Source organism: Streptomyces sp. NPDC001068 (genome assembly GCF_042897315.1).
In the GTDB taxonomy this organism is placed as follows: Bacteria; Actinomycetota; Actinomycetes; order Streptomycetales; family Streptomycetaceae; genus Streptomyces.
Window position 1 is genome coordinate 57,672 of the sequence record NZ_JBIAYD010000012.1, and the last position, 112,239, is coordinate 169,910.

General features: G+C 72.1%; 103 protein-coding genes, 2 tRNA genes and 1 pseudogene (2 of these 106 running past the window's edge). 49 read left to right on the top strand and 57 right to left on the bottom strand.

What is annotated here, in order from left to right:
- Positions 1-482: the 3' portion of a MerR family transcriptional regulator gene (locus ACFY3I_RS31220; RefSeq protein ID WP_390864669.1), read on the top strand. 148 nt of this gene lie to the left of the window's left edge; the window shows 482 of its 630 coding nt (coding positions 149-630); its start codon lies beyond the left edge, outside the window; the stop codon is at positions 480-482.
- Here the strand turns inward: ACFY3I_RS31220 and ACFY3I_RS31225 are convergent.
- Together ACFY3I_RS31225 and ACFY3I_RS31230 are read right to left on the bottom strand one after the other, a co-directional pair.
- Positions 479-682 carry a DUF4253 domain-containing protein gene (locus tag ACFY3I_RS31225; protein ID WP_390864436.1) on the bottom strand — a complete coding sequence of 68 codons (204 nt, stop codon included), beginning with the start codon at positions 680-682 and terminating at the stop codon, positions 479-481. The two genes, ACFY3I_RS31220 and ACFY3I_RS31225, sit on opposite strands and share 4 nt — an antisense overlap.
- Before the next feature lie 49 nt (positions 683-731).
- Positions 732-1,556 carry an exodeoxyribonuclease III gene (locus ACFY3I_RS31230; protein ID WP_390864437.1) on the bottom strand — a complete coding sequence of 275 codons (825 nt, stop codon included), beginning with the start codon at positions 1,554-1,556 and terminating at the stop codon, positions 732-734.
- 56 nt (positions 1,557-1,612) lie between these two features.
- Between ACFY3I_RS31230 and ACFY3I_RS31235 the strand changes: the two genes are divergently transcribed.
- The gene (locus ACFY3I_RS31235) at positions 1,613-2,101 is read left to right on the top strand and encodes a GNAT family N-acetyltransferase (RefSeq protein ID WP_390864438.1); all 489 of its coding nucleotides are present in this window, start codon (positions 1,613-1,615) and stop codon (positions 2,099-2,101) included.
- A gap of 134 nt (positions 2,102-2,235) precedes the next feature.
- Here the strand turns inward: ACFY3I_RS31235 and ACFY3I_RS31240 are convergent.
- The 7 genes from ACFY3I_RS31240 to galU form a co-directional block, all read right to left on the bottom strand.
- Positions 2,236-2,309: transfer RNA gene (locus ACFY3I_RS31240), tRNA-Ala, on the bottom strand.
- Between the two features lie 103 nt (positions 2,310-2,412).
- Positions 2,413-3,642 (bottom strand): gephyrin-like molybdotransferase receptor GlpR, encoded by a 1,230-nt coding sequence (gene glpR / locus ACFY3I_RS31245; RefSeq protein WP_390864439.1) that lies wholly within the window; start codon positions 3,640-3,642, stop codon positions 2,413-2,415.
- A gap of 178 nt (positions 3,643-3,820) precedes the next feature.
- Positions 3,821-4,498 carry a GNAT family N-acetyltransferase gene (locus ACFY3I_RS31250; protein ID WP_390864440.1) on the bottom strand — a complete coding sequence of 226 codons (678 nt, stop codon included), beginning with the start codon at positions 4,496-4,498 and terminating at the stop codon, positions 3,821-3,823.
- Positions 4,499-4,518: 20 nt separating this feature from the next.
- Positions 4,519-5,055: a molybdenum cofactor biosynthesis protein B gene (locus tag ACFY3I_RS31255; protein WP_390864441.1), complete on the bottom strand. Its 537-nt coding sequence runs from the start codon at positions 5,053-5,055 to the stop codon at positions 4,519-4,521.
- Entirely contained in the window at positions 5,052-5,564 is a 513-nt protein-coding gene (gene moaC / locus ACFY3I_RS31260; RefSeq protein WP_390864442.1) for a cyclic pyranopterin monophosphate synthase MoaC, read from the bottom strand. Before moaC ends, ACFY3I_RS31255 begins: the two co-directional genes overlap by 4 nt.
- A 126-nt stretch (positions 5,565-5,690) precedes the next feature.
- On the bottom strand, positions 5,691-7,013 hold the full coding sequence (gene glp, locus ACFY3I_RS31265; RefSeq protein WP_390864443.1) for a gephyrin-like molybdotransferase Glp: 1,323 nt from the start codon (positions 7,011-7,013) through the stop codon (positions 5,691-5,693).
- On the bottom strand, positions 7,010-7,921 hold the full coding sequence (gene galU, locus ACFY3I_RS31270; protein ID WP_365284682.1) for a UTP--glucose-1-phosphate uridylyltransferase GalU: 912 nt from the start codon (positions 7,919-7,921) through the stop codon (positions 7,010-7,012). Before galU ends, glp begins: the two co-directional genes overlap by 4 nt.
- Before the next feature lie 133 nt (positions 7,922-8,054).
- Here galU and ACFY3I_RS31275 point away from each other — a divergent pair, with 133 nt between their 5' ends.
- Positions 8,055-8,636, top strand: a complete 582-nt coding sequence (locus ACFY3I_RS31275; RefSeq protein ID WP_365284684.1) for a 5-formyltetrahydrofolate cyclo-ligase — start codon at positions 8,055-8,057, stop codon at positions 8,634-8,636.
- 78 nt (positions 8,637-8,714) lie between these two features.
- Here ACFY3I_RS31275 and ACFY3I_RS31280 read toward each other — a convergent pair whose 3' ends face one another.
- Positions 8,715-11,504 carry a penicillin acylase family protein gene (locus ACFY3I_RS31280; RefSeq protein WP_390864444.1) on the bottom strand — a complete coding sequence of 930 codons (2,790 nt, stop codon included), beginning with the start codon at positions 11,502-11,504 and terminating at the stop codon, positions 8,715-8,717.
- 179 nt (positions 11,505-11,683) lie between these two features.
- Between ACFY3I_RS31280 and ACFY3I_RS31285 the strand changes: the two genes are divergently transcribed.
- The 6 genes from ACFY3I_RS31285 (at position 11,684) to mscL (ending at position 17,858) form a co-directional block, all read left to right on the top strand.
- Entirely contained in the window at positions 11,684-13,294 is a 1,611-nt protein-coding gene (locus ACFY3I_RS31285) for a potassium/proton antiporter (protein WP_390864445.1), read from the top strand.
- Positions 13,295-13,570: 276 nt separating this feature from the next.
- A complete protein-coding gene (locus ACFY3I_RS31290) occupies positions 13,571-14,863 on the top strand; it encodes an MFS transporter (RefSeq protein WP_390864446.1) in 1,293 nt (430 codons plus the stop codon).
- Between the two features lie 67 nt (positions 14,864-14,930).
- Positions 14,931-15,272: an FmdB family zinc ribbon protein gene (locus tag ACFY3I_RS31295; RefSeq protein WP_390864447.1), complete on the top strand. Its 342-nt coding sequence runs from the start codon at positions 14,931-14,933 to the stop codon at positions 15,270-15,272.
- 100 nt (positions 15,273-15,372) lie between these two features.
- Positions 15,373-16,206: an S-methyl-5'-thioadenosine phosphorylase gene (locus ACFY3I_RS31300; protein ID WP_390864448.1), complete on the top strand. Its 834-nt coding sequence runs from the start codon at positions 15,373-15,375 to the stop codon at positions 16,204-16,206.
- A 221-nt stretch (positions 16,207-16,427) separates the two neighbouring features.
- A complete protein-coding gene (locus tag ACFY3I_RS31305) occupies positions 16,428-17,135 on the top strand; it encodes a hypothetical protein (protein WP_390864449.1) in 708 nt (235 codons plus the stop codon).
- A 138-nt stretch (positions 17,136-17,273) separates the two neighbouring features.
- On the top strand, positions 17,274-17,858 hold the full coding sequence (mscL, locus tag ACFY3I_RS31310) for a large conductance mechanosensitive channel protein MscL (protein ID WP_365284698.1): 585 nt from the start codon (positions 17,274-17,276) through the stop codon (positions 17,856-17,858).
- Positions 17,859-17,946: 88 nt separating this feature from the next.
- Here mscL and ACFY3I_RS31315 read toward each other — a convergent pair whose 3' ends face one another.
- Positions 17,947-18,126, bottom strand: a complete 180-nt coding sequence (locus ACFY3I_RS31315; RefSeq protein WP_365284700.1) for a hypothetical protein — start codon at positions 18,124-18,126, stop codon at positions 17,947-17,949.
- 98 nt (positions 18,127-18,224) lie between these two features.
- Between ACFY3I_RS31315 and ACFY3I_RS31320 the strand changes: the two genes are divergently transcribed.
- The 4 genes from ACFY3I_RS31320 to ACFY3I_RS31335 all read left to right on the top strand — a co-directional run bounded on the left by ACFY3I_RS31320 (position 18,225) and on the right by ACFY3I_RS31335 (position 22,821).
- A complete protein-coding gene (locus tag ACFY3I_RS31320) occupies positions 18,225-19,463 on the top strand; it encodes a low temperature requirement protein A (protein ID WP_390864450.1) in 1,239 nt (412 codons plus the stop codon).
- A gap of 39 nt (positions 19,464-19,502) precedes the next feature.
- Positions 19,503-20,528, top strand: a complete 1,026-nt coding sequence (locus ACFY3I_RS31325; RefSeq protein ID WP_390864451.1) for a P1 family peptidase — start codon at positions 19,503-19,505, stop codon at positions 20,526-20,528.
- 165 nt (positions 20,529-20,693) lie between these two features.
- Positions 20,694-21,917: an Ig-like domain-containing protein gene (locus ACFY3I_RS31330; protein ID WP_390864453.1), complete on the top strand. Its 1,224-nt coding sequence runs from the start codon at positions 20,694-20,696 to the stop codon at positions 21,915-21,917.
- 157 nt (positions 21,918-22,074) lie between these two features.
- Positions 22,075-22,821: a DUF6227 family protein gene (locus ACFY3I_RS31335; RefSeq protein ID WP_365284708.1), complete on the top strand. Its 747-nt coding sequence runs from the start codon at positions 22,075-22,077 to the stop codon at positions 22,819-22,821.
- A 25-nt stretch (positions 22,822-22,846) separates the two neighbouring features.
- Here the strand turns inward: ACFY3I_RS31335 and ACFY3I_RS31340 are convergent, their stop codons facing one another.
- The 5 genes from ACFY3I_RS31340 to ACFY3I_RS31360 all read right to left on the bottom strand — a co-directional run bounded on the left by ACFY3I_RS31340 (position 22,847) and on the right by ACFY3I_RS31360 (position 29,251).
- On the bottom strand, positions 22,847-23,098 hold the full coding sequence (locus tag ACFY3I_RS31340) for a hypothetical protein (protein ID WP_390864454.1): 252 nt from the start codon (positions 23,096-23,098) through the stop codon (positions 22,847-22,849).
- A gap of 109 nt (positions 23,099-23,207) precedes the next feature.
- Complete coding sequence (locus tag ACFY3I_RS31345) at positions 23,208-25,418, bottom strand: fructose-specific PTS transporter subunit EIIC (RefSeq protein ID WP_390864455.1); 2,211 nt, start codon at positions 25,416-25,418, stop codon at positions 23,208-23,210.
- A gap of 253 nt (positions 25,419-25,671) precedes the next feature.
- Entirely contained in the window at positions 25,672-26,619 is a 948-nt protein-coding gene (gene pfkB, locus ACFY3I_RS31350; protein ID WP_390864670.1) for a 1-phosphofructokinase, read from the bottom strand.
- A gap of 29 nt (positions 26,620-26,648) precedes the next feature.
- The gene (locus tag ACFY3I_RS31355; protein ID WP_365284713.1) at positions 26,649-27,410 is read right to left on the bottom strand and encodes a DeoR/GlpR family DNA-binding transcription regulator; all 762 of its coding nucleotides are present in this window, start codon (positions 27,408-27,410) and stop codon (positions 26,649-26,651) included.
- Between the two features lie 203 nt (positions 27,411-27,613).
- Positions 27,614-29,251, bottom strand: coding sequence for an MFS transporter (locus ACFY3I_RS31360; RefSeq protein ID WP_390864456.1), 1,638 nt, complete (start codon positions 29,249-29,251; stop codon positions 27,614-27,616).
- A 62-nt stretch (positions 29,252-29,313) separates the two neighbouring features.
- Between ACFY3I_RS31360 and ACFY3I_RS31365 the strand changes: the two genes are divergently transcribed.
- Positions 29,314-30,282 carry a helix-turn-helix transcriptional regulator gene (locus ACFY3I_RS31365; RefSeq protein ID WP_390864457.1) on the top strand — a complete coding sequence of 323 codons (969 nt, stop codon included), beginning with the start codon at positions 29,314-29,316 and terminating at the stop codon, positions 30,280-30,282.
- A gap of 27 nt (positions 30,283-30,309) precedes the next feature.
- Here ACFY3I_RS31365 and ACFY3I_RS31370 read toward each other — a convergent pair whose 3' ends face one another.
- Complete coding sequence (locus ACFY3I_RS31370) at positions 30,310-30,918, bottom strand: TetR/AcrR family transcriptional regulator (RefSeq protein ID WP_390864671.1); 609 nt, start codon at positions 30,916-30,918, stop codon at positions 30,310-30,312.
- Between the two features lie 689 nt (positions 30,919-31,607).
- Positions 31,608-32,609: a sigma-70 family RNA polymerase sigma factor gene (locus tag ACFY3I_RS31375; protein WP_365284719.1), complete on the bottom strand. Its 1,002-nt coding sequence runs from the start codon at positions 32,607-32,609 to the stop codon at positions 31,608-31,610.
- Between the two features lie 240 nt (positions 32,610-32,849).
- On the opposite strand from ACFY3I_RS31375, the gene ACFY3I_RS31380 reads away from it, so the two are divergent.
- Entirely contained in the window at positions 32,850-33,368 is a 519-nt protein-coding gene (locus tag ACFY3I_RS31380) for a GNAT family N-acetyltransferase (protein WP_390864458.1), read from the top strand.
- A 66-nt stretch (positions 33,369-33,434) separates the two neighbouring features.
- Here the strand turns inward: ACFY3I_RS31380 and ACFY3I_RS31385 are convergent, their stop codons facing one another.
- Positions 33,435-34,235 (bottom strand): dioxygenase, encoded by an 801-nt coding sequence (locus ACFY3I_RS31385; protein WP_390864459.1) that lies wholly within the window; start codon positions 34,233-34,235, stop codon positions 33,435-33,437.
- Positions 34,236-34,360: 125 nt separating this feature from the next.
- On the opposite strand from ACFY3I_RS31385, the gene ACFY3I_RS31390 reads away from it, so the two are divergent.
- The gene (locus ACFY3I_RS31390; protein ID WP_365284725.1) at positions 34,361-34,876 is read left to right on the top strand and encodes a MarR family transcriptional regulator; all 516 of its coding nucleotides are present in this window, start codon (positions 34,361-34,363) and stop codon (positions 34,874-34,876) included.
- 78 nt (positions 34,877-34,954) lie between these two features.
- On the opposite strand, the gene ACFY3I_RS31395 is transcribed toward ACFY3I_RS31390, so the two are convergent.
- A complete protein-coding gene (locus tag ACFY3I_RS31395; protein WP_365284727.1) occupies positions 34,955-36,493 on the bottom strand; it encodes an MFS transporter in 1,539 nt (512 codons plus the stop codon).
- Positions 36,494-36,839: 346 nt separating this feature from the next.
- Entirely contained in the window at positions 36,840-37,490 is a 651-nt protein-coding gene (locus ACFY3I_RS31400; protein WP_365284729.1) for a TetR/AcrR family transcriptional regulator, read from the bottom strand.
- A gap of 275 nt (positions 37,491-37,765) precedes the next feature.
- On the opposite strand from ACFY3I_RS31400, the gene ACFY3I_RS31405 reads away from it, so the two are divergent.
- Together ACFY3I_RS31405 and ACFY3I_RS31410 are read left to right on the top strand one after the other, a co-directional pair.
- Positions 37,766-39,148, top strand: a complete 1,383-nt coding sequence (locus ACFY3I_RS31405) for a M6 family metalloprotease domain-containing protein (protein WP_390864460.1) — start codon at positions 37,766-37,768, stop codon at positions 39,146-39,148.
- Positions 39,149-39,373: 225 nt separating this feature from the next.
- A tRNA-Arg gene (locus ACFY3I_RS31410) sits at positions 39,374-39,446 on the top strand.
- Positions 39,447-39,517: 71 nt separating this feature from the next.
- Here the strand turns inward: ACFY3I_RS31410 and ACFY3I_RS31415 are convergent.
- A pseudogene (locus tag ACFY3I_RS31415) lies at positions 39,518-39,691 on the bottom strand (site-specific integrase); the annotation flags it as partial.
- Between the two features lie 339 nt (positions 39,692-40,030).
- Here ACFY3I_RS31415 and ACFY3I_RS31420 point away from each other — a divergent pair.
- Both ACFY3I_RS31420 and ACFY3I_RS31425 read left to right on the top strand, forming a co-directional pair.
- Positions 40,031-40,624, top strand: a complete 594-nt coding sequence (locus tag ACFY3I_RS31420) for a hypothetical protein (RefSeq protein WP_390864461.1) — start codon at positions 40,031-40,033, stop codon at positions 40,622-40,624.
- Positions 40,625-40,822: 198 nt separating this feature from the next.
- The gene (locus ACFY3I_RS31425; protein WP_390864462.1) at positions 40,823-41,242 is read left to right on the top strand and encodes a hypothetical protein; all 420 of its coding nucleotides are present in this window, start codon (positions 40,823-40,825) and stop codon (positions 41,240-41,242) included.
- 157 nt (positions 41,243-41,399) lie between these two features.
- Here the strand turns inward: ACFY3I_RS31425 and ACFY3I_RS31430 are convergent, their stop codons facing one another.
- The 3 genes from ACFY3I_RS31430 to ACFY3I_RS31440 all read right to left on the bottom strand — a co-directional run bounded on the left by ACFY3I_RS31430 (position 41,400) and on the right by ACFY3I_RS31440 (position 44,323).
- A complete protein-coding gene (locus tag ACFY3I_RS31430; protein WP_390864463.1) occupies positions 41,400-41,894 on the bottom strand; it encodes a hypothetical protein in 495 nt (164 codons plus the stop codon).
- A 214-nt stretch (positions 41,895-42,108) separates the two neighbouring features.
- Positions 42,109-43,794, bottom strand: coding sequence for an LCP family protein (locus ACFY3I_RS31435; RefSeq protein ID WP_390864465.1), 1,686 nt, complete (start codon positions 43,792-43,794; stop codon positions 42,109-42,111).
- A 247-nt stretch (positions 43,795-44,041) separates the two neighbouring features.
- Positions 44,042-44,323, bottom strand: coding sequence for a hypothetical protein (locus ACFY3I_RS31440; RefSeq protein WP_390864466.1), 282 nt, complete (start codon positions 44,321-44,323; stop codon positions 44,042-44,044).
- 239 nt (positions 44,324-44,562) lie between these two features.
- On the opposite strand from ACFY3I_RS31440, the gene ACFY3I_RS31445 reads away from it, so the two are divergent.
- The gene (locus ACFY3I_RS31445; RefSeq protein WP_390864467.1) at positions 44,563-44,751 is read left to right on the top strand and encodes a hypothetical protein; all 189 of its coding nucleotides are present in this window, start codon (positions 44,563-44,565) and stop codon (positions 44,749-44,751) included.
- A 67-nt stretch (positions 44,752-44,818) separates the two neighbouring features.
- On the opposite strand, the gene ACFY3I_RS31450 is transcribed toward ACFY3I_RS31445, so the two are convergent.
- Positions 44,819-45,457, bottom strand: coding sequence for a hypothetical protein (locus tag ACFY3I_RS31450; RefSeq protein ID WP_390864468.1), 639 nt, complete (start codon positions 45,455-45,457; stop codon positions 44,819-44,821).
- Between the two features lie 181 nt (positions 45,458-45,638).
- Positions 45,639-46,406 carry a hypothetical protein gene (locus ACFY3I_RS31455; protein ID WP_390864469.1) on the bottom strand — a complete coding sequence of 256 codons (768 nt, stop codon included), beginning with the start codon at positions 46,404-46,406 and terminating at the stop codon, positions 45,639-45,641.
- Between the two features lie 279 nt (positions 46,407-46,685).
- On the opposite strand from ACFY3I_RS31455, the gene ACFY3I_RS31460 reads away from it, so the two are divergent.
- Together ACFY3I_RS31460 and ACFY3I_RS31465 are read left to right on the top strand one after the other, a co-directional pair.
- Entirely contained in the window at positions 46,686-47,099 is a 414-nt protein-coding gene (locus ACFY3I_RS31460) for a hypothetical protein (protein ID WP_390864470.1), read from the top strand.
- 549 nt (positions 47,100-47,648) lie between these two features.
- Positions 47,649-47,855, top strand: coding sequence for a dehydrogenase (locus ACFY3I_RS31465; RefSeq protein ID WP_390864471.1), 207 nt, complete (start codon positions 47,649-47,651; stop codon positions 47,853-47,855).
- A gap of 132 nt (positions 47,856-47,987) precedes the next feature.
- On the opposite strand, the gene ACFY3I_RS31470 is transcribed toward ACFY3I_RS31465, so the two are convergent.
- Both ACFY3I_RS31470 and ACFY3I_RS31475 read right to left on the bottom strand, forming a co-directional pair.
- Positions 47,988-48,719, bottom strand: a complete 732-nt coding sequence (locus tag ACFY3I_RS31470; protein ID WP_390864472.1) for a ferritin-like domain-containing protein — start codon at positions 48,717-48,719, stop codon at positions 47,988-47,990.
- A gap of 208 nt (positions 48,720-48,927) precedes the next feature.
- Entirely contained in the window at positions 48,928-49,569 is a 642-nt protein-coding gene (locus ACFY3I_RS31475) for a hypothetical protein (protein ID WP_390864473.1), read from the bottom strand.
- A gap of 505 nt (positions 49,570-50,074) precedes the next feature.
- Here ACFY3I_RS31475 and ACFY3I_RS31480 point away from each other — a divergent pair.
- Both ACFY3I_RS31480 and ACFY3I_RS31485 read left to right on the top strand, forming a co-directional pair.
- Positions 50,075-50,263, top strand: a complete 189-nt coding sequence (locus ACFY3I_RS31480; protein ID WP_365284770.1) for a hypothetical protein — start codon at positions 50,075-50,077, stop codon at positions 50,261-50,263.
- A 97-nt stretch (positions 50,264-50,360) separates the two neighbouring features.
- Positions 50,361-50,678: a deoxyxylulose-5-phosphate synthase gene (locus ACFY3I_RS31485; protein ID WP_390864474.1), complete on the top strand. Its 318-nt coding sequence runs from the start codon at positions 50,361-50,363 to the stop codon at positions 50,676-50,678.
- A gap of 43 nt (positions 50,679-50,721) precedes the next feature.
- Here ACFY3I_RS31485 and ACFY3I_RS31490 read toward each other — a convergent pair whose 3' ends face one another.
- Positions 50,722-51,333, bottom strand: a complete 612-nt coding sequence (locus ACFY3I_RS31490) for a hypothetical protein (RefSeq protein ID WP_390864475.1) — start codon at positions 51,331-51,333, stop codon at positions 50,722-50,724.
- Positions 51,334-51,454: 121 nt separating this feature from the next.
- Positions 51,455-52,696 carry a CapA family protein gene (locus ACFY3I_RS31495; protein WP_390864477.1) on the bottom strand — a complete coding sequence of 414 codons (1,242 nt, stop codon included), beginning with the start codon at positions 52,694-52,696 and terminating at the stop codon, positions 51,455-51,457.
- Between the two features lie 316 nt (positions 52,697-53,012).
- On the opposite strand from ACFY3I_RS31495, the gene ACFY3I_RS31500 reads away from it, so the two are divergent.
- The 4 genes from ACFY3I_RS31500 to ACFY3I_RS31515 all read left to right on the top strand — a co-directional run bounded on the left by ACFY3I_RS31500 (position 53,013) and on the right by ACFY3I_RS31515 (position 57,273).
- Positions 53,013-54,074: a zinc-dependent alcohol dehydrogenase family protein gene (locus ACFY3I_RS31500; protein ID WP_390864478.1), complete on the top strand. Its 1,062-nt coding sequence runs from the start codon at positions 53,013-53,015 to the stop codon at positions 54,072-54,074.
- A gap of 214 nt (positions 54,075-54,288) precedes the next feature.
- Positions 54,289-54,537, top strand: coding sequence for a hypothetical protein (locus ACFY3I_RS31505; protein ID WP_390864479.1), 249 nt, complete (start codon positions 54,289-54,291; stop codon positions 54,535-54,537).
- Between the two features lie 11 nt (positions 54,538-54,548).
- Positions 54,549-55,751, top strand: a complete 1,203-nt coding sequence (locus tag ACFY3I_RS31510; RefSeq protein ID WP_390864480.1) for an SPFH domain-containing protein — start codon at positions 54,549-54,551, stop codon at positions 55,749-55,751.
- A gap of 472 nt (positions 55,752-56,223) precedes the next feature.
- Entirely contained in the window at positions 56,224-57,273 is a 1,050-nt protein-coding gene (locus tag ACFY3I_RS31515) for a slipin family protein (protein WP_390864481.1), read from the top strand.
- Here the strand turns inward: ACFY3I_RS31515 and ACFY3I_RS31520 are convergent.
- A complete protein-coding gene (locus ACFY3I_RS31520) occupies positions 57,218-58,411 on the bottom strand; it encodes an MFS transporter (RefSeq protein WP_390864482.1) in 1,194 nt (397 codons plus the stop codon). The genes ACFY3I_RS31515 and ACFY3I_RS31520 overlap by 56 nt on opposite strands.
- A gap of 118 nt (positions 58,412-58,529) precedes the next feature.
- Between ACFY3I_RS31520 and ACFY3I_RS31525 the strand changes: the two genes are divergently transcribed.
- The 3 genes from ACFY3I_RS31525 to ACFY3I_RS31535 all read left to right on the top strand — a co-directional run bounded on the left by ACFY3I_RS31525 (position 58,530) and on the right by ACFY3I_RS31535 (position 61,223).
- On the top strand, positions 58,530-59,513 hold the full coding sequence (locus tag ACFY3I_RS31525) for an ArsR/SmtB family transcription factor (RefSeq protein ID WP_390864483.1): 984 nt from the start codon (positions 58,530-58,532) through the stop codon (positions 59,511-59,513).
- Between the two features lie 9 nt (positions 59,514-59,522).
- On the top strand, positions 59,523-60,029 hold the full coding sequence (locus ACFY3I_RS31530) for a glutathione peroxidase (protein WP_390864484.1): 507 nt from the start codon (positions 59,523-59,525) through the stop codon (positions 60,027-60,029).
- 126 nt (positions 60,030-60,155) lie between these two features.
- Positions 60,156-61,223, top strand: a complete 1,068-nt coding sequence (locus ACFY3I_RS31535; protein WP_390864485.1) for a MerR family transcriptional regulator — start codon at positions 60,156-60,158, stop codon at positions 61,221-61,223.
- Between the two features lie 73 nt (positions 61,224-61,296).
- Here ACFY3I_RS31535 and ACFY3I_RS31540 read toward each other — a convergent pair whose 3' ends face one another.
- The 3 genes from ACFY3I_RS31540 to ACFY3I_RS31550 form a co-directional block, all read right to left on the bottom strand.
- The gene (locus tag ACFY3I_RS31540) at positions 61,297-61,488 is read right to left on the bottom strand and encodes a DUF397 domain-containing protein (RefSeq protein ID WP_358916720.1); all 192 of its coding nucleotides are present in this window, start codon (positions 61,486-61,488) and stop codon (positions 61,297-61,299) included.
- A gap of 223 nt (positions 61,489-61,711) precedes the next feature.
- The gene (locus ACFY3I_RS31545) at positions 61,712-62,569 is read right to left on the bottom strand and encodes a helix-turn-helix transcriptional regulator (protein ID WP_365284800.1); all 858 of its coding nucleotides are present in this window, start codon (positions 62,567-62,569) and stop codon (positions 61,712-61,714) included.
- A gap of 271 nt (positions 62,570-62,840) precedes the next feature.
- Positions 62,841-63,608, bottom strand: coding sequence for a GPP34 family phosphoprotein (locus ACFY3I_RS31550; protein ID WP_365284801.1), 768 nt, complete (start codon positions 63,606-63,608; stop codon positions 62,841-62,843).
- 144 nt (positions 63,609-63,752) lie between these two features.
- Between ACFY3I_RS31550 and ACFY3I_RS31555 the strand changes: the two genes are divergently transcribed.
- Entirely contained in the window at positions 63,753-66,512 is a 2,760-nt protein-coding gene (locus ACFY3I_RS31555; RefSeq protein ID WP_390864486.1) for a serine hydrolase, read from the top strand.
- A gap of 197 nt (positions 66,513-66,709) precedes the next feature.
- Positions 66,710-68,590 (top strand): MFS transporter, encoded by a 1,881-nt coding sequence (locus ACFY3I_RS31560; RefSeq protein WP_390864487.1) that lies wholly within the window; start codon positions 66,710-66,712, stop codon positions 68,588-68,590.
- Position 68,591: 1 nt separating this feature from the next.
- On the opposite strand, the gene ACFY3I_RS31565 is transcribed toward ACFY3I_RS31560, so the two are convergent.
- Positions 68,592-69,440 (bottom strand): hypothetical protein, encoded by an 849-nt coding sequence (locus ACFY3I_RS31565; protein WP_390864488.1) that lies wholly within the window; start codon positions 69,438-69,440, stop codon positions 68,592-68,594.
- A gap of 80 nt (positions 69,441-69,520) precedes the next feature.
- Here ACFY3I_RS31565 and ACFY3I_RS31570 point away from each other — a divergent pair, with 80 nt between their 5' ends.
- Positions 69,521-70,309, top strand: coding sequence for an SDR family oxidoreductase (locus ACFY3I_RS31570; protein WP_390864489.1), 789 nt, complete (start codon positions 69,521-69,523; stop codon positions 70,307-70,309).
- Between the two features lie 228 nt (positions 70,310-70,537).
- Complete coding sequence (locus tag ACFY3I_RS31575) at positions 70,538-72,106, top strand: sodium:solute symporter family protein (RefSeq protein ID WP_365284811.1); 1,569 nt, start codon at positions 70,538-70,540, stop codon at positions 72,104-72,106.
- 12 nt (positions 72,107-72,118) lie between these two features.
- Here the strand turns inward: ACFY3I_RS31575 and ACFY3I_RS31580 are convergent, their stop codons facing one another.
- On the bottom strand, positions 72,119-73,237 hold the full coding sequence (locus ACFY3I_RS31580; protein WP_390864672.1) for an ADP-ribosylglycohydrolase family protein: 1,119 nt from the start codon (positions 73,235-73,237) through the stop codon (positions 72,119-72,121).
- A gap of 135 nt (positions 73,238-73,372) precedes the next feature.
- Entirely contained in the window at positions 73,373-73,840 is a 468-nt protein-coding gene (locus ACFY3I_RS31585) for an ATP-binding protein (RefSeq protein WP_390864490.1), read from the bottom strand.
- Positions 73,841-73,953: 113 nt separating this feature from the next.
- Here ACFY3I_RS31585 and ACFY3I_RS31590 point away from each other — a divergent pair, with 113 nt between their 5' ends.
- The 3 genes from ACFY3I_RS31590 to ACFY3I_RS31600 are packed head-to-tail and all read left to right on the top strand — an operon-like array spanning position 73,954 to position 75,232.
- On the top strand, positions 73,954-74,766 hold the full coding sequence (locus tag ACFY3I_RS31590) for a Scr1 family TA system antitoxin-like transcriptional regulator (protein WP_390864491.1): 813 nt from the start codon (positions 73,954-73,956) through the stop codon (positions 74,764-74,766).
- Entirely contained in the window at positions 74,763-74,948 is a 186-nt protein-coding gene (locus ACFY3I_RS31595; RefSeq protein WP_390864492.1) for a DUF397 domain-containing protein, read from the top strand. The genes ACFY3I_RS31590 and ACFY3I_RS31595 overlap by 4 nt, the downstream gene beginning before the upstream one ends.
- Positions 74,945-75,232, top strand: a complete 288-nt coding sequence (locus ACFY3I_RS31600) for a hypothetical protein (protein ID WP_390864493.1) — start codon at positions 74,945-74,947, stop codon at positions 75,230-75,232. The genes ACFY3I_RS31595 and ACFY3I_RS31600 overlap by 4 nt, the downstream gene beginning before the upstream one ends.
- Before the next feature lie 3 nt (positions 75,233-75,235).
- Here the strand turns inward: ACFY3I_RS31600 and ACFY3I_RS31605 are convergent, their stop codons facing one another.
- Positions 75,236-77,641, bottom strand: coding sequence for a tetratricopeptide repeat protein (locus tag ACFY3I_RS31605; protein ID WP_390864494.1), 2,406 nt, complete (start codon positions 77,639-77,641; stop codon positions 75,236-75,238).
- A gap of 55 nt (positions 77,642-77,696) precedes the next feature.
- On the opposite strand from ACFY3I_RS31605, the gene ACFY3I_RS31610 reads away from it, so the two are divergent.
- Positions 77,697-79,406 carry an ATP-binding cassette domain-containing protein gene (locus ACFY3I_RS31610; protein ID WP_390864495.1) on the top strand — a complete coding sequence of 570 codons (1,710 nt, stop codon included), beginning with the start codon at positions 77,697-77,699 and terminating at the stop codon, positions 79,404-79,406.
- A gap of 52 nt (positions 79,407-79,458) precedes the next feature.
- Here the strand turns inward: ACFY3I_RS31610 and ACFY3I_RS31615 are convergent, their stop codons facing one another.
- Positions 79,459-80,895, bottom strand: coding sequence for an aminotransferase class V-fold PLP-dependent enzyme (locus ACFY3I_RS31615; protein ID WP_390864496.1), 1,437 nt, complete (start codon positions 80,893-80,895; stop codon positions 79,459-79,461).
- A gap of 137 nt (positions 80,896-81,032) precedes the next feature.
- On the opposite strand from ACFY3I_RS31615, the gene ACFY3I_RS31620 reads away from it, so the two are divergent.
- A complete protein-coding gene (locus tag ACFY3I_RS31620; RefSeq protein ID WP_390864497.1) occupies positions 81,033-81,533 on the top strand; it encodes a DUF2165 domain-containing protein in 501 nt (166 codons plus the stop codon).
- Here ACFY3I_RS31620 and ACFY3I_RS31625 read toward each other — a convergent pair.
- The 3 genes from ACFY3I_RS31625 to ACFY3I_RS31635 form a co-directional block, all read right to left on the bottom strand.
- Positions 81,526-82,095, bottom strand: coding sequence for a hypothetical protein (locus ACFY3I_RS31625; RefSeq protein WP_390864498.1), 570 nt, complete (start codon positions 82,093-82,095; stop codon positions 81,526-81,528). The two genes, ACFY3I_RS31620 and ACFY3I_RS31625, sit on opposite strands and share 8 nt — an antisense overlap.
- 149 nt (positions 82,096-82,244) lie before the next feature.
- On the bottom strand, positions 82,245-84,830 hold the full coding sequence (locus tag ACFY3I_RS31630; RefSeq protein ID WP_390864499.1) for a bifunctional FO biosynthesis protein CofGH: 2,586 nt from the start codon (positions 84,828-84,830) through the stop codon (positions 82,245-82,247).
- 238 nt (positions 84,831-85,068) lie between these two features.
- Entirely contained in the window at positions 85,069-85,914 is an 846-nt protein-coding gene (locus tag ACFY3I_RS31635; protein ID WP_390864500.1) for an LLM class F420-dependent oxidoreductase, read from the bottom strand.
- 154 nt (positions 85,915-86,068) lie between these two features.
- Between ACFY3I_RS31635 and ACFY3I_RS31640 the strand changes: the two genes are divergently transcribed.
- A complete protein-coding gene (locus ACFY3I_RS31640) occupies positions 86,069-87,580 on the top strand; it encodes a CehA/McbA family metallohydrolase (RefSeq protein WP_390864501.1) in 1,512 nt (503 codons plus the stop codon).
- A gap of 68 nt (positions 87,581-87,648) precedes the next feature.
- On the opposite strand, the gene ACFY3I_RS31645 is transcribed toward ACFY3I_RS31640, so the two are convergent.
- The 7 genes from ACFY3I_RS31645 to ACFY3I_RS31675 all read right to left on the bottom strand — a co-directional run bounded on the left by ACFY3I_RS31645 (position 87,649) and on the right by ACFY3I_RS31675 (position 96,129).
- On the bottom strand, positions 87,649-88,560 hold the full coding sequence (locus ACFY3I_RS31645; RefSeq protein WP_390864502.1) for an NAD(P)H-binding protein: 912 nt from the start codon (positions 88,558-88,560) through the stop codon (positions 87,649-87,651).
- A gap of 118 nt (positions 88,561-88,678) precedes the next feature.
- Positions 88,679-90,136, bottom strand: a complete 1,458-nt coding sequence (locus ACFY3I_RS31650; RefSeq protein WP_390864503.1) for an aldehyde dehydrogenase family protein — start codon at positions 90,134-90,136, stop codon at positions 88,679-88,681.
- Positions 90,133-91,956, bottom strand: a complete 1,824-nt coding sequence (locus ACFY3I_RS31655; protein ID WP_390864673.1) for an amidohydrolase family protein — start codon at positions 91,954-91,956, stop codon at positions 90,133-90,135. Before ACFY3I_RS31655 ends, ACFY3I_RS31650 begins: the two co-directional genes overlap by 4 nt.
- A gap of 30 nt (positions 91,957-91,986) precedes the next feature.
- Entirely contained in the window at positions 91,987-93,105 is a 1,119-nt protein-coding gene (locus tag ACFY3I_RS31660) for an LLM class flavin-dependent oxidoreductase (protein WP_390864504.1), read from the bottom strand.
- Between the two features lie 88 nt (positions 93,106-93,193).
- Complete coding sequence (locus ACFY3I_RS31665) at positions 93,194-93,964, bottom strand: SDR family NAD(P)-dependent oxidoreductase (protein WP_390864505.1); 771 nt, start codon at positions 93,962-93,964, stop codon at positions 93,194-93,196.
- A gap of 12 nt (positions 93,965-93,976) precedes the next feature.
- On the bottom strand, positions 93,977-94,897 hold the full coding sequence (locus ACFY3I_RS31670; protein WP_390864506.1) for an LLM class F420-dependent oxidoreductase: 921 nt from the start codon (positions 94,895-94,897) through the stop codon (positions 93,977-93,979).
- Positions 94,894-96,129 (bottom strand): amidohydrolase family protein, encoded by a 1,236-nt coding sequence (locus ACFY3I_RS31675; protein WP_390864507.1) that lies wholly within the window; start codon positions 96,127-96,129, stop codon positions 94,894-94,896. Before ACFY3I_RS31675 ends, ACFY3I_RS31670 begins: the two co-directional genes overlap by 4 nt.
- Before the next feature lie 306 nt (positions 96,130-96,435).
- On the opposite strand from ACFY3I_RS31675, the gene ACFY3I_RS31680 reads away from it, so the two are divergent.
- Together ACFY3I_RS31680 and ACFY3I_RS31685 are read left to right on the top strand one after the other, a co-directional pair.
- On the top strand, positions 96,436-99,405 hold the full coding sequence (locus ACFY3I_RS31680; RefSeq protein WP_390864508.1) for a BTAD domain-containing putative transcriptional regulator: 2,970 nt from the start codon (positions 96,436-96,438) through the stop codon (positions 99,403-99,405).
- Positions 99,406-99,619: 214 nt separating this feature from the next.
- Positions 99,620-99,880 (top strand): hypothetical protein, encoded by a 261-nt coding sequence (locus ACFY3I_RS31685; protein WP_390864509.1) that lies wholly within the window; start codon positions 99,620-99,622, stop codon positions 99,878-99,880.
- Between the two features lie 104 nt (positions 99,881-99,984).
- On the opposite strand, the gene ACFY3I_RS31690 is transcribed toward ACFY3I_RS31685, so the two are convergent.
- Positions 99,985-101,607, bottom strand: a complete 1,623-nt coding sequence (locus ACFY3I_RS31690) for a FadD3 family acyl-CoA ligase (protein ID WP_390864510.1) — start codon at positions 101,605-101,607, stop codon at positions 99,985-99,987.
- A 75-nt stretch (positions 101,608-101,682) separates the two neighbouring features.
- Here ACFY3I_RS31690 and ACFY3I_RS31695 point away from each other — a divergent pair, with 75 nt between their 5' ends.
- The 3 genes from ACFY3I_RS31695 to ACFY3I_RS31705 are packed head-to-tail and all read left to right on the top strand — an operon-like array spanning position 101,683 to position 104,025.
- The gene (locus ACFY3I_RS31695) at positions 101,683-102,837 is read left to right on the top strand and encodes a lipid-transfer protein (RefSeq protein WP_390864511.1); all 1,155 of its coding nucleotides are present in this window, start codon (positions 101,683-101,685) and stop codon (positions 102,835-102,837) included.
- A 1-nt stretch (position 102,838) separates the two neighbouring features.
- Complete coding sequence (locus ACFY3I_RS31700; RefSeq protein WP_365284857.1) at positions 102,839-103,252, top strand: OB-fold domain-containing protein; 414 nt, start codon at positions 102,839-102,841, stop codon at positions 103,250-103,252.
- Entirely contained in the window at positions 103,249-104,025 is a 777-nt protein-coding gene (locus tag ACFY3I_RS31705) for an enoyl-CoA hydratase/isomerase family protein (RefSeq protein ID WP_390864512.1), read from the top strand. The genes ACFY3I_RS31700 and ACFY3I_RS31705 overlap by 4 nt, the downstream gene beginning before the upstream one ends.
- Positions 104,026-104,071: 46 nt before the next feature.
- On the opposite strand, the gene ACFY3I_RS31710 is transcribed toward ACFY3I_RS31705, so the two are convergent.
- Both ACFY3I_RS31710 and ACFY3I_RS31715 read right to left on the bottom strand, forming a co-directional pair.
- Positions 104,072-106,411 (bottom strand): PQQ-binding-like beta-propeller repeat protein, encoded by a 2,340-nt coding sequence (locus ACFY3I_RS31710; protein WP_390864513.1) that lies wholly within the window; start codon positions 106,409-106,411, stop codon positions 104,072-104,074.
- 200 nt (positions 106,412-106,611) lie between these two features.
- Positions 106,612-107,334 (bottom strand): VOC family protein, encoded by a 723-nt coding sequence (locus tag ACFY3I_RS31715; RefSeq protein ID WP_390864514.1) that lies wholly within the window; start codon positions 107,332-107,334, stop codon positions 106,612-106,614.
- A 145-nt stretch (positions 107,335-107,479) separates the two neighbouring features.
- Between ACFY3I_RS31715 and ACFY3I_RS31720 the strand changes: the two genes are divergently transcribed.
- Positions 107,480-108,127: a TetR family transcriptional regulator gene (locus tag ACFY3I_RS31720; protein ID WP_365284865.1), complete on the top strand. Its 648-nt coding sequence runs from the start codon at positions 107,480-107,482 to the stop codon at positions 108,125-108,127.
- A gap of 105 nt (positions 108,128-108,232) precedes the next feature.
- Here the strand turns inward: ACFY3I_RS31720 and ACFY3I_RS31725 are convergent, their stop codons facing one another.
- From ACFY3I_RS31725 to ACFY3I_RS31735, 3 genes are all read right to left on the bottom strand, one after another.
- The gene (locus ACFY3I_RS31725) at positions 108,233-108,685 is read right to left on the bottom strand and encodes an Lrp/AsnC family transcriptional regulator (RefSeq protein ID WP_390864515.1); all 453 of its coding nucleotides are present in this window, start codon (positions 108,683-108,685) and stop codon (positions 108,233-108,235) included.
- A gap of 278 nt (positions 108,686-108,963) precedes the next feature.
- Entirely contained in the window at positions 108,964-109,428 is a 465-nt protein-coding gene (locus tag ACFY3I_RS31730; RefSeq protein WP_365284869.1) for a nitroreductase family deazaflavin-dependent oxidoreductase, read from the bottom strand.
- Complete coding sequence (locus ACFY3I_RS31735) at positions 109,425-110,609, bottom strand: acyl-CoA dehydrogenase family protein (protein ID WP_390864516.1); 1,185 nt, start codon at positions 110,607-110,609, stop codon at positions 109,425-109,427. Before ACFY3I_RS31735 ends, ACFY3I_RS31730 begins: the two co-directional genes overlap by 4 nt.
- A 99-nt stretch (positions 110,610-110,708) precedes the next feature.
- Here ACFY3I_RS31735 and ACFY3I_RS31740 point away from each other — a divergent pair, with 99 nt between their 5' ends.
- Entirely contained in the window at positions 110,709-111,878 is a 1,170-nt protein-coding gene (locus ACFY3I_RS31740; RefSeq protein WP_390864517.1) for an acetyl-CoA acetyltransferase, read from the top strand.
- Between the two features lie 48 nt (positions 111,879-111,926).
- On the opposite strand, the gene ACFY3I_RS31745 is transcribed toward ACFY3I_RS31740, so the two are convergent.
- A protein-coding gene (locus ACFY3I_RS31745; RefSeq protein ID WP_390864518.1) for a hypothetical protein crosses the window boundary here: on the bottom strand, positions 111,927-112,239 show its 3' portion. It continues 155 nt past the right edge of the window; only the last 313 of its 468 coding nucleotides appear in the window; the start codon falls outside the window, past its right edge; its stop codon occupies positions 111,927-111,929.

Sequence of the window (112,239 nt, forward strand, 5' to 3'; positions counted from 1 at the left end):
TCCTGGAGCGCGGCCACACCCTGAACGGCATCGCGGAGCTCGCCGAGGCCCTCGACCAGGGACGTGACGTCGCCGACGTCCTGGGCGTCCAGCCGACGGAGGAGGAACCGGTCCGGCTCACCCCCGAGGAACTCGCCGCCCGCTTCGAGGGCCAGGTCACCACGGAGAACCTGGCCACCGCGATGGACCTCGGCTACCTCGGCACCGACGGCGACGACATCGTCCACATCAGCCGGCGCCTGCTGGACGCCTCGGAGGCCCTGGTGCGCGAGGGTTTCCCGCTCGCGGAGGTCCTGGCGGCCGGCCGGAGCGTGCGCGAACACGCCGACGCCCTCGCCGAACTCTTCGCCGCGCTCGTCCTGCGCCACGGCCCCCAGGAGGACATGGAACGCCTGCGGCCGCTGGCCCGGAGCGTGGTGGAGGCGGAGGTCTCCCTGGCCCTGGACCGGCGCATGAGCAAGCGGGACCAGGACGTTCCCTAATCCCACCAGAACGACCAGGAGTCGCGCCCCGCGAGATCCGCCGCGTAGTCGGGGAACGGCGTCGGCGGGTCGTCGACGATGTTGTCCGCGCTCGACAGCACGTGCTCCAGCGCCAGCAGGTTCGCGTGCTCGGCCGTCACGGGAGGCCGCGCGACCGAGACGCGCCCGGGAGGCAGGCCGTCGGGCAGTGCGAATGACATGGCCGCACCGTAGAGGGCGGCACTGACAACGCCGTCGGCCGCCGCCGCGTCACTGCCCGAAGGTCACCGTCACCGGAGCGTGATCCGACCAGCGCTCCCCGTGGCTGGCCGCGCGCTCCACGACCGCCTTGACGGCACGGGCGGCAAGACCCGGGGTCGCCATCGCGTAGTCGATGCGCCATCCCGAGTCGTTGTCGAAGGCCCGCCCCCGGTACGACCACCAGGTGTACGGCCCCTCGGTCTCCGGGTGCTGCGCGCGGACGACGTCGACGTACCCGCCGTCGGCCGGGTCCAGGACGCGGCCCAGCCAGTCCCGCTCCTCCGGCAGGAAGCCGGAGTTCTTGGTGTTGCCGCGCCAGTTCTTCAGGTCGGCCTGCCGGTGGGCGATGTTCCAGTCGCCGCAGACGAGGACCTCGCGCCCGTCGGCGGCGGCCCGCTCGCGCAGGTCCTTCAGGTGGACGAGGAACCGGTCCATGAACCGGTACTTCTCGTCCTGCCGCTCGGTGCCGACCTCTCCGGACGGGAGGTAGAGGGAGGCGACGGTGACGCCGGGCAGGTCGGCCTCGACGTAGCGCCCGCTCGCGTCGAACTCGTCCGACCCGAATCCGACGCGCACGCTGTCCGGCTCGCGCCGCGTGTACAGGGAGACACCCGCACGCCCCTTGGCGGACGCCGGCGCGTGCACGACATGCCAGCCCTCGGGCACCCGCACCCCTTCCGGGAGCTGCTGCGGCTCCGCGCGCACCTCCTGGAGGCACAGCACGTCAGCGGAGGTCTCGGCGAGCCACTCCACGAAGCCCTTCTTCGCGGCGGCCCGCAGCCCGTTCACATTCACCGAGGTCACAGTCAGCACCCGGGCACGATACCGGCACACTGGACGGAGTCCGATGTCCACCGCGCTTTCGCCTGCACGAATATACGATGCCTCACATGAATATACGTCCCGTTGCCTTCGATCACCCCGACGCCGTCAAGCTCAACGACGAGGTCCAGGCCGAGTACCACGTGCGCTACGGCGACGGGGGCGACGCCACGGTCCTCGACGCGGCCGACTTCACGCCGCCGAACGGCGTCTACCTGATCGCGTACGACGAGTCCGACCGCCCCGTGGCCACCGGCGGCTGGCGCAGCCAGGACGCGAACGGCGAGGGCAACGAGGACGGCGACGCGGAACTCAAGCGCATGTTCGTCGTCGAGGGAATGCGCGGCCGGGGCCTGGCCCGCCGGATGCTGGCCGCCCTGGAGGACGACGCCCGCGCGGCGGGCCGGCTGCGCATGGTCCTGGAGACCGGCACCAAGCAGCCGGAGGCCATCGCCCTTTACACCTCCAGCGGCTACGAGCCGTGTGTGAAGTTCGGCTACTACCGCCACTACGAGTCGAGCCGCTGCTACGCGAAGCCCCTGCGGACAGAGCTGTAATCGGCGTCACATCCGGCCACCGGCCCCCGTCCGCGGACAACTCGCCTTCGGCGCCCGCCGGGTCGGGGCCGGGCCACCCCGGAAACGACGGAGATCCCGGCGATCGGAATGATCGCCGGGATCTCATCGTGCAGTGGACCTGTGGGGATTTGAACCCCAGACCCCCTCGATGCGAACGAGGTGCGCTACCAGACTGCGCCACAGGCCCTTGCAACGAGTGAAACTCTAGCATCCCCGTCGGGGTGCTTGGAAATCCGTTCCCTGACTGGTCAGGGACGGGGTCCCGGGCGGCGCCTCGCGCCGTGCCCGGGTCACTCGTTGGCCGCGCGGCGGCGCTCGCCCTCCTCGTACTGGTCGAAGAGCGGCGTGCGGCCGCGCTCCCGTGCCCGGCGCGCGGAGGCCGCGCGGCGGGCGTCGGTCCGGTCGTCGCCGGGCCTGTCGTCGTCGGCGGTCTCCGCCGTCTCCGTCTCGTCCTCCGGCGCGGCCGGCGCGGCCTCCTGCTCCGGCGCGACGGCGCTGGACCGTGCCGAACTCCAGGCGTCCGGCGCCCCGAGGTCGACGTCGGAGGTGGCGCGGGGCGCGACCGGCGCGGTCACGTACGTCGGCAGGGGCACCGGCACCGGGTCCCAGCTGTCGCCCTGCCCGGGCCGCCGCTGCCGCTCCCGCTGCTGGTCGACCCATTCGGCGTGGTCGGTCTGTTCGACGAGGGCACGCCGGTCGGCGGCGAGCGCGGACAGGCCGGGGTCGGTCTCGACGCCTGGTCCCTCGTCCGGTTCGTCGGCCACCGCGCCCGGGTCGAGGGGTGCGCGCCGGCGCGGCTGGCGCTCCCGCAGCCGCTGGGCGGCGACCTCGGCCTGACGCCGGTCCATCTGGTAGGCGAAGCGCCGCCGTTCCTGTACCCGCAGGTAGGCGATGTAGCCGCTGAGCATGACGGCCGGGACGCCCGGCGCCCACAGGAAGGCCAGTCCGCCGACGGCGGCGACGATCGCGCCCATCGTGAACGCGATGAAGAGCATCACGGTGGTGCGCCGACGGCGCGCGAGCGCCTTCGTGCGCCGGGCACGCGCCGCGGCTGCCTGCGCCGAGGCCGCGCGCTGCGCGTCCGGAACCCGCTTGCGTGCGGAGGCGGACGCCGGAGCGGGCGTGGCGCCCGCCTGACGGGCGGGTGCGGACGGAGACTTGGCCGCCGGCGCGACCGCGTGGTCGCGTGCCGGTTCCTGGCGCCCGGGTGCCTCCGGCTCCGCCTCGGCCCGGACCTGACGGCGGGTCGGAGGCATGGCGAAGGCCCGGACGTCCACCGAGTCGGTGACGGCGTCCGGTTCACCGGCGTCCTGCTCCCCCTCGGGGGCGGAGCGCGCCCGCAGGTCCTTGGCGTATCGGCGCTCCATCCCCGCCCGTCCGGACAGCAGCCGGATGGCGGTGCTGAAGCGTTCCGTCGGACGGGCCTCGTTCAGCTCGTCCTGCCTACGGAGCCACATCGGCACCAAGTAGGCGGCCCAGGCCCCGACAATGACTGCGTAGATGAGGCCGCTGCTGCTCACGCCTCACACGGTAGAGGGGTTTGCGTGGGGCCATCTGCCAATTGCGCCGGTGTGTCGCACGATCTGGCTGATATTTCGAACTTTTTTTGTGACCGATGCGATCAGCGGGCCACCGGAGCCGCGAATTCAATGCCCCGAGACGGTCATCAGTCGATCAATTTCGAACACGTATTCCATTTCAGGGCTGCCCGGGATTGCCTGGAGTGTTCTGCGGATTCCAGGGCATGTTCGGGGTACCCGGCGTGCCCGGTGTCGTCGGCGCACCGCTCTGGGAGCGTTCCCGCCGCCAGCGGCCGAGCAACCCCTCGGGCACCTCTTCCGCCGTGAGGGCGAAGACGAGGTGGTCGCGCCATGCCCCGTCGATGTGCAGATAACGCGGCCGCAGGCCCTCCTCCCGGAATCCGAGTTTCTCCACCACCCGGCGGCTGGGCCGGTTCTCGGGGCGAATGCAGACTTCGATGCGGTGCAGACCGACCGTGCGGAAACAGTGGTCCACCACGAGCGCGACGGCCGTCGGCATCACCCCGCGGCCGGCCACCGACCGGTCCACCCAGTAGCCGACGTGCCCGGAGCACATCGACCCCCAGGTGATCCCGGCGACCGTCAACTGCCCGACGAGTCGGCCCTGGTACTCGATGACGAAGGGCAGCATGCGGCCCGCCTTCGCCTCCGAGCGCAGGTGCCGGACCATCTGCCGGTAGGTCGGCCGGTGCGCTATCGGGCCGCTCGGCGTCGGCGGCGGGATGGTCGCCTCCCAGGGGCGCAGCCAGTCGCGGTTGCGGCGGTTGACCTCGCGCCAGGCCCGCTGGTCGCGCACCCTTATGGGCCGGAGGACGATGTCGCCGTCCACCAGCACGACGGGCCAGGATGGGCTGTTCAGCTCGCACCCCCGGTGCCGGGTCCGGGGTGGTCGCCGCCCCGGATCTGGTCGACGGCGTGTGCCAGCAGCGGCTCCAGGACGGCCAGGCCGTCCCGTACCCCGCCGGTGGACCCCGGAAGGTTGACGATCAGCGTCCGGCCCGCCACCCCGGCCAGACCGCGGGAGAGCGCGGCGGTGGGCACCTTCTCGCGCCCGAACGCGCGGACGGCCTCCGCGATGCCCGGTACCTCGTGGTCGATGACCGCGCGGGTCGCCTCGGGCGTGCGGTCGGTGGGCGAGACGCCGGTGCCACCGGTGGTGACGACGACGTCGTACCCGGCCTCGACGGCCGCGCGCAGGGCGGCGGTCACGGGATCCCCGTCGGGCACCACCCGCGGCCCGTCCACGGCGAACCCGAGGCCCCGCAGGCCGGCCGCGACCAGCGGTCCGCCCCGGTCCTCGTAGACACCGGCCGCGGCCCGGTTGGAGGCGGTCACCACCAGCGCGCGGTACGGCGCGCGCGGCTCACCGGCGGCGGACGGACCCGCGGTCACGTCCGGCTCCAGTCGCCCGACTTGCCGCCCGACTTCTCCTCCACGCGTACGTCCGTGATGACCGCTCCCTTGTCGACCGCCTTGACCATGTCGATCACGGTGAGCGCGGCGACGGAGACCGCCGTGAGGGCCTCCATCTCGACGCCCGTGCGATCCGTCGTCCGCACGGTGGCCCGGATCTCGACGGCGTCGTCCGCGACCGACAGATCCAGTTTCACACCCGAGACCGACAACGGGTGGCACAGCGGGATCAGGTCCGGGGTGCGTTTGGCGCCCATGATGCCCGCGATGCGCGCGGTGGCGAGGGCGTCGCCCTTGGGGACGCCCTCGCCACGCAGCAGCTCGATCACACGGGGCGAGACGAGGACCCGTCCGCTGGCGCTCGCGGTGCGCGCGGTCACGTCCTTGCCCGACACGTCGACCATGCGGGCGGCGCCCGCCTCGTCGATGTGCGTCAGGCGGTCTGGCGCAGGGCGTCCGGGGGTCTCCCCCCGGGAATGCTCAGTCATGCTGTGTGGCGCTCCCGGTCCGGGCCCGTCGCGGTGCGGCGCTCGGGCCTGTTGTGCGCGACACGGTACCGCCAAGCCGGTGCGGACGACCGGGCAGGACCGTCCGGCGGACGGGTGGGGCGTGGGTCAGCCGAGCAGGACGACCTCGACCTCGTGGCCGGGCTCGACGGACTCCACGTCCTCGGGCACGACGATCAGCGCGTCGGCGTGCGCCAGGGCGGCGACCAGGTGCGAGCCCGCGCCGCCCACCGCGGTCACCTCGCCGTCGGCGTACGCCCCGCGCAGGAACTGCCTGCGCCCCTTGGGCGAGCCGAGCGCCCGGTCCGCCCTGAGGGTGGCCCTGACCCGCGGCCGGTGCACGTCCGGCAGACCCATCAGGGTGCGGATGGCGGGGCGGACGAACAGCTCGAAGGAGACGTACGACGACACGGGGTTGCCGGGCAGCGCCAGCAGGGGCGTGTGGTCGGGGCCGATGGAGCCGAACCCCTGGGGTTTGCCGGGCTGCATGGCGAGCTTGCGGAAGTCGACGCCACCGCCCGGCTGGTCCTCGTCGCCGACGTCCGCCAGCGCCTCCTTGACGACGTCGTACGCCCCCACGCTCACGCCACCGGTGGTCACCATCAGGTCGGCCCGGACGAGCTGGTCCTCGATGGTGGCGCGCAGGGTCTCGGCGTCGTCGACGACCGCGCCCACCCGGTAGGCGATGGCGCCCGCGTCGCGCGCCGCGGCGGTCAGGGCGAAGCTGTTGGAGTCGTAGATCTGGCCGCTGCCGAGTTCCTCGTCGGGCTGGACGAGTTCGCTGCCGGTGGAGACGACCACCACGCGCGGGCGCGGGCGCACCCGGGCCGTGCCGCGGCCGATCGCGGCGAGCAGCGCGATCTGCGGCGGGCCGAGGACGGTACCGGCCCGCAGGGCCAGGTCGCCGGCCTTCACGTCACTGCCCCGCGCGCGCACGTGGGCGCGTGCCTCGGCCGGCCGGTGCACGCGCACGTGCCCCTCGGCTCCCTCGGGCGCGTGGCCGCGCGCCCGCATCCCGTCGACCGGCCCCTCGCCGAGTCCGCCGTCGGTCCACTCCACGGGGACCACGGCCTCGGCGCCCGGCGGCAGCGGGGCGCCGGTCATGATGCGGGCCGCCTGGCCGGGACCCACCGGCGTCAGCTCGGCCGCGCCCGCAGCGACGTCCCCGACGACCTCCAGGACGGCCGGGAACTCCTCGCTGGCCCCCGCCACGTCCGCGACCCGCACCGCGTACCCGTCCATGGAGCTGTTGTCGAACGGGGGCAGCGACAGCGGCACCACGACGTCGTCGACCAGCACGCAGCCCTGGGCGTCGAGAAGTTGCAGCTCGATGGGTTCCAGGGGGCGGATGGTGGTGAGGACGTCCTCCAGGTGCTCGTCCACCGACCACAGGTGGTCCGGGCCGGCGGGGCGGGTCGCGGTGCTGCTCAACTCTGCTGCATCTCCTCGGCTACGTAACTGCGAAGCCAGGTCCGGAAGTCCGGGCCCAGGTCTTCACGTTCGCACGCGAGCCTGACAATGGCACGCAGATAGTCGCCGCGGTCGCCGGTGTCATAACGGCGGCCCTTGAAGACGACGCCGTGCACGGGGCCGCCGACCTTCTCGTCCTGGGCGAGCTGCTGGAGGGCGTCGGTGAGCTGGATCTCGCCGCCGCGGCCCGGCTCGGTGCGCCGCAGTATGTCGAAGACGTGCGGGTCGAGGACGTAGCGGCCGATCACCGCGTAGCTGGACGGGGCGTCCGCGGCGTCCGGCTTCTCGACCAGACCGGTCACCTTGACGACGTCGCCGTCGGCGGTGCTCTCCACGGCGGCGGAGCCGTAGAGGTGGATCTGCTCGGGGTCGACCTCCATGAGCGCGATCACGCTGCCGCCGTGCTGCTCCTGGACCTCGATCATGCGCTGGAGCAGCGGGTCGCGCGGGTCGATCAGGTCGTCGCCGAGCAGGACGGCGAAGGGCTCGTGGCCCACGTGCGGGGCCGCGCAGAGCACCGCGTGGCCGAGGCCCTTGGGGTCGCCCTGGCGCACGTAGTGCATGGTGGCCAGGTCGCTGGACTCCTGGACCTTGGCGAGCCGGCCGGCGTCGCCCTTCTTCTGGAGCGCCGATTCCAGCTCGTAGTTGCGGTCGAAGTGGTCTTCAAGGGGCCGCTTGTTGCGTCCGGTGATCATGAGGACGTCGTCGAGCCCCGCCGACGCGGCCTCCTCGACCACGTACTGGATCGCCGGCTTGTCGACGACCGGCAGCATCTCCTTGGGAGTGGCCTTGGTGGCCGGCAGGAACCGGGTGCCGAGGCCTGCCGCGGGAATGACAGCCTTGCTGATCCTGGGGTGCGACTGAGTCATGTCCGCAACCTTATCCGGTGCCTTTGCGAAGATTCTGAGGCTCCGGTTAATTAGCACTCATATCAGCCTATTGGGAAGGATGCGGGGACGACCTGTGGAGCACGGTGGACCCGGGGGCGAGACTGACAAGCGAATGTTGCGACGAGAGTTCCTGGGGGTGAGGAACAGGTTGACGACGGATGTCGTCAGAAAGTCCGCCGACGCGCTGGCCGGACACGCTCTGGAACTGCCCGAGCTGGCGCGGGCACGCACGGTGGCGGCGTACGTCTCCGTCGGGAGCGAGCCCGGCACCCTCGCGCTGCTCGACGCGCTGCTCACGCGGGGTGTGCGCGTCCTGCTCCCGGCGCTGCTGCCGGACAACGACCTGAGCTGGGGCGCGTACGCCGGGGAGGGTTCCCTCACCCGCGTCCAACATGGCGGGAAGACGGCCCTGTTCGAACCCTGCGGTGAACTCCTCGGCCCGGACGCCGTGCTCGGCGCCGACGTCGTCCTGCTGCCGGGCCTCGCGGTCGACGCCCACGGGATGCGGCTGGGGCGCGGCGGAGGGTCGTACGACCGCGTGCTGGCGCGTCTGGAGCGCGCGGGCGCCCGCCCGGCGCTCGTGGTGCTCCTGTACGACACGGAGGTCGTCGCGCGCGTGCCCGCGGAGGCGCACGACCGGCCGGTGCACGCGGTGGTGACACCGTCGGGCGCACGCCGGTTCACGGACTCCTGAGGCGACCCCCCACGCACGCGCCGGCGGCCCCCCACACACGCGTGGGAGGCCGCCGGCGCTGCCTGTGGTCATGCCGTCTCAGGGCTTGAGGACGAGGGTGTCCCCGGTGCTCTTGCCGACCGCGTCGTCCGAGAACGACCAGGGGAGCAGCTCACCGTCGGCCCACTTGCCCGTCTGGTCGGTGTAGTGGGCGCTGAAGGCGTGGCCGGAGGCTCCCGTGAGGTTGATCCACTTGGACTTGTCGAGGTCGTCGAGGTTGACGACCATCCGCATGGAGGGCACCCACACGACGCCGTAGCCGCCGGCCGCGTTCCAGCCGGTCGCGTTGACCGTCGCCTCGCCGCCGCTGAGCTTCCAGGGGCCGCGGTTGAGGACGTACTGGACGACGGCCGGACCGTCGGTGCCCAGGGTCTGGTTCTTCAGGAACAGGCGGTGCAGCCGGCCCCAGCTCCAGGTGTCGATGTCCTTGCCGAGCTTGGCGGTCAGCTCCCAGCGGGCGTCGATCATGGCCCGCTGGAACAGCTGGTCCATGTTGTCGGCCTTGGGGCGGTCGCCCGCGCCGGCCGGGGTCTTCCACCAGTCGCTGTCCGGCTTGTCCATGAGGTTGCGGACCACCTCGAACCAGCGGTCGCCGCCGTCCGGCTGGGCCTGGTCGGCGGCACGCTCGCCGCACTCGCGGACCTTGGAGTCGTCGTCCACCGGACCGGTGCCGTCGATCCTGGGCACCCACAGGCACTGGCCCTTGACCCGCAGCTCCTTGGGCAGCTTGTTGCCGAAGGCGAGCTTGAGGATGTTGCGCCAGACCGAGTTGAAGTAGGCGGCCGCCGCGGAGTCGGCGTCCTGGGTGTAGTCCCAGCCCTCCAGGAGCTTCTGCGCCTGCCGGACGTCCTTGTCGTCGAGGTTGATCTTCAGCAGCCTGGGCACCAGCAGCTTGGCGATCTCGCTGCTGTTGTCCAGCTGCATCTGGCGCATGTCGTCCGTGGAGATCTTGCCGCCGTCCTTGATCTTCGATTCGATCAGGTCGGTGATGCGCTGGCTGCGGGTGCCGTAGCCCCAGTCCGTGGTGAGCGTGTAGGGGTACTTGTCCTTGTCGACCACGGCCTGGTTGGCGGTGACGATGTAGCCGCGCTTCGGGTCGTACTCGTAGGGCAGCGCGTCCTGCTTGATGTAGCCGGTCCACCGGTACTTCGAGTCCCAGCCGGGGGCCGGGACGGAGCCGTCGTCTCCCGCCGAACGCGTGGGGATCCTGCCGGGCAGCGTGTAGCCGATGTGGTTCTTGGTGTCGGCGTAGATCAGGTTCTGCGAGGGCACGTCGAACTTGGCGGCCGCGTCCCGGAAGCCGGTCCAGTCGGACGCCTTGTCGAGGGCGAAGACGGCGTCCATGGTGGTGCCCGGTTCGAGGGCGGTCCACTTCAGGGCCACGCCGTAGCCGTCGCCCCGGTCGGGTGCGGCGGTGTTCACGGAGGCCTTCTTGCCGACCTGGACGAGTTCGTCGTCGCGGTCGGACAGCAGCGGCATCCCGTCGGCGGTCTGGCGCACGACGATCTTCTTCGACGCGCCGCCGGCGACCTTGATGGTCTCCTCACGCGAGGTGAACGGCTTGGACTGGCCGTCGTACATGTAGCCGTCCCCGGAGAGCTTCTCCAGGTACAGGTCGGTCACGTCGACACCGGAGTTGGTCATGCCCCAGGCGATGTCGGCGTTGTGGCCGATGATCACACCGGGCATGCCGGCGAAGGTGTAGCCGGTGACGTCGTACTGGCACTTGCTGGAGACCGTCGTGCAGTGCAGGCCCATCTGGTACCAGACCGACGGCAGCGAGGCCGACAGGTGCGGGTCGTTGGCGAGCAGCGGCTTGCCGGTGATGGTGTTCTTCCCTGCGACGACCCAGGAGTTGGAACCGATGCCCTGCCCGTTCACACCGACGGCCGTGGGGACGTCGTCAAGGACGTTGTAGAGGCCCGCCAGCTGGCTCGTCAGCGCCGATCCGGTGCCCGACGAGGTGCCGGAGCCGCCCGTGCCCGTCGAGGTCCCGGAGCCGCCCGTGCCGGTGGAGGTCCCGGAGCCGCTCGTGGCGCCGCCCTGCTGGAACGCGCCGGCGAGCTCCTCGTACTGGCCCTCCTGGACGATCGCCTTGTTGCGGCTGTACGGGTAGTCCGGGTAGAGGTCCTTGATCTGCTGCTGGTCCAGGCGGCTGGTCATCAGAGCGCGGTCGATCTCGTCCTGCATGTTGCCGCGCAGGTCCCAGGCCATCGCCTTCAGCCAGGAGACCGAGTCGACCGGCGTCCACCGCTCGGGCTTGTAGTCGTTGACGAAGCCGAGGGCCGCGTACTCCAGGGAGATGTCCTTGCCGTCCTTGCCCTGGAGGTAGGCGTTGACCCCCTCGGAGTAGGCGTCGAGGTACTTCTTGGTCGAGTCCGACAGCTTGGAGTCGTACTCCTGCTTCGCGACCCGGTCCCAGCCCAGGGTGCGCAGGAACTCGTCGTTCTTCACCTGGCCCTTGCCGAACATCTCGGACAGGCGCCCGGACGTCATGTGGCGGCGCACGTCCATCTCGTAGAACCGGTCCTGCGCCTGGACGTAGCCCTGCGCCATGAACAGGTCCGCGTCGGAGGAGGCGTAGATCTGCGGGATCCCGTAGCCGTCACGCTTCACGGTCACGGGCCCCGACAGGCCCTTGAGCGTGAGCGAACCCTTGGTCTGCGGGAAGGACGCGCGGACCGTGCTGATCGACCAGTAGGCCCCGTAGGCGACGCCACCGACGATGGCGAGGACGAGCACCAGGACGACAAGGCGGACTTTGCGCCCCTTCTTCCTGCCGGACTTGCCGGGCTTGTCACCCGATGTGGCGGTGGTGTTGGGGGGCATCGCTGTCCTTGCTGTCCTAACGCGAGCGGCAGGCGGTCCTGGAGTGCTGGAGCAACCATAGGCGCAGGGCCCAACGCGCCTTGACGCGGAGTCGGGTACCGGCAGGCACGACAGTTCGATCCCGCCACGCGAAACGTCAAGAAAGCGTCAAGAGTTAGGTAAGGTAACGAAGTACTTGGGTGCGGGGTGCCGCAGCCTCGGTCCTGTCACGTGAGCCTCCGCGTCGCCCGCGCGCGAGCCGAGGAAGGGAATCGCCACTGACTGTCCACCACCTCAACCAGCTCCTGCTGCTCTGCTCGCTGGTCCTGCTCGTCGCCGTCGCGGCGGTCCGGATCTCCTCGCGCAGCGGGCTCCCCACGCTGCTCGTGTACCTGGGGATAGGCGTCCTCATGGGCCAGGACGGCCTCGGCCACATCCGCTTCGGCGACGCCGAGATGACCCAGGTCATCGGATACGCGGCCCTCGTCGTGATCCTGGCCGAGGGCGGTCTCGGCACGAAGTGGAAGTCGGTCCGGCCCGTCCTGGCCTCCGCTGCCGTGCTGGCCCTCGTCGGGGTCGGGGTGAGCGTCGGGGTCACCGCGGCGGGCGCGCACTATCTGGTCGGGCTGGAGTGGCGCCAGGCGCTCATCATCGGAGCGGTGGTCTCCTCCACGGACGCGGCGGCGGTCTTCTCCGTGCTCCGGCGCATCCCGCTGCCCACGCGCGTGACGGGCACGCTGGAGGCCGAGTCCGGCTTCAACGACGCCCCGGTGGTCATCCTGGTCGTCGCCTTCTCCACCGCGGGGCCCGTGGAGCACTGGTACGTCCTGCTGGGCGAGATCGCCCTGGAGCTGGCCATCGGCGCGGCCATGGGCCTCGCGGTCGGATGGCTCGGCTCCTGGGGCCTGAGGCACGTGGCGCTGCCCGCCTCCGGCCTCTACCCGATCGCCGTGCTGGCCATCGCCGTCACGGCGTACGCCGCCGGCGCGCTGGCGCACGGCAGCGGCTTCCTCGCCGTCTACCTCGCCTCCATGGTGCTCGGCAACGCCAGGCTGCCGCACTGGCCCGCCACCCGGGGCTTCGCCGAGGGACTCGGCTGGATCGCCCAGATCGGCATGTTCGTCCTGCTCGGCCTGCTGGTCACCCCGCACGAACTCGGTGACGACATCTGGCCGGCGCTGATCATCGGGCTCGCGCTCACCATGGTGGCGCGGCCGCTCAGCGTGATCGTCAGCCTCGCGCCGTTCCGGGTGCCCTGGCGGGAGCAGACCCTGATGTCCTGGGCCGGCCTGCGCGGTGCCGTCCCCATCATCCTGGCGACGATCCCCATGGTGAACGGCGTCGACACGAGCCACCGGATCTTCAACATCGTCTTCGTCCTGGTGGTCGTCTACACCCTCGTCCAGGGTCCGACGCTGCCCTGGCTGGCCCGCAGGCTGCGGCTCGGCGGCGACCCGGAGGCGGCCGACCTCGGCATCGAGTCCGCCCCTCTGGAACGGCTGCGCGGGCACCTGCTGTCCGTCACGATCCCCGACGGCTCGCTCATGCACGGCGTCGAGGTCAACGAGCTGCGGCTGCCCGCCGGGGCGGCCGTCACGCTGGTCGTCCGCGAGGGGAATTCGTTCGTCCCGCTGCCCACGACCGTGCTGCGGCGCGGGGACGAGCTCCTGGTGGTCGCCACCGACCCGGTGCGCGACGCCGCGGAACGCCGGCTGCGTGCCGTGGCGCACGGCGGCAAGCTGGCCGGCTGGCTGGGAACGAACGGGACGGCGGGCGCCAGGTCGAGGCCGAGATCGTCCCCGGGGCGTTAAGGGCGTGTTGCGGACGGTTCACACCCCGATCGATCCCAGGTGAACACGCCCCCTGGTGCTCGTTTTCACAGGTGGCCGAAGGGGCGCGGCCTGTACGATGAAAGCACCCTGATCGAACCAACTCTGCCTGACGCAGAGCTGGCGCGACCGTATGGCGGCCGGACGCTCCTCGCAGTGGACACCGGTATCTACCGCAGTTCCGCGCAAGAGGACAGCTCTCGGCGCCGCCTCCCTCCCCGGGGGCACGCGCTACCAGGCGGCAGAAAGGCACGGGCCGTGGAATCCACGGTCACCACCGAGCCGTCGCAGACCCCGGCGGCGCCGTCCCGCCCCGGCTACGGCCAGCTGCTGCGCACCCGCGGCGCCTGGACGTTCCTGCTCCCCGGTTTCGCGGCACGCCAGCCGTTCGCCATGCTCACCATCTCGATCGTGCTCCTCGTGCAGCACACCACCGGCTCGTACGGCGCCGCGGGCGCCGCCGCGGCGGTCACCGGCGTCTCGATGGCCCTGTTCGCCCCCTACAGCGGCCGTCTCGCCGACCGCTACGGGCAGCGCGCCGTGCTGATCCCCGGCGTGCTGGTGCACACACTGTCCGGCCTCGCCCTCACGGCGCTCGCGCTGGCGCACGCGCCCCTGTGGGCGCTGTTCACGGCCGCCGTGCCGACCGGGGCCTCCGTGCCGCAGGTCGGCCCCATGGTCCGCGCCCGCTGGGGCGTGAAGCTCCAGGACTCGCCCCTCATGGCCACCGCGGCCGCCTTCGAGTCCGTGACCGACGAGCTCACCTTCGTCTTCGGCCCGCTGCTCGCGACCGCCCTGTGCACCACCGTGGCCCCGGCCGCGGGCCTGGTCACCGAGGCCGCGCTGACCCTGGTCGGCGGCCTTCTCTTCGCCGCACAGGGCTCCACCCAGCCCCAGGTCACCGGCACCGGCCACGCGCGCGTGCGGCAGGTCTCCGCGCTCGGCGTCCCCGGTGTGCGGGTGCTCGTCGCCGCCTTCCTCGGCATCGGGTCGGTCTTCGGCGGCATGCAGGTCTCGCTCGCCGCGTTCACCGAGTCGATCGGCGAGCCCGGCCTGAACGGCGTCCTGTACGGCACCTTCGCCGCGGGCAACATGCTCTCGGGCGTGGTCTGCGGCGCGATCGCGTGGAAGGCCGCCCCGCACCGGCGTCTGGTCCTGGGGTACGCGGCGCTCGCGCTGACCGCCTCGGCGCTGTGGACGTCCCACTCCGTGCCGCTGCTGGCCGGCCTCGGCCTGCTGGTCGGCATGTGCATCGCACCCGCGCTGATCACCGGCTACACGCTGGTCGAGGGCCTGGTCCCGGCGGGCGCCCGCACGGAGGCGTTCACCTGGCTGACCGGCGCGGTCGCGCTCGGCCAGGCGGCCGCCGTCACGATCGCCGGACAACTGGAGGACCGCCTGTGGGGCGGCGCCGGATTCCTGGTCCCGATGGCGGGTACCGTGCTGGCCCTGGTCACCCTTGTGGCGCTGCGTTCACGGCTGATCACCCGGCCGCGGAACCATACGGTCGCACGTGGCGTCGGTCACCGCGTGCCGGTGACGGTGGACTGATCCCCGGGAATACGTCACTATGGACCGTCGTTAGCACTCATCGAGTGAGAGTGCCAGGAGGAAGACAGTGCCGACCTACCAGTACCAGTGCACCGAGTGCGGCGAGGGCCTCGAGGCGGTGCAGAAGTTCACCGACGACGCCCTGACCGAGTGCCCCAACTGCGGTGGCCGCCTGAAGAAGGTGTTCTCCGCCGTCGGCATTGTCTTCAAGGGCTCTGGTTTCTACCGCAACGACAGCCGCGGCTCGTCCTCGAGCAGCAGCCCCGCGTCGAAGCCTTCGGGCTCCGGCTCGTCGGGCGCGTCGTCCGACTCGAAGCCGTCGTCGTCGACGTCCTCGTCGGGGGCCTCCTCGTCGGGCTCGTCCGGTTCGACGTCCTCCTCGGGCTCCGCGAGCAGCTCCGCCGCCTGAGACCCCTTCTTCCGGACCCCGCCTTCCTGCGACGGCGGGGTCCCGGGCGTTCCCGGACACCGGGTCGGGTCCGCTGCGGCGGCCCGCTACTGTGCTGGTCATGGTGAACGCAGAGATCGGCGTAATCGGTGGCTCCGGCTTCTACTCCTTCCTCGAGGACGTGACCGAGGTCCAGGTCGACACGCCCTACGGGCCGCCCAGCGACTCCCTCTTCCTCGGCGAGATCGCCGGCCGCCGGGTCGCTTTCCTGCCCCGCCACGGACGCGGCCACCATCTGCCGCCGCACCGCATCAACTACCGGGCCAACCTCTGGGCGCTGCGCTCCGTCGGCGTGCGCCAGGTAATGGGCCCGTGCGCGGTGGGCGGTCTGCGCCCCGAGTACGGGCCGGGCACGCTCCTCGTTCCGGACCAGTTCGTGGACCGCACGAAGTCCCGGGCGCAGTCGTACTTCGACGGGCTGCCGCTGCCCGACGGCACCGTGCCGAACGTGGTGCACGTGTCCGTGGCCGACCCGTACTGCCCCACCGGGCGGACCGCGGCCCTCAAGGCGGCCCGTGGCCGGGACTGGGAGCCGGTGGACGGCGGCACGCTGGTGGTGGTCGAGGGGCCGCGGTTCTCGACCCGCGCCGAGTCGATCTGGCATCAGGCGCAGGGCTGGTCCGTGGTGGGCATGACCGGCCATCCGGAGGCGGCGCTCGCCCGTGAACTGGAGCTCTGCTACACGTCGTTGACCCTGGTCACAGACCTGGACGCGGGAGCCGAGACCGGCGAGGGCGTCTCGCACGACGAGGTGCTGCGGGTGTTCGCGGCCAACGTGGACCGGCTGCGGGGCGTGCTGTTCGACGCGGTGGCGGCGCTGCCGGAGAACTCGGCACGGGACTGCCTGTGCGCGAACGCGCTCGGTGGCATGGATCCGGGGTTCCCGCTGCCGTAGCGGGCGGGCGGTCGGGGCGGGGTGGGGCACGGCCAGGCGGCCCGGGGCTGGGCACAAGTGGGCTGGGCTGGGCGAGCACACCGGCGAACGGGAGCGGAACTCCTCGTTCGGGTGGTGGAGTTTTCCACAGTCCGTGGGTTGCCCACGGGCTCCGACGCGTCTCGGCGCGAGACCCCATCGTGGTCTCGCAAGCCGATTCCTCGTCGCAGGTGGTGGTCCCCATGTCCGTTCCCGCTCCCGGTTCCGTTCCCTTTCCCAGCCCCGTTCCCTTTCCCGCTCCCGCCTCCTTTCCTGCTCCCGCTCCCCTCCCCTCGTCCGCCCATCCGGCCGTTCCGCACTATCCCGACCTCCCCGCCGCCGCCACCGTCCCCGCCGTCCCCGCCGCCCCCGCTCTGCCCTGCGCCCCGCGCCCGGTCGGCACGGACGCTCCCGCCACCTGCGAGGTCCCGCACTTCGACCCGGTGCGGGTGCGCGGCGCGAGCCACCGGCTGGGGCGGCTGCTGCGGCACCGCAGGCGGGCCCTGGCGGCCGGGCTTGCGGTCACGGCGGCGGCGCTCGTCGCCGCCGGCCCCCGTGCCGCCACGGACCCCCTGCGTGCCGAGCGGCCCCGGAAGCATCCGCTGGCCCTGCCGGTACGACGGCACGCCCCACCCGTGGAGATGGTCTCGGCGCCCGTCCGGATCGCCGACGCCGCCACGGTCCGGCTGCTGCGCCCCGGCGACCGGGTGGACGTCGTCGCCGCCGGCGATCCGGCGAGGAGCGGGGAGGCTTGGGTGATCGCCCGCGGGGTACGCGTGACGGAACTGCCACAGCCGGTCGAAGGGGCCGCGGAGAGCGGGGCGCTGGTCGTGCTCTCGGTTCCGCGTTCCGTGGCCGCCCGGCTGGTCGGTGCGAGCGCCACGGCCCGGCTGGCGGTGACGTTGTGCTGAACGGCCTGGGGAGATCTGTTGGCCGGATTCCACCAAGTCTCCCTTTCCGGCTACCCCGTTGGGCACGATGGCCGCATGGTGACGTAGGTTGCGGAGCGCTTTGTTCCACACCCTGTACACGCGAGGAGAGTCCCCTAGGTGAGCGAGAAGAACGAACCGGGCATCTGGCAGGGCTTCAAGTCCTTCCTGATGCGCGGCAACGTCGTCGATCTGGCGGTCGCGGTGGTCATCGGCGCCGCCTTCACCAACATCGTCAACTCGGTGGTGAAGGGGCTCATCAACCCGCTGGTCGGCGCGGTCGGCACGAAGAACCTGGACAGCTACAGCACGTGCCTGAAGGACCCGTGCCGGCTGAACCCGGACGGCACGGTGAGAAGCGGCGTCCAGATCATGTGGGGCTCCGTGCTCGGAGCCACGCTGAGCTTCGTGATCACCGCGGCGGTCGTGTACTTCCTGATGGTGCTGCCGATGGCGAAGTACCTGGCCAGGGTGGAGGCCCGCAGGAGGGCGCGCGAGGGCACGAACGAGGTCGTCGAGGTGACCGAGCTGGAGGTCCTGAAGGAGATCCGCGACGCACTGGTCGCACAGCGCGTACCCACGCAGGGCAACCCCGCCCAGGGTGGCCCCGCGCACGGTGGGTACGGGCAGGGCGGATCCGGCCAGGGTGGCTACGGCCAGGGCGGATCCGGGCAGCAGGGCGGAACGGGCCAGGGCTGGCGCTAGGGCCGACGCCGGAGCCGGCGCCCGGGCCGACTCCGGGGCCGGCGCCGGCGACACCGTCGCGGTGGGTCCGGGCGACGGCCCGGACGGTTCAGATGTGGTGGGGCGGTTTCTCGTCGAGGAAGCGCCTGAGGTCGGCGGCGGAGTCCCCCGCCGGCCGCTCGCCCCAGCCACCGTCCGTGTCGTCCGAGGACTGCCGGTCCAGCGGGTCGTCGAAGATCAGCGCGGCCTTCGGGTCGCGCGGCTCGGGCTCGGGGGCGGCGGTACTCATGACTCCAGGGTACGGTCCGCGCTCCCCCGGGCCGCCTCGCCCGCCGCTCGCGAACACGCTCACAAGCTTTCCGTGGCCTTTTCTGCTGTGCTGGACGCATGACGTCGAGTTCCGCTCCCGCGCCCGCCCCTCAGGGCGCGCCCCAGCACCTCAGGCCGCTGCGCCGGCTCACCGCGCGCGGACGCGAGGAGCCCCACCGGGTCGCCTCCCCACTGGAGCTCTTCTTCGACCTGTGTTTCGTGGTCGCCATCGCGCAGGCGGGCGGGGAGCTGGTGCACGCCGTCGCGGAGGGCCGCCCCGGCGAGGGCGTGCTGAACTACGCGCTGCTGTTCTTCGCCATCTGGTGGGCCTGGATGAACTTCACCTGGTTCTCCTCGGCGTACGACAACGACGACGCGCTCTACCGGGTCGTCACCCTGATCCAGATCGCCGGTGTGCTGGTGCTGGCGGCCGGCGTCTCGCAGGGGTTCGCGGAACACGACTACATGGCGGTCTGGCTCGGCTACGTCATCATGCGGCTGGCGATGGTCGCGCAGTGGCTGAGAGCCGCGCGGTCGGCCGAGGGCCCGGAGCGGACCATGGCGCTGCGCTACGCCGGCGGTGTGCTGCTGTGCCAGTTCGGCTGGGCGGGCCTGGTGCTGCTGCCGGAGGCCGCGCGGCTGTGGGTGTACGTGGCGATGGTGGTCGTCGAGATGTGTGTGCCGCTGTACGCGGAGAAGGACCATCCCACCTCGTGGCATCCGCACCACATCGCCGAACGCTTCGGACTGTTCACGATCATCGTGCTCGGGGAGACGGTCTCGGCGGCGACCGTCGCGGTGAAGTCGGCCCTGGGCGAGCACGACGCGCTCGGCGAGCTGCTGCCCATCGCCGCGGGCGGGCTGCTGATCGTCTTCTCCGCGTGGTGGATCTACTTCGTGGTGCCCATCCACGGCCATCTGCGCTCCAACAGGCAGTCGTTCCTGTGGGGTTACGGGCACTACCTGATCTTCGCGGCGGCGGCCTCGATCGGCGCGGGCCTGGAGGTGGCCGTCGAGCAGGCGGTCGGCGGGGCGCACATCTCGACGTTCGCCGCCTCGGCGGCCGTGACCCTGCCGACGGCGCTGTACCTGGTGACCGTGTGGGCGCTGCACGCGCGGCACTTCAAGGTCGGTCTCGCCCAGCAGCTGGTGCTGCCGGTGACGGCGCTGCTGGTGCTCTGCTGCACCTTCCTGGGTGACTGGGCGGTGCCGGCGGCGGGCGCGGTGTCCGCGGCGGCGGTCGCGACCGGGACCACCCTGACGGCGCGCACGGCCGGTCGCGAGCGTCCCGCGCCGGCGGCCGCGGGCGTCTCCTGACCCTCGGGAGGCCCGGTCGTCTGGGCCAGACTGACCGTCATGACAGTTGACGCATTGACGGACGTGGCCGGGCTGCGGGTGGGACACGCGTCCCGCAGGGGCGACGGCTGGCTCACCGGCACCACGGTGGTGCTCGCGCCCGAGGGCGGCGCGGTCGCCGCGGTGGACGTGCGCGGCGGCGGGCCGGGTACCAAGGAGACGGACGCGCTGGACCCGCGCAACCTGGTGCAGCGGGTGGAGGCGATCGTGCTCACCGGCGGCAGCGCCTACGGGCTCGACGCGGCGTCCGGGGTGATGGCCTGGCTGGAGGAACGGGGGCGCGGGGTGCGGGTGGGGGCGGATCCCGCCCACGTCGTACCGGTGGTCCCGGCCGCCTGCGTCTTCGACCTCGGGCGGGGCGGGGACTTCCGGGCCCGTCCGGACGCGGCCACCGGGCGGGCGGCGGTCGAGGCGGCCGCGGCGAGCGCGCCCGGGGCTCCGGTGGCGCAGGGGTGCGTGGGGGCAGGTACGGGCGCCGTGGCCGGTGCTCTGAAGGGCGGGGTGGGCAGCGCGAGCGCGGTCCTGGAGTCCGGGATCACGGTGGCCGCGCTGGTGGTCGCGAACGCCGCGGGCTCGGTGCTGGATCCGCGGACGGGCGTGTTGTACGGGGAGTTGTTCCAGGGGCGCGTGGCGTACCCCGAGGCGCGGGTGCACGAGGCCGCGCGCGGCCGGCTCGCCGAGGCCGCCGCCGGCAACGGGGCGCCGCCGCTCAACACCACCCTCGCGGTGGTGGCGACCGACGCCGACCTGTCCAAGGCGCAGGCGCAGAAGCTGGCCGGGACGGCCCACGACGGAATCGCGCGCGCGGTCCGGCCGGTGCACCTGCTGCACGACGGGGACACGGTGTTCGCGCTGGCGACGGGCGACCGCCCGCTCGACGCGAACCCGCTCGCGTTCAACGACGTCCTCGCGGCCGGCGCGGACCTGGTGACGCGCGCCGTCGTGCGCGCCGTGCGGGCTGCCGAGTCGGTGGCGGGACCGGGCGGAGTGTGGCCGTCCTACCAGGAGTTGTACGGGGTGCGGTGACAGCGGCCGGGGGGCGCACCGGACTGTCGCGCTCCCTCGCCGAATGTCCCGGTTCTGTCACGCGAAGGCGTTCACGGCCACCCGGGGGAACTGAAGACGCGTCCGGGCCCTCTTTCTCCACGCACTGGAGCGGATCACGCACATCACAAGAACCTGGAGCAGCTCGTGACAAGGCCGGACATTGCAGCGCGGCGAGCACTGGGGGCCTGTGCCGCCCTGATGGTCGGCGCCCTCACCCTGACCGGCTGCGGCGGTGACGCCAACGCCAAGACCAACGACGCCAAGGGCGGGCAGGACAGCGCCGTCAGGACGTCGACCGCGAAGATCGCGATCTCGGCGAAGGACGGTTCGACCGGCGCGTCCATCAACTCGACGGGCGTGCGGGTCGCCGACGGCAGGCTGACGGCCGTGAAGATGACCGTGGCGGGGTCGGGGCAGGCCGTGGACGGCACCCTCTCGGCCGACGGCAGCACCTGGCAGCCGAAGGAACAGCTGGAGCGCGGCACCAAGTACGAGATATCGGCGACCGCCAAGGACTCCAGGGGGCTCACGGCGGCGGCCAACTCCATCTTCACCACCGTGGACTCGGCGGACAGCTACATCGGCACGTACACGCCGGACAACGGGACGACGGTCGGCGTGGGGATGCCGGTGTCGTTCACCTTCGACAAGGCGATCAGCGACAAGAAGACCGTGCAGTCGCACATCACGGTCACCTCCAGCAGCGGCCAGCAGGTGGTGGGGCACTGGTTCGGGGCGCAGCGGCTGGACTTCCGGCCGCAGGACTACTGGAAGGCCGGCTCCAAGGTCACCATGAAGATCGACCTGGACGGGGTCGAGGGCGCGAACGGCGTCTACGGGGTGCAGAAGAAGACGGTGACCTTCACCGTCGGGCGTTCGCAGGTCTCCACGGTCGACGTGAACACGCAGACCATGACGGTGGTCCGGGACGGCGCGACGCTCAAGTCGGTGCCGGTGTCGACGGGCAGCCCGCAGCACACGACGTACAACGGGCAGATGGTGATCTCCGAGAAGTTCACCCAGACCCGCATGAACAGCCAGACGGTCGGCCTCGGCGGGGAGTACGACATCCCGGACGTGCCGCACGCGATGCGGCTGACCCAGTCGGGGACGTTCATCCACGGCAACTACTGGTACAGCCAGAGCAACCCGCCGTTCGGCCGCGAGGGCACCAGCCACGGCTGCGTGGGACTCGCGGACGTGAAGGGCGCACAGGGCGACACGACGGCCAAGTGGTTCTACGACAACTCCCTCATCGGGGACGTCGTGATCGTGAAGAACTCCCCCGACAAGACCGTGCAGCCGGACAACGGGCTCAACGGGTGGAATCTGTCGTGGAACGAGTGGACCGCGGGAAGCGCGGTCTGACCGGCCGGTTTTGACGGATCGCCGGGCCGCGCGGGAACTTTTCGCGCGGCCCGCGTGTTTTCCCGGCGTACGTTTTCTCGGTTCCCGGACATGATGTCCGATCGAGGGGCTACGGTATGCACCCACAAGGTGACATGCAGCAACGCCGGGAGAAACCTTGAGCGTTCCGTACGAGACGGCAGCGTACGAACCAGCCGAGTCGCCCGAGTCTCCGGAGGAGCATCTCGCGCGACTCCTCGGTCGTGCCCTGAACTCCTTCGAGCTGCCCGACGAGGCCATCAGGCAGCTGGACTGCGCGCTGGCGCACGACAGTTCGCTGCACTCCGCGCACCACAGCGCGGGGCTGCACCGCGAGACGTACCGGCACACCTGGCTCCTCGCCGACGGCTCGGCGGTCACCCTGTGGGAGCTCGTGCACAACACCGCGCCGGGCAGCGACCCGCAGGCCGAGGTCTACGTGGACGAGGAGGAGCTGCGGGCCGCGACGGCCAGGCTGCCGCTGCCTCCGGACACCCCGGACTTCGAGCTGCCGGTGCTGACGACGCTTGCAGCCACCCCCGAACCCCGGCACGTGTACGTGCCGGACGACTCCGCGGACCACGCGCGCCGGCTGCTGCGCCGTGCGGAGAACCCCGACCGCCCGGACCCGCAGACGGCGCACCTGCTGGAGACGGCGTTCGCGCACCAGATCACCCAGGCGTTCGGGCGGCCGGGGCGGGCGGCCCGGGGCGGCCTGAGCTTCTCGCTCTACGAGCACGCGTTCCTGCTGGGCGACGGCCGGGAGCTGTCCCTGTGGGAGGTCGAGCACACGGCGACACCGGACGGCCGGCACATGTGCGAGGTGTACTCGTCGGAACTCGCGGCCCGGCAGGCCATGGACCGGCGGGCGGCGCCGAGGCCCTGAGCCGGGCGCGGTGGCCCGCCGCGGGTCAGCGGCCGCCGAGTCGGCGTACCAGGCCGGCGAAGGCGTCCTGTTCGGCCGGGGTGAGTTCCACGGCCTCCCGTGGCGGCCCGACCTGGAACCGGCGGTGTCCTCCGGGGAGGACGCGGAACGCGGGCCAGGCGGTGGCCCCCGGGCGGACGTGACGCAGTACGCGCGTCATGACCACCACCCAGGCGACGGTCGCCAGGGCGAGGGCGGTCACTCCGATCAGCTGGAGGGGCGCGAGGTGCTCGGACATGCGTCCCAGTACACACCACGGTCCGGGGCTTTGGCCCCGGACCGTGACGTATCTCGCAGGTGCCGCGAACAACTCACAGCACATCAAAGGGACATAAGGACGTGAGCGGTCAGGCCGCGACGGGCTCCTTGGTCCCGCTCGCGGCGGCCTCCGGAGCGGCCGTGGAGCCGTCCGCCGAAGCCTGCGGAGCCGGCTTGCGCAGGCTCTTCAGGAGCACGACCAGGGCCGTGGTGACACAGACACCGGCGGCGATGGCGATCAGGTAGAGGAACGGGTTGCCGATCAGCGGGACCACGAAGATGCCGCCGTGCGGAGCGCGCAGAGTGGCCCCGAAGGCCATCGACAGGGCGCCGGTGATCGCGCCGCCGATCATCGAGGACGGGATGACGCGCAGCGGGTCGGCGGCCGCGAACGGGATCGCGCCCTCGGAGATGAAGGAGGCGCCCAGCACCCAGGCGGCCTTGCCGTTCTCTCGTTCGGTCGCGGTGAAGAGCCTGCCGCGCACGGTGGTGGCCAGGGCCATCGCCAGCGGCGGCACCATGCCGGCCGCCATGACCGCGGCCATGATCTTCATCGCGGAGTCGCTGGGGTTCGAGACGGCGATACCGGCGGTGGCGAAGGTGTACGCGACCTTGTTGACCGGGCCGCCGAGGTCGAAGCACATCATCAGGCCGAGCAGGGCGCCGAGCAGGACGGCGTTGGTGCCGGTGAGGCCGTTCAGCCAGTCCGTCAGGCCCTTCTGGGCGGAGGCGATCGGTTTGCCGATGACGACGAGCATCAGGAATCCGACGACCGCCGAGGAGATCAGCGGGATCACCACCACCGGCATGATGCCGCGCACGGGCGCCGGGATCCTGACCTTCTGGATGCCCATGACCACGGCACCGGCGATGAGGCCGGCCACCAGGCCGCCGAGGAATCCCGCGTTGATGTCGAGGGCGATCGCGCCGCCGACGAAGCCGGGGACCAGACCGGGGCGGTCGGCCATGCCGTACGCGATGTAGCCGGCCAGCACCGGGACGAGGAACTTGAAGGCCACGCCGCCGATCTGGAAGAACAGCGCGCCCCAGCTGTCGGCCTGCGTCCACATGAAGTGGTCCATGACCGACGGCGCCTTGTTGACCTGCCAGCCGCCGATCGCGAAGCCGATGGCGAGCAGCAGACCGCCGGCCGCGACGAACGGGACCATGTAGCTCACGCCGGACATCAGCCACTTGCGCAGCTTGGTGCCGTAGCCCTCGCCCGCCTCGCCGGCCCGTTCGACCGGTGTGGACGGCGCGGAGCCGGAGGTCACCTCGCCGCGGGCGGCCCGCTCGCGGACCTCGCCGATCAGTTCGGCGGGGCGGTTGATGCCCGCCTTCACGCCGACGTCGACGGTCGGCTTGCCGGCGAAGCGGTCCTTGTCCCGCACCGGCACGTCGTGCGCGAAGATCACGCCGTCCGCCGCCGCGACCACCTGGGGGTCGAGCCGGGTGAAACCGGCCGAGCCCTGCGTCTCGACGACGAGTTCGACGCCCGCCTCGCGGCCCGCGTTCTCCAGGGCCTCGGCCGCCATGTAGGTGTGGGCGATGCCGGTGGGGCAGGAGGTGACGGCGACGATCCGGAAGGGACGCCCGGCCGTCGTACCCGCGCCGGAGTCCCCGCCGGGCTCCGCGCCGGATTCCCGGGCGGGGGTCCGCGCCGTGGGGGCCGCCGCGGCGCCGGCGGAGGCCGCCGCCGGCGTCGCGGCGGTGCTCTGGGAGTCGCCCGCGGCGTTCCCGGCGGCGCCCGCGGCACCCGCCGGTCCCGCGCCGCCATCCGCGGCACCGGCACCCGCGCCCTCGACGGTCTTCGACGCCGCGGTCGTCGCCGGGGCCGTCGCCGGGCTCGCCGCAGGAGTCTGGTCCCCGCGGATCAGCGCCGCCGCCGTCGCCGCGTCGTCGGTCGACCGGAGCGCGTCCGTGAACTCGCTGTTCATCAGCCGGCGGGCCAGTGCGGAGAGGATCGTGAGGTGGGCGTCGTCGGCGCCGGCCGGGGCCGCGATCAGGAAGACGAGGTCGGCCGGGCCGTCGGCCGCGCCGAAGTCGATGCCGGCCGGGCTGCGCCCGAAGGCGAGCGTCGGCTCGGTGACGTGCGCGCTGCGGCAGTGCGGGATGCCGATGCCGCCGTCCAGGCCGGTCGGCATCTGGGCCTCGCGGGCGGCGACGTCGGCGAGGAAGCCCTCCAGGTCGGTCACCCGGCCCAGGGCCACCATGCGCTGGGCGAGGGCGCGCGCCGCCGCTTCCTTGGTATCGGCGGACAGGTCGAGGTCGACCAGGTCCGCGGTGATCATGTCACTCATCGCGGGCTCCTATGCACGCGTATCGCCCGGGGTGTGGGGAGGGCGGTTTCGGGGACGGGGGTGCCGTGGGGGGCGGGGTGGTGGGAGGCGGGACCGGGGAAGCCCCGCCTCCCGGGGACGCCGGGGCGGCTCAGGGTGCCCCGTCGGCCCGTCGGCGCGGCGAGTAACGAGGAAGGGCCCCGCCGCTCCTGGGAGGGTTGTCGGCGGACGGCGCCGGGGAGGAGCGCGGCCGCGTGCGGGTTCGTACGGGCGTTCATGACACCGGCTCCGTCAGTTCGCGGTCTACGGGGACGCGGTCGGTGACGGCCACCGCCGTGAGGTCGAGGTCGGCGGGGGTCGGCATCACGCTGCCGGGCAGCTGGACGGCGGCCGCGCCGTGGGCGACGGCCGAGGCGAGTGCCGCGGGACCGCTGCCGCCGGCGATGAGGAATCCGGCGAGGGAGGAGTCGCCGGCGCCGACGTTGCTGCGGACGGTGTCCACGCGGGCGCTCGCGAACCAGGCGCCGTCGCGCTCCACCAGCAGCTGGCCGTCGGCGCCCAGGCTCGCGAGGACGGCCCGTGCGCCCATGGCGCGCAGTTCCTCGGCCGCCTTCAGCGCGTCGCCGACCGTCGCCAGCGGGCGCCCGACGGCCTCCGCCAGCTCCTCGGCGTTCGGCTTCACCACGTCCGGGCACTCGCGCAGCGCTTCGAGGAGCGCCCGCCCCGACGTGTCCAGCGCGATCCGCGCGCCTCCGGCGTGCGCCCGCGCGACGACGTCGGCGTACCAGGAGGGTGCGAGCCCGCGCGGCAGGCTGCCGCAGCAGGCGATCCAGTCCGCGTCGCGCGACTGCTCGCGGACCGTGTCCAGAAGCAGCTCCTGCTCCTGCGCGGAGAGCTCGGGACCCGGCGCGTTGATCTTGGTGAGGACCCCGTCGGGCTCCGCGAGCGCGATGTTCGAACGGGTCGCTCCGGCGACCGGGACCGGCGCCACCTCGATGCCCTGTGCGTCGAGCAGGTCGGCGACGAGCGCGCCGGGCGCGCCGCCCAGGGGCAGCACGGCGACCGTGCGCCGGCCGGCCGCCGCGACGGCGCGGGAGACGTTGACGCCCTTGCCGCCGGGGTCCATGCGGTCGCCGCCGGCGCGGTTGACCTCGCCGCGCTCCAGCGCGGGCACCTCGTAGGTGCGGTCCAGGGAGGGGTTGGGCGTGACGGTGAGGATCATCGCCGTACCGTCCGTGCTGTCCGTGGTGCTCATGCTCGTACTACTTCCGTGCCGCCGCGCTCGATGGCGGCGGCGTCCTCGGGGCTCAGCCCGCTGTCGGTGATCAGCAGGTCCACGTCGCCCATGTCGCCGAAGCGGGCGAAGTGTTCCTGGCCGTGTTTGGCGGAGTCGGCGAGCAGGACCACCCGGCGGGCCGCCGCGACGGCCGCCCGCTTGACCGCGGCCTCGGCGAGGTCGGGGGTGGTGAGGCCCTGGCCGGCGGAGAAGCCGTTGGCGGCGACGAAGAGGACGTCGGCGCGGATCTCGCCGTACGCGCGCAGCGCCCAGGCGTCCACGGCGGCGCGCGTACGGTGCCGTACCCGCCCGCCGACCAGGTGGAGCTGGATGCCCGGGTGGTCGGCGAGGCGGGCCGCGATCGGAAGACTGTGTGTGACGACGGTGAGGGAGGCCTCCAGCGGGATGGCCCCGGCCAGGCGCGCGACGGTCGTGCCGGCGTCGAGGATCAGGGTGCCCTCGGTCGGCAGTTCCGAGACGGCGGCCTTGGCGATGCGGTCCTTCTCGTCGGCCGAGGTGGACTCGCGTTCGGCGAGGTCCGGCTCGAAGTCCAGGCGGCCGGCCGGGATGGCTCCGCCGTGCACCCGGCGGAGCAGGCCGGCGCGGTCCAGGGCCTTCAGGTCGCGGCGGATCGTCTCCGCGGTGACCTGGAACTCCTCGGCGAGCGACACGACGTCGACCCGCCCGCCGTCCCGGGCGAGCCGGAGGATCTCCTGCTGCCGCTCCGGTGCGTACATGCCCTGCGCCTCCACTCGACTGTACGTCCGACTGATGCCCGACCGCTTCCGATGCATGCCCGAACGTGTGGTTTCGCAGGGAGGCTACGCCCGGATTTCCGGAAAGTAAACAGGTTCGGGCTTCAATCGGACATGGTCGGACTTCCCCGTGCATGCGGAAGGGCCCGGCACCAGGAGATGCCGGGCCCTTCACCGGGGCGCGCTCAGCGGACGAGCGCGGGCTCGCCCTCCGGCTGCGCCGGGAGCGGCTCCGATGCCTCCCCGCCCTCCAGGTGCTGAGCCGGGCGCTTCGGCAGCGCGTACATCAGCAGGAACATCACGGCCATGACGCCCGCCACCCAGAGCAGCGCGTGCTGGAAGCCGTGCGCGAAGGCCGCGCCCACCCGGTCCGGACCCACCCCGCCCGAGGTCGGGCGGCCCGAGGTCAGACGGTCGTCGACGACGCCGAAGAAGACGACCGAGACCAGGCCGAGGCCGAGCGCGTTGCCCATCTGCTGCACCGTGTTGATCAGGCCGGAGGCGGATCCGGCGTGCTCGCGCGGCACCTCCGACAGCACCGCGTCGGTCAGCGGCGCCACGATCAGGCCCATGCCCACACCCATCACGACCAGCGGCAGGGCCATCTGCCAGGAGGCGACGGCCAGGCCGTAGCGATCGGACTCCCAGATGTAGAGCAGCACGCCGAGCCCCATCACCAGCGCGCCCGCCTGGAGCACCTTGCGGCCGAAGCGCGGTACCAGTTTCTGCACGGACAGACCGGCCGCGACGGAGACGGCGATCGAGAAGGGCACCCCGGTCAGACCCGCGTGCAGCGGGCTCCAGCCGAGGCCGACCTGCATGTAGAGCGTCCAGACCAGGAAGAAGATGCCGAGCGCCACGCCGAAGACGGTCTGCACGGCGATGCCCGCGGCGAAGCTCTTCACCTTGAAGAGGGACGGTTCGATGAGCGGGGAACCGTCCCGGGCGGCCTTGCGGCGTTCGTACACCACCAGCGCGCCGAAGACGACGAGCGCGCCCGCCATCGACGCGTACCCCCACAGCGGCCAGCCCAGCTCGCGGCCGCGGGTCAGCGGGTAGAGCAGCATCAGCAGGCCGAGGGTGACCAGGGCGACACCGACCAGGTCGAGTCTCAGGGCGTGCGGGGCCTTGGATTCGCTGATGTAACGGCGACCGAGGAGGAGGGCCGCGATCCCGACCGGGAGGTTGATGAGGAAGATCGGGCGCCATTCGAGGCCGAGGACGTTCCATTCCGTCAGCAGGGCGCCGAGCAGCGGGCCGGAGACCGCGCCCAGGCCGACGATCGCGCCGAACAGCCCGAACACCTTGCCACGCTCGTGCGCCGGGAAGGTGGCGTGCACGATCGACAGGACCTGCGGGACCATCAGCGCGGCCATGCCGCCCTGCAGGACGCGGGCGGCGACCAGCATCTCCGGGTTGGCGGCGAAGCCGCACAGGGCGGAGGCGAGGGTGAAGCCGGCGACCCCGACGAGGAAGACTCGTTTACGGCCGTGAATGTCGCCGAGGCGGCCGCCGGTGATCAGGCCGGCCGCGAAGGCGAGGGCGTAGCCGGCGGTTATCCACTGGATCTGGCTGAAGGAGGCGTGGGCGGTCCGCTGGATGGACGGGATGGCGATGTTGACGATCGTGACGTCGACCAGGTCCATGAAGGCGGCGGTCATGACGATGGCCAGGGCGAGCCAGCGGTGCGGTGCGCCGGGGCCGGCCGACGCCTGCGGCGCGGTCGGGGTCGGTGTGGTGCGGTCCGTGCCGGTCCGCGGTGGCTGGTCGCGCAGTTCCCCGCGCCCCTTCAGGGTGTCGTCGTCGACGTCGGTGGAAGTCATGACCTCAATCTAGGAGCCCATTAGGACAGATCACGTCCTACTTCTGCGGCATCCTCGGACGCATGACGACGGACACCCCGGCTCGACTGCTCCAACTGCTGTCCCTGCTCCAGACGCCCCGCGAGTGGCCCGGCGGTGAACTGGCCGACCGGCTCGGGGTGTCCCGGCGCACCGTGCGCCGGGACATCGACCGGCTCCGCGAACTGGGCTATCCCGTGGAGGCCAGCAAAGGGGCCGACGGCGGGTACCGGCTGGTCGCCGGGAAGGCGATGCCGCCGCTGCTCCTCGACGACGAGGAGACGGTGGCCATCGCGGTCGGACTGCGGGCCGGCGCGGGACACGCCCTGGAGGGGGTGGACGAGGCCTCGGTACGGGCACTGGCGAAGCTGGAGCAGGTCCTGCCGGCCCGGCTGCGGCACCGGGTGACCACGCTGCAGGCCGCGACCACCCCGCTCACCAGCGGGGACGGGGCAAGCATCGCGCCGGAGACACTGACCGTGATGGCGTCGGCGGTGGCGGGGCGGGAGCGGTTGAGGTTCGCCTACCGGGCCGCGGACGGCAGCGGGACACGCCGGCTGACCGAGCCGTACCGTCTGGTGTCCACGGGCCGCCGGTGGTACCTCGTCGCATACGACATCGATCGCGACGACTGGCGGACCTTCCGCGTCGACCGGGTGAGCGAGCCGTTCGCGACGGGGGTCCGGTTCGCCCCGCGGGAGCTGCCGACGGGGAACGCGGCGGAGTTCCTGCGCCGTTCGATCCAACGGCGCCAGGAGACGTACGAGTTCGTGATCGCGTTCCCCGGGGCGGCTGCGGACGTGGCGGCACGGGTGCCGGGGTGGCTCGGAACACCCGTGGACGACGGGGACGGCTGGTGTGTGGTGCGGGGGGCCACCGGTGATCCGATGGAGTGGCTGGCGGTGCGGCTGGTGATGACGGGGGGCGAGTTCGTGGTGCGGGAGCCCCGGGAACTCGTCGAGTGCGCGCGGGACTTGGGCGGACGGCTGCTGCGGGCGAGTGGCGGCGCCTGACCGGCCGGACGAGGCGGCCCGTACCCGCTACGGCCGTTCCCCCCAGGCGAACCCGCGCAGATCCGCCAGGTTCCGCAGCGCGAGCCCCGCCGGCCCCTCCGGGTCCGAGGCGGAAGCCGTGCCCGCCGCCCAGGACTCCACCGCCACCCGGACCGCCGCGCCGGCCACCGCCGCGGCGAAACGCAGGTGCGGGGTGTGGGCAACGTTGTCGGTCGCGGTGTCCGGCGCGCGGCCCCGTGCGATGCGTTCCGCCATGATCGTCACGAGGAGGTCCTCGGAGGAACGGCAGACCTCCGCCCACACCTTGCGCAGGGCCGGACTGGTGTCGGCCAGGTGGATCAGCGTGCGCACCCACTCCCAGGACGCCGCGGAGACGCCCACACCGGGGGTCAGGGTGCGGTGGACGGCGTGTTCGAGCGCCTCGGGGACCGAGAGCGCCGCCGGGGCCGACCGCACGGCCTCCGCCCAGCGCTGCGCGCCGGCCGCGTAGAGCGGGGCGACCGCCTCCTCCTTCGTGGCGAAGTAGCGGTAGAACGTGCGAGGTGCGATGCCGGCGGCGTGCGCGATGTCCTCGGCGCGGGTGGCGCGCAGGCCCTGCCGCACGAAGAGCCCGGCGGCCGCCCGGGCGATCTCCATCCGGGTCTCCGCCTTGCGCCGTTCGGTCAGGGAGGCGCCGGGCGGGTCATGCCGAGGGGTGTTGCCGGTGGTGCTCGGGGTGCTCACCTCGGCAGGCTATGCCGCTGTGGCAGAATCTGCCATCCGGTGGTTCACCCCGTGGTTCAGGTACGGGGTGGACCACCGCTCCAGCATGACGGGGAGGCCGCCGGCCCGGCAAACGCGGACCGGGCGCCGCGGGGGACGGCGGCCGGACACCGGAAAAGGGAGCCGGGCTCCGGCACCCGGGGGGGGGTGGGGCGCCGGAGCCCGGCCCTGCGGATGTCCCGGCGCCGGGGGGATGGCACGTCGGGACAGGGCTTATCGGGGGCTCATCGAGGGTTCGTCACAGGTCTTCGCCGGGCGTCTTCGACATACGGCCGGTTGAACACGCCGATGTGGCACGCCGTTGTGACGCATCGTCGCCCTACTTCGTCGCGGTACTTCGCGGCCGCAGTTCGCCGCACTTCGCCGTACTTCGCCTTCAGGAGCCTCACCCCCGGGCCGGGACCCTCAACTCCCGGGCCCGGAAAGGTTGTTCCCTACACGAGGGGCCTTGAAGCGGCGGGACCGCGCCATGTTCGCGCCGTCCTCCGCCACCCGGCGCACGCGCTCCGCGTGAGCGGTTCGACGTGCGCCCTCGGCCTGGGCGCGGACCCCGGCTCCCCCACTCACGCCGCCGGTTCGAACCCCGTGCTGCGGGCCAGCTTCTTCAGCTCCAGCAGCGCGTGCTTCTCGATCTGGCGGATGCGCTCACGGGTCAGCCCGTGCTCCTTGCCGACCTCGGTCAGCGTGCGCTCGCGGCCGTCCTCGATGCCGTACCGCATCTTTATGATCGAGGCCGTGCGCTGGTCCAGGCGGCCGATCAGGTCGTCCAGTTCCTCACTGCGCAGCAGGGTCATCACGGACTGCTCGGGGCTGACCGCGGACGTGTCCTCCAGCAGGTCGCCGAACTGGGTCTCGCCCTCGTCGTCCACCGACATGTTCAGGGACACCGGGTCACGGGCCCAGTCGAGGACGTCGATGACGCGCTCCGCGTTGGAGCCGAGTTCGGCGGCGATCTCGGCGGGCTCCGGGTCGCGGCCGTGCTCCCGGTTGAACTCCCGCTGGACACGGCGGATCCGGCCCAGCTCCTCCACCAGGTGGACGGGGAGCCGGATGGTCCGCGACTGGTCGGCGATGGAACGGGTGATCGCCTGCCGGATCCACCAGGTGGCGTACGTCGAGAACTTGAAGCCCTTGCGGTAGTCGAACTTCTCGACGGCACGCACCAGGCCGGCGTTGCCCTCCTGGACCAGGTCCAGCAGGGGCAGGCCACTGCGCGGGTAGCGTCGGGCGACGGCCACGACCAGGCGGAGGTTGGAGCGGATGAAGACGTCCTTGGCCCGCTCGCCGGCGGCGATCAGCGCCTCCAGCTCCTCGCGGGTGGCGTCCGACCCGGACTCCTCCTCGCCGTCGAGGACCTGCCGCGCGAACACACCCGCCTCGATGGTCTGGGACAGCTCTACTTCCTTGGCGGCGTCGAGGAGCGGTGTGCGCGCGATCTCGTCGAGATACATGCCGACCAGGTCGCGGTCGGCGATCTCGCCGCCATGAACGCGGCGAACACTGCTTGCCGAGTCGGCCGTCTCGCCGGTGGCGGACTGACGACGGGCGACGGCACGGGTTGCCATGCGGTGCTCCCTTGCGATGGTGGGCGGGCGGGGTGGTCCTGTCCGGTTCTTCTCGGCCTTCCGGTGGATGCTCAGGTCTCGGCCGGCCGTACCGCGGAGCCCTCTTGCGGAACTCCCGGTGTCCTGGTCGTGTGCCCGGCATCCGAAGGAAACAACGACTGCAATCCGGACAGAATTCCCATGCCGCCCCCCGATTTTTCTGATCATGCAGTACCCTGTGCGGCCTGCCGAGGGGACACGATGTCGTCGGAACGTACAGAGGTGCAGGTCAGACCAGGAGTCGAGGGGGACCTCGAAGCCCTCACCGCCCTCTACAACCACTACGTACGTGAGACGTCCATCACATTCGACACGGTGGCCTTCACGCCGGAAGAGCGTCGTGCGTGGCTGCTCTCCCACCCGGAAGACGGCCCGTACCGCCTGATGGTTGCCACGCCGGCGGACTCACAGGAGATTCTCGGGTACGCCACATCGAGCCCCTACCGTGCGAAACCCGCCTACGGGACCTCGGTGGAGACCACCGTCTACGTCGCTCCGGACGCCGGCGGGCGCGGCATCGGCACCCTCCTGTACGAGGCCCTCTTCGAGGCGCTCGCCGGCGAGGACCTGCACCGCGCCTACGCGGGCGTCGCCCAGCCGAACGAGGCCTCGGTCCGGCTGCACGAGCGCCTCGGTTTCCGGTACGTCGGCACGTACCGCGAGGTGGGCCGCAAGTTCGGCCGCTACTGGGACGTGGCCTGGTACGAGCGCCCGCTCTGACCGGTACGGGCGCCCGCTCTGACCGGTACGAGCGCCCCTCTGACCGGTGCGGGCGCGGGCACGGCTTCAGCCGAACTGGACCGACCTCTTGGCCATCCCCATCCAGAACCCGTCGATCACCGACTTCTGCGCGTCCAGCTCGCCGCCGGCCTCCGCCGCGCCCATGGTGACGAAGAGCGGGGCGAAGTGCTCGGTGCGCGGGTGGGCGTAACGGCCGGCCGGCGCCTTGTCCAGGAAGTCCAGCAGGGCGTCCCAGTCGCGGTTCTCCAGGGCCCGGTGCCCCCAGTCGTCGAACTCCGAGGACCAGGACGGCACTCCCGCCCCGGTGTGGCGCAGGGCGGCCAGGTTGTGGGTGAAGAAGCCCGAGCCGACGATCAGCACCCCCTCGTCGCGCAGCGGGGCGAGCCGGCGGCCGATCTCCATCAGCCGGACCGGGTCGAGGGTGGGCATCGAGATCTGCAGGACAGGTATGTCCGCGGCCGGGAACATCTCCACCAGGGGCACGTAGGCGCCGTGGTCGAGTCCGCGGTCCGCGATGTCCTGCACGGGGGTGCCGGGGGCGCGCAGCAGCTTGCGCACGGACTCGGCGAGCTCCGGGGCGCCCGGGGCCGCGTACTGGACCTGGTAGTAGTGCTCGGGGAAGCCCCAGAAGTCGTAGACGAGGGGGACGGTCCGGACGGCGCCGAGGGCGAGGGGCGCCTCCTCCCAGTGGGCGGAGACCATCAGGATCGCCCTGGGGCGGGGCAGGCCGGCGCTCCAGGCGGCCAGTTCGCCGGGCCAGACCGGGTCGTCGGCGAGCGGCGGCGCACCGTGGCTCAGGTAGAGGGCGGGCATGCGCTCCCCGTTGGCGGCTGCGACGGCGGTCATGACGGCGGCTCCCTCCGCGGGCGGGGGCCACCCACGACCCCCATGTTTTAACTCTCAAGCTTTCCGTGGAACACCATACGCCCTACTTGTTTAACCTTCAAGGAGAGGCCTCTACAGTGGGATACATGAATACGGCACCCACGTCCGCGTCCACCGCCACGGCCCGCTGGCTCAGCGACGAAGAACAGCGCGTGTGGCGCTCGTACCTGCACGCCACGACCCTGCTGGAGGACCACCTGGACCGTCAGCTCCAGCGGGACGCGGGGATGCCGCACATCTACTACGGCCTGCTGGTCGGACTCGACGAGGCACCCGGACGGCGGCTGCGGATGACCGAGCTGGCCATGGGGGCGAAGATCACCCGCTCCAGGCTCTCGCACGCCGTCGCGCGCCTGGAGAAGAACGGCTGGGTCCGCCGGGAGGACTGCCCCGACGACAAGCGGGGCCAGTTCGCCGTCCTGACCGACGAGGGGTCCGAGGTGCTGCGGCGCACCGCTCCGGGTCACGTGGCCGCCGTACGGCAGGCGCTGTTCGAGCGGCTGACCCCCGAACAGCAGCAGGCCCTCGGCGAGATCATGCAGATCGTCGCGGAGGGCCTGCAGCCCGACGAAGCGGGCGCGGACCTGCCCTGGCTCCGCTGAGGAGTCGAAGGACTCCGGGGAACTCAGGACAGGCCCGCGTGCGGGTACCCGGGCGGCCGGACGCGGCCGCTCAGCGGCTCAGTGGGCGACCACCGGAACCGGCAGCTCGTCCTCGGCGCCCTCACCGGAGGCCACCGGGGTGGCGCTCGGCGTGCCGGCGTTGACGAGGGTCACCACGATCACCGCGGCCAGCACCAGCATGCCGACGGCGAACCAGATCGCGTTGGTGTAACCGTGCACCGCACCCTGCATCTGGACCAGCTGCTGCTGCGACTTGGAGGTCGCGGTGGCGATGTGGTCCTTGATGTACGCCGTCGTCGCGGACGCGGCGATGGTGTTCAGCAGGGCCGTACCGATGGCGCCGCCCACCTGCTGCGAGGTGTTGACCATCGCGGAGGCGACACCGGCGTCCCGGGGCTCGACGCCGAGCGTGGCCAGGGACATGGCCGGCATGAACGCCGTACCCATGCCGAGGCCGAGCAGCAGCATCGCGGGCAGGATCGTCGAGGCGTACGACGAGCCGATCTCCAGCTGGGTCATCAGCAGCATGCCGACCGAGGCGACCAGGAAGCCGGGGCCCATCAGCAGCCGGGCCGGGACCCGGGTCATCAGGCGGGCGCCGATCTGGGTGGAGCCGATCATCATGCCCGCGATCATCGGCAGGAAGGCGAAGCCGGTCTTGATCGGCGAGAAGCCCTGGATGACCTGGAGGTAGTAGGTGAGGAAGAGGAACGTGCCGAACATCGCGATGACCGCGATGCCGAGGGAGAGGTAGATACCGCCGCGGTTGCGGTCGGTGACCACGCGCAGCGGCAGCAGCGGCGCCTTGACCCGGGTCTCGGTGACCACGAAGGCGACCAGCAGCACCACGGAGGCGACGAACAGACCGATGGTGGTGGCGTCGCCCCAGCCGTCGGACTCGGCGCGGGTGAAGCCGTAGACGAGGGAGACCAGGCCCAGGGTGGACAGCAGCACGCCGGGGATGTCCAGCGGGTTGCGGTTGCGGCCGCCCTCCGGCTCCCGGATGACGAAGTACGCGCCGAGCGCGGCGACCACGGCGAACGGGATGTTCACGAAGAACGTCCAGCGCCAGTCCAGGTACTCGGTGAGCACACCGCCGAGGATGAAGCCGACGGCGCCGCCACCACCGGCGATCGCGCCGTAGATGCCGAACGCCTTGGCGCGCTCCTTGGCGTCCGTGAACATCACGGCGAGCAGGGAGAGCGCGGCCGGGGCGAGCATGGCGCCGAAGACGCCCTGGAGGGCACGGGCGCCGAACATCATCGCGCCGCTGGTCGCCGCGCCGCCGAGCGCGGAGGCGGCGGCGAAGCCGGTCAGGCCTATGACGAAGGCCCGCTTGCGGCCCCACAGGTCGGCGATACGGCCGCCGAAGAGGAGCAGACCGCCGAAGGCGAGGGCGTAGGCCGTGACGACCCACTGCCGGTTGCCGTCGGAGATGCCCAGGTCGGTCTGGGCCGAGGGCAGTGCGATGTTCACGATGGTGGCGTCGAGGACGACCATCAGCTGGGCGAGCGCGATGAACACCAGCGCTTTCCAGCGGTTGGCGTCACCGGACGGTGCCGGTGCGCCGGGAGCCTTGGCGGCTGTTTCAGACATGGGGGTACCCACTTCGTGACTTCGTGATTGCGTGACGGAAATCAGTGCTGCGTTACGTGCGGTTGTCGGTGCTGCGTTACGTGCGGTTGTCGGTGCTGCGTTACGTGCGGTCGCCGTTCGTGACGGAACGCGCGGCGGAACAGGGATCGCGGAACGGATCGCCGAGCTGATCTCGGTATGGACCGCTGAGCGGATCGCGGGACGGAAAACGGATCGCGGGACGGAAAAAGGGATCGGTGGAGCGCGGAAGGCGGTCGGTGTGAAGCGGGGGCGCGCCTCATGAAGGACCGGCGCTCGGTCCGGAACTGATCGGCCCCCGTGGGACGGTGCGGTCGCTCTCGGTCGTTCAGGCCTGGCGGAGGTCCTCCATGGTCACGGCCGTGCCCGGCAGGGCGGAGCGGGCCGGGGCCCGCAGTCCGTCCAGGAACAGCTGCAGATGACGGTGGACGAAGCGGTCGCCGACCAGACAGTCGGTGCCGAAGGGAGGCCGGCTGAGCTGAGCCACGGCGATCATCACGTCGCCGACCCCCACGTCCGCACGGAGCTGCCCGGCCGCCTTGGCGCGGTCCATGAGCTGCGCGATGAGCTGCTCACACCGTTGACGCGCCGCTTCCAGGTCGGGGTGGTTCTTGTCGAAGGAGCTGGAGACCATCGGGCACAGCGCGCTGACCCGCTCGTCGGCGGAGGCGTGCACGAACCGCTCCATCGCCCCGAACGCGTCCCCCGTCTCCGCGAGCGCGAGCTCGGCCGCCTCCGACGTCCGGTCCATGACGGAGCAGACGACCTCGCGGACGAGCGCGTCACGGTCGGGGAAGTTGCGGTACACCGTGGCGTTGCCGACCCCGGCCCGGCGGGCGATCTCGTCGAGCGGCACGTCGGGGCCGTACTCGGTGAACATCTCGCGGGCGGCGCCGACGATCCGCTCCCGGTTGCGCAGGGCGTCGGCGCGCGGCCGGGGCGCCTTGCGCACGGCGGGGGTGGCGGTCGCGGTCGGCACGGCGCTCTCCTGGTCTGGTCGGTCGGGGTGTTGCTCCGGACTTCCGCGATCCGGGGATCCGTTCCCCGTTTCGCGCGGACACAGGTCTAAACGGGGAACCGGTCCCCGGTTATTTCCACACCCCCTCCTCATTTCATGTGACCCGCATCACACCTCTCGTCCGGGGAATTCCCACGATCGGCTCCTCCAGCGCGCGCCCTCCGACCCTGGGACACAGGGTGATCGAAAGGGTGCAGTCGGAAACCGGCGGCTGCCGTGGCGCGAAAGGTCCGTGCATGCAGCCGCAGCCCCGCCGTTCGATACCCACGCGCCGCGACACCTCCCGCGCCTCGCACAACCCGCGGACCCCGCGCACGCCCCGCACCCACGGCACACCGCGCACCCCTCCGGGCCGCGCGATACGCCACCGCCGTGCGGCCTCCCTCGCCGCCGTGACCGTGCTGATCCTCGCGGTCGGCACCTCGGCGGGCTCCGGGCACCTCACGGCGGCCCCCACACCGGCCGGCGCCGGCCCGATCGCGCTGGCCCGCTCCTCCGTCTACGGCCCCTGTCTGATCAGCGGCGCCCACGAGATCCAGATGACCGAGGGCATACCCACCCCGGGCGGCTACTCCCGTTCCACCGGCACCGTGCACGCCCTGACCCTGATGGTCGACTTCTCCGACGCGCCCGGCCAGGGCAGCGCGCTCGACCGGTACCACGAGTTCTTCCCGCAGACCCAGAACTGGTTCCGCAACGCCTCCTACGGCAAGCTCGACTACCAGCCCGCGGCCCCCGTCGACCACTGGCTGCGGATGCCCAAGCCGTTCGCGGACTACGGGATAGAGCGCGGCGCCCCCTTCGACCCCGGCTACCGGCAGCTGGTCCAGGACATCGTGGCCGCCGCCGACCCGGAGGTGGACTTCCGGTCGTACGACCTGCTGAACGTGCTGATCACCCCGAACGCCGGCCCCTCCGCCCTGGACACCGTGCTCTCGGTGACCTTCGCCGGCAACGCGGACGCCCCCGTCGCCGACGGAGTCCCGGTCGCCAACGCCTCCTTCGTCTACTCCCGGCAGGACGACGGCTCCGGCTCATACCAGCAGACCGGCTACCGGGTCCTCCCGCACGAGAACGGCCACGTCTTCGGCCTGCCCGACCTCTACACCCAGGAAGGCGGCGGCGCGGTCGGCCACTGGGACATCATGAGCGAGGACTGGGGGGCCGACAACGACCTCCTCGCCTGGCACAAATGGAAGCTGGGCTGGCTCGACGCCGACCAGGTCAGCTGCGCATCCGCCCACGGCAGCAGCGACTACACGCTGACCCCGCTCGCCCGGGCCGGCGGCCACAAACTGGTCTTCGTCCCCATCGACGCCCGCACCGGCTACGCCCTCGAGGTCCGCACCAAGGGCGGCAACGACGAGGAGGTCTGCCGCCCCGGCGTCCTCATCTACAAGGTCGACGCGAACATCGACACCGGCCGCGGACCGATCAAGGTGTACGACGCCCACGGCAACACCGGCGGCTGCACCCGCAGCCCCAACGTCCAGGCGGAACTCTCCGACGCCCCGTTCGGCCCCGGCGAGAGCTTCAAGGACCCCAAGCACGGCATCGAGGTACGGGTGAGCGAGGTGGACCCGGAGGGCAACTACCGGGTCCAGGTGACCCGGCGCTGACCGGGCCGGCCGGGGTCCGCGGGGCGGGTGCCGAAGCCCACGGGGACCGAAGGCCCGCGCTCGATCGCGACCTGACCACCACCTCCCGCTTCACCCACGCCTCCCCTCACCTGCCCCGGCAACACGACCGACCCGCACTTCCGGCGCCCCTACGGCCAACCCCGGCCGACGCGCATCCGCTACCCTGTCCTTGGTCGGACACCGCCACGCTGTGGGGTCCGCCCCGCCTTCGTAGCTCAGGGGATAGAGCACCGCTCTCCTAAAGCGGGTGTCGGCAGTTCGAATCTGCCCGGGGGCACATGGGCAACGGCCCCGGACCGATCATGGTCCGGGGCCTTTGACATCTACTTTTGACATCAATGGGCGCGGTCAGCCGCGACCAGGGCGCCGCTTTCGCAGTAGCCGGTCCATGTGGCTCATGGCCTCGCGCTGGGTGTCCTGCACCTCGTGCGTGTACACGTCCATGGTGACGCTGATCTGAGAGTGCCCGAGGATCTCCATCACGACTCGGGGCGCGACTCCGGCCGCCGTGAGCAGGTTCGCGAGGTTGCTCAACATTGACCAAGGGCGACCGACGTCGACGACCAGGCCTCCCAGCCCACCGTCCCTGAACTGGGAAGCAGAAGGTCGCCAAGATCTCCGGCAACGCCCAGGGCAAGAAGAAGTCGAGGTCCACCGGTAGATCGCTGGCCAGGACCTCTCATCGCCTCCACGATGAGCGCATGGACCGCTTGCAGCAGAGCACCTGGCAGTACGCAGCGGAGGTACTCCCGCCCGAGGAACTCCCCATGCTCGCTGCCCATGCCCTCGTCGACGGGCATGATTCCCCTGCCTTGCGCGAGCTGGCCGGACTGCCGCGCAGGAGCGACGCGACCGAGATCCGTGAGCTTTATACCCAAGCCCTGCACGAACTCGGCATACCGCTTCCTGCAGATCAGCGCGGCGCGCGAGCTGCTGTGGCGAACTCGTCGTGGCTGGGGCGGCATGCATGACGGCGCGGCGCATCAGCTCCCGATCAGTGCGGACGACAGGGGAATCATGGCCTACCGACTCAGCTTCTTCTGCCGCTCCGGGGAAGAGCGCGGCGACGAGGCACTTGATCACCTACTGGACTGCTTGCTGGAGAGCGGCAACGGTTTGGTAGGCGAGTGGTTGGGGCCGTACGAGGACTCGGTGGCCGCGTTCAGGCTCGGGACTCGCAGCAAGGACAGCGACGGGCCTGTTGCTGACTTGCTGACACTGGAACTGCACGTGGGGGTGGCCGAGATCGCGGAGTCCGTGATCGCTGCATCGCCCAACGACGAGCAAGGTATCTGGGGATGCGACCTGCTGGCCGCCATCACCCTCAGCGGGGACAACCCCGACTGGGCTCTCGTGCACCACATCTGGGCCGCTCTCGTGAGCCTGTGGAAGGCGGTTCCGTGGGATGAATCTTCCGGATTCGAGATCGCCGCTGGGGAAGTACCGCAGCACTGACCCCTGCCGGTACTTCGACCAACGGATCCGATGTCTGCCGTGCCACAACCGTGCCAGAACGAGCGGTGACTCACGGGGAACAGCAGGCGCCAAGCAGCCGCGTGCCCCACATCAGCCAGAGTGCCCTTCTTGCCGGCCGGCCTCGCGTGCCCTTTCAAAGCGACATCACTGCTGTCGTGGGTCGGCAAGGATGGCGGGATGAAGCGAACCGTACGCTTGCCCGCACTGGTATGCATCGGAGCCATCACTCTGTTGTCCGCCTGCACCATGGACGACGACAAGCACTCCGCCCGTCCCTCCGTCACCCCAGGCCCTACGGTCACCACCACCGTCCCGCCCGGCGCGGCATCCCAACTGGCCGATCGCTACCGCCGATCCGGCGGGACGCATGATGTGTACGGGATCAAGATCCAGCGTGCCAGCGGCGACAGCGACGCACCCCTGCTGACCGTGTGGACGCGCGACCCAGATGACAGCGCTGAAAAGCTTGATGAGCTGAAGGGGTCGATCACTGGATTCCTGTTTCGCGACGAGGGGCTCTCGGCGCGACAGGGCTACTTCATGGATGTTTTCGGCCCGGACGGTTCGCTGCAGCACCGGCTCGACGCCCGCCTCTAGATTCCCAGCGCTGACCTGACCGGGCATCGCTCCCGCCCAGATCAGCGGGCATCCGTATACGGCGGCTGGTACCAACAAGCGCGAACGGCAGCGGTCGGCGCCCGACCTCAGCGGACGATCGACCGAGGCACAGGGGCCGTTGATCGGCCTTCTCCGCTCACCTCGGAAACGCGGAACTCTCACCGACGGCGGCAAGAAGCTCGAAGGGGAGCTCTCGGTCCCCCTGGCCGATGGTGAGGCCGAGCCAGCGGCCGGCAGTCGGTACCCGCCAAACCTGCATGTCCACGGCGACGTTGCACAGGTAGCTGAACGGCTCGGGCGCCTCGTTGCCGGGGTAGTCCGGGTCGTCAAGCCCGAGATAGGGCCACAGGTCGACAACCTCTGGGGCACCCCAGCGTCCGGTGAGAACGACAGCCAGCGCGGCAAGGTCGGCAGCCAGCGCCCCTTCGGCCGCGTCGACGATCTCGGTGCTCCGGTCTTCCCAGAAGTCCCGGCTCTCACGGAGCACCGCCAGGTGGAAGCCGGGCCCGCCCCACTGCCCGTTCGCGTCCGGTCGGCCCTCCTCGTCAGGGAAGGGCCGAAGGATCAAGCCGTCGACGATCGACAACTGGTCGTCGGCATGGTCCGCGGCGGACGGGTTCTGAGGAGGCATGGCCGAAGCGTAGCTTCGCGGTCCAGCCGCTACGGCCGGACCGTCGGGGCGGCTCGACCCACCCCACAAATGTCGATGAGGCCACAGCTCAAAACGTGTCAGCCGTCAGCCGTCCGCCGTCGAGGCCACAGCCACTGCGAAGAAGGGTCCTGTCGGGGGGCGGCGCACGCCAGTCCCCACGGCTTCAGCCCTGGTGGGTAGCGCGGCGGGCGCCTCAGGGGGCCGAGTCCTCCACCTCCGGGCTCAGGGCGTAGGCGTGCGTCGGGGAGGTGCTGGATGCCGGATGGTCCGAGGAGGTGGGCTTGCCGGATGCGTTCAGCCCGATCGCCGTGTTGAAGGTGCTGACCTGGGCGCACGTGTCGTTGTCGTCGCCAAGCTTCATATTGGCGCCGTCGAGGGCGGCCTGGGTGTCGACGGATGCCGGGGCGGTCTTGCCGCCGGGGAAGCTGGTACCGCTGGGCCAGTCGGTACCGATGACCAGCACGATCCCGGTGCCGGATCCCTGCTTGAGCACCGGCGCCGGCAGGCCGAGCGCCTTGGCAACGGCCCGGGCCTGCGGCATTTGGCCGGCCGGATAGGCCAACGACGTGGTGGTGGCCGGGGTCCCGTTGGCAGCGGCGGTCTGCTTGCTGAAGCCCCGGCGGAGGAGTTCTTGGCTGATCGTCCCGGCTCGGCCTCGGACGGTCGTGCCGTTCTGCACCTGTACGGCGATCACGGATGTCGCAACGGCCTTGGCGGTGGGAGCGGCGGACGGCGACGCCGGACGGGCCGCGGCCGTGAGCGACTGGTCGTTCGCGATGCTCCTGAACATGTCCTTCGCGCCCGGATTGGTGACCAGTGTCTGCCAGACTCCGTTCACCTTGAGGTCGTGCGTCTGCATGGTGGCGAAGGCGACGCGGCTCGCGGGGACCTTGTCGAGGTCACCGGCCAGGCCGACGAGCTTGGTGGCGGAGTTCAGCGAGTTGTCGACGGTCAGCGACTGGGTGGCGGCGTTGGCGATGGCCCACATTTTGGTGGGGCTGCTCAGAGTGCCCTTGGTCTTCAGTTGGTTGAGCAGGGAACTGAGGAAGATGTGCTGCGCGGCGGTCCGGCCTCGGCTGTCGCTGGAGTCCCCGAAGCCGTGCCGGGTACGAACGAACTCCAGTGCCGCCCGGCCCTCCAGTACGTGCGAGCCCTCCTTCAACTTCAGGTGGCTGTAGGGGTCGTACACGTCGTGGTTGACGCAGATCGGGACCCCGCCCACCGCGTGGGACATCGAGACCACTCCGGAGAAGTCGACCATCATGAAGTGGTCGATGGGGATCCCGGTGAGTTCGTGCACGGCGACGACACTGCAGCCCGGCCCGCCCTCCAGGGCCGAGTTGATCATCTGGTTGGACTGCGGGCCCATGCTGGGGTGGTTCGCGGCGTGGCAGCCGCTCCAACTGCTCCGCAGGTCGCGAGGGATGCTCAGCACGGTGGCGTTCGACCGGTCGGCCGATATGTGCACCACCATCTCCACGTCTGCCCGGGCGCCGCTGGCTTCCCCGCAGGCGCCGCCGAGCTTGCAGTCCGAGGCGTTCGCGCGGGCGTCCGAACCGATGACGAGGATGTTGATCGGGCTGCGTCCGAACGCGTCCGGTGTCTCGTGTCCCGCACCGTCCTTGCCGTTGGCGGAGAGGTCATCGGACTTGATGGCGCTGGTCAGCTTCCAGTAGGCGTATGCCGCCGTGCCGATACCGAGCAACAGCACGAAGCCCATCGCCAACCCGACGATCCTCAGGGTCCGCCTTCCGCCCGACTTCCTCCGGCCCTTGCGCAGGGCGGCCCGGCCGCCGGCTACCGGCAGCGCGGGATCCGACCCGTCCGCCCCGCTCCGACGGGCTCCGTGCCTCCGCGATCCTCTGGAGGGCTTCGTCATGGGCACTTCCTCGCACGTCGGGCCGGTGAATCATGGAACGATCGGGGAGTACGACAATCCAAACCCGCGTTCGGTTGCATCCCCAACGACCCCGGAGCCCGGGCCTGTTCGCCTTGGCCCGACTGCCCGGATCGGACGTGCGCTCCTTGCGGACGGGCGCGCCCTGAGAAGCCGTCCGCTTACCGATCAGCGGGCTTGTCCCTCAGCTCCCTGAGCAGGGGGCGTGGGATCGCCTGGCCGTCGCAGGTCACTGCCCCGTGAGGCCCAACCGTTCGACGCCGAAAGGTGAGAACGTCATGGGGCCGGCCCATCCCTGTTGGATGTGGGCTATCCGGGAGGGAAGTGGGGTGACCGGGTACACGTGCCTGCCCCGCGCCCAGTTGGTCAGCAGCCCGACTGTCGTGTCGGCCGCCGAGACCACCATGGTGACCCTCCCCCCGCCCTTGCCCCAGGTGTTCCACAGCGCCCAGCCCTCGGCACGGGCCTCGACGCCGAGGCGCGCACACGCCTCCTCGTAGGTCTCCTCCATGCCTGATGGCAGGGAAGTCGGGCGGAGCACCATCACGCCGGCCCACCGCACCGTGGGCCGGTCCTCCTCGGGCAGACAGCCGTCACCGGGGAAGTGGGGTGCCGTATCTCGCGAGCAAGTGCGTTGACGGCTCGCTGTAGCGGCGTGGCATCGTCCGGGCCTGCGTATGGTCTGGGCCGGGTACGAGGTTCGATGAAGACGCGAGATGAAGACGCGATCTGCGCTGGGAGCAGGGGACGGTGAGCAAGAGACGCTTCGTTGCCAGAGGTGTGCCGGGCGGGTACCGAATCTGGGACAACCGAGGTCGCCGATGGTGGGGCGATCTCTACGAGTTGTGTCCTGACGATCTCCTGGCCGAGCTGAACGGTCAGGCGGATCAAGCGCGGATCACCGCACTGATGAGGCGTTGCCGAGCGCAGAAGCGGTAGACGGGGCCGCGCCCAGCCTGTTCGAGCAGGTCAGCGCCCTGCCCGGCCACAAATAGCCGTTGCTCGGTCAGAGAAGGTCCCGCCAGAAGGGAGCCGTCGCTCGCGGGCTCCAGTTCTCGTCAACCTGGCCTCGCGCCTCGTCAAACTCCCGGTGCATGTAGTCGACCAGGTCCGACCCGTAGTAGATGATGTCGGTCTGCCACATCGAGAGCACCGGGTGCCCGAAGCTTCCCTGACCGGCGGGCAGGTACCGGTGGGCATACACGGGCACCAGCACCGGCACCGCCGACAGATGATGCCGCGCCGCATCGAGCGCGGCGGCCTCGTCGACCGGGCGCTCACCCCAACCCTCGTACCAGAACCCGTTGTGCTCGACGTCGAGGAGGACACCCTCAACCGGCCAGTCAAGCTGCCGGCGCAAGCTGTCCAGATCACCGCCGCGCCATTCCGGCCAGGGCCTGGACCAGGTCTGTCCGTCCTCGGGAGGCACGTTGACCGGAAGGCCGGCCGCAAGGAACGCTCGGTGATCGTCCGCGAACTCGAAGCCGTACTCGCCTTCGATGCGGTCGAACTCGACGTCCGTCAGCCCCGGCTCGAACTCGTAGAGGCCCGTCTCTGCCAGGCGACGTGCGGCCTCCGCGCCCAGGCGTACTCCCTCAAAGCTGATCACCACCGCACGGTAGAGCCGACCGGAACCCGTGGTCATCCGAGTTCCGCTCGCTCCGGCCCCGCACATGAGCTTTCAGGTGGTCTTCATCGCCGGCAGAGGAAGGCGGCCTCGATGCAGGGGCGGCATCCGTAGGGCGGCCCCGATGACGTCGGCGACATGGACTACGCGTCGTGATCCGTTGCTTCCCAGTGGCACGCCTCCCCCCGCCCGCCGATCGTCAGTAGCGGTGACCAGGCCAGTGCGGGTCCGTGTAGCGGTCCTCGCCCGTGAGTCCGAGCAGTCGTATCCGGTGCTGGAGTTCCGCCGGAGCGCCCGACTCACGGAGCCGTACCGTAGCGGGGCCGAGGAGCCAGGCGACCAGTTCGATGCGCGTCTCCTCCTCGTCGCGCTCGTACCAGTCGACGTACCACGGGAGACAGTCTCCCAGGAGTTCGTACTCCCATTCCGCGGCCGCCTCGGCGAGACGTCGGTCGCTGAGGTGCCCGGTCTCCTTCTCCCAGTCGGCAAGCCAGGGGCCGACCGTTCCGGACGCCTCGGCACACATCGCGAAGACCTGGTGCGCCGGCACGGACGCCTCCGGATCGGTGAGGCTCTGTACCCACCAGGCATGCAGGAACTCCCGTACCGGATCGGCGTGCTCGTCAGGCCACTGCTGCCAGCGGGCGCGGGCGAAGGAGTAGCCGGCCTCTTCCATTCCGAACAGGGGCTCCACGCGACCGGCGACCAGGGCAGTGGCGAACTGCGGCAGGATGCGGCGCAGCACGGCCGAGTGGTCGAGCCAGTCGATCGCCTGCCAGGTCCGGCGCAGGAGGTCTGGCTCCAGTTCCATGTCCGGTGTCTTCAGGAGGGACAGCTCCTCCGAACTGCCCCAATGACACTCGCAGTTACGTTCGTCCGGATGGGCGGTCATGCCGCTGAAGGTGGCGGAGAGGGTGTCCAGGGCGGCGCTGAGACGGCGGCGTGCGGGATGGTCGGCGGTACGCATGATGTGCCCGGCCTTCGAGGACTCCGTACGGCTTCCGCCGACCGAAGAGCGACACCTTACCCGGTGAGGCGGGGCCTTGCGCTGGCCGTCGCTGGGACGGGGACGGGGCAGAGTGGTGGGGGCGGGCGGGTCATCCGCGTCACTCATCGGCTGTCAGAGCCGGGCGCTACCGTGAGGTCCCGTCGGTCGGCAACGAAGGGAACGGGCTGGGGCATGGGTGCCAGTGGGTGGGACTACGTCACTTCCTACAGAGGAAGTGTCGAGGCGACGCTTGAGGCCTTGCACGACGAGGTCTTCCAGGAGTTGTACGGCGACGGCGACGAGTACGAGAGCCGTGAGGAGCTCTACGCCGATGAGGAGTTCATGGGCGAGGAGGGCACCCATTCGATTCTGGACATGCGGCGCGTGGTCGAGACGACCAAGCCTCCTCGGGAGCGGGAGGCGGACTACTTCACGGTCCGTCCGCTGTCCACCGCCCGGCTCGTGCACCACTTCGGCACGGAGCGTCCGACCGCGCAGCAGTACGAGGACGTGATGGCTCGGGCGAACGAGGCCATGCGTCATAGACGGCCCGTGGACGAGGACACGACTCTGCTCGGTGAACACGAGGTGCGCTGGACCGGTGTCTACGTGATCCTTTACACCGATGGCCGACCTACCCATGTCGGCTTCTTCGGATCTTCCGGGGACTGAACCGCACCACCGCCCAGCGCCCGCGCCCACCCCACCCCTTCGGGGCCGGCCGGCGCCTACGCGGAGAGTTGACACGTCTCGGGCGACTTCAGACGCCGGCCCCCGGCCCCCCGGCCTCCCGGCCCGATCGTGGTCCAGGGGCTTTTGACGTGTGGCCCATGGCCTCGTGCGTCTTGCTTTTCGGCTCGGTCGGCGTCGTACGGTCCCGTTGAAGGCTCCCGGGGGCCACCGTCACAGTTGGACGGCGTGCACCCCGGCATCGGCCGGGCCGGGGGTGGTGCGCGGTCGGCGCTGGCAGGTCACTGCTTGGCCATCGACGAAGCCCAGTCGTCGGTTGGGTCCCGGACGAGTCTCCGGGCCGCCCCCGGACAGACCAGGGATGCAACCATTCCTTTCGGAGCTGGAACCCCCGGAAGCCGACCGCGCGAGGGAGAACATAGCCGCGGGCACTGACAACGGACCCGATCCTGCTGCCCATGCCCATGCCCATCGCCGCGGCTTCGCGGGCTCAGGGGTACGGGCGCCGGAGCCGAGGCGTATGGTCCGGGGATGCCTCCCGAAGCCGTACCGACCTGTCCCCAGTGCGGTGGCCCGTTGAAGGCCGGCGCGATGGCGCTCTGTCATCGTGAGGAGGACGACCGCCGCACCTGCCGTGTGGTCTGGGGTTGCTCCAACCGGCACGTCTGGTGGAAGTGGGCCGACCGTCCCACCGCCGAGCTGGAAATCTGCCCCTACCCGGATCTGATGGACGGCTGACATCGACGGCGCGGTACGGAGGCGGGCACCGGCGTCTCTGTCCGACCGCCGCCGAACCGGTCGCCGACAGCAGCCGGAGTGGCTTCGGACCGGACCCCTGCCGAGGTTTCGGGGAGGGGTGGGTTGTCGTTCTCAGCTCGCGCTTGTCCATGCATCCGGGCGGGGCACCAGCACCGCGGAGACCACCGCACGGGACGAGGCCATGACATCGCCCACGAATCGCAGGCGTCCGATGCCGAGTCGGCGGAGTGCCGGGCCGTGGTCGGCGGCGACGAGGAGACAGGCCGCGAGCAGAAGAAGTCGCCACAGGGTCATCACCGGGCGGCGCACGGGCTGGGGCAGCTCCCCCAGGGAGGCGTGCAGCCGCTCGCAGTGGAACGGCACGTGACGTTCCTCGTCGGACAGGATCCGCCCCGCCACCTCCGAGGTGAGCGCATCGCCGGCGCCATCACGCAGCGCCCGGTAGTAACGCAGTGCCACCACTTCCGCGATCATCAGCACCAGCAACTCCATGCGCAGGCCCATCAGACGCCGTAGCCGTACGAAGGCCGTGTCGCTCCAGTGCCCGGTCAACGTGGGTATGCCCCCCGCGGCGAGCAGACGCGCAAGCAGACGGGCGTGGTTCTGTTCCTCGGCGACGAAGAGCCGGACCGCCCGCCCGTAGTCGGCGTCGCCGGCCTCGTCCGCCTTGCCGACGAGGTTGGCGCCGTCACCGTCCTCGCCGACCTGGAAGCGCTGGATGCCGGCCCACACCGCCGGATGCAGCGTCGCGTTCCGCCCCCAGTCCGGATCACCCTGGGCACGCCTGCGCTCGCGCTCCTCCTCGAACCGCCTTGTCCACTTGGCGAAGCCGTCCGTATGCACCCGGTCTCCCCTCTCCGGAACACGGCCACCGTGCCCTGGAGAGGGACGACGCAGGCGGACACCGAACCGTTCCACGGCTGCCGGACGCCCACAGCTCACGGATTCACGTGCGCGGGCCGGGCAGGAGGCCCCGCCGGTCCCTCGTGAACGGCCGCTCCCCAGTCAGGACATCAGCCGCTGCGGCCCGGCCCCCGGCGGGGCTCCCCGGCTACGGAATCGCCCGGCAGCCGGCCCAGAGGGTGGCGAGACGCGGCGGGATCTGCCGGATCGCGGCGCAGCCGCGCGGGTCGCGGGGCAGGCCGTCGCTGGCGATCAGGGTCCAGGAGCCGTTGCCGGCACGGGTGAAGTACTTCATCGCGGCGCCCTCGTCCTGGCCGGCGACCTGCTCGGCCTCGGTGGCGCCGGCGGTGGGCACGAACATGGCCGCCGCATAGGTGGTCCCGTCGCAGTCGCCGTAGAAGAAGGTGCTGGTCCGGGGCCGGATGTGCACGAGCTGGGGTCGGCTCTGGCGGCCGTAGGCCGCGGTCACCTCGGCCTTCACGGCGGGCGACACGGTGAGTGACCGGCAGCCGGCGGCCGTGGACGTGGCTGGTGCGGGCGACGAGGGCTTCGTGGTGGCGTGCGGCGGGGCGGCGGATGCGGTGGACGTTGTGGGCGTGGCGCTTCCGGTGGTCGGGGAACCGGGCTCCGGCGTACCGGTCGCCGAGTTCGTCGTGACGGACGGGGAGGGGCGGTGGTCGGCCTTCGCCGCACCGCCGGACGTGCAGCCGGTGACTACGGCCATGCCGGCGGCGCAGAGGGCCAGCACGGCGGTGACGGGACGACGGGTGGTGCGGCTGTTGCGTCTCAATGCGAACCTCACTTGTGCCGGCTGCCCGCGAGAGCGGCGCTGTCCTTGGCCGGGAACGGATCCGCAAGGTCGTAAACGGATCCGAAGGATATGGACGCTCGAGGCGGTCGTACGGATGCCCCGGGATCGCCGGAGATCCGGGAAAACGCCGATTCCGGGGTCGATGGCGGATGTCCCCGCCGCGCCGGATGTCCCTGCCACCTGGTCACGGTTCCCGTGGCGGACGTCCGCCTCGCTGCGCGCCGGCGGCCGGGGCCGTGACGAAGGCACTCCCCGGCACGGTGATATCTCGTACGTGTATTCGAGTTCGGGCCAATGACCTGCGGTGACACCGTCGCGTCGGCCGCCGCTCATCCTGGCGAGACCGGCCCGTCCGGCCGGTCGCGTCACCGGTCCGTACCCGACAGCGATGTCACCCGAACGGCTCAATAGGACGTGTCACCCACATGGATCAACATCAAGCTGAGTGGTGTCCCAACCGGGCAATCCGTGAAAGGCGAACCACATGCGCATTCGACGAATCCTCGCCGCCGTCATCGCCGCGGCAGCCCTCGCCGGACTCGGCCTCACCGGCGCCCCCACCGCCTCCGCCGCGAGCCTCACCCCGGGTGAGTGCGAGCAGGGCGGCGGAACGGTCAACTGGGCGAACAACACCTGCAAGGGCGGCATGTACGACGGGCAGATGGTCGACTGAACCCCGCCATGCGCCCCGCAGCCGCGTACTGGGCTGCGGGGCGCTCCCGCGTGAGCGCAACCATGATCGCGCAGGCGCGCCGGGTGCCGGGGGCCATGTGCCGGGGGCCACGACGGGCCGGGCCTCGTACAAGCAGCCCTACCCCGGCCACCACGACCACGACCGGGTCTGTCCACGCTGCGCCGGGCCGCTGATCCACGTCGGTTCCGCGTTCGCGGCGCCCAGGAGGCGGGACACCGCAGCCTGGCGCACCCTCTCCGTGCTGCTGAACGCCGGTGTCCGCTTCCACAAGAGCTGCTGCTGCGACCCCGGTTACCGGCCACGCACCCTCAGCGAGGTGCGCGAGCGGATGGCCTACGCCCGGGCCACCGGCGAACCGTTCGCCCGGGCCCTGGTCCGCCACGAACTGCCCTGAGGGTCGGCCGGCCCGAGGTGGCGGTCGCTCCCACGCCTACCGGCTACCGCCAGCCGCCGGTGAAGTCGCTGGTGAGTTGGGTGTCGCAGATGTTGTAGCCGCCCGACGCGTGTCCGGACTTCGTCGTCCCGTCCACGGTGACGCTGCAGTTGATGTCCCCGGAGCCCTGCAGTTGGGCGTTGAGCGTGTAGTACAGCGCGCCCTTCGTGAAGGGCAGAGTCGCTTCGAACCTGCCGTTCCTGAACTCGCCCTTGCGGGTGTCGCTGTCCGAGCCGTAGTTGATGTCGAGGCCGCCGAGCACTCCGGCCGGCGCGGTCCCCCAGACCTTGAAGACGACGGTCTTCGGGGCCGCGGCCTTCCTGTCGTCGTCCTGGGCGCCGGCCGATGTCCCGTGACCGGCCGCGGTGGCGGTCGTAGCGGCGGACGTGGACGTGGCCTTCGGGGCGGCGCCGCCGGAGCCGTCCGAGCCGTGGTCGCCGACGACCGCGGCGGCGACGCCGATGACGACGGCCACGCCGAGGAGGCCGAGACAGCCGAGACCGACGACCTTTCCCGCGCCGGGTCCCCTGCCCGGCGGCTGCGACTGGACCGGGGGCTGTCCGTAGGGCTGCTGCCGGCCCGCCCATCCGGCGTGCGGATGCTCGTGGTTGTTCATGTGTCCCCCTCAGATGTCTGCCGCCGTAAGCAAGATGTGTGACATGTGAAGAAGACGTGCGGTTGCCGCTTACCTGGTGGTTCACCCCAACGTGGTACGTCCCCGCCGAGGGCGCGTCCGGCTAGGGGCGGAGGATCGCCCCGTCCTCCGTGATGCGGGCGGCGTGCGGGCCGAAGTCGTCGTCCGACATGGTGGAGACGAGGTCGATCGCCTCGCCGCCCGGCTCCGGGGTGCCGGGCGGGACGATCCGGGTCGGGCGCAGGCGGCCGGAGACGTAGGTGCCGTCGGGGCGGAGCGTGAGTTGCAGGACGCCGCTGGTGGAGAGGGTGCCGCCGAGGCCGAGCACCTTGTATCCCGAGAAGTTCCCCAGGCTGTAGGCGATCAGCCGGCCCTTGTAGAACTCCATTCCCCGCATCACGTGCGGGCCGCTGCCCACCACGAGGTCGGCGCCGGCGTCGATCACGGCACGGCTGAAGCGGTAGCTGTCGCCGCGGTCCTCGCCGAGGAAGTACTCGGTGCCGGGCTCCACGTGGGTACGGTCCGAGCCCTCCGCGCCGGCGTGCATCATGACGATCACCACGTCCGCCATCGCCGCGGCGCGGGCGGTGAGCCGCTTCGCCGCGGGGATGTCCGTGAGGTCGTTCGCGCCCCGGTCGGGCGCGAAACCGATCAGCGCGACCCGGATGCCGTGGAGCCGCTGGACGGTGATCTCGCCGAGGCGGCCGATGTACGGCAGGTGCGCGGAGCGCAGGGCGGCGAACGTCTGGCGCCGCCCCTCCGCCCCGAAGTCGTCGACATGGTTGTTCGCCGTGTTCAGGACCGTGAATCCGGCCTGCTTGAACAGGCCTGCGTAGGACGGCGGGGCGTGGAACGCGAAGCAGTTCGGGCTGTCGCCGTCGTCGCACTTGCCTTCACCGCCGGTGGTGAGGGTGCCCTCCAGGTTCCCGAGCACCACGTCACCGGTGAGGAGGTCCTCGACCGGGTCGAAGAACGTGGCACCGTCGTCCGGCGGCAGGTCGTCCGGCAGTGTGCCCATCACGATGTCTCCCACGGCGGCGATCCGCAGGTCGCCCATGGAGTGTGGGGGGCCCGGCACACCGGGCGGCGTGGTGCCGGTCGGCCGCGGGGCGGCTGAGGCGGAGCGCGGGGCGGTCGAGGCCGGGGCGGAACGTGGGGCGGCCGAGGCCGGGTGCGGGGCGGTGGGGGCCGGGCGGGTCGCGGTCTCGTCCTCGGAGCCGGTGCGGAGCCCGAACGCCGCGGTGACCGCGAGGCCGGTGCCGACCAGTCCGACGGCGAACACCCGGTGACGACGGCGCACCCGCCGCTGCGGCTCGCGGTGGCGCGCTCCGACGGATCTGATCATTTGCTCATGCTACGAAGCGGACGCCCTTCCGTCCCGGAGCGTCGTCGGCTGGCGTGTTCCGGCGGCCTGGACGTTCCGCCGCGGAGGCTGGGATTGCAGGGCCCCTCCCTGGCGCTTAGCGTGATGAAACGGATGGTTCGCGGCGCGGACGACGGGGCCGGGCTCCGCGCACGGCGTACCCACGGACAGCCCGCCCGCCCCTGGACCGGGCCCGTCGAGGCGCCGGTCCGGTACCGGCCGCCCGTCACCTCCGCCGGACGCGTCGCCCGTCACCTCCGCCGGACGCTGAGAGACGAGGTCAGTCATGGCGCCAACCATGCGCGCGCTCGTAGCCGGAAGGGTCGGCGAACCGGCCGACGTCCTGCGACTGGAGTCCCGGCCCGTGCCCGCGCCGGGGGCCGGTCAGGCGCTGGTCCGGGTGACCGCGACTCCCGTGCACGCCAGTGATCTGCACGTGCTGCGCGGTCGTTACGGCTTCTCCCCGGAGTTTCCCGTGGTCGGAGGGCACATGGAGTGCGTGGGCCGGGTCGAGGCCCTGGGTCCCGACACCGACGGGCTGAAGATCGGCGAGCGGGTGGTGGCCGTCGCCGTGCCGCCGGTCCCCGGCCCGCCCGTGGTCGGCACCTGGCAGGAGTACCTCGTCACCGACACGCACCGGCTGCTGCCCGTCCCCGACCGGCTGAGCGACTCCAGCGCCTGCCAGCTTGCCGTCAACCCGTTGACCGCGTTGCTCCTGGTGACGCGCGAACTCCACGTGCAGCCGGGTGAGTGGCTGTTGCAGACCGCCGCGGGGTCGACGGTCGGCCGCCTCGTCATCCAGCTGGCCCGGCACCTGGGAATCCCCACGATCAACGTGGTGCGGCGGCGCTCCGCCGTGGCGGAGATCAAGGCCCTCGGCGGTGACGAGGTCATCTGCACTGAGGACGAGGACCTGTCGAGGCGGGTGGCCGAGATCGCCGGTACGGCGGGCGTGCGCAAGGCCACGGACTGTGTCGCGGGTCCCGTGGGCGCGCAGGTGTCCCAGGCCCTGGCTCCGGGAGGCGAGATGGTCGTCTACGGGGCGCTCTCCACCCACCGGCAGACCGATCCGGCGGCGCTGACGATCCCGCTCCAGGCGCGTTCGGTCATCTACGAGGCCAAGACGGTCCGCGGCTTCTGGCTGAACCGGTGGTTCGGCGCCGCCTCGTCCGAGGACGCGCTGCTCGCCCTCTCCGAGGTGCGCAATCTCGTCACCGACGGGGTGTTGAGCATCCCCCGTGGGCGGCCCTTCCCGCTCGAACGGTTCACCGAGGCCGTCGCGTTCGCCGAAGCGCCCGGGCGCGACGCCAAGCCGCTCTTCGTCTTCGAGGACGGCGGCCGGAGCGAGGGAGACGGGTAGGCGGCGGCTGCGGGCGACGGGTGGGACGCGGCCGGCGTGCCTGGTACAAGAGCGGGTGGGCGCCGGTGGGTTGGCGGCGGCCCGGGTGACCCGCGGGGGGCCACGGTGGGTGTGGCGGTGTCCTGGGGAAGAGGGTGGGTACCTGGCCGTTGGGTGCTGAGCCCGGTAGGTCTATCGTCGGAATCATGGGCCAGGACGAGGAGGACGGCCGGTGATGCCGCAGGACGAGGCCGTGATCGGCCGCACGGGGCTGGTTCTCATCGGAACCCGCGGTTCCGACGGTCCCGGTGAGGTGCTGGTGCGGGTTCGCGGCGGCTCCGAGACCTTCCTCGCCTGGTCGGAGGATCCCCTGCCGGTGGGCGCCACGGTCCTCGTGATCGAATCACGCGGATGCCGTGAGGTCGGCGTCATCGAGTGGGTGGATCCATTGGACGCGCTCGGCGACAGTGCCGAGGCCGGCTGAGGAGTACAAGCATGTTCGGATATCGCGTCCCCGCTCCCGACGAGGCGATGTTGATCTCGGGGGGCAGGCGGGGACTGGGGGGCGCGCCGTTCCGAGTGGTGACGGGGCACGGCAAGTTCGTGCTGCCGGTTCTGCGGAAGGTCCGGTTCCTCACACTGTCCATGTGTGAGTCCGAGGTCACCGAGACCTGCGTGACCAGACAGGGCATCGCGTTGCACGTGCGCGCGGTCATCGCCTTCAAGGTCGGCAACGACCACGAGAGCATCATCAACGCGGGCCAGCGTTTCCTTTCCGACCAGGAGCAGATGTCCGTGCTCACCGGCCGGATCTTCGCGGGCCACCTGCGGGCCATCATCGGCTCCATGACGGTCGAGGAGATCGTCACCGAGCGGCAGAAGCTCGCCGCGGAGGTCCTGGACACCTCGAAGACGGAGATGGCGAAGATCGGCCTGATCGTCGACTCGCTCCAGATCCAGTCCATCGACGACGGCGACACCGGCTACATCGACGCGATGTCCGCCCCGCACAAGGCGGCCATCCAGCGGCAGGCGCAGATCGCCCAGGCACAGGCCACCCAGGCCTCGGTCGAGGCGGAGCAGGTCGCGGCCCGCAACCAGGCCGAGTACGCCCGGCAGACCGCGATCGTCAAGGCGGAGTACTCGGCCGAGGTGGACCGCGCCCAGGCGCAGGCCGCGCAGGCCGGACCGCTGGCCCAGGCGCACGCCCAGCAGGAGGTGCTCGCCGCCCAGACGGAGCTGGCCCTGCGCCAGGCCAAGCTGCGCCAGCAGCAGCTGGTCGCCGAGGTCGTGAGGCCCGCCGAGGCCGAGGCCGAGCGGGTCAGGATCCTCGCGGCCGCCGAGGCGCAGCGGATGAAGATCCAGGCCGAGGCGGCCGCGTCGTACGACCGGGTCGCGCTCGACCGGATGCTGATCGACCAGCTTCCGCAGATCGTCAAGGAGGCCGCCGGCGGCCTCGCGGGCGCCAACGTGAACGTGCTCAACGGCGCGGACGGTCTCGGCGAGATCGCCGCCGGCCTGGTGTCCCAGGGCCTGACGATCCTCGACTCGGTCCGGCAGAACCTGGGCGGCCAGGAATCCGACGGCCGCCGGCCGGAGAAGGGTGACGGCGGCGGGAACGGCGGGAGTTCTCTGCTCCAGCTGCCTTCCAGCAAGGGCGGCCGGAAGTCGGACGACGGTCCGGTGGACGTCGACTAGACGCGACACGGGCGCGGGCCGCGAGCCGCTGGGCGCGAGCCGCTGGGCGCGGGCCGCCGGCACGACGCGGGCCGCTGACCGCCGGCACCGCGCGGGTCGCTGGGTACGACACGGGGCCGAGCGGCGTGGCGCACGCCGTCGGCACACCCGGGCAGACGCCCGGCCGGGACATCCGGCCGGGCGTTCTCGCGTGCGGACGACGACCACCGAGGGCACGGCCCGTTCGACGCCATGGCCCCCCGACGCCACTGGTCGCCCGATGCCACGGCGCGCTCGGGTCGGCCGATCCCGTGCAGCGGCGCCCGATCCGGCGCAACGGGCGGCCTTTCCAGCACACGGGCGCTGCGCGGTTTCCCGGTGGTTTTCTTTACCCACTCCTGACGCCCGGCTCCGCATCCGGCGGCTCCCGGCCGGTGTCATCTTCCTTGCCGGATCGTTGTCCGGACCTCGTCGGAGAATGGAGTGATTGCCGATGGACGGCGCCGTCATAGGGGTCGTAATCGCCTTCGTCCTGGGGCTGTTGGTGCTGCGCAGCGGGATGCGGGTCGTCAACCAGGTCGAGCGCGGGGTCGTGTTCCGGTGGGGCAAGGCGCTGCCGTCCTACCGGCACCCGGGGATCACCTTCCTCGTCCCCTTCGCCGACCGGATGCGCAAGGTGAACGTGCAGGTCGTCACGATGCCGGTGCCGACCCAGGAGGGCATCACCAAGGACAACGTGTCGGTGAAGGTCGACGCCGTGGTCTACTTCCGGGTCACCGACCCGATCCGCGCCGCCATCGAGGTGCAGGACTACATCTTCGCGGTCGGGCAGGTCGCCCAGTCCTCGCTGCGGTCCATCATCGGCAAGAGCGACCTCGACGACCTGCTCACCGACCGGGAGCGGCTGCACGAGGGACTCGCCCTGATGATCGACAGCCCGGCCGCCGAGTGGGGCATCCACATCGACCGCGTCGAGATCAAGGACGTACAGCTGCCGGAGTCGCTGAAGCGGTCCATGTCCCGGCAGGCGGAGGCCGAGCGGGAGCGGCGGGCCCGTGTCATCACCGCCGACGGTGAGTTCCAGGCCGCGCAGCAGCTCGCCAACGCCTCCCGGATCATGTCCGATTCGCCCGAGGCGATGCAGCTGCGGCTGCTGCAGACCGTGGTCGAGGTGGCCGCCGAGAAGAACTCCACGCTGGTGATGCCCTTCCCGGTCGAGTTGCTGCGCTACTTCGAGCGCGCGACCAAGCGGCTGGACCAGGAGGTCGAGAAGAACGATCGCGAGAACGGCCGGGAGAACGGCCGGGAGAACGGGCGGGAGCTGGAGGCTCCGGAGGGGCAGGCGGCGCTCAGGGCCGGGATCGAGCAGATCGCGGCCGTGGCCGAGCGGTTCGGGCCGGGTCCGGCGCCGGGGCCGGCGGCCGGGACCGCGGCCGAGGCCGGGGCTGGGAACGGGGCCGAGGCCGGGGCCGGCAACGGCGCCGGGGTCACCGATCCGCGGGGACCGTCGCCGGAACGTCCCGGTCCCGCCGACCGGCCGTAGCCAGCGTCAGCGTCACCGCGAGTGACGCGAGCGCCATCAGGGTCATCGCACTGGCGGGCGAGGCGAGTTGGGCCACCGAGCCCGCCAGTGCGGCGCCCACGCCCTGCATGGTCAGCATCCCCGACGAGTGGAACCCCAGTGCGTGACCGCTGAGTTCGTCGGGTGTCAGGCTCATCAGCCGTTCCTGTTGGACCAGGCTGGCTCCGAAGCCGGCCGAGGCGACGCAGGCGCAGACCACGGCGAGCGCCAGCGGCGGGTGGAGGAAGAAGACCAGGTAGGGCGTGGCCAGGAGCAGCAGCAGAGGGGTCGCCGCACGGGTGCGGAGCGCGGGCGGGAGCAGGCGGCCGACGGTCACGTCACCGGCCAGCATGCCGAGGGCGGCGCAGGCGAACAGGGTGCCGGCGGCTTCGGGGGCGTAGGACACGTACAGCGACTCGCAGCCGACGACCAGGCCGTTGGGCAGCCACAGGCCGAGGTAGGTGAGGCGGCGCGGACGGGACGCCCACAGCAGGGCGTTGGTGCGGCGGGTCTCGGCGACGGAAGGGCGGCCGGCGGCACGGGGCGGGCGGGCGGTCAGGCCGGCGCGGACCACGACGGCGGACGTCAGGTAGAGGGCCGCCGCGAGCAGCAGGCAGGTGCGGGGCGAGACGGCGGCGAGCAGGGCGCCGCCGACCGCGTAGCCGGTGATCTGGACCAGCCCGCTCATCATGTTGAACAGCGAACGCCCGGGCAGGTAGCCGTCCTTGGTGAGGATCTCGTTGAGCAGGCCCCAGCGGACCCCGCCGCCGAGCGAGGCGACGAGGCCGAGCAGCAGGACCGTGGTGAGCAACGCGCCGGACGGGAGACCGGGCAGTGCCATGGCGGCGGTGCCGGCGGCGAAGGCGGCCGAGATCACGGTGAGGGCGGTGCGCGGGGGCAGCCGGTCGGCGCCGGAGAGCAGGAAGGTCGCGCCGAGCACCTGGGCGAGCGAGGGGCCGAACATGCTGAGCGCGGAGAGGAGCGGGGAGCCGGTGGTGCGGTAGACGAGCGTGCCGAGGGCCAGCCCGCCGACGGTGGCGGCGGCGTTCTGGGCGGCGGAGCCGAGAAAGAGGGGCGTGAACTCGGGTGTGCGGAAGAGGGACCGGTAGCTGGTGGGCATGGCCGGAAGTCTCGGGGGTGCTCGCAGCGGCCGTTATTGTTTCGCGCGGACGCGAAAGGTTCTAACAGGTAGTGCGTCTCTCACGAATGCGAGAGGCTCTAACGGCGGGGAGACCCTCTTGGGTTGGTGGCAGCTCAACGCGGACACGCTTGCCCGTAGCCGTTTCCTGCTCTCCCCCTTCGCCGAGACCTTCGCGAGCCTCAGGCTGCTGCACGGCGGTACCGCCGCCCACCCCGGCGAGCGGCGCTGGCTGGACGCGCATCTGCCCGCCTACCGGGCACGGCTCGCCGCCGATCCCGTCACCGCGCTGCTCGTCCGCGCCGGGATCGGCCGCGTCTGGACCGCCGACTTCCTCACCCCCACCCCCCGGGACGGCGAGAGCGCCGAGGCCGGTGTCGCGCGGGTGGGGGCGGCCCGCCCCGACGAGGCCCGCGCGCACCTGCGGACGGCCCTCGGCGGTCCGCTGCCCGCCGCCCTGGACCGCGACGACCTGCCCGGGCGGGCGGCGGAGCTGCTGGCGTTCGTGTGGGAGACGGCCGTACGGCCGTACTGGGAACGGCGGCGGCGGATCCTGGAGGCGGACGTGGTCGCCAGGACCGCGCAGGTGAGCCGCGGCGGCTGGGCCGAGGTACTGGACTCGGTGCGGCCGGGGCGGACCCGGTGGCTCGGTGCCAACCGGCTGCAGGTCAATCTGCACGAGTACCCGCCCCGCGAGATCTCCGGTGCCGACCTCCTGCTCGTCCCGGTGACGCCGAGGACCGGCTGGGTCTCCTGGGAGGAGCCGGACCGTTACGCGCTGGTCTACCCGTGCGCCGGCGCGCTCTCCGACCCCGTGTCGCGGCCGGTCCCGGCGGCGCTCACGGCACTGCTCGGGGGCGCCCGCGCCGGTGTGCTGGTACTGCTGGACGCCCCGCTGAGCACGACCCACCTGACGGCCGTGACCGGGCAGGGGCTGGGCTCGGTCGGGCGGCATCTGCGGGTCCTGCTCGACGCCGGGCTGGTGGAGCGGCGGCGGGCCGGGCGGGCGGTGCTGTACTCGCGGACGGCGGCGGGAGACGTGCTGGTGGAGGCCGGGGCCCGGGACGTCGCCCGGCGGAGTTAGCATCCGCTCATGACGACTTCCGAGAACAACGGGTCCGTGCTCGACTTCGAGATCGGTGCTCTCCAGGGCGGTTCCGCCGACCTGCCGGGCTACGCTGGCCAGGCCGTGCTCATTGTCAACGTGGCCTCCAAGTGCGGCCTGACCCCGCAGTACGGCGGCCTGGAGCGGCTTCAGGAGCGGTACGCGGCGCAGGGCTTCACCGTGCTCGGTGTGCCCTGCAACCAGTTCATGGGGCAGGAGCCCGGCAGCGCCGAGGAGATCGCCGAGTTCTGCTCGGCGACGTACGGCGTGACCTTCCCGCTGACCGAGAAGGTCGAGGTGAACGGGGAGGGCCGGCACCCGCTGTACGACCGTCTGACCCCGTTCGCCGACGGCGAGGGCCACACCGGTGACATCCGCTGGAACTTCGAGAAGTTCCTGGTGGGCCGGGACGGCCAGGTCGTGGCGCGGTTCTCGCCGCAGACCGAGCCGGAGTCGGCGGAGGTCGTGGCGGCGGTGGAGAAGGCCATCGGCTGACCTTCCGGGCTGGGCGGCGGCGGTCACGGGAGTCGGTCCCGTGGCCGCCGTCGCCGTTCCCGCCGGAGCTTGACCTTGCCCCTGGGGCAGGGGCGAGCGTCGGTCGCGCCGGGCCACGGGTGCCCGGTGACGGAGGATGCGGCCGTGGAGGGCACTGTGGACGAGGAACTGCTCACGATCGGCGCGTTCGCGGCTCGGTCCAGGCTCTCGGCTAAGGCGTTGCGCCGGTACGACCGGCTGGGGCTGCTCGCGCCGGCGTACGTCGACGGGGCCACCGGCTACCGGTACTACCAGGCCGGTCAGGTCGAGCGCGCCCGGCTGGTCGCCCTGCTGCGCCGCCTGGACATGCCGCTGGCGCGGGTCGCCGAGGTGGTCGAGGCGGCGGTCGGCGGGGCGGACACCGGCGGCACGGCCACGGGTGACGCGACCGCCGGTGACAAGGCAGCGGGTGACGCGGCCGCCGGGCTGCTGGCCGCCTACTGGTCGGAGGTCGAGCGCCGGGTCGCCGGGCAGCGGACCCTCGCCGCATATCTCCGTGCACGGCTGTCCGGGAGGAGTTCGGAGATGCACGAGACGTTCGCGGTCCAGACGGTGGAGGTGCCCGCGCAGGTGGTGATCACCGAGACGCGGCACACCCTGGCGGACGAACTGCCCGCCTGGATCGGCGCCTCGCTGGGCCGGCTGGAGGCGGCGGCACGCGAGTGCGGGGGTGTGGCCGGGGCGCCGTTCGTCGTGTACTACGCGGAGGTGTCCATGGAGAGCGACGGGCCGGCCGAGGCCTGTGTCCCGGTCGCGGACGAGGCGGCGGCCCGTGCCTGGGTGGAGCGGCACGGGCGGGGACGGGAGACGAAGGTGCGCGTCGAGCCGGCGCGCACGCTGGCGTACACGCGGATCGGCAAGGCGCAGGTGGCGCATCCGCAGATCCTGGCGGCCTTCGAGGCGGTCGAGGGGTGGGTGGCCCGGCAGGGCGCCCCCGGGAACGGCTTCGAGAACAGCCCCGAGAACGGTACGGAGCACGGCTCGAAGGGCGGTCTGGAGTACGACGGCCCCTGCCGGGAGGTCTACTTCGCGGACTGGGACGCGGCGGGCCCGGAGGACCCGGTGTGCGACGTCGCCTTCCCCGTCCGTCAGGTGGCCCGGGCACAAGCCGAGCCCCCTCGGCAAGGACGGCGAGCTGGTCGAGAGGGCTCTTGAGGTGACGCTTGTGCAGTTGTGGTTGTCGTCGTCGGGAGCGTGGCCGATGGGGCGGTCGGGTCAGCGAATGCCCCTACGCCTTGACCGAGGCCACGAACGCGTTCCACGCTCCGGTCGGGAACGCGAGGACCGGGCCCTCCTCGACCTTGGAGTCGCGTACGGCGAGTCCCGCGGTCGTCGGTGACTTGACCTCGACGCACGCCCCGTTCCCTGCGGAATAGGAGGACTTCGTCCACGTCTCCGTGGCGCCCTGAAGCAGTGCCATGTCCACTCCTGTAGCGAGTTGCTGTGGTGCTTGCTGTGGTGTTGCTGTAGTGCGGATCACGCCAACGTTCTGACCTGTTGGCGTGATCGACGCTACTAGCCAACTCCACCGCCTGGAGCACTCGTTCACTCGACCGGGTGGCATATTCCAGAGGATCCTTCCGCTGGAGCGGGGCGCCGGTGTACGATCCGGCGCCCACCGTCCGCGAGACCCCGCGGAGGGCTCAGCGGGCGTACTCCTTGGCCGCGTCGGCGATGAACTGCCGGGATTGCTCGACGTTCAGCGACTGGGCCCGCAGGTGCTCGTACATCACGGCGTACTTCTGCACGTCGTGGGCCTTCTCCAGGTACAGGTCGCTGGTCACGCCCTCCAGGTAGACGACGCTGGAGTCGGCCGCGTCGGCGAACTCCAGGATCGCGTACTGGCCGTTGAGGCCGGGGTGCGCGCCCACTTCGAAGGGCAGCACCTGGACGGTGATGTGCGGCTGCTGGGACATCTCGATCAGGTACTCCAGCTGCTCGCGCATCACCAGCCTGTTGCCGACCAGCCGGCACAGTGCGGCCTGGTCGAGCACGACCCACAGACGGAGCGGGTTGTGTTCGGCGGTGATGCGTTCCTGGCGCCGCATCCGGACCTGGACCCGCTTCTCGATGTCGGCGGCGGAGGTCTCCGGCAACGCCCCCTGCACCAGGGCCTCGGCGTACGCCCGGGTCTGCAACAGCCCGGTGACCAGCTGGGGTTCGTACACCCGCAGCGACTCGGCGTCGGTCTCCAGACCGATGTACACGCTGTAGGGGATGTCCCCGAACGCATGCCACCAGCCCTGTTGCCGCGAGTCCCTGGCCATCTCCATCAGGGACTCGACGACCCGCTGGTCCTCGACCTCGTAGACCCCGCACAGGTCGCGGACATCGCGCTGGCTGATGCTCCGGCGCCCGTTCTCCAGCCGGCTGATCTTCGACTGGGAGACGAGCAGCCGCTCCGCCACCTCTTCCGCCGTCATGCCCTTGAGCTCGCGGAGCCTGCGCAGCTCCTGGCCCAGCCGGCGTCGCCTGACGGTGGGATTGACATTGGACGCCACGGGACGTGCACCTCCGGCTGCCTGCCTGTGAGTACCACTTTGCGTATCTGCTGTTGAGCAGACTGCCACCAAGGTGATTCCTACCGCTGGGAAACCGCGTATATGCAGCGCGTACGCGACAGTTCGGCGACTTCGCCGAAAAAGCCGGGCGGGGGGGGGGGGGGGGCCCCCCCCCGGGGGGCCCCCCCCCCCCCCCCGCCCGGACCGGCGGCTCCCGAACCGGGTCTCAGGGGTGCCGTGTTGCCGGCTGTCCCCGCCGTGGCACTGCGGCTCAGTGCACCACGGCCCGAACCATCGTGCCCGCGCCTCGGCGCGGTTGCATCGGAACACCGCGGGCGGGTTCCGGCGCACCGGACCTGGCGGCAGGTCCGGTCTGGCGCCCGGCCGGGGCGGCCGGGCTGCGGCGGGGCTGGGCGCCCGCGCCGTTCTGCACGTCCATGACGGCGTGGGCCACGAGCCCGCCCATCGGGTCGTGCCGGATCAAGTCCCGCAGCCGGGAACGCGAGGACCGTCCCTCGTTGCCCGGATACAGGTGCTTGCCGAGACCGACCGCGTGGGCCAGGGCGGCGAGCGCCGCGGTCCGCGGGTCCGGTGGTACGCCGGTACGGATCGCCGAATCCAGCCGGGAACGGATGTCCCGGCAGATCTCGTTGTCCGTCGCCTGGTACCGCGTCGTCGGCAGCACCCCGCACATCTGGCCCGCCACGGCATGCACCATGCCGCACCGCTCCAGATGCGAGAGGTACGTCTGGCGAAGTCCCAGACGTGGCCCGCCGATCCAGTGCACAGCCCGCACGGGAGCGCCACGCCTTCGCAGCAACTCCAACGCGCAGTCCAAAGTCGGATCTCCAGTCGGCCGTGGCTGCACCACGGCGATACGATCCCCGTCTGGGGCTATCCGTCCGGCCAGCGCCAGCTCCACTAGCTGTGCTCCGGCCAGACCGAGGTCGAGCGACTGCGGCTGTGCAGTGGTACCCGTCGTCGGGTCCAGTGCCAGCAGCAGAAGCTCCTCCGGAAGTGTTCTGCGGCTCCTGCCCATCCATGCCTCCCCGCGTGGATGAATGACAGGGTGACCCCTCTCACATTGGTCTGTCGAGGGTGCGTGACCGGTTTGTAAGGGAACCGGAAGGTATGTCGTTCTCGTCTACCACAGGGGCTAAGCCCGCACACAGGACACTGGTACATGGTTCGGACAGCGCACGGAGACGTGCGAAGCGTGGAGGAGGCATCGGTGGCGGGCGAGTCCCCCGACAGGTCGAAGCAGCGCGAGTCGTCGGCAGAACCGACGCCGGGAAGTGAAGGAACGGTTCCCGAACCACGCGACCCACGACTGGCGGTGGCCGCCGAGAACGAGAAGGAGGCGGCCGGCGGCGTGGACACCGCGACCCGGGTCTTCTCGGTACGGGACGTGAAGACGGACGGCGACGACACGAAGCTCCGCCAGGCGGTGGCGGCGTGGGTGCGCACGGGTCCGGCGACGGAGGAGACCGGGGCCTCCGGCGAGGAAGCCGAGGCGCAGGGCACCCCGGAGGAGCCCGAGCGGCCCGTGGCGGCCGCGGAGTCCGAGGAGGGCCCCGAGGACGCGAAGGGCCCCCTGGAGACCTCCGGGGCGCCGGAGAACGCCGCCGGCGAGGCGGACGCCGGGCCCGGGCAGGCAGTACCGGACGACGACGACCCCGAAGACGCCCCGAAGGCGGACGTCGGGCCCGAGGACGACTCCGCGGCCGGTTCCGAGGCGTCGGCCGCGTCCGAGGACGCCGGGCCCGAGGACGAGCACCCGGCCGGCGCCGAACTCGAAGACGCCGCGCCCGAGGACGAGCCCGAGGCGACGACCGCGCCCGAGGACGCCCCGAAGGCCGACGCCGAGCCCCGGGACGCCACCCCCGAGGACGAGCCCGAGGCGAGCGCCGAACCCGAGGACGCGGCACCCGAGGACGCCCCTGACGCGGACACCGAACCCGAGGACGCGGCGCCGAAGGCCGACGCCGGACCCGAGGACGCGGCCTCCAAGGCGACCACCGGACCCGAGGACGCGGCACCCGAGCACGCGTCCAAGGCCGACGCCGAACCCCAGGACAACGAACCCCAGGACGCGGCCCCCAAGGCGACCACCGAACCCGGGGACGCGGCACCCGAGCACGCGCCCGAGGCCGACACCGGACCCCAGGACACCGAGCCTGAGGACGCGGCCCCCGAGGCGACCACCGAACCCCAGGACTCCGAGCCCGAGGACGCGGCCCCCGAGGCGACCACCGAGCCCGAGGACGCCGAGCCCCGGGACGCCGAGCCCGAGGACGACGTCGCGTCCGGTGGCGCAGCCGCCGTCGACGGTGATTCCCGTGCGGGCGAAGGCGACACCGGTGCGGGCGAAGGCGACACCGGTGTCGACCAGCCCACCACCATGCTCAAGGCCCCCCGCCCTCCGCAGGTGGACCAGCCCACCACCACGCTCAAGCTCGGCGGCTCCCGGCCCAGCAAGTTCGTCGCCCTCAAGTCGGACTTGAAGCCGGACAGCAAGCCGGGCGCCGAACCCGGGGCGAAGCCCGGTGGCAGGCCGGACGCGGCGCCGGACGCCAGGCCCGGTACCGCCTCGACCACCCGTACCACCGTCATCCCCCAGGTCGGTCCCGAGCGCACCACCCAGGTGCCGCTGCCCCCGAAGCCCCCGCTGGACCTGCTCGCCGAGCTGACCAACACGCCTCCGCCCCCGGAGACCCCGGTCAGGACCGCCGTCCGGCGCGTCAAGATCTGGACGCCGCTGGTCATAGTCCTGCTGATCGTCTTTGCGGTCGTACAGAACTTCCGCCCGCTCCCGGAGCCCACCCTCGACCTCACGGCGAGGTACACCTACGCCTTCGACGGCGACAAGGCGGACATCCCCTGGCCGGCCGACGGCCAGGCCGCCCTGGACGTGCAGGGCATCGGCTCGTTCGGGTCCTCCGGCGACCAGAAGCCCGTGCCGATCGCCAGCGTCGCCAAGGTGATGACCGCGTACATCATCCTGCGCGACCACCCCCTCAAGAGCGGTGCCGCCGGCCCGAAGATAAAGATCGACCAGACGGCCCAGGACCAGTCGAACGCCGGGCAGGAGTCCACCGTCGACGTGACGGCCGGCGACTCGATCACCCAGCGCGAGGCCCTGGAGGGCATCCTCATCGCCTCCGCCAACAACGTGGCCCGCCTGCTGGCCCGTTGGGACGCCGGCTCCGAGAAGGCCTTCGTGGCGAAGATGAACGTCACCGCGAAGAAGCTCGGCATGACGAACACGACGTACACCGACCCCTCCGGTCTCACCGACTCCACCGTCTCCACGGCCGTGGACCAGGTGAAGCTGGCGAAGGCGGCCATGGCGAGCGAGCCCTCGTTCCGCGAGGTCGCCGCGATGATGTCGTACGACGACTACAAGGGCGTCAACCGCGGCAACTGGAACCAGCTGGTCGGTCACAACGACGTCGTCGGCATCAAGACCGGCACCACCACCTCCGCCCTCGGCAACCTGGTCTTCGCCGCGAAGAAGGACGTGAACGGCGAGACCCGCACCATCATCGGCGCGGTGCTCCGGCAGCCGGCCAGCGCCGCCTCCGACAACAGCATCCTCACCGCCGCCCTCAACGGCGGCGACAAGCTGATCCGGGCCGCCCAGGGCGCGCTGAAGTCGGCGACGATCTACAAGAAGGGCGCCGTCGTCGGGTACGTCGACGACGGTCTCGGCGGCCGTACCCCGGTCGTGGCGACCAAGGACGTCACCGCCGTCGGCTGGTCGGGGCTGAAGGTGAAGCTGACCTTCGAGGCCGACGAGGTACCGCACACCGCGAAGGCGGGCACCGAGGTCGGCGCCCTGACCGTGGGTGACGGCTCCGGGTCCGCGGTCCAGGTTCCGGTCGCGCTGCAGAAGGATCTGGCCGAGCCCGGCTTCACGAGCAGGCTGACCCGCATCGGCTGACCCAACCGGCACATTCCGTACCCGCACCCCGCTGATGGCGGCCCACCCAAGGGCCCCGCGGCGGGGTGCGTGCTAGCGTCACGAAACGGGGCAGGTCGTCGGCCGCCGGGACGCGGCCGCGAACTGGACGAGAACCGGCCGGTAACACCGTGGAACGCGGCCGAGAACAGAAGACGGGACACGGGGAGTGCCTTCAGGTGGCCACAGCGGAGCCGACACGCGCCGACGACGCCGATCCGGGCCCGGTATCCGGCCCGCGAATAGCCCTGCCCGGGACCGGGCCGCACGCCGTACAGGACAGCCCCGGCACGCAGCGTAACGGTACGCGGCGCGACGGCGGGCTCCGGGCGCTCCTCGACCTCGACGCGCCCCTGCGCGAGTGGCCGTCGCGCCACCCGGTGCTGGCGGTCACGGCCCTCGCCGGGGTGCTGCACATCATCTGGCTCTTCACGTTCGCGAACAGCGGCGGCGATCTCGCGGCGCAGGACGCCTGGGCCGAGTTCGTCGGCCGGCACCCGGACTCGGCGTACAACCTCGCCTGGTACGGCGGCATGCACCCGGTGTCGTACAGCGTGGTCTCGCCGTACCTGATGTCGGTGCTCGGCGTCCGTACGACGATGATGATCGCCGGCACCGTCTCGGCCGGGCTGCTGACCCTGCTCCTGATCCGCAGCCGTGCGGTGCGCAACCCCCTGTGGGCCTCGCTCGCCGGGGTGCTGGCGCTGATCTGCAACGCGGTGTCGGGGCGGGTCACCTTCGGCCTCGGTACGGCGTTCGCGCTGGCCTCGGTGGGGGCGGTGTTCTGCTGGCCGTACCGCTGGCGCCACAAACGGTGGGCGAAGGCGCTGGTGGCGGCGCCGTTCGCGGCCCTCGCCACCATGTCCTCGCCGGTGGCCGGGCTCTTCGTCGGCCTGGTCGCGGTCGCGCTGTTCCTGCAGAAGCGGCGGCCTGGGGCCTGGGCGCTCGGTCTCGCCCCGGCGGTCGTGGTCGCCGTCTCCGCGTGGCTGTTCCCGTTCTCCGGCACCCAGCCGATGGGCATCGGCTCGGTGATCATGCCCTTGCTGTACGGGCTGCTCTGCCTCTTCCTGGTCCCCGAGGAGTGGAAGACGGTCCGGCTGACGGCGGGCGTGTACAGCCTCGGGGTCGTGCTGGTGTGGCTGGTCAGCTCACAGATCGGCTCGAACATCTCGCGGCTGCCGATGCTGTTCGCGGGGGCCACCCTGATCGCGGCCCTGCCGTACACCGTGCCACGCTCGCGCAAGTACTACGTCACGGTCCTGGCCTTCGTCGGCTTCGTCGGCTGGATCGGTTTCAAGGCGGTCGACGACATAGTCCACACGACCCCGGCCGCGTCCTGGGCCCGGGAGCTGGCCCCTCTCGTCCACCAGTTGCAGCAGGCCGGCGCCGAGAAGGGCCGGGTCGAGGTGGTCCCGGCGCGCTCGCACCGGGAGGCGTCCGCGCTCGCGCCGTACGTCAACCTGGCCCGCGGCTGGAACCGCCAGGCCGACATGGAGCGCAACCCGCTCTTCTACGACGACACCCTGAACTCCGCCAACTACCACGAGTGGCTGCAGCGCTGGGCCGTGCACTTCGTGGTGCTGCCCAAGGGCGACCCGGACGGCGACGGCGGCGAACGCGAGCGGGCGCTGGTCCGGCGCGGGATGCCGTATCTGAAGCAGGTCTGGGGCGACGCGAACTGGCAGCTCTTCCGGGTGACCGATCCGACGCCGCTCGCCGAGCCGGACGCGGTGGTGGACCGCGCCGAGCAGGGCGAGCTGACCATCGAGGTGCGCACGGCCGGGCGGATCCTGATCCGGATCCCGTACTCGCCGTGGCTGAGCATCGTCGACGCGGACGGCAGGAGCCTGAAGCCGCCGCAGGAGACGCAGGCATCCAAGGACCGGACCGAGGGCACGCCGAAGACGTACACCAACGTCAACGGCTGCCTGTCGGAGACGCCGGAGGACGCCAAGGGCGACCGGTGGACGATGCTGCTGGCGCCGAAGGCGGGGACCTACCGGCTGGCGGCGCCGTACCAGCTGCCCCGGGGTACTCCGTGTCCCGACGAGCTGAAGTGAGCTACCTGGTCCCCCTCAGCTCCGCCACGTACCGGTCGGTGCCCGGCACGGTCGGTACGAAGGGGGCCACCAGCTCAACCCGGCCGAGGCCCGACGCGGCGATCTCCTCGTCCAGTCCGGTGAAGTGGGGGTCCCAGCACCGCCTCGGATCCGTCTCCAGGAACCAGAGCAGGGTCAGCCGGGTGTCGACGCCCTCCACCTGCTTCACGTAGGTCATCCGGTCGCCGGGCAGGGGCGTCGGGCGGAACACCGTGACCATGGCCGCCGGTGAGCCCGCGAGCCGCTTGGGCAGGTGGCGGCCGCGCAGCCGTTCCAGGAGTTCGGTCCGCTGCTCGGGCGACTCGCTGTCGACGACCTGGAGCACGAGCCCGGCGTAGGGGTGGTCCAGGGCGTGGAAGTCGCGGGGCCCGGCGGCCCCGTCCCGGTAGACGGTGGCCTCGTGGTCCTGGAACGCCGTGAAGACGTGGGTGCGGTCCTGGTAGACCCGGGCGTCGCGGTTCAGCCGCCGGTTCACGGAGACCGTCCACTTCATGTGTTCGGCGTAGCGGCCGTCGGTGATCCAGTAGGTGGAGAGGTAGCAGCCGGCGGTCACCGGCTGGGCGATCGCCGACTTCTCGGGATAGCGCAGGAGTTGCAGGTCGCGGGTGGCGACCCAGCGGCGGCCCGCGTACATCCAGGGCATGGCCATGGCGCCGGCGTAGTAGTGGTCGTCCTCGTACCAGCGGTTGTACGCGTACTCGTGGCCGGGGTGCGGTTCGACCATGGTGATGAGGGCGTGGCCGGGGCGGACGCCGTACGGGCCGACGGCGGCCAGCTCGGCGTACACCTCGCTGCGCGTGTCCTCGCTCATGCGCCTTCCCTTCCTTCCGCCTGCACTCGCCCATACTCTGACGCTCCGTCAGATAAAGCGCCAGAGCCTGGAGGTCATCGATGTCACTGCTCGTGGGCAAGACGGTCGTCGTCTCGGGGGTCGGCGCCGGGCTCGGGCACCAGGTCGCGGCGGCCGTCGTACGGGACGGCGGGAACGCCGTGCTGGGCGCGCGGACCGGGGCGAACCTCGCCAAGAGCGCGGCGGGGATCGACCCGGAGGGCGACCGGACCGCGTACCTCCCCACCGACATCACCGACGAGGGGCAGTGCGAGGCGCTGGCGGCGCTGGCCCGGGAGCGGTTCGGGTCCGTCGACGCGGTGGTGCACGTGGCGGCCTGGGACTCCTACTTCGGCGGCGTCGAGGACGCGGACTTCGCGACCTGGGCTTCGGTGGTCGACGTGAACCTGCTGGGGACGCTGCGGATGACGCGGGCCTGTCTGCCGGCGCTGAAGGAGGCGGGCGGCGGTTCGGTGGTGTTCGTCGGGACGCAGTCGGCGGTCGCCGCGCCCTCGCAGGTGCGGCAGGCCGCGTACGCCGCGTCGAAGGGGGCGCTGACCAGCGCGATGTACTCGCTGGCACGGGAGCTCGGGCCGTACCGGATCCGGGTCAACACGGTGCTGCCGGGCTGGATGTGGGGTCCGCCGGTGCAGGCCTACGTGCAGTTCACGGCCCACACCGAAGGGGTGCCTGAGGACGAGGTGCTGGGGCGGCTGACGGAGCGGATGGCGCTGCCGGAGCTGGCGACGGACGGGGACGTGGCCGACGCGGCGGTGTTCCTGGCGTCGGACCGGGCGCGGGCCATCACGGGGCAGTCGTTGCTGGTCAACGCGGGGGAGCTGATGCGCTGAGGCACCCGTTCCGGGCGCCGCGACCAGTTGATTTTGTTCATGGACGTGAATCAAGGTCAGCAAGGCGAACGATTTTACTTCCCCTTGACCTTACGCCCGCTTGTCGTGCCCATGCGACCGAACCCACGATGAGCGGGCACTTCGCGGCCTTCCCCGTCCCCACTCCGCTTATGCGAAGTGCCAGCCAGCTGAGCGGAGTTCAGAAGGCGGACCCTGGAAGGGGGGCACATGAACGGGCTCGACTGGGCCGTGCTCATCGGCTACTTCGGCGTGATGGTGGCGATCGGCGTCTGGTCGCACAAGCGCGTGGACAACGTGAGCGACTTCTTCACGGCCGGCGGAAAGATGCCCTGGTGGCTCTCCGGCATCTCGCACCACATGTCGGGCTACAGCGCGGTGATGTTCACCGGGTACGCCGGCATCGCCTACACCTACGGCGTGACGTCGTTCGTCACCTGGTCCTTCCCGATCGCGCTCGGTATCGCGATCGGTTCGAAACTCTTCGCCCCGCGCATCAACCGGCTCCGCTCCCGCCTCCACGTGGCCTCCCCGCTGGAGTACCTGAAGAACCGGTACAACCTGACCACGCAGCAGGCGCTGGCCTGGTCCGGCATGCTGCTGAAGATCGTGGACGTGGCCGCCAAGTGGGCGGCGATCGCCACCCTGTTGTCGGTGTTCACGGGCGTCTCCCTCAACCAGGGCATCCTCATCACCGGCGCGATCACCGCGGTCTACTGCACGATCGGCGGCCTGTGGGCGGACGCGCTGACCGAACTGGGCCAGTTCGTCATCCAGTTGCTGGCCGGCATCTCGATGTTCGTCGCCGTCGTGCTGAAGCTGAACGACAAGGGCATCGGCATCTTCGACGCCTTCGACCAGCCGGCCCTGCACGGCCACGGCAAGCCGCTGGTCGGCCCCTACGGCACGGTCTTCCTGCTCGCGTTCCTCTTCATCAAGCTCTTCGAGTACAACGGCGGCATGCTCAACCAGGCCCAGCGCTACATGGCGACGGCAGGTCCGAAGGAGGCCGAGCGCAGCGCCCGCCTCTCCGCGGCGCTCTGGCTGATCTGGCCGGTGGTCCTGTTCTTCCCCATGTGGATGTCGCCGCTGCTGGTCCACGCCCAGAAGCCGGACGGCTCCGACTCCTACGGCCTGATGACCGAACAGCTCCTCCCCCACGGTCTGCTGGGCCTGGTCGTCGTCGGCTTCTTCTCCCACACGATGGCGATGTGCTCCTCCGACGCCAACGCGATCGCCGCCGTCTTCACCCGTGACGTGGCGCCGGTGCTGTCGTCGCGGGCCCGGACCTGGGGCGAGCGCTCCGGCCTGATCGCCGCCCGGGTGACGACCGTGGTCTTCCTCGGCCTGTCCATGGCGGTGGCCACCCAGGTCAACTCGCCCACGTTCAAGGACATCATCACCGTGGTCATCAAGTGGGTGGCCGGTCTGATGGGCCCGATCGCGATCCCGATGATGCTGGGTCTGCTCCGGCCGTTCCGCCGCTCCGGCCCGACGGCCGCGCTCACCAGCTGGGCGGCCGGCCTGCTGGCCTTCTGGCTGGTCAACTACCCGATCAACTGGAACGTGGACGGCGGCGTACCGCTCCAGTACCAGGTGTCGGTCCCGCTGGCCGTCTCCCTGGTCCTGTACATCCTCATCGGCTACCTGAAGCCGGAGGACACCCCGGAGCGTCTCGCGATCATCGAGACCGTCAACACGGACGGGGACAGCACCGCGGCGACGGCCCCGGTACCGGCCCAGGCGCCGGCGGGCGGCGGGGAGGTCCTGCGGGACTGACCCTCCCGGACCCTAGGCGCCCCGCGGATAGCGGGCCAGCCAGCCGGGGGCAGCGCCCGCCGGGCTGTGCAGGGCCGGGCCCTGGGTCATCTCCATCGCGAAGTCGTCGGCGAGTTCCAGGATCGTGGGACGGCCCTCCAACTCGGCCAGCCAGGCCGGCGGGAGGGCCGTCTCGCCGTGCAGGGCGCCGAGCAGGCCGCCGGTGAGGGCGCCCGCCACGGCGGAGGGCCCGGCCTGGTTGACGGCGAGACACAGCCCGTGCCGCACGTCCTCACCGACCAGCGCGCAGTACACGGCGGCGGCGAGCGAACCGTCCGCCGCCCCGTCGCCGGCCAGCTCCTCGACCCGCGCCGGGGAGGGCATCCCCTGGCGTACGGCGCCCAGCGCGTGCTGCAGCGCGTCCGAGACGGGCTGGTGCCCCGGCCGGCCGGAGAGCAGGGCCAGCGCCCGCTGGACGGCCCCGTCCAGCGAGTCCCCCCGGGCCAGCGCGTGCACGATCACGGCGTAGGCGCCCGCGGACAGGCAGGCGGTCGGATGGCCGTGGGTCTGCGCCGCGCACTCCACGGCGAGCTGGACGACCAGCTGCGGCTCCCAGCCCACCAGCAGCCCGAACGGCGCGGACCGGGCGACGGCCTCGGGACCCATGTCGTCGGGGTTCTTCGGTGACTCCAGGGTCCCCATGTTCTCGTCCCCGAGCCCGATCAGCAGCGACCTCGTCGGGTCCCGGCGGGCGTACAGCCACTCCTCGCGGGCGAGCCACCCGTCCTCCTTGCGGCGCTCGTCCGGCCCCCAGTCCCGCTGGGTGGCCGCCCACCGCAGATAGGCCCGATGCAGGTCGGTGGGCGGATGCCAGGCCCCGGTGTCTCTTCTGACCTGGGCTCTTATCAGCCCGTCCACGGTGAACAGGGTGAGCTGGGTGTGATGCGTGACGATCCCGCGCCCCCCGTGCCCGAACCCGAGGTCGACCAGCCCCTCGGGCCCGTAGGCCGCCCGTATCTCCTCCAGCGTCAGCCCGTCGACGGCCCCGCCGAGCGCGTCCCCCACCGCGGAGCCGAGCAGGGTGCCCCGCACCCGGCTCCGGAAGTCCTGTTGCTCGGCACGGCCCCAGACGGCACCCAGCGTCGCACCCACCACCATGACCTCCACACGGGCACCGTCCGTACACACAGGCGCACAGCACTGTAATCGACCGGGAACGGTCAGTTCAGGGTGCAGATAAGTATGCGAAGTGTGGGTTGTGTGGTCCCGACTGATCGGATTTCGGTCCTACTCCAAGGCTGTCATGGAGCACGGTTGTCGCAACCCGTTCTCCTGGGCTGCCCCCAGCTCCACCCAGACGACCTTGCAGCCCGCCGGCGCCTCCGCCACACCCCACCGGTCCGCACATGCCGCGACGATCAACAGACCCCGCCCCGATTCCGCGTCGCCGGACGCCGGATCGTGGAGGCGCGGTACCCGGTCGCCCCGGGCGTCGGTCACCTCGACACGGAGCGTGCGGTCGGCGAACAGCCGTAGCGCCAGCCGGAAGTCCCGCCCCGCCACGCGTCCGTGCAGCACCGCGTTGGACGCCAGCTCGGCCACGATCTGCGTGGCCTCCGCGAACGGCACTCCCCAGTCGTCGAGTTGGCGTTCCGTGAGCAGCCTCGCGAGTCGCGCACCTCTTCGAGTGGCGGACAGCTGAACCGTGAAGTGGTGCGTCGGGACGGTGACCTGCCGGACGGATTTCTGGGTCATGTCACCCAGCGTGGCCGTCCGTTCCTACTCTGAACAGCAACGACCCCGGCACAGAGCGTCACTGTCCGGGTGCCGGGCGGTGCTGTACGGGTCGTACACCAGAAGGGGCCGGTGTGGAGGACGAGGAGGCCGAGGCCGTACTCAGGGCGGTCGGGCGGCAGATCAAGGCGTGGCGGGAGGCCGCGGGGATGCGGCAGGGCGAGCTCGGGACCGCCCTCGGGTACAGCGAGGAGATGGTCTCGGCGGTGGAGCGGGGGCGCCGCATCCCCAAGCCCGACTTCCTGGAGAGGGCCGACGAGGTGCTGGGCGCGGGCGGCAAGCTCGCGTTCATGAAGGAGGACGTGGAGCGGGCGCGGTATCCGAAGAAGGTGAGGGATCTTGCCAAGTTGGAGGGCGAGGCGGTCGAACTCGGTGCCTACGCCAACCACAACATGCACGGCCTGCTCCAGACGCCGGAGTACGCGAGGGCGTTGTTCGCCATGCGACGGCCCGCCTATCCGGAGGACGAGATCGATCGCCAGGTCGCCGCACGCGTGGCGCGACAGAGCGTCTTCGAGCGGGTACCCCTGCCGGAGATCACCTTCGTCCTGGAAGAGGTCACGCTACGACGGCCCATCGGAGGCAGAATGGTGCTGCGGCAGCAGTTGGAACGCCTCCTGCACATCGGCACGTTGAGGCACGTCGCGATTCAGGTGATGCCCACGGACCGTGAGGACCACGCCGGAATGGGCGGCTCGCTCCAGCTGCTGAAACTCCGGGACGGCAAGACGCTCGGACACTCGGAGGCTCAGCTGCACAGCCGCATCATCAGTGATCCCCGCGAAGTACAGATCCTGGAAATGCGCTATGGAATGATCCGGGCCCAGGCTCTTACGCCTCGGGAGTCGCTGACCTTCATCGACAAAGTTCTGGGAGAAACGGCATGACCACGCTTGAGTGGTTCAAGAGCAGCTACAGCAGCAACGACGGCCCCGAGTGCGTCGAGGTCGCCACATCCCCCCTCACCCCCACCGTCCACGTCCGTGACTCCAAGGACGAAAAGAGGGCACCGCTCACCTTCGCCGACGCCTCGTGGGCGGACTTCGTGCGCGGGATCGGCCGTTCATGACCGGCGGTCCCGACGTGAGCGCTCTGGCGATCAACGTCACGGTCCCGGAGGAACTCCGCTGGACGGACACCCGGCGCGGCGAGGAGTTCTCGCTGAGCACGCTCAACATCCGGCTCCTCCCGGACGGCCGCCTCGCCGTGAAGGCCTACGGACGGCCGGTGGCCGGCGGCCGGGGCGCCTACGTGTCGTTCCCGGTCCCCGACCGGCCCGAGCTGGCGGCCCTGGTCGCCGAGGCCGCCGACCGGGCCGGGACGCTGTGGGCCGCCCACCGCGGTCTCGGCTGAGACTCAGGTCCGTTCGGCCGACCGCTGCCGTACCAGCGCCCGCATCTCCAGGGCCCAGGGGTAGTCGGCGTGGAGCGCGAGGGCGCGGTCCAGGTCGGTGAGGGCCTCCTCGTGTCGGCCCAGGTTGGACCGGGACACGCCCCGGCTCGCGTACGCCGACGCGTAGCCGGGGTCGAGTTCGAGGGCGCGGTCGTAGTCGGCCAGGGCCTCCGCGTCGCGGCCGTTGACCCGTAGCGCGTCGCCGCGCTCGCAGCGGATCCAGGCCCAGTCCGGTTGCAGGGCGAGGGCACGGTCGAGGTCGGCGAGGCGCCGGGTCTGGTCGCCGAGGCCGCGCCAGACGCGGGCCCGGCGTGCGAGGGCCCAGGCGTAGTCCGGCTTGAGTCCCAGCGCGCGGTCGAAGTCCGCGAGGGCCGTGTCGAGGTCGCCGTGGCGCTCGTGGGCGGCACCGCGCGAGGCCCAGGCGAACTCACTGGTGGGGGCGCGCCGGATCCCCTCGCTCAGGTCGGCGACCGCCGCGTCGTGGTGGCGGGCCAGCCGGTGGTGCTCGCCGCGCAGGATGACGTTCCACGGGTTGTCCGGTTCCAGTTCGAGCACCCGGTCGAGGTCGGCGAGCGCGCCCTCGTGGTCGCCCGTCCCGCCGCGGGTCACGGCCCGGCCGCGGTAGGCCCGCACCAGGGCCGGGTCCAGGGCGAGGGCGTGGTCGTACTCCTCCAGGGCCCGCTCGGGCGCGCCGTCCCGGGCGAGCGCGTCGGCCAGCAGTGCCCAGGCCGTCGCCCGCCACGGCTCGTCGCCCCGGGCGCGGCCGAGCAGCAGCCGGAGCAGACCGGCGAGCCCGTCCCCGGTGAGGGCCCCGGAGAGGTCGGCGCCCCAGTTCCGTACGGCCTCCGCGTCCGCGTCCTCGCCCGCCTCGACCAGGAGCCGCACCCAGGGCCGTACGGCGTCGTCGCCGTGGGCGCAGGCGGCGACGACGTCGGCCAGGGCCTCGGGAAACGCGGCGCGTGGTCTCGCGCAGAGCAGGTGGTAGGACTCGCCGAGCCGCAGCTCGCGCCATCCCTCGTCCGCCCACGACCCGTCCGCCCACGACCCGTCGGTCCGCAGGTCGGCTTCGGCCTCCGTGCGTCGCCTTCCGTACGCCTCGGCCAACCGGGTGTGCCGCTCCGCCCAGCCCTGCGGTGAGCGGAGCCGCTGGAGCCGGAGCATCGGCGCCCGTACGACGTCGTGGTACTGCAACCGCCCCCCGCGCTCGCTGACGAACGGCATGCCCCTCAGCCATGCGAGGAGCGCGCCCACCTGGTCCGCGGGGCCGTCCACGACGGACCGGAACAGGTCCTCGTCCAGTCGCCTGGGCAGCGCGCCCGCCAGCGCGGCCGCCCGCCGGACCGGATCACGCTCCCACTTCAGGAAGCGGTCGACGGCGGTGGCCGTGGGGTCCCCGACCTTGTCCAGATCGTCGGGCCTGGTCTCGGCGAGGGTGGAGACCAGCACCGGGAGCCCGCCGGTGAGGCGGAGCACCTCGGCGACCACCGGTTCGTCCCGTACTCCCTTGTCGGCGAGCAGTCCGCGCGTCTCCGCCTCCGTGAAAGGGCCGAGGGGGAGGTCGGCCATGAAGTCGGCGAAGCCGCCCCAGCGGGCGATGTCGAAGGGATGCTGGCCGGAGGTGACCACGACGACGTTGGCGGGGAGGGTGCCGTGCCGGTCGGTGGTCATGATGTCGTGCAACCAGGGGCCCAGGAACGGGCCGGTGCGTTCGTAGGTGTCGAGGAAGAGGACCACCCAGGGAGCGGTGCCGGCCGCGCCGGCCAGTTCCGACAGCAGCACCGGGGTCAGCACCCGCTCGGGGGAGAGCACGAGCTGGGCGTCCTCCTGGCTGCGGAAGCGGGCCCGGAGTCGGTCGGCGCCCTGGGCGATGCGGTCCGTGTCCAGGGCGGCGGCGAAGGCGCCGGCCACCGGGACCATGCCGAGTCCCACCTGGGCCGCCCGTGCCACGGCCAGGCTCCCCGCCGACGGTTCCTCCGGGTCCTCCGGTCCGCCCGTCGCGAGAGCGGCCTCCGCCTCGTGGCGCCGCTCCCGGTGCGCGGTCAGCAACCGCTCCAGTTCCTTGAACCGCCGTCCCTGGGAGGCGAAACGGCGTGCGAGCACGGTCATCGCCCCGGGCACGCTGCCCGCGCCCTCGTCGACGTACGCGGTCAGCGCCCCGGCCTCCCGGGCGATCTGCTCCAACTCCCTCACCAGGAAGGTCTTGCCGACGCCCGCGTCGCCGTGCACGTGGAACAGGAACCGGTGCCGTTCGTCCTCCGGGGGCAGGTCGAGGTTGCGCCGGAACGCGGCCCGCTCGTCGATGCGCCCGACGAACCCGGCCCTGCGGCGACGCCCGATCAGCTCCTGCATCGACGGCCTCGTCGACCCCATTCCGCGCACCTCCGTAACCGCTCCGCCCGCAGTCCTCACCTGACATGCTGCACCCATGCCGACACCGCCCCCGCTCCCCCGCGCATCCGTCGAGGGTCCCCGTCGCACCGTCACCGGGCTTCGTGTACAGGCGCGTTCGGTGAGCCGGGAGGTGCGCGGCGCCGGACGGGTACTGAACGGCGTATCCGTCGACATCGTTCCCGGCCGGCTCACGGCGATCGCCGGGAGCAGCGGTGCGGGCAAGACCGTGCTGTTGCAGACGCTGGCGGGGCTGAGCGCACCGACCGAGGGCGAGGTGCTGCACGACGGGTCGCGGCCCGGACCGCCCGGACCGGACTTCGGGTTCGTTCCGCAGGAGGACATCATCCACCGCGAACTCCCGCTGCGCCGCACCCTGGTGTACGCGGCGGGACTGCGGATGCCGCCGGGGACGTCCGCGGCGACCGTGCTCGAGACCGTCGACGGGGTACTGGAGACACTCGGCCTGGCGGAGCGGGCGCGGACGCCGGTACGCGCGCTGAGCGGCGGTGAGCGCAAACGGGCCAGTATCGCGGTCGAGTTGCTGACCCGGCCCAGGGTGCTCTTCCTGGACGAACCGACGTCGGGACTGGACCCGGTCACGGGCGCGGCTCTGTTGCGCACGCTGCGGACGCTGGCCGAGGACGGCACCACCGTCGTGCTGACCACGCACGTCCTCGCCGACCTGCTCCGCACCGACCAGGCCGTCTTTCTGTCCGCCGCCGGCGAGGTCGCGTACGCGGGTGCGCCCGGCGGCCTGTGCGCGGCCTTCGGGGTCGACACGGTGGAGGAGGTGTACGAGGCGGTGGCGGGCGGGGCGCGCGCGGAACGGGCCGGGCCCGAGGAGATCGCGGAGTCCGCCTCCACCGCGCCGTCGACGGTACGGCCGGCGCGGGTCGGCGCCCTGCGCCAGTGGGCGTTGCTGACGCGCCGCGGTACCGCGCTGCTGCTGCACGACCGTCTCTCGGTCGCCGTCCTCGCGGGCTCGCCGGTGATGATCGTGGCGATGTTCGCGGTGCTGTTCCGGGCCGGCGCGTTCGATCCGGCGGCACCCGATCCGGGCTCCACGGCGATGATCATGTTCTGGATCGCGTTCGGGGCGTTCTTCTTCGGGCTGACGTACGGCCTGCTCCAGATCTGCACCGAGTTGCCCGTGCTGCGCCGGGAGTGGCTCGCGGGACTGCGGATCGGCCCGTACGTCGCCTCGAAGCTGACGACCATGCTGCCGGTGCTCGCGGTCGCGGACGCGCTGCTGCTGGCCGTGCTGCGGGCGCTGGACCGGCTGCCCGCGGCCGGCCTGGACACGTACGGGTCGCTGTTCGCGTCGAGTGTGCTGGCCTCGGCCGCCGCCCTCGCGCTCGGGCTGCTCGCGTCGGCGGCGGTGTCGGAACCGGGCCAGGCGACGCTGATGCTGCCGTTGCTCTGCTTCCCGCAGGTGCTGTTCTCGGGTGCCTTCGTACCGGTGCCGCGGATGACGGTGGCCGGGAGGGCGATCAGCTGGGCGATGACCAATCGCTGGGCGTTCGAGGCGCTGGGCAGCGGGGTGGGGCTGGAGTCGTTGTGGCGGAGGGGCGGTTCGCCGCTCGGCCGACCGCTGCTGGCGTCCTACGGGGACTCGTTCGGGCATCCGGCGAGCCGCGGGTGGGTGATCCTGGCGGGCTTCGCGCTCGTCTTCCTGGCCTGGACGTGGGTGATCCTGGCGCGCAAGTGCCGGGACGGGGCGGCCAGGAGCCGGTCGGGCCGGTGATCGCCGGGCGACCGCACGGCCCGGTGATCGCCGGGCCATCGCACGGGCCGGGTCAGCATCCCTCCCGCGCGGCAAGCCCGGTCGCGCCCGGCGTCCGGTCCCGGTAGGTCTCCGCCACGAACGTCAGGAACGTCTCGATGTCCCTGGGCTGGGACGACACGCCCAGGGAGACCCGGACGGCGCCCGCCGACGGCAGCCCCAGGAGGTCCAGGTACTCCTCCAGGGAGCCGAGTCGGCTCCGCGCGGCCGTGCGCAGCCGGGTCAGCGGCAGGGCGAACGCCTCCTCCCCGGCGCCCGGGTTGCAGAAGCAGCCGGTGCGCAGGGATATGCCGCGGGCGGCACTGTCACGGGTGACGACGCGCTCGTCGATGACCCGGCCGTCCGCGCCCAGCAGGTTCAGCGCGACCGTGCCGCCGAGGTCCGCGTCGGCGCGATCGGCGCCGTACACCTGGACCAGGGGGGAGCCGTCACTGTGCCGCAACGCCGCCAGTCCGGTGCGCAGTCGGCGGGCGAGGCCCGTCACGTGGGCGTGTATCCGGTGCATGCCGATGTCCTCGATCCAGGCGAGGCCCGCGGTCACGTCCGGTACGGACAGGAAGTTGACCGTGCCGTCCTCGAACGCGGCCTCGTCGGCGGCGAGGACGTGCCACTGGGCCCGGGCGCTGACCGCGTAGATGGTGCCGCCCGAGAACCAGGGGCGGCGCAGCCTGGCGAGGGCGGCACGGCGGGCGATGAGACTGCCGATGCCGGTGGGGTGCCCGAAGACCTTGTACCAGCTGACGGCGGTGAAGTCCGGGTGGTGGCGGCTCAGGTCCAGGACGTTGGCCGGTACGAAGGCCGCCGCGTCGAGCAGTACGTCGTAGCCGTGCGCCTGGGCGGTGCCGATCCAGTCCAGCGAGTGCCGGACGCCGGTGAAGTTGCTCTGCGCCGGGTAGGCGAACAGGCCGCCCGAGCCGGCGCCCCGGCGTGGGCCGGGCGCGGACAGCGCGGCGAGCAGGCGCCCCTCGTCGATGTGCAGGCCCGGTACGTACTCGGTCGCGGCGCCCCGCGCCCGCGCGTACTCCCGCAGGCCGTTGACCGAGTTGTGGTTGTCGAGCGACATCACGAGCCCGCTGTCGCGGGAGAAGGGGTACGCCTCGCCGACCAGCCGCAGGGCACCGGTCGTGTTCGGGGTGAAGATCACGGCGTACTCGTCGGGGTCGGCGTTGAAGTACCGGAGCACCGCCCGCCGGGCCTCGGAGAGCAGCAGCCCGGAGGCGCGGGAGGCCGGGTTCTCGGAGTGCGGGTTGCCGAACAGCCCGCCGGTGATCCGCCGGGCGCTGCCCAGGACGAGGGAGCGCGGGGGAAGTCCGGCGCCGGTGTGGTCGAGGTAGGTGTGTCCGCCCTCGTCGAGGTAGCCGAACTCGCGGGTCCGCAGCTCCGCCAGGCCGTCGGGATCCTCTTCCGTCGCCGTGCCGCGTATGCCCCCGGTGGCGTCCGCCGTGTCCACGAGACCCCCTTCGCATGAACCTGCCCCCAAGGTACCCGCGTGCGAACGGCGGGCAGCGGCGGCGCGACGCGGGCGGCCGGCGGCGTTCCTGGGGCGTTCCGGGGGTGCTGACGGCCGGGCCGGGGAAGGACGGTGACATGTCCACCCCCCACGCGCCTCGTGCGCTCTCCCTCACCGCGGCCCTGCTCACCGGCACGGTCGCGCTCTACATCGCCCTGGTCGCCTTCGGGAACATCACCGACTTCGGTACCAACCAGGCCTTCGTCCAGCACGTGCTGGCCATGGACACCACGTTCAAGGACGACGACCTGATGTGGCGGGCCGTCACCAGCACCGGGCTGCAGAACACCGCCTACGTCGCCATCATCGTGTGGGAGACCGCCGCCGCGCTGGTGCTGGTCGCCGGGACCGCGCTGTGGTTCCGGCGCGACGACGACCTCGCGCGCCGGGTGTCCACCTACGGCCTGCTGATGCTCGTCCTGCTCTTCGGCGCCGGGTTCGTCGGGATCGGCGGGGAGTGGTTCTCGATGTGGCAGTCCAAGACCTGGAACGGGCTGGACGCGGCGACCCGGGTGCTGGTGCTCACCGGGATCGCGCTCGTCGTCGTACGGCTGCCGGAGCGGTCGCCGGCTACTTGACCACCGTCACCTTGGTGTTCGGTTCGGTGCCGAACGTCCACAGGGCCGCCCCGTCCGCCTTGTGCATGCGGATGCCGCTGGTCTGCTTGCCGGCGGCGGGGGCCGGGGAGGAGCCGTCGGCCGCGTTGGAGAAGGCGATCGACAGCCCGGACTTCGCGGCGAAGTAGAGGACGTGCTCGATCTGGACGCCGTCCGAGCCGGTGGTGGCGGACCGCGTCCTGGAGATCGTGTAGGTGCCGGGGTCGGGGCTCACCGTCCCCGGCCACACCGTGAACGTGCGGGTGGCCTTGTCGTGCGCGTCGACCGTCCAGACCCGCTTCTGGCCGAGCGAGTAGACGATTCGGCGTCCGGTGCCGGAGGCCGCCGGGGCCTCGGGGGCCTTGGTGGGCTTGGGAGACGGCGAGGGGTGGGCGCCCGCCGACGCGCTCGGCGACGGGCGGACCGCCGCGGCCGTGGGGTGCGGCCCCTTGTCGGCCTGGAGGGCGAGGAAGACGACGGCCACCGTCGCCCCGGCCGTCAGACCGGTGACCCAGATCCAGGAGGGCAGCAGTCGGGCAGCCACGGGTACGCATCTCCTCCGTTATGAGGGCCCCTACGTCTTCGCACAGGAGTCGGATCATCGTACTGCGCGCTGCCCGCCCGCTCGCTCCGGTACCGGGCCGGGCGGACGGCCCCGGCGGACGGCCCCGGGGATCCGTCCGCCCGGTCCGGTCAGTCCAGCACCGGGAGCAGCTCCGGCAGGTGCCCGTCGGACGCCTCCGCCGCCCGGCGGCGCTCCTCGGACACCTCGCCGTACAGCGTGGTGCGCGGCCTCGCCGGGCGGCCCGCCGCCCGGGCCACCGCGATCAGGTCCCGCACCGACTTGTACGAGCCGTACGACGAGCCCGCCATCCGCGAGATCGTCTCCTCCATGAGCGTGCCGCCCAGGTCGTTCGCGCCCGAGCGGAGCATCTCCGCCGCACCCTCCGCGCCCAGTTTCACCCAGCTTGTCTGGATGTTCGGGATGTAGGGGTGCAGCAGCAGGCGGGCCATCGCCGTCACCGCGCGGTTGTCGCGCATGGTCGGGCCGGGCCGCGAGATGCCCGCCAGGTAGACGGGGGCGTTGGTGTGGATGAAGGGGAGCGTCACGAACTCCGTGAACCCGCCTGTCCGCTGCTGGATGCCGGCCAGCGTGCGCAGGTGGCCGAGCCAGTGCCGGGGCTGGTCGACATGGCCGTACATCATCGTGGACGAGGAGCGGATGCCGAGCTCGTGGGCGGTCGTGACCACCTCGATCCAGGTGGCGGCGGGCAGCTTGCCCTTGGTGAGGACCCAGCGGACCTCGTCGTCCAGGATCTCGGCGGCCGTGCCGGGGATGGTGTCGAGCCCGGCCTCCTTCGCCGCGGTCAGCCACTCGCGGATCGACAGGCCGGTGCGGGTGGCGCCGTTCACCACCTCCATCGGCGAGAAGGCGTGCACGTGCATGCCGGGGACCCGCTCCTTGACCGCCCTCGCGATGTCGAAGTACGCCGTGCCGGGCAGGTCGGGGTGGATGCCGCCCTGCATGCAGACCTCGACCGCGCCGACGTCCCACGCCTGCCGGGCCCGGTCTGCGACCTGGTCCAGGGAGAGGGTGTAGGCGTCGGCGTCGGTGCGGCGCTGGGCGAAGGCGCAGAACCGGCAGCCGGTGTAGCAGACGTTGGTGAAGTTGATGTTACGGGTGACGATGTAGGTGACGTCGTCGCCGACCGCCGCCCTGCGGACGTCGTCGGCGATCCCGGTCAGCGCGTCGAGCGCCGGGCCGTCCGCGTGCAGGAGGGCGAGCGCCTCGGCGTCGGTCAGCTTCGTCGGGTCGTCGGCCGCGGTCGCCAGGGCCTGGCGGACGTCCGTGTCGATGCGCTCGGGCGCCATGCCGGGCGCGGCCGCCTCCCGCAGGGCCCCCCAGTCGCCGTACACCTCGTCGAAGTCCTCGCGGCGGTCGCCGGTACGGCCCTCGGTGTCGACGGCGGTGTGCAGGTCGGTGCGGCCGGTCGCGACGAAGACCTCCTCGGGCTCCTGCCAGGGATGCCCCTCGACCACCGCGTCCGGGCGGGCGAGGCCCGTCTCCGGGTCGGCCAGCGCGGCCACGTGCGGGCGCAGCCGCGGGTCCAGCCAGGGCTCACCGCGGCGCACGAACTCCGGGTACACGCACAGCCGTTCACGCAGCTCGAAACCGGCGGCCGCGGACTGCGCCGCCAGTTCCTCGATCTGCGGCCAGGGGCGTTCGGGGTTGACGTGGTCGATGGTGAGCGGGGAGACCCCGCCCCAGTCGTCGATGCCGGCCGCGATCAGGCGCCCGTACTCGCTGTCCACCAGGTTGGGCGGCGCCTGGATGTTGCCGGCCGGGCCCATGACCAGCCGGGCCACCGCCACGGCCGCGACCAGCTCGTCCAGTTCGGCGTCCGGCATGCCACGCATCGCGGTGTCCGGCTTGGCACGGAAGTTCTGGATGATCAGTTCCTGGACACCGTGGTACGAGCGGGCGACGCGGCGCAGCGCGAAGAGGGACTCGGCGCGCTCCTCGTAGGTCTCGCCGATGCCGATCAGGATGCCCGAGGTGAACGGGACGGAGGACCGGCCCGCGTCCTCCAGGACCCGCAGCCGTACGGCGGGTTCCTTGTCGGGAGAGCCGTGGTGCGGGCCGCCGGGCTCGGACCACAGTCGGGTCGCGGTCGTCTCCAGCATCATGCCCATGCTCGGCGCGACGGGCTTCAGCCGCTGGAAGTCGGTCCAGGACATCACCCCGGGGTTGAGGTGCGGCAGCAGGCCGGTCTCCTCCAGGATGCGGATGGAGACCGCCCGGACGTAGGCGATCGTGTCGTCGTAGCCGTGCGCGTCGAGCCACTCGCGCGCCTCCGGCCAGCGGTCCTCCGGCTTGTCGCCGAGGGTGATGAGGGCTTCCTTGCAGCCGAGGGCGGCGCCCTTGCGGGCGACGTCGAGGACCTCGTCCGGGGACATGAACATCCCGTGCCCGGCCCGGCGGAGCTTGCCGGGGACGGTGACGAACGTGCAGTAGTGGCACTTGTCGCGGCACAGTCGGGTGAGGGGGATGAAGACGCTCTTCGAGTACGTGATGACACCCGGGCGGCCCGCCTGTTCCAGACCGGCGTCCCGCACCCGGGCGGCGGAGGCGGCGAGGTCGTCGAGTGCCTCGCCGCGCGCCTGGAGGAGCACGGCGGCCTCGGAGACGTCGAGGGCGACGCCGTCCCGGGCGCGTTTGAGGGCGCGACGCATGGAGTTCTCGGTGGGGCCGGTTCCGGGGGTCGCGGAAGTCGTCATTCTTCGAGCATACGGAGGGCTCCGCCGGTTCAGCCGGGACGGGGGTTACGGGGTGTGGGCTGCGGTGCGTTGCCTGGTGCGGGTGCATCGTGGCTGTTCGCGCAGTTCCCCGCGCCCCTGAAAGAAGGGGCGCTGCGGTGTGCGCCCCTTTGGGGGCGCGGGGAACCGCGCGAGCGACCACGGCGCACCCGCAGCCGCCCGCCGCCTCAGCCCCGCAGACGAGTCGGCGCAGCCCCGTTCACAGGTACCGCGCGTATCCGTCCAGCACCCCCAGTACTTCCGCCTCCCCCGCCGGCGGCAGTTGGAGCACGATCTCCTCGACGCCCAACTCGGCGTAGTGCGCGAGCTTCCCCGCCTCCGGCAGCACCGCGTACGGCACCACCTGGAGCGCGGCCGGATCCCGTCCCGCGTCGGTCCACACGCCCCGCAGCACCGGCAGCGACTCGGTCAGCCCGCGTCCTCCGATCGGCATCCATCCGTCCGCGTACTCGGCGATGTGCGCGAACAGTTTCGGCCCGGCGGCCCCGCCGACCAGCGTGCGCGGACCGACGACCGGCCCGCGCGCCTTCTGCACCGGCTTGGGGAACGCGGAGGAGGCCCGGACGCTCCCGAACTCCCCTTCGTAGGCGGTCGGTTCCTCCGTCCACAGGGCCCGCATGAGGCCCATCCGGTCCCGGGTCAGCTCCCGCCGGGTCCGCCAGGCGACGCCGTGGTCCGCCGCCTCCTCCACGTTCCAGCCGAATCCGACACCGAGCGTGAACCGGCCGCCGGACAGGTGGTCGAGGGTGGCGATCTGCTTGGCGAGGTCGATCGGGTCGTGCTGGGCGACCAGCGTGATGCCGGTGCCGAGGCCGAGGCGCTCGGTGACGGCGGCGGCCTGGCCGAGGCCGACGAAGGGGTCGAGGGTACGGCCGTACTCGCGGGGCAGGTCACCGCCGGCCGGGTAGGGGGTGGTCCGCTCGACCGGGATGTGCGTGTGCTCGGGCAGGTACAGCCCGGCGAATCCGCGCGCCTCCAGTTCACGGGCGAGCCGGACGGGGGCGATGGTCTCGTCGGTGAGGAAGATCGTGACGGCTATACGCATGGGCCATCTGTACCGGGGGCGGCGGGATATGTCCATACCGACTGGTCGGCATCACCCGCCCCAGCTTTCACACTGCTATGCACATGACATACGGACGTCTGTGGATCCCCCGTGCTTCCGCGGGAGTTCACGTCGGAAGGGGAGAGTCACCGGCATGTGTGAGGACACGCACGGCATCGGCAGACGCGCACTGATCGTGACGGGCGCCGCGGCAGCCCTTACGTTGGGAACCGTGAGCTTCGCGGCGGCGGACGGCCAGGACCCGGGGTCCCAGGAGACGAGGACGGTCCGGGGCACGCTGCCGCCCGGCTGCCCCGACTTCGTGTACGTACCGGTCGAGGTCCCCGCCGGCGTACGGGAGATCAAGGTCTCCTACACCTACGACCGGCCGAGCGTGCCGGCCGGCGTCACGGGCAACGCGCTCGACATCGGCGTCTTCGACCAGCACGGCACCGCGCTCGGCGGCAAGGGATTCCGGGGCTGGTCGGGCGGCGCCCGCACCGAGTTCTTCATCCGCGCCGACGACGCGACCCCGGGATACCTCCCCGGCCCGGTGCACGCCGGCACCTGGCACGTCGCCCTCGGCCCCTACACGGTCGCCCCGCAGGGCCTGGCCTACGAGCTGACGGTCACCCTGACCTACGGCGAGCCCGGCACCCCCGTCCGCCCGGTGTACCCGCCGTCACGCGCCAAGGGCCGGGGCCGGGACTGGTACCGGGGCGACTGCCACCTGCACTCCTGGTACTCGGACGGCCGCCGCACCCCCGCCGAGATCGCGGCCCTCGCCCGCGCCGCCGGCCTCGACTTCATCAACTCCTCCGACCACAACACGCACTCCTCGCACGCGCACTGGGCGGACCAGGCCGGCGACGACCTGCTGATCATGCTCGGCGAGGAGATCACCACCCGCAACGGCCACGTGGTCGCCCTCGGCACCGACCCCGGGACCTTCGTCGACTGGCGCTACCGGGCCCGCGACAACCGGTTCGGCCGCTTCGCCCACCAGATCCACAAGGCCGGCGGCCTGGTCGTCCCGGCCCACCCGCACGCCACCTGCGTGGGCTGCGCCTGGAAGTTCGGGTTCGGGGAGGCCGACGCGGTCGAGGTGTGGAACGGCCCCTACACCCCCGACGACGAGGTGGCCCTCGCCGCCTGGGACGCCACGCTGGTCGCCTCGGTCCGCGAGAACAAGCAGTGGCTGCCCGGCATGGGCAACAGCGACGCGCACCGCGACCCGGACGCCGTCGGCTCGCCCCAGACGGTGGTGCTCGCCGACGACCTGAGCCGCGAGGCGATCCAGGAGGGCCTGCGCGCGGGCCGTTCCTACGTCGCCGAGTCGAAGAACGTGACCCTGAGCTTCACGGCGACGGGCGGCCGGGGCGAGCGGGCCGGCATCGGCGAACGGCTCGCGGTGGCCGCCGACACCCCGGTGACCGTCCGCCTGGAGGCCTCCGGAGTACCCCGCTGCACGGTCCGCCTCGTCACCGACGAGGGCGTCCTGCTGACCAGCGACCCGCTCCCGGTGACCGGCTCGGGCGTGGTCGAGTGGCGGACCACCCCGCAGTACGCGGCGTACGTGCGGGCGGAACTGCGCCACGAGACGGCGGCGGGCCCGCTCCCCGGCGCCCTGGCTGCACTGACGAACCCGATCTTCCTGGGGCGGTAGACCCCGCGGAGCAGCGTGGGCGCCCGGAGCACGAGAGCCGGGCGCCGGCCCCGGGTGCGACGCCTCGGTCAGTCCGGCGCGGCGTCCAGCAGGCTGTCGAAGCCCAGCGGCGGGCGTCCCAGGAGGTCCTCGACCTCGTCGGTCGCCCGGTCGTAGCGGTTCTCGCCGTGCAGCCTGGCCATCGTGGCGATGTGGTCGAAGAGGTGCGGGTCCAGACCCAGCGGCTCGAGGTCGTGCTCGACCCACTCGTCGTAGGGCACGTCGACGTACGTCACCGTGCGGCCCAGCGCGGCCGAGAACTCGGCGGCGATCGCGGTCATGTCACGGGATCCGGCGCCGGTGAGTTCGTGGACCCGGCCGGTTCGCGGCGAGGGGTCGAGCAGCAGACGGGCGACGACCGCGGCCACGTCGCGGGCCGCCACCGGCGAGGTGCGGGCGGTGCCGAAGGGGAGGCGGACGGTGCCGTCGCGCCGGGCGGAGGCGACGGCGAGCATGCCGAACAGCGGGTTCTCCATGAACACCGTGGGCCGGACGTGGACGACCGGCAGACCGGACCAGTCGAGGACGTGCTCGGAGAGCCAGTGCAGTCGCTGCTGGTGCGACTCCGCGCTGCTGGTGAGGCTCATCTGGGAGACGGTCATCTGCGACATGTTCACCAGCAGGTCGAGCCGCCCGCTCTCCAGGCCCGCCGCCGCCATGATCGTCGCGGCCTCCAGGTAGCCGAGCGACGGGCTCATCCCGAAGTAGACCCGGCGGCAGCCCGCCAGGGCCGCCACCACGTCCGCACCGCGCGTGAGGTCGCCGACCACCACCTCGACACCGTCGAGGGCCCGCAGGGCGGTGGCCCGGTCGTCGTCGTGGTGCACCAGCGCCCGCACCGGCACCCCGTGCCGGCACAACTCCCCGACGACCTTCCCGCCCACACCTCCGACGCCGCCGGCGGCCGCACCGGTGACCAGGATCGGATCAGCACTCGGCAAGACGTCCTCCCGCAGTCGGCAACCCGCTCCGCCTTTCTACGGCACGCGGACCGCCTCGCGGCACGCCCCGCCGGGCGGGCCACACGTCAGGAGTAGCCGCCCCGGCGGCACCGCTCGCTCACCCGGGCCACACGAGCGCCTGCACCTCGCTGTAGGCGTGCAGGGCGTACGAGCCGACGTCCCGGCCCACCCCGCTCTTCTTGAACCCGCCGAAGGGAGCCTCCATGTTCCGGCCGACCGTGTTGATCCCGACGCCGCCCGCGCGCAGCCGGCGCGCCACCCGGAAGGCCCGGGCCACGTCCGAGGACCAGACGTAGTCGATGAGGCCGTAGTCGGAGTCGTTGGCGAGGGCGATGCCCTCCTCCTCGTCGTCGAAGGGGACGACGGAGACGACCGGCCCGAAGATCTCCTCGCGGACCGCCCGCATGTCGTTGCCGCAGTCGGCGAGGAGGGTGGGGGCGACGTAGAAACCGCGCTCCGGCGAAGGGCGTTCGCCGCCGGTCACCACCGTCGCGCCCTCCTTCCGGGCGAGTTCCACGTACGACTCGACGCGCGCCCGGTGCTCGGCGGTGATGACCGGTCCGACCACCGTGTCCGGAGCCGCCGGGTCCCCCACCGTCAGCCGGCCCGCGTACGCGGCGAGTCCGGCCACCAGACGGTCGTACAGCCCGCGCTGCACCAGCACCCGGGTGGGCGCCGTGCAGATCTGTCCGCTGTAGAAGGAGAACGTGGTGCCGATCCCTGAGACGGCCGAGCCGAGGTCCGCGTCGTCGAGGACGACCGCGGCGCCCTTGCCGCCCAGTTCCATCAACTGCCTTTTCATGTGCCGCCCGCACACCTCGGCGATGCGCTGTCCGACGGCCGTGGACCCGGTGAAGCTGACCATGTCGACGTCGGGGGAGGCGACGGCCGCCTCCCCGACCCCGCTGGAGCGGCCGGAGACGACGTTCACCACACCGGGCGGCGCCCCGGCCGCCTCCAGCGCCTCCGCCATCCGGTACACGGACAGGGGGTCCTGCGGGGCCGGCTTCACCACCACCGTGTTGCCCATGGCGAGGGCCGGGGCGATCTTGCCCGCCGGGTTGGCCCACGGGTTGTTGTAGGAGGTGATGCAGCTGACCACACCGACCGGCTGCCGCACGGCAAGCGCGCCCATCACCGCGGCCTTCCCCATCGGTCCGGCTTCGTTGATCTGTGGTGGGATCGCCCACTCGGCGGGCTCGACGGTCGCGTACCGCCGGAACCTGGCCACCGCCACCCCCACCTGCATGGCGCGGGCGGTGGCGGTGGTCGCGCCCGTCTCGGCGCGGGCGAGGTCCGCGTGCTCGCCGAGCCGCCCGCGGATGATGTCGGCGGCCCGGCCCAGCACCGCGGCGCGCTCCGCCGCCGGCGTCCGCGACCACGCCCCGAAGGCCTCCCGGGCGGCTGCGCAGGCGGCCAGCACCTGCTCCTCGGAGGCCTCGGGCGCCCAGCCGACGGTCTCCTCGGTCGCCGGGTCGACCACCGGATAGTGCCCGGCGTCCGGCTCGGTCCAGGCGCCCCCGACGAACAGCCGCTGCCGGCCCGCCGCGCTCACCGGGTGCTCACCGTCCTGGTGTCCCGTCCGGACCGCAGCACCTTCCCCGGTACGGTCCCGCTCACCACGTCGTTCCGGATGGCCTCGACGCCGTTGACCCAGACCGCGCGCACGCCGATCGCCTTCGAGTCCAGGCGCGGGCTGTCTCCCGGCAGGTCGTGCACCAGGGTGGCCTGGCCGGCGGCGATCCGTTCCGGGTCGAAGAGGACCAGGTCCGCGTGCCAGCCCTCCGCGATCCGCCCGCGTTCCCGCAGCCCGAAGAGCCGGGCGGGATCGTCGGTCAGCATCTTCACGGCCTGCTCCAGACCGAGCAGTTTCCGGCCGCGCAGGCAGTCGCCGAGGAACCGGGTGGTGTAGGGCGCCCCGCACATCCGGTCCAGGTGCGCCCCGGCGTCGGACCCGCCGAGCAGGACGTCCGCGTGCTGCCAGGTCTCGGCGCGCAGCGCCCAGGAGGCGGGGTCGTTGTCGGTGGGCATGGGCCACAGGACGGTACGGAGGTCGTCCGCGGCGCAGATCTCGACCAGGGCGTGGAAGGGTTCCTGGCCGCGTTCCCTGGCGATGTCCCCGACCACCCGGCCGCTCAGCCCGGCGTTCGCCTCGCTGTAGGTGTCCCCGATGACGTACCGGCCGAAGTTCGCCAGCCGCCGGAAGACCCCGGCCTCCTTGGAGTGGGCGCGCGCCAGCATCTCCGTGCGTACGGCGGGATCGCGCAGCCTCTCGATCCGCTCCGGAACCGGCAGGGCGAGGACCGGCCCCCAGCCGGGGATCAGGTTCAGCGCGCAGAAGGTCCCCAGGGACATGTTCATCGGCGTGAGGATCGGCATGGTGAGGGCCACCACCCGGCCGCCCGCCTTGCGGGCCCGCTCGCTGGCCTGGAGCTGCCGCGGCACCCGTTCCGGGACGGCGGCGTCCACGGTCAGCACGTTCCAGTTCAGGGGGCGTCCGGCCGTCGCGCTCATCTCCGCGAGCAGTTCGATCTCGGCGTCGCTGAACTGGTCCAGGCACCCCGCGGTGATCGCCTCGATCTGGGTTCCCTCGTGTTCGCCGACGGCCTTGGCCAGGGCCAGCAGTTCGGCGGGCAGTGCGTGCCGGGAGGCGACCGGCTGCCCGTCGCCGTCGGAGTGGGTGCTGGACTGGGTGGTGGAGAATCCCCACGCGCCGGCGTCCATGGCCTCGTGCAACAACGCGACGATCTCGTCGAGTTGCCCGTCACTGGGCTGCCCGCCCACCGCGTCCGCGCCCATCACGTGACGGCGCAGGGCGCAGTGCCCCACCATGAAGCCCGCGTTGACGGCGATCCGCCCCTCCAGGGCGTCCAGGTACTCCCCGAAGGAGCTCCAGGTCCAGGGCGCCCCTTCCTCAAGGGCGACCAGGGACATGCCCTCGACCTTGGACATCATGCGCCGGGTGTAGTCGGCGTCCTCGGGGCGGGCCGGGTTCAACGGGGCGAGGGTGAAACCGCAGTTGCCGGCCGCGACCGTGGTGACCCCGTGGTTCAGGGAGGGGGTCGCGTACGGGTCCCAGAACAGCTGGGCGTCGTAGTGCGTGTGCGGATCGACGAACCCGGGCGCGAGCACGAGCCCGGTGGCGTCCTCGCTGCTGCGGGACTCCTCGGTGACGGCACCGACGACGGCGATCCGGCCGTCGCGGATGCCGACGTCGGCGGTGAAGGCGGGCGCGCCGGTCCCGTCGACGACCGTCGCCCCTTCGATGACGTGATCGAGCATTGGGCTCACCTCTTGGTTAGCGTCAGGACTACTCACCCGGGGGCGCTGGGGGTCCCCCCGGCCGAAGGCTGCGGGGAGGAACTGCGCGACCAGCCGCGACGCACCCGCACCCCGCGACGGCGACTACGCGGCGCCCCGGAACCGGGTCGTCCGGTGAACGGGGTCCGTGTCGATCTTCGGGATCACGTGCTCCCCGATCAGCCGGATCGTCTGCAGCGTCTCCTCCTTCGGCACCCCCACCGGCAGCCCGAAGCTCAGCTGGTCCGCGCCTGCCTGCTCCCACCGCTTGCACTGCCGCAGCACCTCGTCGGGGTCGCCGCAGATCAGCAGTTCCTCCTCGACGAGCAGTTCCACGAACTCCGGCGTGTACTCGGGCAGCGTCTCCGGCCACACGGGGAAGCCCTCGGGCCGCGGGAAGGTGTCGTGGTAGCGGAAGACCAGGGAGGGCAGGTAGTGGAGCCCGCCGGACGCGGCGATCCGGATCGCCTCGTCGTGGGTCGGCGCGCAGATCGCGGTCGTCGTCACCATCACGTTGTCGTTGACGAAGTCCCCGACCGGCTCGGCGTTCACGATCGCCGTCTTGTACTGCTCCAGCACCCACTCCATGTCGGAGACCTTCTGGATGCTGAAGCCCAGGACGCCGAGCCCCTTCTTCGCGGCCATGGCGTACGACGGCGGCGACCCGGCCGCGTACCACATCGCGGGGTGGGACCTTCCGTACGGCTTCGGCAGCACCTTGCGCGGCGGCAGTTGCCAGTGCTTGCCCTGGAAGCCGACGTACTCGTCCTGGAGCCACATCTTGGGGAACTCGGCGATGGTCTCCTCCCAGATCTCCTTGGTGTAGTTCATGTCGGTCACACCGGGGATGAATCCGAGGATCTCGTGGGAGCCGGCCCCGCGTCCGCTGCCGAACTCGAAGCGGTTGCCGGTGAGGTGGTCGAGCATGGCGACCTTCTCGGCGACCTTCACCGGGTGGTTGACCTGGGCGAGGGGGTTGAAGATCCCGGAGCCGAGGTGGATCCGCTCGGTGGCGTGCGCGAGGTAGCCGAGGTAGACGTCGTTGGCGGACAGGTGGGAGTACTCGTCGAGGAAGTGGTGCTCGGACGCCCAGGCGTACTTGAAGCCGGACTTGTCCGCCTGGATGACGTACTCGGTCTCCTCCATCAGTGCCTTGTGTTCGGCCAGCGGGTCGGTCTCGGCTCGCTTGCCCACGTATCCCTGTACAAAGAGGCCGAATTCCACGGCGGTTCACCGTCCCAAGTCCAGGTGGTCCCTATGAGTCCTACGACTTTCTGACGTACCGTCAGAAAGGTCAAGAGCTGACGACACGTCAGATGACACTGACCCCCGCCAGCCACCCGCCGTCGATCACGAACGGCTGCCCGGTGATGTACGACGAGTCGTCCGAGGTCAGGAACAGCGCCAGCCTGGCCACCTCCTCGGCCCGCCCGATCCGGCCCAGCGGCACCAGCCTGCGGTACAGCTCGTCCAGGGCCCGGCTCATCTCCTCCGGGTCGGCCGCGGGGTCGAGCCGCGCCGGATTGGACATCGCGGTGTCGATGGCGCCCGGGCAGATCGCGTTGACCCGGATCCGCCGGCCGGCCAGCTCCAGGGCGGCGACCCGGGTGAGCCCGAGCACCGCGTGCTTGGTCGCGGCGTACGTGCCCACCGCGGCCATCCCCGTCAGCGCCGTGTAGGAGGCCGTGTTGACGATGGTGCCCCCGTCGGCCAGCTCCGGCGCCACCGTCTTCATGCCCAGGAAGCAGCCGACCTGGTTCACCTGCACGACCTGCATGAACTCGTCCAGGGGCGTGTCCACGAGCGCGTTGAACCGCAGGATGCCCGCGTTGTTCACCAGCCCGTCGAGGCGGCCGTACGCCTGCTTCGTCGTGGCGACCGCGGCCTGCCACTCCTCCTCCACCCCCACGTCCAGGTGGACGTAGCGCGCCCCGATCTCCTTGGCCAGCGCCTCGCCGAGGTCGTCCAGGACGTCCGCCACGACCACGCTCGCGCCCTCCCCGGCGAAGAGCCGCGCCTCCTGCTCGCCCTGCCCGCGCGCCGCCCCGGTGACGATGACGACCCGCCCGTCCAGCTTGCCCATGCCACCCGCTCCTCAGCTCAGCCGGGGCGCGACCTCGGCCCCGAACGCCGCTATCTGGTCGATGAGTTCGGTCCGGCCGCGGCTGCGGAACCGCACCTGGATCTGGTCCACGCCCATCTCGCCGTAGGCCCGCAGCGACTCGGCGAGGGCCCCGGGAGGGCCGCTGAGGGTGCGGCGGCCGACGTCCCACCCGGGCGTGCCGACGTACAGCGGCTCGGTGATCGCGCCGACGGTGATCGGTTCGCCGACGCCCGCCTCCGCCCGCAGCCGCCGCAGCCGGGCGATCTGGGCGGGCAGCCGGTCCCTCGGGTCGCCCTGCGGCAGCCAGCCGTCGCCCTTGAGCGCGGCCCGCCGCACCGCGGCCGGTGACGACCCGCCGACCCACACCGGCACCCGCCGCTGCGCGGGCCTGGGCCGCTGCCCGAGCCCCTCGAAGTCGTAGAACTTCCCGTGGTGGACGGGGAACTCGTCCGGGCCGAGGGCGGCGCGCAGCGCGTCGACCGCCTCGTCGAGGACCGCGCCGCGCTGCCCGAAGTCCACCCCCAGCACCTCGAACTCCTCCCGCACGTGACCGGCCCCGACGCCGAGGACCAGCCGGCCGCCGGAGAGATGGTCGAGGGTCGCGTACTGCTTGGCGGACAGCAGCGGGTGGCGCAGGCCGACCACCGCGACATGGCTGAGCAGCCGGATCCGTTCGGTGACGGCGGCCAGGTGGGCGAGGGTGGCGACCGGGTCGTACCAGACCGTGCTCATGGCGGCGGCCAGCCGGTGCGGGATCGCCACGTGGTCGCAGACGGCGAGGTAGGCGAACCCGGCGCGCTCGACGGCCCGGGCGATCTCGACCAGGTCCGCGGCGCCCGCGTCCGCCTCCCACCGCTCGGCGTAGATCGTGGACTGGGACTGGACGGGCAGCTGGATGCCGTAGTCGGTCACCGCGTACCGCCCCAGAGTCCCTCGGGGGTGAGGCCCAGCAGGTCGATGGCGTTGCCGCGGACGATGCGTTCGACGACGTCCGGAGCGAGGTGGCCCATCTGCGCCTCGCCGACCTCGCGGGACTTGGGCCAGGTGGAGTCGGAGTGCGGGTAGTCGGTCTCGTAGAGGACGTTGCCGAGGCCGATCGCGTCGAGGTTCCTCAGGCCGAAGGCGTCGTCGAAGAAGCAGCCGTACACGTGCTCGGCGAAGAGTTCGGAGGGCGGGCGGGTGACCTTGTCGGCTACGCCGCCCCAGGCGCGGTTCTCCTCCCAGACGACGTCGGCGCGCTCCAGGATGTAGGGGATCCAGCCGATCTGGCCCTCCGCGTACATCACCTTCAGGTCCGGGAAGCGCTCGAACTTGCCGCTCATCAGCCAGTCGACCATCGAGAAGCAGCAGTTGGCGAAGGTGATGGTGGAGCCGACGGCCGGCGGGGCGTCCGCGGAGGTGGAGGGCATCCGGCTGCTGGAGCCGATGTGCATGGCGACGACCGTGCCGGTCTCGTCGCAGGCGGCGAGGAAGGGGTCCCAGTCGTCGGTGTGGACGGACGGCAGCCCGAGGTGCGGGGGGATCTCGGAGAAGGCGACGGCCCGGACCCCGCGGGCCGCGTTGCGGCGGACCTCGGCGGCGGCCAGGTCTGCGTCCCACAGGGGGATGAGGGTCAGGGGTATCAGCCGGCCCCGCGCGAGCGGACCGCACCACTCCTCCACCATCCAGTCGTTGTAGGCCTGGACGCAGAGCAGGGCCAGTTCGCGGTCGGTGGCCTCGGTGAAGGTCTGGCCGCAGAACCGGGGGAAGGTCGGGAAGCAGAGGGCGGACTGGACGTGGTTGACGTCCATGTCGGCGAGCCGCCGCGGGACGTCGTAGGAGCCGGGCCGCATCTGCTCGTACGTGATCACCTCCAGCTTGATCTCGTCCCGGCTGTAGCCGACCGCGGTGTCGAGGCGGGTGAGGGGGCGGTGCAGGCCCTCGTAGATCCACCAGTCACCGATCGGGCCGTCCTCGCCGGGGCCGCCCATGACCGGCTTGAAGCGGCCGCCGAGGAAGCTCATCTCGCGCAGTGGGGCCCGGACGATGCGCGGTCCGGTGTCCAGGTACTTCTTCGGGAGGCGGGACTGCCAGACGTCCGGCGGCTCCACGGTGTGGTCGTCGACGGAGATGATCAGCGGGAAGGTGCCGTCCTGGGTGTCCATGGCGCTCACGGTAGCGCTGATCTGACGAACCGTCAGCTATCGGAATGACGGTTCGTCAGCCGGAGGGCCGGGTAACGCCCCGGCAGCCGTACGCTGAGCGTGCGCACCGGCACCGGACGGCGGGAGGCCGGTCCGGCCGGCCGGGGCGTTCCGCCGTGAACCGGACCCGTTCGCGGCGGCGACCGCCGTGTGAAGACTGTGTGCACCACCGTGCGCCGGCCTGTGATCGGTGTCTCGCCAGGCTGACGCGGCTCGCGCGGACAAGGCAGACTGACGGTGTGGATCGGGACGTCTAGGGGGACGGGCATGGACGGTGGACCGCGGGTACCGGAGCAGCGGCGCCCCTCCTCCTCGACGGAGGCGGCGTTGCGCTTCAGTGTGCTCGGTCCGGTGCGCGCCTGGCGCGAGGGACAGCCGCTCAACACCGGCTCCCCCCAGCAACGCGCCCTGCTCGCCGCCCTGTTGCTGCGCGAGGGCCGCACGGCGACCGCGGGCGAGCTGATCGACGCGCTGTGGGGCCCCGAGCCGCCGTCGCAGGCGCTGGCGGCGGTCCGGACGTACGCGTCCCGGCTGCGGAAGGTCCTCGCCCCGGGCGTCCTGGTCAGCGAGTCCGGCGGCTACGCGGTGCGCGGTCTCGGGGTGGGCGCCCTCGACCTGGTCGTGGTGCAGGACCTGGCGGCGGAGGCGGAGAAGGCGCGCAGCGGCGGGGACCTGGGCCGGGCGCGGGAGCTGCTCGGGCACGCCCTGTCCCGGTGGGACGGCGAGGCACTGGCCGGAGTCCCCGGCCCGTACGCGGACGCGCACCGGGTCCGGCTGGACGAGTGGCGGCTCCAACTCCTGGAGTCCCGACTGGACATGGACCTCGAGCAGGGCTGCCACGCGGAGGCGGTGTCGGAGCTGACCGCGCTGACGGCGGCCCATCCGCTCCGCGAACGGCTGCGCGAACTGCTGATGCTGGCGCTGTACCGCAGCGGCCGGCAGGCCGAGGCGCTGGCCGTGTACGCGGACACCCGGCGTCTGCTGGCCGAGGAACTGGGCGTCGACCCGCGACCGGGCCTGCGCGACCTCCAGCAGCGGATCCTGCGGGCCGACCCGGCGCTCGCGGAGCCCTCCTCGCCCGCCGCGGACGCTCCGGCCGCACTCGTCCGCCCGGCCCAGCTCCCGGCGACCGTCCCCGACTTCACCGGCCGGTCGGCCTGCGTCACCGAACTGGGCGAGGTGCTGGCGTCGGCGGAGGGCCGCGTGATGGCCGTGTCCGCGCTGGCCGGGATCGGCGGCGTGGGCAAGACCACACTCGCCGTCCACGTGGCCCACCAGGCCCGGTCGGCCTTCCCGGACGGCCAGTTGTACGTCGACCTGCAGGGCGCGGGGCCCCGGGCGGCGGAACCGGAGACCGTCCTCGGCTCCTTCCTCCGCGCCCTCGGCACGCCGGACTCGGCCGTCCCGGACACCCTGGAGGACCGGGCGGCCCTGTACCGCTCGGTGCTGGACGGCCGCCGGGTGCTGGTCCTGCTGGACAACGCGAAGGACGCGGCCCAGGTACGCCCGCTGCTGCCGGGCACCGAGGGCTGTGCCGCGCTGATCACCTCACGGGTGCGGATGGTCGACCTGGCCGGGGCGCACCTGGTGGACCTGGACGTCATGTCCCCCGACGAGGCCCTCCAGCTCTTCACGAGGATCGTCGGCGCGGAACGGGTGGCCGCCGAGCGCGAGGCGGCGCTGGACGTGGTGGCCGCGTGCGGCTTCCTGCCGCTGGCGATCCGGATCGCCGCGTCCCGGCTCGCGGCCCGCCGCACCTGGACGGTCTCGGTACTGGCGGCCAAGCTCGCCGACGAGCGCCGCCGCCTGGACGAGCTCCAGGCCGGCGACCTGGCGGTGAAGGCGACCTTCGAACTCGGCTACGGCCAGCTGGAACCGGCTCAGGCCCGCGCCTTCCGCCTGCTGGGTCTGGCCGACGGACCGGACATCTCGCTGGCCGCGGCCGCGGCGGTCCTGGACCTCCCCGCGGAGGACACCGAGGACCTCCTGGAAGCCTTGGTCGACACCTCCCTCGTGGAGTCGGCGGCCCCCGGCCGCTACCGCTTCCACGACCTGGTCCGGCTCTACGCGCGTGCGTGCGCGGAACGCGACGAGCGGCCGCCCGGCGAACGCGAGGCCGCGGTCTCCCGCCTCCTGGACTTCTACCTGGCCACGGCCGCGGGGGTGTACGCGATCGAGCGGCCCGGGGAACGCGTGCTGGACCACCTGATCCGCGGCGCCTACCCGGGCCTGGCCTTCACCGGCCGGGACAGGGCACTGGACTGGCTGTTCACCGAGGCGAGCGGAGTGCTGGCGGCCGTGCAGCAGGCAGCGGGCACGGCCGGGAGGCTGCGCCGGGCGGCCGATCTCCTCGTGGCGGCGGTCGACCTCGGGGAGTCCGGGATCAGTGCCCGCCAGTACGTCCGGGCGGCCACCGCGGTGATCTCCGCGGCACAGCGGCACGGCGACGCCTACGCCGAGGGCCGGGCCCGCCTCATGCACAGCCATCTCCTCGGCTTCTCGGGCCAGTTCGCGGAGTCCGACCGGGAGGCGGGCGAGGCGCTCCGGCTCGGTCTCGCCGCCGGGGACCCGGTGGTGTGTGCCCAGGCACCCAACCAGCAGGGCATCATCGCCCTCTACAGCGCGCGGCACGCCGAGGCCGAGCAGCACCTGACGCAGGCCCTGGCCGCCTTCCGGGCCGACGGGAACACCCCCGGTGAGGCCAGCGCCCTGTGCAACCTGTCGCGGGTCCACCTGGCGACCGGCCGGACCGAGAGCGCGGTCTCCCTGGCCCGCCAGGGGGTCACCATCTACGCACGGGACGACACCGGCATGGCCCTGCGCCTGGCCAACGGCAAGTACGCGCTCGGGCTCGCCCTGACCAGCGCGGGAGAGACCCGCCTCGCCCTGGAGACGCTCACCGACGCCCTGGGCGTGTTCCAGGACGCGCGGCAGCAGCTGTGGCACGGCATGACGCTCTTCCGGATCGCCGAACTCCACCTGGCCGACCACGGCCCCGCACAGGCCGCGGCGTGCGCGGAGCAGGCGCTGGCCGTGCTGCACGGCATCGGCGGGGAGTGGCGCCGCGCCAACATCCTCACCGCCCTGGGCCGCGGCCTGCACGGCGTCGGCCAGACCGACCGCGCGAAGGTCTGCTGGCAGGAGGCGCTGTCGGTCTTCGAGGCATCGGGATCGCCGGAGGCCGCGGACGTACGCCGGCTGCTGGAGTCCGCCCAGGTGCGCCAGGGCATGCCCTAGCCCCGGGCCCGGACCCTCACCTGCGTTCATCATTCGTTTATCGCCGCACGGCACTCTCAGTGGTGCCGGACCGTCGCGTCGGGGGGCAGACGGCTCGGTGCCATGGCCGCACCACTAGGGTGAACGGCCGTGCGATGCCCGCCCGGTGACACTCGGGGGAGTGACCGGACGGGCATCCCCCACTTCGTACCGTTCCGCTCTCTAGGAGTCACCCATGCCCGACAACACCGGGACCGTCAAGCCCGACGACTTCCACGCCACGAGCGAGCCGGCCGACGCCGCCGCCGCTCTCATCGTCGACCCGAAGCCGGACTTCGACCCGGCGGCCGCCCCGGCCGCCGCCACGAAGCCGGCCGCGGACACCGCCACCGCCCCGGCCACCGGCGGGGGTGACGTCGCCAGCAAGGACTTCCACGCCACGTCGGAGCCCCTGAACACGCCCGACGACTTCCACGCGACGGACGAGAAGGCCTGACGGACCGCACCGGACGGGGACGGCCGCGGCGGCGCGGAGGGGAGCCGCCGCGGCCGACGCGTGCCCCGGGCGTCGCGAACCGGTGAACCTTTCCGGTCACAGGGCTAGGCGACCCCGCGGCCCCGCAGGACCTCCTTGACCACCTTTCCGCTCGCGTTGCGGGGCAGTTCGCCCACGAACTCCACCGCCCGCGGCACCTTGTAGTTGGCCATCTCGCGGCGCGCCCAGGCGATCAGGTCGTCCCCGGTGAGCACCGAGCCCCGGCGGAGCACCACGAACGCCCTGCCGACCTCGCCCAGCCGTCCATCCGGTACGCCGATCACCGCCACGTCCGCCACGTCCGGGTGCAGGCCGAGCAGTTGCTCTATCTCCGCCGGGTAGGCGTTGAAGCCGCCGACGATGAACATGTCCTTCAGCCGGTCGGTGATCCGCAGGTTCCCCGCCGGGTCCAGGACTCCGATGTCACCCGTGCGCAGCCAGCCGTCCGCCGTCAGCGTCCCGGCGGTCGCGGCGGCGTCCTCGTAGTAGCCGCGCATCACGTTGAAGCCGCGTACCAGTACCTCGCCCGGTTCGCCGGGTGCCGCGTCCACCCGTACCTCGGTGCCGGGGATGGCCCGCCCCGACGTCGAGGCGATCACCGAGGGGGAGTCCTCGCGCCGGCACATCGTCACGATGCCGCTCGCCTCGGAGAGTCCGTACGCCGTCAGGACCGTCCGCACGCCGAGTTCGCCGCGCAGGCGCTCGACGAGGAGCAGGGGCACGACCGCCGCACCGGTCACCACCAGCCGCAGCGCGGAGAGGTCGTGGGCGTCGCGCGCCGGGTGGTCCAGGAGCGACTGGTGGAGGGTGGGCGGTCCCGGCAGCACCGACACCCGTTCCGCCGCCACGTTCGCCAGCACGGTCTCCACGTCGAACACCGGCTGCGGGATCATCGTCGCTCCGCGCATCAGGCAGGCGATCACCCCCGCCTTGTAGCCGAAGGTGTGGAAGAAGGGGTTCACGATCAGGTAGCGGTCGTCCGCGCGCAGTCCCGCCAGGTCGGCCCACACCTCGTACGCCCGCAGGGTCTGCGCGTGTGTGATCATCGCGCCCTTGGGGCGGCCCGTGGTACCGGAGGTGAAGACGATGTCGGAGAGCGAGCCGCCGTCCAGCCCGGCCGCCCGGGCGGCCGTCTCCTCCGCTGTCACGCCGTCCCCGGCCGCCAGGAACTCCTTCCAGGTGCGGAAGTCGGCCGGCGCGTCCTCCGCCAGCACCACCACGTCGCGCAGCAGCGGGAGCCCCGGCAGCGGGCCCGGGAAGTCGCCCTCCCCGGCCGCCCTGCGCAGCGACGCCACGTACGACGTCCCGAGGAACGTGCCCGTCACGAACAGCAGGCGCGCCCCGCTGCGGCGCAGCACGTCCGCCGCCTCGGCGCCCTTGAAGCGGGTGTTCAGCGGGACCAGTACCCCGCCCGCCGAGACCGCGCCCAGCGCCGCGACGATCCAGTCCAGGGAGTTGGGGGCCCAGACGGCCACCCGGTCGCCGGTCTCGACGCCGGCGGCCAGGCAGGCCGCGGCCGCCCGTTCCACCCGGGCGCCCAGCTCCGCGTAGGTGATCCGGGTACGGCCGTCCACCACCGCCTCGGCGTCGGCGTACCGCCGGGCCGCCGACCTCACCAGGCCCGGAACGGTCCCCCACTCCATGTCACCGCGCACGACGGCCTCCCCAGACGAGAGCACAGAACGCATAGCTGACGGTACGTCAGATTAGCGGTAGCCTGACGGACTGTCAGCAACTAGTGGACAGGCAGCGGAGGTGTGCACATGGCCGGGATCCGGGACGCCACCGCCATCGTCGGGATCGGACAGACCCCCTTCGCCAGACGGCTCGACGAGGACGAGAGGACCCTCGCCTGCCGTGCCGTCCTCGCCGCCCTCGACGACGCCGGGATCGCCCCCGGCGAGGTCGACGCCCTCGCCTCCTTCACCATGGAGGAGACCGACGAGGTCGAACTGGCCAAGGCCGTCGGCTTCGGGGACCTGACCTTCTTCAGCAAGGTCGGATACGGCGGCGGAGGCTCCTGCGCGACCGTCGCGCACCTCGCCGCCGCCATCGCCTCCGGGCAGGCCTCGGTCGGGGTGGCCTGGCGGTCCCGCAAGCGCGGCAGCGGGCCCCGGCCCTGGACCGACACCACGGTCCAGCTGCCCACCCCGGCCCAGTGGACCCGGCCCTTCGGGCTGCTCCGGCCCGCCGACGAGATAGCCATGCTCACCCGCCGCTACATGCACGAGTACGGCGCCACCCGCGACCACCTGTTCAACGTCGCCCTCGCCTGTCGCAACCGCGCCAACCAGAACCCCGCCGCCGTCATGTACGACCGCCCGCTGACCCGCGAGATGTACATGACCTCCCGGTGGATCAGCGAGCCGCTCTGCCTCTTCGACAACTGCCTGGAGACCGACGGGGCGTTGGCGTGCGTGGTGGTCAGCAGGGAACGCGCCCGCGACTGCGCCCGCAGACCGGTCTACATCCACTCCGCCGCCCAGGGCCTGCCCGCCCAGCACCACGGCATGGTCAACTACTGGAACGACGACCCGCTCACCGGTCCCGCCTGGACCGCCGCCCGGCACCTGTGGAAGCACGCCGACTTCACCCCCGAGGACGTCGACGTCGCCCAGATCTACGACGCCTTCAGCGCGCTGATCCCGCTCTCCCTGGAGGGGTACGGCTTCTGCGGCAGAGGGGAGGGCGGGGCCTTCACCGAGCAGGGGGCGCTGGAGATCGGCGGGCGGCTGCCCGTGAACACCGGGGGCGGCGGGCTGAGCGAGGCCTACGTCCACGGGTTCAACCTCATCACCGAAGGCGTCAAACAGCTGCGCGGCACCAGTACCGCGCAGGTCCCCGGCGCCGCCACCTGCCTGGTCACCGCGGGCGAGGGCGTGCCGACCTCCGCCCTCCTCCTCACCAACAGGAGCTGAGATGCTGCGACCGGCCGTCGACACCGAGGGCGCCCCCTTCTGGGAGTACGCGGCACTCGGCGAACTCCGCGTCCAGGCCTGCGCCGACTGCCACGAGCCCCGCTTCCCGCCCCGCCCGTGCTGCCCGCACTGCCAGTCCTTCGCGAGCGAGTGGCGGGCGACGAGCGGGCGCGGCCGGATCTGGTCGTACGTCGTCCCGCACCCGCCGCTCCTGCCGGACTACGCGGCGCAGGCGCCGTACAACGTCGTGGTCGTGGAACTGGCGGACGCCCCGCGGATACGCCTGGTGGGGAACCTGGTCACCGAGGCGGGGGCACCGCTCGGCTCCTTCCCCGCCGACCGGATCCGGATCGGCGCCAGGGTGCAGGCGGTGTTCGCGGACGGTCTCCCGCAGTGGGTCCTGGAGCGGCCGTGAGCCTGCGGGTCGCCACCGACAAGGACACCGGGGTCGCCGTCGTCACCCTGGACCGCCCCGAGCGGCTCAACGCGCTCGACCTGGCCACCGCCGCGGAACTCCGGGCCGCCTGGGGAGCGTTGCGGTTCGACGACACGGTACGGGCCGTCGTCGTCACCGGGGCCGGCGGACGCGCCTTCAGCACCGGTCTGGACCGGGACGCGGTGGTGCCGCAGCCCTCCTCGCCGTACAGCCAGGACGACCCGCTGATCGCGATCGGCCCGAAGGCGAACGACCTGTGGAAGCCGGTGATCGCCGCGGTCGCCGGGATGGCCTGCGGAGGCGCCTTCTACCTCCTCGGCGAGGCGGACTTCGTCGTCGCCGACGAGACCGCGGTCTTCTTCGACCCGCACACCTCCTACGGCATGGTCAGCGCCTACGAGTCGGTGCTGATGGCGCAGCGGATGCCGTACGGGGAGGTGGCCCGGCTGGTCCTGATGGGCAACGCCGAGCGCATCTCCGCACGGCGGGCCCACGAGGTGGGGCTGGTGTCCGAAGTGACGCCCGTCGGCGGGGCGTTGGAGGCGGCGGTGCGGTGCGCGACCGTGATCGCCGGGTATCCGGCGGAAGGGGTGCAGGGAAGCGTGCGGGCGCTGTGGGCGGCGAAGGAGGCGGCGCGGGAGCGGGGGTACGGACACGCGCCGCACCTCATCGCCCTGGGCAACCTCCCGGCCGACCGGCAGACCGAGCTCTTCACGAACCGGCGGCGGACCACGCCCCCACGGATCCGCTGAGACTTCCCCCGCGGCTCCGCGGTCGCCACACAACCGTCGGCTGCCCTTAGGCCGTGCGGGCCGTGCCCGTGCCCTTCTCCGCGTCCAGCGCGTACACGCACCGGTCCTTGCTGCACGCGTACACCACCCCGTCCCGCACCACCGGCGACCCGGTGATCTCCCCGCCGGTCGCCAGCTTCCAGCGCAGCCGGCCGTCGTCGGCCTTCAGGGTGTAGAGCAGGTGGTCGGTGGAGCCGAAGTGGATCCGGCCCTCCGCCACCGCGGGCGCGCCCACCACGTCGCCGCCCGCCTGGAAGCGCCACTTGGGCGTCCCGGTGACCGCGTCCAGGGTGTACAGCCCCTTGCCGCTGCCCACGTGCACGTGCCCGGCGGCCACCAGCACCGGCTCGACCGAGGAGCGGGCCTCCGTCGCGATCCGCCAGCGGTCGCGGCCGTCGGTGGCGTCCAGGGCGTACACGGTGCCGAGGTAGTCGGCGAGGTAGACGCCGCCGCCGGTGACCGCGGGGCCGGGCACGAAGGCCGGCGGGGCGAGGAAGACCGCCGGCGCCTCGAAGTGCCAGCGGACCCGTCCCGTCGCGGCCTCCAGGGCGATGACGCGGCTGCCCGCCACGGCGTACACGTAGCCGTCGGGGGCGTGGGTGAGGCGGACCGGGACACCGCCGCAGGAGGCCGCGTCGCCGATGGGGTAGGACCAGCGTTCCTCACCGGTGCGGGCGTCCAGCGCCCGCAGCCGGGCGTCCTGCCAGACGAACGCCGTGCCCTCGTGCAGGGAGGGACCGGACTCGGGGGCCTCGAAGTCGGTCTGGGCGCCGGACAGCTCCCAGAGCTTCTGACCGGTGGAGGCCTCCCAGGCCTGGACACCGCCGCCCCGGGTGCCGGTGACCAGGGTGCCGCGGTCGGCCCTGAGGGCGTACACCCAGGCGTCGGTGGACAGCCGCCACAGGTCGCCGCCCTCGCGGGCTTCGAGCGCGAACAGGGTGGGCCCGTCGGAGGCGTGGATGCGGCCGTCCGCCACCGCCATGGACCAGGCGACGTCCCGCGTCTTGAAGCGGCGGCGGCCGGTGGCGACGTCGAGGGCGTGCACCTCGAAGGAGGTGACGTAGACGAGGTCGCCGTCGACGGCCGGGGTGCCCCAGACGTCGTTGGACATCCGGAACCGCCAGGGGCGCCAGCCCGACGCCGTCTCCGGGGGCAGGGCGGGCACGGCGGGCTCGGCGCCGTTGACGCCGGGGCGCGGACGGGACCAGTTGGCCACCAGTCCTGCCTCGGGCGGGGGTGCCTTGACGGCGGCGGCGCGGGCGTCGGCGACCCGGGGGCCGGGTCCGATCGGCACCGGGGCACCGGCCAGCCGGACCGGGCCGGCGTCGGGACCGGGGGCGCCGACGGGGACCGGGGCCGGGACGACGGGGTCGTAGGAGGGCGGCGGGGGGACGGCGAGGCGGCCGCCGCTGCGGGCGCCGGACGGGTTGGCCGACGGTCTGACGGCGGGGCGGCCGCCGCGCCGTGACTCGATCAGCGCGACCGCCTTCTCGGGCAGCCACGCGGACGCCGTACCGCTGTCGTCGGAGCCGGATCCGAAGAGATGGGGGGCCAGCTGGGCCTGGAGGTCGGCCGGGTTGGGGCGGCCGGTGGCCTCCATCTGCATGCAGGACTCGATGAGGGGCCGGAGTTCGTCCGGGAGTCCTTCGAGGTTCGGGCCCTCGCGCAGCAGCATGAAGACGGTCTCGACCGGGTTGGCGCCGTGGAAGGGCGGGTGGCCGGTGGCGGCGAAGACGAGCATGGAGCCCAGCGAGAAGACGTCGCTCGCGCCGGTCACCGACCGGGAGTCCTTCGCCTGCTCCGGGGACATGTACGCGGGGGTGCCCACCGCGACGTTGGTCATCGTCAGACGGGTGTTCGAGACGCCGGACGCGATACCGAAGTCGATGACGCGGGGGCCGTCCTCGACGACGAGGACGTTGGAGGGCTTGAGGTCACGGTGGACCAGACCGGCGCCGTGGATGGACTGGAGCGCCTCCGCGACGCCCGCCGCGAGCCAGCGGACCGCCTGGGCCGGGAGCGGCCCGCAGTCGTTCACTATCTCCTCGAGCGAGGGCGCGGGCACGTACGCGGTCGCCAGCCACGGCACCGCGGCGCGCGGGTCGGCGTCGACCACGGCGGCCGTGTAGAAGCCGGAGACCGCGCGGGCCGCCTCCACCTCCCGGGTGAAGCGGACCCGGAACAGCTGGTCCTCGGCGAGTTCGGTCCGGACCGTCTTGATCGCCACGCGCCGCCCGGACGCCGAGCGCGCGAGATAGACCAGCCCCATGCCGCCGGCACCCAGCCGTCCCAGCACCTCGAACGGCCCGATCCGCCGCGGATCGTGCTGCGTCAGCTGATCCACCACTAGCCTGCCACCTCCCCGTACGGGCCACGTCCACCCACATATGTACGCGACCCCGTGCAGCGTCTCACCACCGCACCGCCGTGGCGGCACGCACCCCGATTCTTCCTGGCCCGGGCACAGGTTGCGAACCCGGCGACCAATCGGGGTGTCACGTGACAAAGTGAGACATTTTTCCGCCGAGGGCCGACCGTTTCCGGGCCTCAGCGTTGCAGCAGCGCGAAGGACGCCCCCTGATTGTCGGTCACGACGGCCACTTTTCCGTACGACGTCTCGAAAGGCGGCGCCTGGACCCGGCCGCCGAGTTCCCGCACCGCCCCGACCGCGGCGGCCACGTCCCCGGTGCGGAAGTGCACGACGAACTGGGCCGGCATCCCCGCCGCGAACACGTCGGTCACGGGAGCGCGGCCGAAGTCGGGGGTGGCGCCGGCACCGAAGAGGGCGGCGGCGAAGAGGTGCCCGTAGAAGGCGTTCGCCGCTTCGGTGTCGCTGGTGTAGAGCTGGGCCCAGGCGAAGGTGCCGGGGGCGTGCCGGACTCCGAAGCCCTGGTGCGCCGCCGCCTGCCAGATGCCGAAGACGGCGCCCTGGGGGTCGGCGGCCAGGGCGGCGGTGCCCAGGTCACGGACGGGCGCCGGGTCGCTCACGATCTGGCCGCCGGCGGCCACGATCCGGCGGGCCAGGTCCCGGGCGTCCGGGGTCGCGAAGTACACCGTCCAGACGGTGGGCAGCCGGCCGTCCTGTTTCCGCGCCAGCCGGGCGACGCCCACGCCGTCGAGGAGGGCCCACGCGGCCCCCGCTCCGGCGTCCTCGAAGGTCCACCCGAAGAGCCCGCCGTAGAACCGCTTGCCCGCCTCGACGTCGGGAAGCTGCACGTCCACCCAGCACGGGACGCCCTCCGCGAATTCGGATGTCCTGTTTTCGGCCATGTCGTCAAAGTAACCGCCCCGCTCGCACCGCGCAGACCAGCCGCATCACCTGGGGCGGCGGCCTTCCGGACACCCCCATACACCCGTGCACCCCATTTGCAGTCGGCCGAATCGCGCTCCGATCACCCCTCGGTAAGCTGACGGCATGACAGGACAAGTGCGTACCGTCGACGGCCGCGTGGCCGGTCGGCGTGGGCAGGCGACCCGGCAGAAGCTGCTCGACTGCCTCAGCGAGATGCTCAGCTCCTCCCCTTACCGGGACGTCAAGGTCATCGATGTCGCCCGGAAAGCGGGTACTTCGCCCGCGACCTTCTACCAGTACTTCCCGGACGTCGAGGGCGCCGTCCTGGAGATCGCCGAGGAAATGGCGGCCGAGGGCGGTCAGTTGACCGAACTGCTGGCCGGACGTTCCTGGGTCGGCAAGGCCGGCTGGACGACCGCGCAGGAACTCGTCGACGGTTTCCTGGAGTTCTGGCGCAAGAACGACGCGATCCTGCGCGTGGTCGACCTCGGTGCGGCCGAAGGGGACAAACGGTTCTACAAGATCCGTATGAAGATCCTGAACTCGGTGAACAACTCCCTCACCGACTCCGTCACGGAGTTGCAGTCCAAGGGCAAGGTCGACAAGGACGTGAACCCGGCGGCCGTCGCCGGTTCGCTGGTCGCGATGCTCGCGGCGGTCGCCTCGCACCAGAAGGGCTTCCAGTCCTGGGGTGTGAAGCAGGCCGAACTCAAGCCGAACCTCGCGCTGTTGGTGCACCTGGGCGTGACCGGGAAGAAGCCCGCGAAATAGCCCGCGCCCCGGGTCCTGTCTGGCAGGCGGCGGTTCACCGGAGGTGGACCACCGCCTGTTGCGCTACCGCGTCCGTCACGGCGCCTTCCGGCACGGTCCGTTCCGTCACGCCGGCAGCGTGCGGTCCCGGACCACGTGCTTCATCACCAGCGTCGAGGTGAGGCGCTGCACGCCCGGCAGGGTCGCGAGCCGTTCGTCGTAGAGCCGCTGGAAGGCGGCGAGGTCGGCGGTGGCAACCCGCAGCAGGTAGTCCGGCTCGCCGAACAGCCGCTGCGCGTCCAGCACATGGGGGATCTCCGCGAGCGCCCGCTCGAAGTCGGCGACCGTGTCCCGGTCCTCCTGGCGCATGGAGACGAAGACCAGCGCCTCGAAGGTCAGCCCCACGCACGCCGGGTCCACCACCGCCCGGTAGCCGCTGATCGCGCCCGACCGCTCCAGCTCGCGCAGCCGCCGGTGGCACGGCGAGACGCTCAGCCGCACCCGCCCGGCCAGCTCGGTCACGGTCAGCCGCCCGTCCTGCTGAAGCTCCGCGAGGATGCGCCGGTCCACGTCGTCCATACGGCGGATTCTCCCCCGAACCCGCCGGTCGCGAGCAAATTCCGAGGGCGGCCGGGGCGGCCCCCGCACGGCGGCCACCGGCGCGGGCAGGGCGATGCGCCGACCACGCCAGGCGAGCACGCCTTGCGACCACTCCCTGCGACGGCGACCCGCGACAGTCCCCGGCGACCACCGCCCGCCACGGAGACCCATGCCCGGCAACCACGACCCACGACGGAGTCTCGCGCCGGCGACCACGACCCGCGACGGAGACCCGCCCCGGCGACAGCGCCCCGCGGCTACGTCCTGTCGAGGCGGAAGATCCGGATCTCCCGGTCCACCCGGTCCTGATAGGCGGCGTACGGCGGCCAGAACACCAGCAGCAGCCGCCAGGCGTCCGCCCGTTCGGCCCCTTCCAGCAGCCGGGCGGTGACCGGGACGTCACGCCCCTTCCAGCTGATCTCGGCGGCCGGATGCCCCAGGAGGTTGTACGTCCAGGCGGGATGGCCGGTGCGCCCGAAGTTGGAGCCGACGAGGAACCAGCCGTCCCCCGCGGGCATGCACGCCAGCGGCGTACGGCGGGGCCGCCCGCTGCGCGCACCGGTGGAGGTGAGGATCACCCCGGGCAGCATCCGCGCGCTGGGCAGCACCCGCCCGCGGCTGAGCCGGTGCACGGCCCGGTCGAGGGCCGGGACCACGTGCGGGGCCACCCTGGCGAACCCCCGGGTGGCGGAGACCCTCTGCACCAGCCGTTCGCCGATCACGCCCCCACCTCCCGTCCCCCGAACAGCCCGGCCGCGTCGGCGGCCCGGGCGCGCAGCCGGTGCACGGGCCCGAAGAGCAGCTCGTCCCCCGCCGCCCGTTTGAAGGACAGGTGCGCCTCGTGCTCCCAGGTGAACCCGATCCCGCCATGCAGCTGGATCCCCTCCGCGGCGGCGGTCCGCAGCGCCTCCAGCGCCTGGGCGAGGGCCAGTCCGCCCACCGGCTCCCCCCGGGTCGTCGCCCAGGCCGCGTAGTAGGCGGCCGACCGGGCCGCCCGTACCGCCACATGGACATCGGCCAGCCGGTGCTTCACCGCCTGGAACGACCCGATCGGCCGCCCGAACTGCTCCCGCTGCCCGACGTACTCCACGGTCCGCTCCAGCGCCCGGTCCGCGGCCCCCACGGCCTCGCAGGCGAGCGCCGCGGCCACGGATTCGCCGAGCGCGGCGAGGGCGGGCCGGACGTCGGTGTCCTCGTCGCCCAGCGGCCGGGCGGCCACGTGCCGCAGCTGGACCCTGGCCTGGGGGCGGGTCTGGTCGAGGGTGGTGCGCCGGGTCCGTACCAGGCCGTCGGCGTCCCCCGCCACCAGGAAGAGCAGGACGCGCGAGCGGGCGTACCCGCCGGCGTGTGCCGGGACGAGGAGCAGCCCGGCGCTGTGCCCGTCCAGCACCTGGTCGGCCTCCCCGTACAGCTGCCACCCGTCCCCGCCGTGCCGCGCCTGCACGCCGCCGGCCCGCCCGCCGCCGGCCCAGTCGCCGTCGCCGGGCCCGGTGAGCGCGAGGGCGGTGCCGAGCCGGGTGCCGGGCACGGCGAGGGCGGCGGTGAGCCGGCCCTCGGCGATCCCCGGGAGCAGTTCGGCGCGTTGTGCGGCGGTTCCGAGGGAGAGCAGCAGCGGGGCGGCCAGGACGGCGGTGGCCAGGAACGGCGTGGGTGCCAGGGCGCGTCCCAACTCCTCGGCCGCGAGCGCGATTTCCGTGACCGAGCAGCCGGCGCCGCCGTACGCCTCGGGCAGCGCGAGGCCGGACAGTCCGAGTTGTTCGCCGAGCGCGGTCCACAGGGCGGGGTCGTGCCCTTCCGGCCGGTCGACGGCGGCCCGGACGTCCTCCGTCCCGCACCGCTTGTTGAGCAGTTCACGCAGGGCGCGCCGGATCTCGTCCTGCTCGTCGGTGAAGCGGGTGTCCATGGCCGGACCTCCTGACGATCTGACGGCCCGTCATGCTAGGCGCAGCGGATGCAGATGCACAGGGGCGGAGATACGCGGATCTGATGTACCGTCAGATTCATGACCGGACCCCGCAAGGTCGCCGTCGTCGGCGTGGCCCTGTCCGACTGCGGCCGCGTGGACGACGCCACCGCCTACACCCTGCACGCCCAGGCGGCCCGCCGCGCGCTCGCCGACGCGGGCCTCGGCCGCGAGGTGGTCGACGGCTTCGCGTCGGCGGGCCTCGGCACCCTGGCACCGGTGGAGGTGGCCGAGTACCTGGGGCTGCGTCCCACCTGGGTCGACTCCACCTCCGTCGGCGGCTCGACCTGGGAGGTCATGGCGGCCCACGCGGCGGACGCGATCGCGGCCGGCCACGCCGACGCGGTCCTGCTGGTGTACGGCTCGACGGCCCGCGCCGACGTCAAGGCGGGCCGCAGGACCGGCAACCTGTCCTTCGGGGCCGGCGGCCCGCTCCAGTTCGAGGTCCCCTACGGCCACACGCTCATCGCCAAGTACGCGATGGCCGCCCGCCGCCACATGATCGAACACGGCACGACGATCGAGCAGTTGGCGGAGGTGGCCGTCCAGGCCCGGGCGAACGCGGCGCTCAACCCGGAGGCGATGTTCCGCACCCCGGTCACGGTCGACGAGGTCCTGTCCGGCCCGATGATCGCCGACCCCTTCACCAAGCTGCACTGCTGCATCCGCTCCGACGGCGGCGCGGCGGTGCTGCTCGCGGCCGAGGAGTACGTACCGGACTGCCGTACCGCGCCGGTCTGGGTGCTAGGCACGGGTGAGTGCGTCTCGCACGCGACCATGTCGGAGTGGGCCGACTTCACGGTGTCCCCGGCGGCGGTGAGCGGTGAACTGGCCTTCCGGCGGGCCGGTGTGAGCCCGTCGGAGATGGACTTCGCCGAGATCTACGACGCCTTCACCTACATGACGCTGGTGACCCTGGAGGACCTGGGCTTCTGCGCGAAGGGCGAGGGCGGGGCGTTCGTGGACAAGGGGCGGCTGCGGGTGCGGGGCGGCGAGCTGCCGGTGAACACCGACGGCGGCGGGCTGTCCGCCCAGCACCCCGGAATGCGCGGCCTGTTCCTCCTGGTGGAGGCGGTACGGCAACTGCGCGGCGAAGCCGGCGACCGGCAGGTGCGCCGGCCGGACGGCGGGCTGCCGGAGCTGGGGGTGGCGTCGGGGACGGGCGGCTGGTTCTGCTCGTCGGGGACGGTGGTGCTGGGACGGGGTTGACGCACCGCCCCGCCGGCCTTCGCGGCGGACGGCCACCGTGCGGGTGGTTCAGCCGCGCGCCGGCACGACGCGGTGGCCGCGGCGCGGCCCGGGGAAGTCGACGAGGGTGACCCCGACGTGGTTGCGGGCGATCGCCCAGGCGACCAGGGCGCAGGCCAGGGTCACGACGGCCGTGGCCACGCCGACCGGCACGAGCAGCGGCGACGACTGCCCGGCCGGGAGGGTACGACCGCCCTCGTGGACGACGTAGGCCAGTGAGGCGACGCACAGCACCAGCGCGAGCAGCGAGACCGCCCCCCAGGTCAGCCGGGTACGCCGGGTGCGGACGTGGTCGCGGACCTCGGCGAGGAGCGCGGCCGAG

Coding starts and splice junctions, on each gene's coding strand:
- ACFY3I_RS31505 (WP_390864479.1), top strand. CDS start 54,289: ATGCCGCAGGACGAGGCCGTGATCGGCCGCACGGGGCTGGTTCTCATC.
- ACFY3I_RS31565 (WP_390864488.1), bottom strand. CDS start 69,440: ATGAGCGAGGACACGCGCAGCGAGGTGTACGCCGAGCTGGCCGCCGTC.
- ACFY3I_RS31405 (WP_390864460.1), top strand. CDS start 37,766: ATGCAGCCGCAGCCCCGCCGTTCGATACCCACGCGCCGCGACACCTCC.
- ACFY3I_RS31635 (WP_390864500.1), bottom strand. CDS start 85,914: ATGCGTATAGCCGTCACGATCTTCCTCACCGACGAGACCATCGCCCCC.
- ACFY3I_RS31390 (WP_365284725.1), top strand. CDS start 34,361: ATGAATACGGCACCCACGTCCGCGTCCACCGCCACGGCCCGCTGGCTC.
- ACFY3I_RS31235 (WP_390864438.1), top strand. CDS start 1,613: ATGAATATACGTCCCGTTGCCTTCGATCACCCCGACGCCGTCAAGCTC.
- ACFY3I_RS31370 (WP_390864671.1), bottom strand. CDS start 30,918: ATGGAGATCGCCCGGGCGGCCGCCGGGCTCTTCGTGCGGCAGGGCCTG.
- ACFY3I_RS31315 (WP_365284700.1), bottom strand. CDS start 18,126: ATGAGTACCGCCGCCCCCGAGCCCGAGCCGCGCGACCCGAAGGCCGCG.
- ACFY3I_RS31430 (WP_390864463.1), bottom strand. CDS start 41,894: ATGCCTCCTCAGAACCCGTCCGCCGCGGACCATGCCGACGACCAGTTG.
- ACFY3I_RS31280 (WP_390864444.1), bottom strand. CDS start 11,504: ATGCCCCCCAACACCACCGCCACATCGGGTGACAAGCCCGGCAAGTCC.
- ACFY3I_RS31450 (WP_390864468.1), bottom strand. CDS start 45,457: ATGACCACGGGTTCCGGTCGGCTCTACCGTGCGGTGGTGATCAGCTTT.
- ACFY3I_RS31395 (WP_365284727.1), bottom strand. CDS start 36,493: ATGTCTGAAACAGCCGCCAAGGCTCCCGGCGCACCGGCACCGTCCGGT.
- ACFY3I_RS31555 (WP_390864486.1), top strand. CDS start 63,753: ATGGTTCGGACAGCGCACGGAGACGTGCGAAGCGTGGAGGAGGCATCG.
- ACFY3I_RS31575 (WP_365284811.1), top strand. CDS start 70,538: ATGAACGGGCTCGACTGGGCCGTGCTCATCGGCTACTTCGGCGTGATG.
- ACFY3I_RS31435 (WP_390864465.1), bottom strand. CDS start 43,794: ATGACGAAGCCCTCCAGAGGATCGCGGAGGCACGGAGCCCGTCGGAGC.
- ACFY3I_RS31325 (WP_390864451.1), top strand. CDS start 19,503: ATGACAGTTGACGCATTGACGGACGTGGCCGGGCTGCGGGTGGGACAC.
- ACFY3I_RS31365 (WP_390864457.1), top strand. CDS start 29,314: ATGACGACGGACACCCCGGCTCGACTGCTCCAACTGCTGTCCCTGCTC.
- ACFY3I_RS31585 (WP_390864490.1), bottom strand. CDS start 73,840: ATGACCCAGAAATCCGTCCGGCAGGTCACCGTCCCGACGCACCACTTC.
- ACFY3I_RS31275 (WP_365284684.1), top strand. CDS start 8,055: ATGTTGCGACGAGAGTTCCTGGGGGTGAGGAACAGGTTGACGACGGAT.
- ACFY3I_RS31425 (WP_390864462.1), top strand. CDS start 40,823: ATGAAGCGAACCGTACGCTTGCCCGCACTGGTATGCATCGGAGCCATC.
- ACFY3I_RS31490 (WP_390864475.1), bottom strand. CDS start 51,333: ATGAACAACCACGAGCATCCGCACGCCGGATGGGCGGGCCGGCAGCAG.
- ACFY3I_RS31480 (WP_365284770.1), top strand. CDS start 50,075: ATGCGCATTCGACGAATCCTCGCCGCCGTCATCGCCGCGGCAGCCCTC.
- ACFY3I_RS31345 (WP_390864455.1), bottom strand. CDS start 25,418: ATGAGTGACATGATCACCGCGGACCTGGTCGACCTCGACCTGTCCGCC.
- ACFY3I_RS31735 (WP_390864516.1), bottom strand. CDS start 110,609: ATGGACACCCGCTTCACCGACGAGCAGGACGAGATCCGGCGCGCCCTG.
- ACFY3I_RS31550 (WP_365284801.1), bottom strand. CDS start 63,608: ATGGGCAGGAGCCGCAGAACACTTCCGGAGGAGCTTCTGCTGCTGGCA.
- ACFY3I_RS31700 (WP_365284857.1), top strand. CDS start 102,839: ATGCTGCGACCGGCCGTCGACACCGAGGGCGCCCCCTTCTGGGAGTAC.
- ACFY3I_RS31540 (WP_358916720.1), bottom strand. CDS start 61,488: ATGGCACTGCTTCAGGGCGCCACGGAGACGTGGACGAAGTCCTCCTAT.
- ACFY3I_RS31680 (WP_390864508.1), top strand. CDS start 96,436: ATGGACGGTGGACCGCGGGTACCGGAGCAGCGGCGCCCCTCCTCCTCG.
- ACFY3I_RS31385 (WP_390864459.1), bottom strand. CDS start 34,235: ATGACCGCCGTCGCAGCCGCCAACGGGGAGCGCATGCCCGCCCTCTAC.
- ACFY3I_RS31605 (WP_390864494.1), bottom strand. CDS start 77,641: ATGGGGTCGACGAGGCCGTCGATGCAGGAGCTGATCGGGCGTCGCCGC.
- ACFY3I_RS31380 (WP_390864458.1), top strand. CDS start 32,850: ATGTCGTCGGAACGTACAGAGGTGCAGGTCAGACCAGGAGTCGAGGGG.
- ACFY3I_RS31675 (WP_390864507.1), bottom strand. CDS start 96,129: ATGGACACCCAGGACGGCACCTTCCCGCTGATCATCTCCGTCGACGAC.
- ACFY3I_RS31685 (WP_390864509.1), top strand. CDS start 99,620: ATGCCCGACAACACCGGGACCGTCAAGCCCGACGACTTCCACGCCACG.
- ACFY3I_RS31500 (WP_390864478.1), top strand. CDS start 53,013: ATGCGCGCGCTCGTAGCCGGAAGGGTCGGCGAACCGGCCGACGTCCTG.
- ACFY3I_RS31320 (WP_390864450.1), top strand. CDS start 18,225: ATGACGTCGAGTTCCGCTCCCGCGCCCGCCCCTCAGGGCGCGCCCCAG.
- ACFY3I_RS31465 (WP_390864471.1), top strand. CDS start 47,649: ATGCCTCCCGAAGCCGTACCGACCTGTCCCCAGTGCGGTGGCCCGTTG.
- ACFY3I_RS31690 (WP_390864510.1), bottom strand. CDS start 101,607: ATGCGTTCTGTGCTCTCGTCTGGGGAGGCCGTCGTGCGCGGTGACATG.
- ACFY3I_RS31665 (WP_390864505.1), bottom strand. CDS start 93,964: ATGGGCAAGCTGGACGGGCGGGTCGTCATCGTCACCGGGGCGGCGCGC.
- ACFY3I_RS31515 (WP_390864481.1), top strand. CDS start 56,224: ATGGACGGCGCCGTCATAGGGGTCGTAATCGCCTTCGTCCTGGGGCTG.
- ACFY3I_RS31355 (WP_365284713.1), bottom strand. CDS start 27,410: ATGTACGCACCGGAGCGGCAGCAGGAGATCCTCCGGCTCGCCCGGGAC.
- galU (WP_365284682.1), bottom strand. CDS start 7,921: ATGACTCAGTCGCACCCCAGGATCAGCAAGGCTGTCATTCCCGCGGCA.
- ACFY3I_RS31510 (WP_390864480.1), top strand. CDS start 54,549: ATGTTCGGATATCGCGTCCCCGCTCCCGACGAGGCGATGTTGATCTCG.
- ACFY3I_RS31530 (WP_390864484.1), top strand. CDS start 59,523: ATGACGACTTCCGAGAACAACGGGTCCGTGCTCGACTTCGAGATCGGT.
- ACFY3I_RS31715 (WP_390864514.1), bottom strand. CDS start 107,334: ATGGCCGAAAACAGGACATCCGAATTCGCGGAGGGCGTCCCGTGCTGG.
- ACFY3I_RS31360 (WP_390864456.1), bottom strand. CDS start 29,251: ATGACTTCCACCGACGTCGACGACGACACCCTGAAGGGGCGCGGGGAA.
- ACFY3I_RS31695 (WP_390864511.1), top strand. CDS start 101,683: ATGGCCGGGATCCGGGACGCCACCGCCATCGTCGGGATCGGACAGACC.
- ACFY3I_RS31570 (WP_390864489.1), top strand. CDS start 69,521: ATGTCACTGCTCGTGGGCAAGACGGTCGTCGTCTCGGGGGTCGGCGCC.
- ACFY3I_RS31630 (WP_390864499.1), bottom strand. CDS start 84,830: ATGACGACTTCCGCGACCCCCGGAACCGGCCCCACCGAGAACTCCATG.
- ACFY3I_RS31495 (WP_390864477.1), bottom strand. CDS start 52,696: ATGATCAGATCCGTCGGAGCGCGCCACCGCGAGCCGCAGCGGCGGGTG.
- ACFY3I_RS31225 (WP_390864436.1), bottom strand. CDS start 682: ATGTCATTCGCACTGCCCGACGGCCTGCCTCCCGGGCGCGTCTCGGTC.
- ACFY3I_RS31740 (WP_390864517.1), top strand. CDS start 110,709: ATGACCGGACCCCGCAAGGTCGCCGTCGTCGGCGTGGCCCTGTCCGAC.
- ACFY3I_RS31440 (WP_390864466.1), bottom strand. CDS start 44,323: ATGGAGGAGACCTACGAGGAGGCGTGTGCGCGCCTCGGCGTCGAGGCC.
- ACFY3I_RS31595 (WP_390864492.1), top strand. CDS start 74,763: ATGACCACGCTTGAGTGGTTCAAGAGCAGCTACAGCAGCAACGACGGC.
- ACFY3I_RS31455 (WP_390864469.1), bottom strand. CDS start 46,406: ATGCGTACCGCCGACCATCCCGCACGCCGCCGTCTCAGCGCCGCCCTG.
- ACFY3I_RS31305 (WP_390864449.1), top strand. CDS start 16,428: ATGTCCGTTCCCGCTCCCGGTTCCGTTCCCTTTCCCAGCCCCGTTCCC.
- ACFY3I_RS31640 (WP_390864501.1), top strand. CDS start 86,069: ATGTGTGAGGACACGCACGGCATCGGCAGACGCGCACTGATCGTGACG.
- ACFY3I_RS31620 (WP_390864497.1), top strand. CDS start 81,033: ATGTCCACCCCCCACGCGCCTCGTGCGCTCTCCCTCACCGCGGCCCTG.
- pfkB (WP_390864670.1), bottom strand. CDS start 26,619: ATGATCCTCACCGTCACGCCCAACCCCTCCCTGGACCGCACCTACGAG.
- moaC (WP_390864442.1), bottom strand. CDS start 5,564: ATGACTGAGCATTCCCGGGGGGAGACCCCCGGACGCCCTGCGCCAGAC.
- ACFY3I_RS31600 (WP_390864493.1), top strand. CDS start 74,945: ATGACCGGCGGTCCCGACGTGAGCGCTCTGGCGATCAACGTCACGGTC.
- ACFY3I_RS31520 (WP_390864482.1), bottom strand. CDS start 58,411: ATGCCCACCAGCTACCGGTCCCTCTTCCGCACACCCGAGTTCACGCCC.
- ACFY3I_RS31720 (WP_365284865.1), top strand. CDS start 107,480: ATGACAGGACAAGTGCGTACCGTCGACGGCCGCGTGGCCGGTCGGCGT.
- ACFY3I_RS31375 (WP_365284719.1), bottom strand. CDS start 32,609: ATGGCAACCCGTGCCGTCGCCCGTCGTCAGTCCGCCACCGGCGAGACG.
- ACFY3I_RS31610 (WP_390864495.1), top strand. CDS start 77,697: ATGCCGACACCGCCCCCGCTCCCCCGCGCATCCGTCGAGGGTCCCCGT.
- ACFY3I_RS31725 (WP_390864515.1), bottom strand. CDS start 108,685: ATGGACGACGTGGACCGGCGCATCCTCGCGGAGCTTCAGCAGGACGGG.
- ACFY3I_RS31300 (WP_390864448.1), top strand. CDS start 15,373: ATGGTGAACGCAGAGATCGGCGTAATCGGTGGCTCCGGCTTCTACTCC.
- ACFY3I_RS31340 (WP_390864454.1), bottom strand. CDS start 23,098: ATGTCCGAGCACCTCGCGCCCCTCCAGCTGATCGGAGTGACCGCCCTC.